Origin of the sequence: Desulfosediminicola flagellatus (assembly GCF_005116655.2) — a bacterium.
In the GTDB taxonomy this organism is placed as follows: domain Bacteria; phylum Desulfobacterota; class Desulfobulbia; order Desulfobulbales; family Desulfocapsaceae; genus Desulfopila; species Desulfopila flagellata.
The window spans coordinates 4,249,560-4,357,500 of the sequence record NZ_CP050698.1; the positions used below are offsets into that span (position 1 = coordinate 4,249,560).

Below are 107,941 nucleotides of genomic sequence, written 5' to 3' on the forward strand. Positions count from 1 at the left end.
ATTCTCCAACAGAAAAGGTCGGGGCGGTCGCCTTGTTGTACACTCCGATCCAGTGCGCATGGAATCCGTGAACCATATCATAACGCCAGCCTCGATACCCCAGTGATTTTAACTGAAGCAAATACCTGATTATATCTTTTCGTACATCAGGGTTGGTATGATCAATATCCCTAAATGAACCATAGCCGTAGGTTGTGCCTCCATGCCGGGTATATTCTATCGGTTTTTCTTCATATGCTCCCCGCATTTCCTTAGGAGTGCCATACACTTCGGACTCTTCATTAGTAAAAGCTTCGTCTTCCCGCGTTATAGCTCGTGTGTCCCAGGCCGGATTAGAGAAATCCGCCCAGCCGTGGGTGCCATCACGATGGTTAATAACGATATCAGCGACCGGCTCAACCCCTTTATGCAGCAATTCTTCAAGCATCGCGCGTTGCTGGGTAAAACTGCCATAACTGTTATTGAGATTAAAATACTCCTTGGGGTTGTAACCGGCGCTATATTTACCGGCGAAGGATGGCGGAGGCAACCAGATCAGATCAAACCGACCATTACGTATATCAGCTGCGTTTTCTTTTACTATCTCATACCATACTTTCCCACCATAGCCAGGAAAGCGATCTTCGTAACCATGGCGATACGACTCCCAGTAAAAGCCCTGCAGCATAATGCGGTCATCATCAAACCCGGCAACGGCTGAAACAGTTACAGGCTTCAAGAACAGTGAAACAATTACCAGAAGGGTCATCCGTAAAAGTGTGCGTTTTTTCATAACCCATTCCTCCATGTTAAATGTGCATATAACTATGAATTGGCAAATACATCCGGCAGTAATGGTGGTTATGTAAAAGATACCAGCAAGAAGACAACTGTTTGATACGCAGACCAGAAATCCCCGCATCACTGAGGAGAAGTTATTGAGCATATCATCATTTGATATGCGAGCGATGCAGCATAAGGATTTATCGCAGATGCGCCGCAATAAAATTGTGTCTGTATTTTAACCTGTCCAGTTGTCAAAATGAATCAGATTTTTAGAGGCGGCAACTCACTTCCCCACTTACACCCATATGCCTCTTACACCTTTTATATTGCGTGTTGTTTTGATACAGTAATCAAAGATCCCTATCCAACATAAGCAGTTCGATGTCAGTTACTTTCCTATATTAGCCGATGTGCCTGTAAATAGGATACACGACCAGTCACTGTCTCTTGATATATTGATGTATGAAATAAAAAAACTCGTACATCAGGATACACTGGTGAGCTTGACTACTCTGTAACTTTTCATATGCGACAAAGATGAAATGACACATAGAAACAAACTTCTCCTTGCCTTGGGAGTCATACTTACCCTGGCATTTACAGGTAGCAGTGCGATCAACTATCTCTTCACCAGAAGTTCTGTGCATAGAGAGATTATGCAGAATGATCTTCCCCTGACGATGAACAATATATTCTCTGACCTCACCTCTGAACTCAACAGACCCATTGTTGTCGCATCCAGCATGGCTGCGGATACATTTCTAAAAGACTGGGTTATGGATGGAGAGCGTGACGTCGTAAAGGTTAAAAAATACCTCATCGAGATAAAAGAGAAATACGGCTTTTTCTCAACCTTCTTTGTTTCATCACGTACTTCTAATTATTACCATTTCCAAGGGATACACAAAAAGATCAATACAGCGAATGAACATGACCTTTGGTACTACGACTTTATCGATTCGAAAAAGGAATATGAGCTGGATGTTGACAGCGACGAGGCCTCTGGAAATATTCTGACAATTTTTATCAATTTCCGTGTTGAAGATATACATGGGCAGCTTCTCGGCGTTACCGGAGTCGGCTTGAAAGTAGACAGCATCGCCAATTTAGTCAAATATTACAAAATCTTATACGATCGCGACGTGTATCTGACGGATAAAACAGGAGTGGTGCAGGTCCATCAGAACCCTGAAATGATCGAAAAGCTGAGGGTAGCAGAGATGCCTGGCTTGCGACCATTTGCTGACAAGATTCTGGCAACTGGAGAGGAACCTGAAAACTTTGAGTTTATCCGTAACGGTGAAACCATATTACTTAATGTACGATACATCGCGGAACTGGACTGGCTACTCTTTGTAGAGCAGAATGAAACCGGCGCCCTGCACATCGCAAAAATGAATTTTTTCAGGACGCTAGCCATAGGCCTCATCTCGTCAATTATCGTCATCAGCCTGACCCTGGCAACTATAAACAGCTACCAGAGTCGGTTAGAAGAAATTGCAGTATCGGATGAACTGACTGGTGTCGGCAACAGACGAAAGCTTGAAGAGGAGTTCTCGAAAGCAGCGTATACATTTTCACGTAACCACCAAAATTGCAGCCTGATCCTTATGGATCTTGACAGGTTCAAGGTCGTCAATGACCAACTGGGACATCTCTACGGAGATGTTATACTGAAGTCTGTTTGCAGGGAGATTACACAAGTTATTCGACCGACGGATGTTCTGGCCCGCTGGGGTGGTGATGAGTTTGCCATTCTTGCAATCAGTTCTCCCGAAGATGCATCGCTTATGGCAGAGAGGATACGCAAAGCGATTGAAGAAATCGACTGGGTAAACATACTCAATAAAAAAGTAGGTGCAGGTGTTAATGTAACGGTATCATGCGGTATTGCTATGTACACTGAAGGAGATACTCTTAGTGATATCCTCTCCAGAGCCGACGCATCACTTTACCGTGCAAAACATCGCGGTGGTAACAATGTTGACTCTGAAGCGTAAAGCCCGGCTATGAAAAACATCTTATTCCGGTTTCTTATCTGCCAGCCCACCCTGTGATTCCAAATCTTTTTCGGCTTCTTCCGTTTTTGCCTGCTCCCTGACAACCTTTTTCGCGGCAGCTTCTGCCTTTTCACGGGCTTTAAGCGCAGCTTTCAGTTTAGTCAGGATAGCGTCGTCAAATGTTCCGCCCGAAATCTCGATTTCATTCATCTTCTCGCTAGCATGCAGTGCTGCCTTCTCTGCATTTTCTATTGCCTTTTCTGTGCGTTTGTTTGCCTGTTCCAAAGCGTCCAGAGCATTAGCAAGAATACCAGCAGCACCTTCTTCAGGCTCTGCTCCGAGATCTACCTCCTGCCCGGCCTGAACGAGGGCTACAACTCCAAGATCCTGGAGAAGATCTTCAACGTTGTTTCCGAACATATCGGCAGGCATGCTGTGCTTCAAGTCAAAAGGCATAAACGTGAGAGCAGCATCCTGTGAGGTTTCAATTACGGTTTGGGCAACAGCATCAGGAAATAACAACGGCTCGGCTGATATTCGGGTTTCTTCAAGAACTTCTTTCAGTATCGCAGAATTTTCAATCGATGCATCTGGATAGTTCGTTGCCAGCACCCGGATATGTGCATCACTCCATTCTTCATCGCGAGTGATAAGATAGGCAAGTAGTAACATGAGCCGGCTTGCAGCATCTCCACGCCACCACACATCGATACGCCGCTCTTCCGGTGGAGTGGATGTCATTTTCGCCCAACTTTTTTCTGACATGGAAAGAATAACGATGTGACATCCCATCCGATTGGCTGTCCGTAGATATTTTCCATAACGAAGTACTCTTCTCTGCTCAGCGTCTACATCTTCGCTCAACCAGTTCACCAGAATCGTGTTTGCCTTAATCGGGCCAAGCCCGAAAGACTGGATCATATTTTCAAGAGATACATTCGGGTCCGTCCCGGATATGACACGTGAAAAAACATCATTCCGATGGAGTTGGATCTCCTGTTCCAGTTCCTCCGCAGCTTTACGGCGAAGATGCCTCATGCGCAGTCCATCACCGGCTAGAAAGCGGACTACGGTCGTAATACCACTGCCGCCCTCAAGCCAGGATGCAAATTTCAAGAGAGTTTCGCGCCGTTCCGCATCATTGGAAAATGCAAGAATGTAAGGACGCCAGTCTCTGGGATGATCTGCCTCAGATCCGGCTGAGAGCAGATCCGAGCGAACCCGCTGCAACCGGTGTGAACGCTGACTATCTGCCCAACGTGCCGGTCGGGTCGTACGCTTGAGATACTGATGAATAGCAAAAATAATCGATATTGCCACGACGCCGGTTGTCAGGTCGATAGCAAGCATCACACCAAGGCAGGCGAGAAATCCTATAAGGCTGAGGTTTGGGTGATACCACTGAAAGCGTGGTCGAAACGAAGGGCTCGCAGCTTTCGCCTCAAAATATGTAGCATAATTGAGCAACCCATAGGAGATAAGAAAAAACATGGAAACCAGCCTGGCTATCATATCCAGTTGCCCGAGAGCTATGGTGATTGCGGCAATTACAGCTGAAAGTAAGACACCACGCCGTGGGTTATTTAAAGGCCCTGCTCCATGAGCAAAAGGATTGAGAAAAGAAAATATTTTGTCAGTTGCAAGAGATTGTAGAATCCGTGGTGCACCGAGAAATGAGGCCATTGCTGATGAGAGCGTTGCTGCAATCACGCCGGCATCAATAAGATATCCCCATCGGGATATTTCCCCCATTGCCCCATAATCTGTTCTGAGGATTTCAAGTGGCTTGCCTCCTGCAAAGATCACTGCAACGGAAAAATAGACAAGAATAGAAAGACCGACAGCCATAAATGTACCGGTAGGAAGGCTCTTCCCAGGATTCTTCAGATCACCTGACATACTGACACCCTGCGTAAATCCAGTGACCGCCGGGAAAAAAATCGCAAAAAGTACCCAGAACGGCGGACCATCCTCCGGCCTGTTCCAGTTTTGAATAAGCTGGTTGCCGTCCCAATGCTCAAAACCGCCTACATAAAAAGAGAACAAAGCAAGCACCAGAAAAGTCATGACCAGATATTGAAACTTGGTAGCTAAATCAGACCCGAACCATGCCAGAGCAAAAAGAAAACAGACCGCAACACCTGCAATAAGCTGAGGAAGAATAGCGGAAGAACCAGGAAAAAATGCAGATACAGCCTCACCGAAACCGATAGAATAAAAGGCTATGGAGACTGACTGCGCAAGAAAGAGCACAAGCCCCAATGCACCGCCATATTCAAGCCCGAGGGTGCGGGAAATCAGATAATAGTCACCACCACCCTTTACTTTCAGATTGGTGGCGATGGCCGCAAGAGAAAAGCTGGTCAATACCGAAATAACATTGGCAATGGCAACGATCACAAGAGTATACATCAACCCTGCACTGCCCACCACATAGCCAAGACGCAGAAAGAGAATAATACCGAGGATTGTCAATATGCTGGGAGTAAAGACACCGGCAAAGGTGCCGAGTGTACCACCCTGTTTCGCTGAATGTGCTTCACTGCCCATACATGATTCCTTTATTGGTACCGAATGAGATGGATCCATTGCCGGAAATCGCTGCTGTCACAAGAGGTTGCTATGTTATCCACAAGCCCCAACCAGTCATAGGTGTTTAATATACTTGTATAGTATGCAACCTGAACTCGAAAATCCATAACCTTCTTTGTTGGTATGCATTTCGCGAAAAAAACATGCGCTTCTTTTGCCAGGAATTACCACCAGACACCGTCAATAAGGACAACACACGATAAAAGTGACAAGAAGTGAGCAACAGAGTTTTGGCAATGTTCATGTTTCTAATCAGCACTAAATGCAATCCAGAGAACAGATAGGTTAAATAGAGCGAAGTCATCTTCGTAAAAGCTTTCCGTTTTTCCAGAAATCTGGAATTTTTCCCATGCGTTCTATTTCTAATCAAAGGTCTAAATTTATCAAAACTATACAGGTAGCCCAACGAATTTACAGATCAATTTACTGCAGCAACACATATGGATTGTTTTTTGCAATACACACCGCACAGAGATTCGTCCTCTATGATAGGAACACGACAGGTTACCAGTAAACGTATCAGGCAATTGAATTCTACACAGTAAGAGAAAAATAGCTGATGAACAGATTGGGAGTAAATATGAAAAATGTAATGCTAGTAGGTGGATTGCTATTCCTTTTAGCAGGTTCTGCAAATGCCTTAACATTGAGTTTTGATTACGGTGGTATCAATTGGGGTACTATGGACCTTAATCAAGCAGATCCAGACACATTGTCAGTGAGTTTTTTCACATCTGCAACTGCTCCTAGCGGTACACAAGCAACGGGTTTTGCTTTCGCACCTTATCTTGGAACTTTTGGGGTTGGCAATCCACTAGATACTACATTCGGGGATGATCAAAACGATCTTAACTGGATTGTACTTGGCAATCTTAATCCAATACCAAACCCACAGAATTCCAGCTTGGTAAAAGGCGATTTCACATTTGGCGTAACAGAAGGTAATAGTAACAACCTAAACCCTCCAGGGATTGAGGTAGGAGATTACGACATTTTCTATTTGGACTTTGATGCAGATACCTCAGTTAGTGATATTACAGCTGTAGGTGTTCGTTTTCAAAGTTTCAGTACCATAATCGACAACCAGGAGGTTACTAGCCTGTTCCTTGTGGGAAGACCACCAAATGAAATTCCAGAACCTGCCACAATGCTGCTTTTTGGAATTGGTCTAACAGGATTGGGCTTTATAACCAGGAAGAGAAAATTTTAGTATTCAAATAGAACTACTTTTCACTGCGTGGGACCGGCCAGTTCTCCTTAACATTTCGGGAGGCAGCCTCATAAGAGGTTGCCTGCTCACTCCTATCTGACGATTAACTGTATCGTTTCATTAGCATAACATACCTCCTTAGAAGCTGAAATACCGCTTCTAAAACTGATCCTATACCTGTTAAATTCTCCGGCGCCTGAAATTTATCATTTCTATTATTCAACAGGACTAGATTTCTCATTAACCTACTGGGGTATTTTATCTATTCAAAGCAAGAAAAAACTCCATCAACAGGACAGGAATATCTTGAAGCCAGCTCTTTTTCATGTTAGGTATGTTTTATGTCTCATAATATTTATCGCGTATAAATAGTGTCCAGTTTCCTATCATATAGTTCCGGGGGGATTTATGAAAAACACATTCCGAATGCTTTTCTTGCGTTTTTTTTGGTTACTGGGATTAGCTTCTCAGCTCTGACCAAACATGCAATTCCCTCTAATATCAAAACCTTACCAAATAAAGACAACGTTTTAAACCATAGACTTTTGTCGACAATGAAGCAGGACAAAACTTCTCTGTTGGAGAGATTATCTCGCACAGTTGATTTTGATTATTTTGACAGTACTAGAATACAAAAAGTTATCTCGTGATTTATAGTTGTAACATAACAAGGTAAATCTCTAATATCTTATTTAATTATACTCTATACAGTTAAAGAAAAATAGCTGATAAACAAACACCCAGGGGAGGTGTATACAAAATATAATTTCCATCAATCCCCAGCAAGCTTAAGTTGACGCTCTGGGATTGTCCTAATTTTGATGAAGAGTAAATAACAGATTCCAATAGTCGTTTAGGTTTAAAAGTATGTTGAAACGAAAACTAAACGCAGCCAGATAGGGATGCAATGTCTCTTGTGATTGAAAAATAATCAACGCTGGAGATAATTTCCAAAAAAATGCCTGAGAATCTGATAATAAAAACATTCTTAATGGATATATTTATGAAAAACTATAAATTAATATTAGCCGTTTTGTTTCTCTGTCTCGGTATATCTAAGATTGGATGGGGTTTAACTATTGTTAATTCAGGCGGATCTAATGATGATACTGAGGTAGGCGAAATAGACCCACTTAAAGATTGGACCGAACTAGCAAACAGCAATGAGACAACTGAAACGGAATGGGTCAATAAGATCCTTTCCCCCATCACTGTAAAATTTGAGATTAAGTTGGAGGAGGATCTGCCGATTTATGATACCAGTTCGGATGAAGTGTTTGCAGTCGCACTGGCCTCGAGTCCTACCCCTGATTATTTCATTGTTAAGAATGCTAAATATTGGGCATTGTTTGAAAATAGCAGTTACTTCAATTGGGGTGTTTTTTCTAGCAAAGATCTCCCAACAACTATGAATATTCCAGGTGATTATACAGTTAGCCATGTTACACAATTTATCGATGATGGGGGAGGGACAAACAACGAGATCCCCGAACCAACTACCATGTTCCTCTTCGGTACTGGGCTTGCAGGGCTTGCCGGAATAAATAGAAGAAAGAAAAAGTAAAGCTGAAGTAGTACAATAAGTGCAACAGACTGAAATTGAAAAGTGAGTGAGTTGAAAGTATGGTGTCAGCTCTCACACTTAACCAAGGTCTGTTATGAACAAACAAAACAAACACTACAATCAACTCACTCAAGAACCAAGATACCAGATTTCTGGGCTTCGTAAAGCAGGGATGTCAGCAATGGCCTCGTCTTTTTGTTTTTCTAGCGCAAAATAAAGAGAAAAGGAGACGGATTTATTTCACTTATGATGTCATCAACGTCCCTTCTAATCTGCAATTTACAATCACTACTGGCAAGAACAAGCTAAGACCTAATTCAGACATCCATGATGCTTGTTTTTATGATTGATTATGTACTTGCAAATATCAACTTCTCTGGAATTGATACCGTTGGACGAGCCCTGAATGATTTAATTCAGGGACGTTCTTCGATATCGGTTTATCTGATTTAGGCTTGGTAGTGAGAAAGAAAAGTTTATTTCCCTCTGCGCGGCACTGACCAATTCCCCCCCATCATTGCGTCAGGCAATTCCATAATAGGTTGTTTGCTCGTCTTCTACTTGAAACTCCTGACTGTACTGCCTGCGAACCACACTGTTTTTACTTCTTTTAGACGTTTGGACTGGCATCATAGTCATTACGATCTAAATATTCTTTGCTTACCAAACAGATGGTTCACCTGATTTTTTTTTTCAAGCACCGACTGAAAATGGTGTTGCGCAGCATTTTGTTTGCACCGCTCAAACCCAGATTGTTAATCGAAGGCATTATAGCAACCAGCTCCTTTCGTCTGATAATAGTTTCTTCCCGACCAAAACTTTCCCTGTCAAATGCTACCCAGTGAAAAAAACAAATTTTTTGCCCGGCTGAATTCCAGCTGACCGATAGAATTGGTCGCATTACAGTACAGACACCATCAACTTCTGAACGACTGCTTAATCGTCCCTGGCTCTGCACCAACGAAAACTGCACATGCTTTTTTCGTCGCTCGCCTACAACTGCGAACATCATTCGCCCCACAGGCTATATAAGATAGCAAGCAGCAATCGATCAATCATTACAGCATCATTAACCTGCCCTAATCGTAGCAAGGCACGCCTATTATAGATTGAAGGATCTACTCCATGTATTTGACACACCATTTTTCTGGTCATATGATGAAGCTGAGCAGTTGAACGTTCCTTTTCACCCAAATTATCCCGCACCTTTCCACACCGGTTAACCGGTTACTCAGACACAGGAGTATACAATGGCTGGATTCATGGACATATTAGGTACTGTATTACAGCAGGGAATGTCTCGTTCAAGCGGCAGTCGTATTACCAAAGGCCTCGGTGGGCAATCAGGAGCTGACCTCAATGATCTGCTCGGCAGTATCGGCAGCATGATGAACCAGTCTAGTGGTTCATCATCCCGTTCAACGAGTAAAAAAAGTGGGTTAGGAGGTGTACTTGGAGATGTCCTTGGAGGGCTAAGTAATAACAAAGCTGCCTTAGCGGGGCTTGGCGCGCTTGCTGGCGCCGTACTTGGCGGTGGAAAACAAACTTCCAGAAGGAGTGTTGGAACCGGTGGTCTTGCAATGCTCGCCTCGCTTGCTTTTGCTGCGCTATCCAAAGCTGGGAAGCGCCCCGACCATACACCTCGCGCTCTCCTTGAGACCCCAACACAGCATGACACTGATAATCTGGAGCATGACGCGGAGATAATTGTTCAGGCGATGATCTGTGCAGCCAAAGCAGATGGGCGTATCGACTCGGAAGAGGTTCAGAAAATTGTCGGAAAAATGGGCGAAGACGGCCTTACCGAAGATGAACGGCAATACTTCCTGACCGAATCCCAAAAACCACTGGACATCACACCTCTGATTTCAGCAACTCAGGATGATCAGGAATTGGCAATGCAGGTGTATGCAGCATCACTACTAGCAATCGACGTAGATACACAGGCCGAAAGATTCTATCTTCAGGATCTGGCAAAGGCACTCAACCTGCCACAGGAAGCAGTTACCCATTTAGAAAACACTCTTGAGATACCCGGGATCTAGTAGCCTGCCGGATTAAGTTTTTTTTCATCTCAAACCAAGGTATTACGGGAAAATCTCACGCACCTCGACCTTAAACTCAATTATGAGTTTCGAGATAAAGTTATGTATTACAATTTCAACGTATAAGCCTGAAATGCCTTTTCAAGAGACTCCGGCTCACCTGCCTTTTCGTTGATGCTCGCTTATGCAAATTCGGGAATCGTATTTTTAGCGGGGTTCGACTCAACAATGTGAGGGTTCGCACAGGAGGTTTCATATATTCCTGTTCTCCTTAAAAAACGACAGTGGATAAATTGACTTCTTTTCCGCTTCGACAGTATTTATGTTTCCATCCGAAAAGTCATCAGGTGGTTCAAGATCAAGGCATGCGTTCGATTTTTACCACAGACATGTAGTTGACCGCTCGGAGTCTCGTTACTCACTTACCTGAGTATAACAATTGAACATGCAACGCTGATATTGAGCCAGCTGGTAAAATCAGCCCATCCTCACTCTTCCAGCAAAAGATAGGCATCCCTTTTCAAAGAATACACTTTTTTCTTTCGCTCCACCCTGTTTCACACCATCAGTTCTTTTCCCTACAAACTAAATAGAGTACGTACCAAATCTATTCACCTGTAATGATAGACAATCTCACCCATCCTTTTAAGTGACATAGCAGATACAGTTAGAGTAAAAGAAAAATCAGACATCTGCCCGCCTTTGCAAACCATCACCGGGCAAACTGCCAAATCAATTATTTTCAATTATGCGTATCAGTCAAAGGCCATATAATCATTAACCTTTACAGCAGAAAACACTATGGCCATCCAATGAATTCTGATGCAGAATACGCAAAATAACAGAGACACTTAAAATTGATGCATAGACATCAGGCGAACCAATACGTTTGCGAGTTTCAATACGAAAAATGTGCTTTCTATCGAACTCTTTGTTTCGGAATAAAAGCTTGCTAGGTTTTAAAATCAAACAACTCCATACACAATCGAAAAAACAGATAGATGAATCAGCTGAATTAGTCGTAAATTCCCCTCATCCAGAGCATATTGCAGTCTCCCAGCAAGCATTTTTATTTGCAAATACCCCTACATAAACAACCATCCCCATTGAATTTCATGTTCACTGATGGTACTTTGGCTCGGTTGCAATGATTGTTGCGCGATGCAACACCGGTCCCCCCCCTCCGGAAAGTCCTTATTGGACATGCCGCGCACATCAATGTTCTTGGAAAATACGAACCTGCAAAAAACACGTTCCAGCGTACAGTGATGTGCCCTAAGCCGCATTTCTTATCAGTTACGGTGGTGCCAGGTTAAAAGTTTTTTACAATGAAACCATTGTCGGCGATGTCCACTGCCCAGAAACTGCAGAAGGTGGCGCCACATAAACTGACCTCTTATGAGCACTCAAAACAAAAATGCTCATAAGAAATTCGGGCTAACAAGCCACCGGAATACAGTATAACCAGACAAATATACTGTAAATAAAGAAGTTACGGACCAAACGACAATGCCGCATTTACAGGGAAAAACATACCTACACGAACTCTTCGGTTCAATTGTATACTCCCCACGTCCGTCATTTGTCTCCAATCGCTGGCTGCCTGAAAGTGCTGCAACCCTTAATGCCATTTCAGGTTATGAGTTGCCTCTTGCTCTGAATACATCTGTAATCTGCTCACGAGGAGCATCCACACCTGAAGGCCTTCAACTTTTGGCCGCTGCTGGTTTTACCATTCCCGAAAATCTGTTCAGATTCAGCACCCAACAAGAATACACTGCCCTTCTTGGAAAACTTAGCAAAACAGGTGATAAAGTTGTCGTCAATCACTCGCTAAGTACCTCAGAGCTGAACCCTGAAAGTTACTGGATCCCTAAAGATTTCCTTCAAGCGATAAATAACACAAAGAACCTCGATAGACTTGCTCCAACCGAAATACTCCCGCATCGCACAATAATGCCAATAGAGGAATTACGCGAACGTATTGACTGGATGGAAGGCACAGCAGTATTTAAAGCAGTAACAGATGAATCGACCACCGATGGACTTGCCACATTCATTGCTAAAGAAACCTCTCAGCTACCCAATGTGCTTAAGAAACTAGATGGTGCTGATGAAGTGGTTATTGAAGAATATCTGGGCACACCTGTTACCTTTACCTTGAGTTTCGCTCTCTCCCATGATGGTTCGATCATGTACTCAGGCGCAGCAGAACGAAATCTTGATGCATCAGGTAATCAGAACAGCTACTGGCTTGAAGCTGAACCTCCATTACCACCAGCCGCAATGAACATTGGTGTCATGATCGCCACTCACTGCATTGAAATGGGCTATCATGGTTTTTTACATATGGATATCGGCGTATTGGAAAACGATGAGATCCGCCTGTTCGATCTCAATTTCCGAGCGACTAACGTTACGACTGCCCTGAATTTTAAAGATAGCATTCTGGAAAGGACCAAAACATCGACAATGCTTTTAACTAGCTGGAACGGCAAAGGCGACTTTCAGCAACTTGTAAAGACGACCCACAATCTGCTTGACCAAAACATTTTTCTGCCACTATGGAGTTACAACCCGCTTGCTGATGGGATCAAAGATCTTCCACCTCGAATCGGCGGCCTTATACTCGGGAATTCACGAAGTGAAGTTATCGAGAGAAAAGAGCAAATTGCTGCTATGTGCATCTGACTTTAGTTCTTCTGCAGCTTCTATTTTGCGGAAATTGCGACAAGGTAACCACAACCCATCAGCGACCTCAGGGAATTGCACCTACATCCTAAAGCCAGTGCAATTCCCATAATGCCTGAAATAATTACCGATAGCTCACTCTAGTAGATAGCTTATATGCTCAATGAAGTTCTTCTCGTTCACAAAAGTCACATCATACATAGACGTTAATCCCTGAGCCTGCTCCGTGCTTAATCCCACAACGCAAAACAGAAACTGTTCTTTATCAATCTTCAGTCGTTTTCTTAACTTACAATATTTATCAATATCCTGCCTGAACTCACCAGATTTACACTCCAAACAAATAGGAATCTGATTATTGACAAGCAATAACACATCTAATTCATGTGAGTCTTCATTTGGAAACTTCACGACCAGGTTTCTTGAAAAAGATGCCTGTAGCTGATTATCTCTTGAATATTCTAACAACTTCATAAACACAAACCACTCCATCCACTCACCATTAAAAAAGTTTACTATTGCCGGTGCGGTCTGCAAAGTGAGGCGAATTATTTTATCTTGTTTAAGATAAAAGTATTTGGCTACAAAAGAATACTCATAAAGTTGCTGACAAAATCGTGTAATCTCTTTAACCTGTTTTTGATTTTTCGAGGAAACTGAAAGCTTTACATTGGTATAACCCTTTCGTTGAACCCATTTAATCTGGTCAATCACCTCTTTCAGAGAATCATAATGGTTTCCTAAATGAAGAGCCACTTCATCAAAAAAGCCCGTTGTATCAATTGATTTCGGATTAACATCAGCTAGTATCTGATTTTTCTTAAACCATTGGACTATCGCTTCGTATTGATCTCCCTGGGCCAAAGCTGTCGTATTATATATGTCTATATTTTCCCACGATGGCTCTTCGAAGACTTCAAATTCCGTAATTTCCTCAACTACAAATTGCTTTTTTAGATCATGGAGCTCTTTGCTTTTCTGTCGATATCTTTCGATTACATTTCTAACAAACCCCACGGTGTCATACACGGATGCGTTTTCCTTACATTTAGGGCATACTACTGACTTTCCAATATAATCTTTAACGACTTCACGAAGATGACCACATTTGTTACACCGAAAGAGAGCCATGTTTGTTGCTTTCCCCTATTCTATATCAATGAGCATTAGCTAATGCGTTTATCCTGCTAAAATATATGATGTTTGTTACTTGAAAAATTAAATACATTTTCCAAGATAAACTAAATTGTTCTCAACATTTTTGTCAAGAACACATCAAGTTAGCCCCTGATATTCCTACATAACATACAATATCAAACATCTGCGCAGTAGTCTCTCATGGCTCCCAGAGGTTTCCTGTGCAATGGATTATGCTCAACGATTAAACTCCCGCCAGCATGAAAATATACCGTTTGCAGCAAGAAGAGTTCGCTCCGGCAGGGTATGTTTCAGCATATATTCCCTGTCACTATGATCACAATCTCCTATAGGGCCGAGACCATCGATCACAGGAATACCTGCCGCTGCTATTACATTCGCATCTGAGACACCACTTCGTAATTCATCTTTGATTAAAATATTCAAACGATCGGCTACCTGGAGAATATGGTTATAGAGTTCTGAATTCTTAGAGGATTGTTCCATTGAGGGGCGGGATGAGGATATTTCCAGAGTTGCATGGGTATGTGGTACAAGACACTCATTTGAGAGTCTTGTTATCTCAGCAGCACAACACTGCCCATCATATTCTGTGAGATAACGAGTATCTATTAGTGCCGAGGCATGTTCGGGCACAGTATTCGGGCCGATTCCTCCATTGACCACTCCCACATTGACAACCAACTGTTTTTCAGGATTATTGAGTTTTTCGATCTCGATAATCTTTCGGGAGAGCTCAAGTATGGCACTCGCTTTATCCAGGCCAGAGAAAGCCGCATGCCCGGCTCTCCCCTTTACATTAAGAACAAAACCGGTCTTCCCTTTGCGACCAGTGACAACTTCGCCACCAAGTCCACCACATTCAAACACCATTGCCAGAAGACTCTCTCTTGCTACAGCGGCGATATGTTCTTTCGAAGTAGGTGACCCCACTTCCTCGTCTGAATTACACAGTAATGTAATGGGGATGTGTTCCAGCAAACTACAACTGTTCAACGCCTTTATTGCAAAAATAGCTGTTACAAGCCCACCCTTCATATCGATCACACCCGGCCCCATCACACGGTCCCCTGATTCTGTATACGAATCAAAACCACTGTCAGGCGGAAATACCGTATCCATGTGACCAACAAGCAGAATAGGCTTCAGGTTGCTATTTGTGCAGGCAGGCGATTGAAATACAAGGTGATTACCCATCTCACCCTGCTCTATACATGTACGGGTCATCGGCAGAGAGGCTAACTCTCTTGTGATGATATGACCGACCGCATCGACACCCGACTTGTCACGGGTGTAACTCGGCTGCAAAACAAGTTCACGCAGAAACCTGAACAATTCCTGCTCATTGTTTTTCAGATAGTTCGAAATCGCAGAGATTTCTGCGACCTCTAAGATTCCCGGGATTGTATGAATTTCTGCGAGTGCTGTCTGCATGGTCAATCATTTAGACGGAAGGCAAATGTATCCTGATTGTAAACTGCCTGATCTGCATCAGGGTAGCTCACTTCTTCACCGCTCCATGGTTTTCGAAGGGTAATATTGCCATCTTCATTTGAAACGACATTGGATCGATGAAGCGGAATTTTCCCTCCGGCAGTGGCAATGTAACGCGGAATCGCATCTCCTGAGATATTGCCATACATGGATTCGATCAGGTCACGCCCCACCTCCAGCGGCACCCGGAAATGTGAGAATTGCGGGTTCCGATAACTGCAGTTAAACAGGTAATATGGACGCACATACGACTCGTGTATCGTTTCACAAAGCTTCCACATTTTCACCCTACTGTCGTTAATACCTTTTAAAAGCACAGCCTGGTTCAATACAGTAAATGTCCGTTTAGAGATCTGTTTAAAGACTTCACGGGAAACCGGAGTGATTTCCTGAGGGGTGTTAATTTGAGTAACCACTCGTATGGGCTTTTTGTCGTTACTCTTCTCCAGGATATCAAGTAATTCTGCGTCGACCCTCATTGGAGCAGTTACCGGGATTCGGGTTCCTAATCGTTTGACCTTGATATGCTCTATGCTATCGAGTTCTCCCAGTAGCCACTCAAGTAAAGAATTTGGAAGCAGAAAAGCATCACCACCGGTTACAAGAACGTCACGCACCCGTTTGTTATTTCGTATGTATTCGAGCGCTTCATTGTAGGCATCTTTGCCATATACATGATCTTTTCTGCCGATATGGGCAAGTCGTAGACAATGCGTGCAATACATAGCACACATATTGGTCGCTTTAATAGTAAGCACGCGCGGGTAAAACTGGTCAATAAGGCGCGCCGGTGAATGATCTGCTGCCACAGGAGGAATTTCAACACCTGCGTTTTCGATCATCTCGCCTGTGGGTACAGACTGCAGCATAATCGGGTCATTTATTACGCCAGGCATTATAAGGCTGGTGTAATATGGAGTAAGCCGCATTCTGTACGATTGTGTTACACGGGCAATTGACTCAAGCACATCGGCTGGTAAATCAATAAGCTTTGCCAGGGTCTCAACGGAATCAACTGCAAACCTTATCTGACCGGAAAATGAATTCCAGTCGTCATCACTCATTTTCAGTTCACGCTTTATCTTTGCCTGATTTTCCTTAATCTGATCCCAGAGCTCAATTCCGCTTGGGGCAACACTATCTTTTTGATCCAGATATTCCTGCACGCGATTATTTGCTGTATTGGCAATAGGTAGCGCCCGTGTTAAGCGACCACCAAGCGAAACCATATGTTCATCAATCTGCTGATGTTTATCTGCAAGCTGAACGAGTTGCTCTAGTGAAACACCAAAACTCCCGGGCGTTGCAGTGTTGCTCTCACGTATCTCAAGAAGTTTTGCAAAAAGAGCCACGATGGGAGCAGTGAGTTCAGAATCAATTGCAATTTCAAACAAACTGGCAACTTCCTTTTGCAGCTCCTCGTCCGGCACAGTTGGTTCGTCTATTGATGAGTAAAGTTTTTCCAGCAACTCTTCTGTATAGCTATCGAGTTCAACCGGTGAATCAGTATTCTCGTGTATTGGTGCATTCATGGGAATTACGCCTCGTGTATGGTTTGTTGTATAAATCCGACTCCCTGGCAAAGCCCTTCGGCCACATCTTCGGCACAGCGCGCGACCGAGACCACACGTGCCAAAAATGTCCCCGGGGAAACGAGAAAATTCGTCCCCAGATGCTCAAGAATTACGAAGTCTTTTATCAGTTCTTTGCGGGCAATTTTTTTGAACGTTTCCCGTTCATAGGGATTCTGAGGGATATATCCTTTGGTAAGCTGAGCGGCCGTGATCTTGTAATTGTGGGTGCCCCAATGAATACCATGATGATTATCATTCATCTCAACTGTGTGGGCTGGAAAACGGTTTTCGGTGACAGCATAATACTCCAGTTCAGGTAGCATTGGAGACCCCTCCGGTAGCGTCTGCTCTAGCGTGAAACAGAATTCCAGGGTTGTTCCCTGCTTTCGGGCATTAATCTCCAGAAAGTGAATGTCCCCTTTTCTGTCTATAAGATAATCACAACCAAAGATTCCACGATAACCTGCTTCACCAAGTATCCTGCCAATGGTAACCGTATGCTCACGAAGCTGTCGTTGCTGTTCTGTATTTGCGACCGAAGGAAAGGTTGAACCGACAAAACGATTACCATCCTGAATTACCTGATCGGCAATGCCCGCGATATACACATCGTTTTCATTTGCAACTACAGCCAGTACAGTGGGGTCAAGATCATGGGGGATATATCGGGTTACCAGGTAATAGCAGTTGTCATCATCTTTGAATTTTCTAACAACATCTTCCTGACAATAGGTAACGGCTGAGTTAGCACCACCAGCCGAATATGCAGCGCTGACAAATATACCATCCGGCCATTTTTCCCAGAGAGTTGAGGTAGTCTGCAGCAGGTGCTCCCGGCCTTCACAACACAAGCCATCAATACATGGAACTCTGCCTTTTAGCAGATTATACTGAAAAACCTTGTCGTTGTATTTCCTGGCAATCTGTTTGTCCGGCCCTAAAACTGATACCCTATCGATGGAATCGAGGGTCATCTCAACCATGCTCTCATAAAGATTGACATAGAGCTGATTCTGATTGGCAAGAATGGTTTCGATAAGATTCCTGACCGTCTTCGACTCTGAAACAGCCTTCATGAATATAGAAGATTTCAGACGGCAACTCATGCGGGGTTGGGTATCCATATGGCTAATAGCATGATTTTCTATCATGTCTTGGGTAGCCACCGGATTGATAACAATAATGTTTGTATAGTTATATTGAATACACACGTCGGGAACGATGGCAATAAATCTCACTTCCCGTTTATTGAGGCGTCTCTCCAGACATTCTTTGACAAAACAATTGAGGCTGTAATTCTTTAAATCTCCCACATAGAGGAAATAGTAGGCTTCCGGGTTGTAACTGAAGTTTGAAAAAAGAACATCATCACAATCCATTTCCATCGTTGTTTCCGGGGAAATAAGAGTTTGAATGATCATGGCATCCTCAATGTATAATGATGACAGTCGATTGTCGACAATATATATAGTTATAAAAAAATCTCCGAAACATCTTCGGAGATTCTGAATGTGTTTATTAATTTTCCTGCAATTTTGATATCTTGGTACCGGTCTCAGTGTAGTGCTCTCTAACGACCTGTTCAATCCTGACCGGATCGTTTGATTTCAGACCATCGATAATTCGCTTGTGTCGATTACCAATTTCTTCAGGAGTATAGAGTCTGCTCCAGAATTTATAGAACATGATGTGGAGTTTCTGACTAAGTCGCACTGTGTAATCGAGCAGTTGGACATTATCGCTTTTGCCAATTAACATACTGTGAAAATCATCACCGATTTTAACAACCTTTTTACGATTATCTTTTTTAGCATATTTTTCCATCAGCAACGTCATATCTTCCAGTTCTTCAATCTCATCTTCAGAAAATTGTGTGTACGTAGTCATAACGGCATAGCCTTCGAGAACACCGCGTGTAGTATACGCGTCCACTATTTCCTTTGGAGAGAGCTGAGTAATAAAATTTCCAACCTGGGGTTGATACTCAACAATACCATTGGTAATCAATTCTTTAAGGGCTTCACGTATCGGCGCACGGCTAATTCCCATCTCTGCTGCCAACCAACTCTCTTTGACCTGTTCTCCAGGAGAGAGTGTTCCGTTAAGGATCAGGTCATAGATGTGTTCAATAGCCTGATCTTTATATGTGCGCTTTACAATTGGCATAACTAATTACCTGTGATGTAATAAAACAGTGGTCGATTGTCGACAATATACAGCCAATTACTCTATCCATTTACGACTGACAAGAAAAAAATACTCCTGGCCGTATTATTTTGATAGTTCAAGGAAGGATGGAAATGTTAAAACTCGTCCTGCAACCCTCATGGATCATTAGTAAACAACAGGTTGAAAGTGATTTTGAGCAAAGAAGGAATCAAACCAACTGAAAAAGCAAACCAACGCTTCATAGGTTGAGAAAACATCTACGTAGCAAAGTTTTACACCACACTCACCTTACCAACTATCAGGTATCCTGATTTTCTGCCCAACCCGTATTTTTTTAACATCCTTAATGTCATTATACTCAGCAAGGAGTGTATAGTTCATCACTTTGCCCGAGTATTGTCTGGCTACATCCCCTAAGGTCTCTCCCGGTTTTATGATATGCACTACCCCTGACTGACTATTTCCGTTTGGTATCCCCGGTTTACTTCTGCTCATTTTACGTGCAATCCTGATACCTTCTCTTCTTTTCGCCGGATAGAGTTCCGCCGCCAATGCTCCAAAGAACGCGCCACGCAGCATATTACGTGCAACCGGAATCATGACCTCCTGATAATCGCCCACCAGCACTGTCGGATAGTCAGTAACATAAGTTATCCTGCCACTTTTTTTGGTGATATAAATAGAATGCTGATAATAGATTTTTGTCGGCTTATCTGTCTCTGTACTTTCTGCCTGCTCTATAAAAACTTCTTTTGCTGCAGTAAATATAAACCCTTTCGCCCTGTCCTTCTCGATCACAACCTCCCCATTGGCAGAGAGCAGACGGAGGATTTTGTCATAGGTTTGCCCGTAGGAAAGTTCATACCTGTAGGTATCTGAAAATATTTGTTTATAATCAACATAGGGATATTTATTAGCCAATTGACCAATCGCATCTAAAGCCTGTAACTCATCTAACCCCTGCCGGGCAGTTCGACCCGCAACCATCATGCATCCGACCAAACCACATAGAACACCAAACACCATTATCGGGTATGCGATATGTTGAATAATGGTTTGTATTCTGATCCCCATGTGGTTCTCCTCATGCTCAACGCCAATCAGGGCGTTCGGGCTGGATAAAATCAGGGTCGCTGAAGGTGTTTCTATTCTGTTTTATAATCTCCGCTTTTAAGTCTCGTTCGAACTCTTTTAATGCGCCACCAATCTGGCCAAAATCTTTTTTGAGCATCACCAGAAATTCATCAATATTCTGCGGCTCTCCCCGCTCCTGTTGTGCCTTGAGTGCTTCTTTCCCTGCCCTCTCGGTCAGGAATAGTTCTTTTGGATCTCCTATCCTCACCTTCCCCGACTCCGCCAACAGCACACTTGGAATACACAGCAATACAACTGCCAATAGAGTGATTTTCAACATATCTCACATTCTCCCTATACTTAAGAGGTTGTCCGAGAATAGGAATTTGGGTCAAAGTCGAGGCGTTCTAAAAAAACAAGCACAGCCATATATTCGATATTGCGAGCATTGTTTTTTGATAATAACGAAGAGTTTGGAACAAAGGCCATTGTCGGACACCTCCAGGTAGAGGTCCTCTGAATATGCAGAGAAGCCAATCGCAACAGAACCAGTTTTTCTGGATTCCCTAGCACGATAGAAATATTCGTCAGCCCACTTCTATATGTAACTTTTCAAAAGAAACTGCGTGGAGCCTTCACCATCCCCACTTTATCATGCCACTGGCCAAGCCGTTCCCCGCGGAGGGAGAAAAGTTGCAATTTGCAAGTGTAGTAGGTTATTTTCCCGCCCTTTGGACCACGTTGACGGGTCGATGTGATAGTTGTCTTGATAATATAATTATAGCTCGAAGAAAGGCTGCTCTCGTCAATTACCCTGGCAATACCGGAATCTAGAACCTTCGAGATGATCTCATCCTGCAGATCTTCTGTTATAATGTTCGCATCGTGGGTGGTATTTTCTGGGACGGCTACAACCAGTAGTGGTTTACTTTTCTTACCATCCCACGACTGGACTTCGCTGGAAATCAGCATTTTTTCCGTTACCCTGCTAGCAAGAGCGATCATATCTTCTGCGGTGATCTTATCATCAAGATGAATCCGCTCTCCGTCCGGGACCAGACCGACATTGCTCTGGCCGCCCACAGATTCACCATACTGCGAATCCGGCTCTGACATGATCGTCACATCATCGTACTGACGTGTAGAATTCTGGGCGCAACCGGCCACTGTCGCAACCAATGACAACACAACGCAACATACCAATCTCTTAGCAAGACCTTCCCTCATCCCTTCCCCCTGTTAATTTGATGATTTCAACTGTTTGTTCAATTCTATAAAGGTATCATCGACTAATCGGATGGTAAAAACTGCCTGCGTTGCCTCCTGTCGAAGCGAGGTCTCTGAATAATTTTTCAACTCTTGAGGCCCAAGTACCAGACGTTTCCAGGGACGAGGTTCGGCTACAGAAAAAGCATCAGCATCTTCCCACTCATATTGATATTCCAGTTCATAACGATTCTGGGTCAAGTTCTGCAGCGTCACCTGAGCCGTGGCATACCTGCCTGAGACCCGCAACTTGGGGTTAGTAACCTCAATATTTCCGAGAAGGGTGTCTGATGCTATTACTCTCTTAATCCCCGGGAAACTATTATCAACCGCTGGCAACTGAGCAACTTCCTGATACTCAACTTGAGATTCATACACTGGTTGGGCAGCAGGTGTGCATCCTGACACGACAAGTGCAAACGCCAGCAGACCGATTGCCTCCCGTTTTCTATTTCCCATGTTCTACTCCTGACTGAATAAATTTGTTCAAGGTTTCCTTATGCCTTGGGAGACCATATTTTCTTACTCGGATACGCGTACATAGTGTTATCAAGACTTCTCACCAGCACAAAATGCCGGTCGCCCTGGCTGAGTTTAATTGTTTGTTCAGCGACTTTTCGCCCTTTCTTATCATATGAACAGATTCTGAGCGTCTTTAAGCCTTTCGGTGGATAAATCCGCGCAGCCATTATCTTTGAAGGTAAACTCATCCAACTGGTGGTATCAGGTTCCTGATACTCGTCTGTATACTTTCTCACGACCCCGCCAATACCCAAAAACATATCTCCAAGTGTCACAATCGCTGCATCCCGAACCGTTGAAGCAACCATCATCGCCTGAATGGCCGGAAGTGAATCTTTCTGATGTCGCATTGCCAGAGCCTCAACATTGGCCACAGGTGAGAGTGTCGCAAGTAGTTTACCACCAGCAGTTAACACCTTAATCTTAGCAACCTTACTGCTGATCGGTTCATAGGTGGGTAGTTCCACATCCAGATCCCGATCAAGCGGAATTGAAAACACTTTTTTCTCAGGTACAAAACCATCAAGGGCTACCACATGGATAAGGCGGGATGCTGATTTTTTCTTTTTAGTATCTTTGACAGCCTGCTGAAGCACCTTGCTCTCAGGATTCAGTTTTAAGGCCTGGGAGTAGGCAATATGCGCATTACTGAGGAGTGACTTTAGGTCGACGCTTTTAAATTCATTTACCATCCCTGTGACATAGTCACCAAACGGGTTTACAAAAGCATTGGGGACTTCCAGGGCTACATCATCATATTTGGAAAATTCCGCATCAATAGTTGCCAGTAATCTGTCTGAACGATGCCGGGTCTGTTCATCCTGCTTTTGTATTTCATTTGTGTTTTTTGCTTCTTTTTTCTGCAGTTCATCAAGTTCTGCCTCAAAGCGCTCTTTTTCCTCATCCTGCCATTGCACAGCAAGTCGGGCCACATTAAAAGCCCGATCATCACCTTTTAACAGATAGGACATGGATGCAAAATCAAGCAGAAGCACCTTTTCATAGCCTGGTGCATCATAGCGCCCGAGTTCGCCAGCACCCATAAAACCGGTGAACCAGCCACCAACAGTGCTGAGTCCCTCACTTACATACGATTCCGATTCCCGTTCTTCAATAAGTTCCTGCCCCATCTGACAATAGCGCAGGGACTTATCGGCGTCTCCGGTCTGCAATGCCAGGGAAGCCCTCTCCATCAATCCGATTAACCGCAGCTTATCGGCAAGAGCAGCATCATTTTTGCAAGATTTTTGCAATAGCTCCTCTTCAGAAGCCAGGGAGAGCTGGACGTCTTCAACCTTGCCTGCGGCCAGTTGTTCGCGATACGGCAGAAACTGCTTTGAATAGCCGGTGTAATATGATTCAGCTGGCCTGACATTACCATCATTTCCGAGATGCTGGGCACTCCGTCCTCCCTGGGTCGGAACGCAACCCGAAAGGATTACACCTGCCATCAGACAAAACACAAAATTTCTGCCTGAACCTTTACGTCTCAACACTGTCTTTTTCTGCATATCATTCATACTTTGGCAAGGGTTAGTGATTGCAATACGCCAGGAGACCATCCGAAAATACTACCAGGAGATCTTCATTTTCTCCTTGGGCTTCGGGACCGAAGGGGGCGCGCTGTTGCGGAGTATATCTCCTCGTGCCGGCATGCTCCCTGTTACCATTTCTGCTCGTGATCTCGCTGTTTCAACCTGGGTTATGCGCAGCATGCCAATGGGTGTCTCTGCAACACCGAAAGATATTCCGGTATCCGGATCAATCAGTTCCTCACCCGGCCGCTGGACAGTAAATGTTGAGCCTACTGCTATATCCGCATCGGCCCCACGGTTAAGGAATATCTGACCGCCGGATAGTACTTCAAGGATTTTTATAGGGTAGAGGCGCTGCACAATTCCTGCCGCCGCTTCTTTTACATAGGCATCGATCATCCGGGTACGTATCTCGGGCATTGCCAGATTTTTGAACTGTTCTTTAATACGAAAGGTATCAGTAGCAATGATCCTGCTGGAATGGGCATCAACAATACGTAGATTCCCCTCCATGATACCGTTTTGTGTCACTTCTTTTTGATCAATGTACGGCACATCTTTACTTGTTTTTAGCAGGTAGGCGCTGGTCAGCTCTCCAATCACCAGATAATCACTGCCTTCGAGCTCCTTGAGGTAATCACGAATGTCGCCACCCTTTGCAATTGCCACATAACTCTTCTCATCAATAAGCTGATCTGTTTCCCGGCGTTCCATCATGGTAAAGCGATTGGATTTAGCCAGAGCATCAACCAGATTATCTGTGAGTTTGTCCATCATAGCCTGCTGGGCAAAAAGTGCTTTTACTGTACCTGCCGGAACCAAACCTGTATTCAATCGAATTGTCGTAAGCGCAACGCTTGGCTTTCCACTGGAGACAGCAGTGAGCGGCGATATTTGACTATCACCAGTTACGGCAACAGTTCCCGGCAATAGAGCACCTGTATATCCTGCCACGTCCTCGTTATCCTGCGGAACCCCTTTCCTGACAAGTTTTAGCACATTTCCCTCAATCGCTTCCTCACCGTAAATCATTCTGCCCATGCTCCGGTTTTCTTCAACTGAAGTCAACTGTATCTGCCCTAACAGATGCTCCATACTGCCGAGTTCAACACCGGTATCCGGGTCAATAATCTTCTGACCGGTCCGAAAAACATCAAGTACAGATCCCGCATTCAGCAACCCATCATTACCTCTGTTAAGATAAATCACTCCGTCATCACTTACGGCAGCGACTTTAATCGGATAGACCGCATTTACCAGATCAGCAACCACCTCGGAAGCATATTGATCCGCAAGCTCAGCGATCAGATGGTTTTCACTTGCCTGATTATCAAGCTGCTTCTGGACAATAATTTTTCTGGACTCCATAACGTCCCCGCTTCTGGCATCCACCAGCCGCATATTGCCTTCAGCAAATCCATCAAATACCTGCATCACCCGTGTTGATCCCGGGAGCTGTATCGACTGCTCGTCCATGGAAAAATTCTGCAATGAACCAAGTACGAGGTAGTCACATCCGTGTAATGCCCCCATACCACTTGGCATATCACGATTTGCAGCTATTGCCTGAGCCATTTGCTCATCGAGCAATTGATCGAGTTCCTGACGGTCGATAATGGTAAATCGCCTCGTTTGAACGAGTCTGGTTATAAGCGTATCTGTAAATATCGGGATGTGTTTATCTGCTTCTTTGCCTGTTTTGGCGGTAGAGCCGGTCTTGACCAGACCAACAGCAATTCGTGGAAGATTCGATGCCAGACTGCCGCCCGCATTGTTAAGAGGGGTTGCAACAGCCTGCCAAAATGTTGCATTTTCATTGCCTCTACTTTTTTCTTTTAGCCCCGACAGAGCCAGATCACCGGTTTTAAAATCTTCTCCGGTAATCGGAGTTACAACAGCAAAATTTCCCTGAACATCTGTAACCTCCACCTCACCAATAGTTTTTTTGAGATGGCCGATAACAACCCCGGAAGACTCCTTCAACGCTTTTCCATCACGTACAATTTGAAAACGATTTCCCTCCACTACTCCGTCATTTGCACCGCGTGAAATAATAAGGGGTTGAACACTGATAACAGTTGCCGGAAAAATCATATCAAGGATTTTAGCAGCCGCACTGCTTGCTACCGAATCCATAAATTCAAAATCACCTCTATTCTCCGGGCCACCAGAAAACAACATGGATGAGACAGTAATGTTCAGACTGTCTGCTCCAACCACAGTGCTGTTTGCAGCATTGATGACCCTAAGGCGCAAACGTGCTTCAGACATTTTCCGATGTAAGGTCCTGCCGCTTTCACTCAAAGGGATTTTTTGTGTCGTTATGCTGCTTCCGAGTTGATGGATATTGCCAACTACCAGATAATCCGCCCCCACTGCAGTACCCAGATCCTTAAAATCATGCAGCAAATCATTATATTTTGCCCCTTTCAGTATAGCAGGTAATGTTGCTTCGACACCGATCTCGAGACTGCCCATATCCTCAATAGCCTTATCAAGTGTGCGATCCATATAACTTGCAGCAAGTTTCTCACCGAAACGCTGTTCGAGTATGGAAGTGCGTAGAGCTTTACGTTCAACAGGTAGAAAGCGCTTGCTCTGTGTCAGCTTCTCAAGGATTGCATCGCCAAGTATTTCAGGTAAACCAACTGCTTCAGGGTCATACCCATGAGGTCTATCAACATTGTTGTAGGCCTGATCTTGAGTCGTATTTGGCTTTGCACCAGCATAACCAGGATGTTTATCCCTGCCATCCCATGACCTTCGATCATAGACTCCTGTCGCGTCAGGTAGGAAATCCGTATGACTCAGCACAGCAATTGTCGCCTGTGTGTTGTTTTCTTTCGATGATGCCGCGCTGACATTTTCCACACTCATACATAGATTCAGCACAAGAATGCAAAGCACCACCATGACTTCTGCTGCCAAATGAATATTTTTCTCCATCTCTATCTCCACTCAGATGTCAGGGTTTTCGAACGATACATCCTACCGACAGTTCACCTTCCAGCTTATCTTTCACAGCTTTTGCTATGGTAAATTTGGGGTTAATTCTATCTACCGTGATTTTGCCTATATACTCCTCGGCAGAGCCAAGCTGCTCTCCAGTGTGAGGATCAATCAGGGCTTCCCCTTTAAAGTAGACATTCAAAACGTCCCCTTTCTTAAAGCCGCCATCCTGGCCACGATTGAGATAGACGGTTTCCCCTTTTACGCTGATCACTTCAACAGGGAACACCATCGCAAGAAACTGATCTGCCATCTGGGCCGATACTCCTTTAGCCAGATCACTAAAGTGTTTAGTATTCGGAACCCCGCCACCGCCGTTCACCATTCTCTCTTGTGTGGAGAAGCTGTCTTTCATGTAGAAGGTGGCAGTTACCTGACCTGTGGTGGTATCGACGATCTGGGTGTTGATTTCAAGCGTGCCATGGTCACGCCTGAAATACTTGTTTTGAAGATTGGGGACTTTATTGGTACTGGCATAAAAGGCAAACCGGTAGACTTCAGGCAGGATCAGATAATCTGCATTCTGCATATTACCCGATTCGGCACTATCGCCTGCCGCAACCTCTGAATCAGCAAATTTCTGCTCATCAAGAATTGCTTCCATTGAGGCTTTATTACGGGTTACCACTTTAAATTTCCTGGTGGCCAGAAAAGAGGCCTCCATTTCTGCAAGCAGCTTATCAAGATCCAGGTATTTCCTCACAGATTCAGAAACATTCTCCGCAACCCTTGCTTCCCTGATTGCTACCGTTGATTTCTCTGCTGCCCAACAGACCTGGACTGTCAGGACTGATATCAATAGATACACCGTAAGTCGACACAACGTTCTTTTACACTTCATATCGTACCCGCCCTATCCTTTCTTATTGTTGTTACTACGTATTTAGAGGTGGAATTACACGCATCAACTTTGAGCACATGGTAATGCAACACAAGAAATAGTATAAAATACGAAACATCAGGTTTTGGAGGAGCATTCTCGAAAAATAGAATGCGTCGAGAGAAAGATATGCTGAAGGAGAATAGATGATTGCACTCTGGAGATCAATTCAATCTGCCGTACATGTCAATGCTACACAATCCGTAATCTCATCACTCTGTACACATATTAAAGGTGCACGGTAGAAGCATGTTTACCGATTGTATATTGAACGTTTTTATCTCAGATAGCTTTGAATAAATCTGAGCGGAACCACTTTCCCCTTTACACAGAACAGATATCACATTGTAGTGTTGAAATACCTGTATTATCTGCTTCCATGTCCCCCTGAGTCTACGCAAATGAAAGCCCCTAAAGAAAGAGCATATATGAGTTAGGCATATCGTTCCATATTTTTTTTTTGCGTAATAATCGGGTTAAAGTGATCACGTTGCAAAAGATAACAGTAATCCTTTTTAAAATCGAAAAGATGATAGATAAACATCCTGCAATCAGAATAGGTAATAAAGATTTACTTTTCTTGAAAAACTATCATGCACTCCATTTCTGCAATAACAATATACCGTTCCATTCACCTGAACGGACAACCGGACACTAACTTTTACCGTGTTCGCATCTGACTGAAGGCAGACCATTTCCTGAATATAATTTTGGAACATATCCATTAAAAGTCGCAAGATAATAAGAACTACCATAAAGATGAAATAACGAGATAGACAATACGATTCGACTCCTTAAAGTGAAGTTTGCCAAATCCCGTATATCAGGTTTTGAAATAGTTGGGACTTTAGACGCAAAAAAAGGTAGATTGCCGACGCCCTGCACATGCATCATAGTATGATCAAATAGCTGTACATCCATTCCCATCGAGAGAAAGATGAAAAAAACCAGACCACAAAGCCGTACCAACAAGAATTCGAGTAAAAATAAAAAAACAGCTGACACATTTACTGTTAAACAAAGCGGTCAGTTGCTCGACACACTCATCGCCGCCTTCCCTGGCAAGAGCCGCAAACTCCTGAAAGCTATCTTGCGGGACCAGCAGGTAATAGTGAACAAAAGAGCAGTAACCCAGTTTGATCAAGTAATCAAAGCCGGTCAGACAATAGAAGTTTGCTGGGAGAAAACATCGCCTAGAAAACGTCCGCATGGTCTCAATATCGTTTTTGAAGACGATCAGATCATCGTAGTCAATAAACCTGCAGGTCTTCTCACTGTTGCCACAGACAAAGAAAAACGCAGAACGGCTTATGCCATTTTAAGTGATTACGTAAAGACAGAAGATCCTGATAATAAAATATTTATTGTTCATCGAATTGACCGGGAAACCTCCGGCCTTCTACTTTTTGCAAAAAATGAAGAGATAAAGCATAAGATCCAGGAAACATGGATTACAACTATTAAAGAACGTACGTACATAGCGGTAGTTGAAGGCAAGATCGAGCGGGAAGGTGGAACAATTACCTCCTTTTTGCACGAAAGCAAGGCGTTCATCGTCTATTCTTCGCAAAACCCGAATGTAGGCAAGAAAGCTGTCACCCATTATAAAACGCTGAAGACCAATAAGGATTTTTCTCTGCTGCAGATTAATCTTGAAACAGGCAGAAAACACCAGATTCGTGTACATATGCAGGATATCGGGCATCCGGTTGTCGGTGATGTAAAATATGGGTCTAAAATCAAGCCAATCGGCCGCCTCGGCCTGCACGCCCAGGGGCTGGTTTTCACCCATCCGAAGACCAATGAACTGTGCAGTTTTGAGACTCCCATTCCGGCAAAATTCAGTAAACTCTTCACAGAGAAATAGCGTATCAATGTCAACCCCTCAGCGAGTTGTTTAATACACCAGCGTACATCAGGCACAGCGTACTGCTATCTATTACTTTTTTTGTGTGAACACTATGTCATTTTCTAAACTCGGGTTATCTGAACCTCTGCTGCGCGCCATTAATGAGAAAGGGTATACAACGCCCTTTCCGATTCAGACTAAAGCAATTCCGGCTGTTCTTTCAGGTAAAGATGTTATGGCCGCAGCACAAACCGGCACAGGCAAAACTGCAGGATTCACCCTCCCGCTTTTGCAGCGCCTGAGCATTGGCCCCCGCGTACGATCAAACCACATCCGTGCCTTAGTGCTTGTTCCGACACGGGAACTTGCCATACAGGTTACGGACGCAGTTACCAGCTACGGAAAATTTCTGCCCACCAGCTCAATTGCTGTATACGGTGGGGTAAAAATTAATCCACAGATGATGCAACTTCGACGAGGCATAGATATTCTCGTTGCCACACCTGGCCGCCTGCTTGATCTTCATCGGCAAAACGCCGTGAACTTTGATCAGATTCAGACTCTGGTGCTTGATGAAGCCGACAAGATGCTCAATCTCGGATTTGAAGACGAGATTCGTGAGATTCTTGCGCTGTTACCAGCTATTCGCCAGAACCTGCTCTTTTCAGCCACATTTTCCAGCGAAATCCGTACGCTCACAGACAAACTCCTGCGACGACCGGTGCGGATAGAAGTCAACCCGCAGAATTCAGCCGCCAAAAGCGTTAAACAATGGCTCTACGAAGTAGACAAAAGCAAAAAACCCGATTTGCTCTGCCATCTCCTGCGCAATAACGACTGGCAGCAGGTACTGGTCTTTTGTCGCACCAAAAAGGGAGCTGACCAGATTGTTAGAAAACTGACAGGCATCGGTATCTCCGCCCTCGCTATTCATGGAGATAAAAGTCAGGGTGCGCGTACTCATGCTCTCACTGAGTTTAAGGCCGGTGCAATCCGGGTTCTGGTTGCCACAGATATCGCTTCACGAGGGATTGATATTTCTGAGCTTAGTCATGTCATCAATCTGGATCTTCCCAAAGTCGCGGAAGATTATATTCATCGCATCGGCAGAACAGGTCGTGCAGGTATGGAAGGGGTAGCAATTTCTCTGGTGAGTGCTGATGAAGTCGAGTTGCTTACCGCAATCGAAACCCTGATTCGCCATCTTTTGGTACGCGAAGTTGCAACCGGCTATGTTCCGAAGCATGGAGTTCCTCTCACCCAGTTGCAGAAGCCGCGCCCGAAGAAACCCAAAAAGCCAAAAAAGAACACAACAAACAGTCAGGCTAAGTCTCCGGATGACTCGCGAAAGCCTGCAGGTTCCAGGGAAAAAAGTGCCCAGAAGTCACGTAGAGGAAGCAGGTCACAAACGACTGGGGCATCGCAGGAAAAATCAGGCGGGAGAAGAAATCGAAAATCATCAGATGCTAGTGCACCAGCCAAATCGTGTAGCCTTGGCTCGCGCAAGAACAGAACTAACCGCAAAAGGCGTTGAAGATGATCTGCAGTCGGTCGACTGCTTAGCAAACTCTCCAGAGTATTGTATTTCTGCCAATTCACAGGTTCACCGTGGAACAGAATATTGTCCTCCATATCTAAAACAGGCAACAACTCGGGTATATTAAATTTACCTGAAGATAAAGAGTAACACTATGATTCCATGGCAAGAACTCGGTAAAGCACATATCCCCGGGGAAAACGGCGAACTCATTCTCCGAAAGCGTGATACCGAATACTCAATCCGTTTTGCAGCTACAGAGCTGATGAACAGCCGCGTTCACGGCTCTGAGGATGCTCTGGCGGAGCTTACATGCAAGCGCCTCCAAAACACATCAGCATTAAATATTCTCGTTGGTGGACTCGGCATGGGCTATACGCTTGCCGCGGCGCTTGAACACTCAAGTAGCGATACACACGTTACGGTATCAGAACTTGTTCCGGCAGTTATCAGCTGGAACCGCGAACATCTCGGACATCTTGCAGGATTTCCATTAAATGATCCACGGGTATCTGTTCAGCAGGGAGATGTGGTGAAAACTATCATGAGTAACAAATCTGAGTGGGATGCAATACTTCTCGATGTAGATAACGGCCCAGATGGACTTACACGGGAATCAAATGATCGCCTCTATGGCATGTCCGGATTAAAGAACGTGTTTTACGCGCTTCGCCCCGGAGGTATTCTTGCGGTATGGTCATATGGCCCGGATGAAGGTTTTACACGACGTCTTAAGAAATGCCGATTTCAAACTGAAACAGTCACTGTTCGATCACGCAAACCGGGTAAAGGCCGCAGACATACCATATGGCTTGCCACAAAGCCGAGGTAGTTTCATGAATGAAATGAGTTAACACCAATCGGCACCTTACGTCTCCCCTTCACAGCTCGAAACATGCTACAAAAGTATTGTTATTACTATTGATAGCGGGTATTTCTTTCGCACATTTAAGCTGTTTTCTTACTCAGGTCCCGGTCCGACTACTACCTCAACTTTCAATCAAGCAATTCAGGAGCTGACTTGGCTGACATACGATCAAAAGGAATCCTTGAAAAATGGTTTGAAGACAAAGGATTCGGATTCATAACATCCGAGCACACCAATACCACTATCTTCATCCATATTTCATCATTTGATAAAAACATCTCAAGACGCCCAAAAGTCGGAGATACAATTTTTTATTATTCTCAAACTGATGCCGAAGGGAAGATACAGGCAGTCGATGCGGTAATCGAAGGGGTTTCATTGCTTGACGAAACGACATATTCCCATCAAAAAAGAAAACTCAACAAGCGTAATCGGAAAAATAGTCTTAAATCGACTTTTATGATCATGCTTCTCATCATAGGAATTGGCGGCTTCGCCTTTACCAGAATAGAAAGCGGCACAACGCTGCTATCGATTTCCGGTGTGAAGATCGCAAAAAAGGCACCGCAAAAACAACAGTCCGTTTCAAACTTCAGGTGTGATGGCAGAACACGTTGCACTGAAATGAGATCGTGTAAAGAAGCACTATTTTTTCTACAAAACTGCCCAAACACAAAAATGGATGGAGACAGAGATGGCGTTCCATGTGAACGGCAATGGTGTAAATAGCGCGAATTTCTCGCCCCCTCAACAACATCACTAACTATCTGATTTCGATAAAAAATAACAGCCTCATAGCTTCGATCGATATTGAACGATCTCTCCTCTCTGTCTATTTCTACAACTCAGTCAATTTTTCACGAATTGCATACTTAACAAGACCAGCCAGGCTGCTAATTTTGAGTTTGGTCGTAATTTTTTTCCTTCTCCCTTCTATAGCCTTAACAGAAACAAAGAGTTTATCAGCTATTTCCCTTGTTGAATATCCTTCCGCTATCAACTGGAGCACCTCACGTTCTTTTGTTGTGAGCGAATTTCCATTGTTTTGTGCGACCAAACGTCTCCGGTAATCGTGTACTACTGTACCAGCAATTTTCGGGCTGAGATACGTCTGGTTATTACCAACAGCCTCCAAAGCCTGGCTGAGTTCGCCGAAAGCGCACTCCTTCAGCAGGAAACCGCTGGCACCAGCCTGTAATGCACCAATAATAAAACGCTTGTCTGAATACATTGACAGTATGATGACTTTGCAATCCGGCATTTCCCGTATGATTGAACTGGTCGCGTCAATACCGTTCATTTCCGGCATGCTAAGATCCATGATGACTATATCCGGTGCCAACCTCAGCGCAATAGCAATAGCATCCCTGCCATTGTCTGCACGACCGGTAACAGTATACCCGTTGAGTCCTTCAATAAGTGAGCAGAGGCCGTCCTGAACAATCTTATGGTCGTCCACAACCACTATTTCAACTGTCATGACATAGCACCTGCTGCGTCTCCGGCATATTCTGCTCGATCGGAATCGTTAAATATACTTTTGTGCCAACATCTAGTTTAGAATCAATGATCACTGTACCTCCAATATTGGTTATTCGTTCCCGGATACTGAATAAACCAAAGCCCGTAGTATTTTCTTTGTCACGTGTAATTCCGCACCCATTATCCGAAACGATAATATGCAGCATTTTTCCTTTACAACGTACCTGTACCTCGGCACTCTCTGCAGATGCATGCTGTATTACGTTCATCAACAATTCACGTATAGTTCGAAAGAGAAGCGCAAGAAAAGCAGAGGAAGCATGTTTACGTTTAACAGCACATTGCGTTCTTATCTCAATCGGGTAACTCTCCTGCAATTCTTCAGCAAGCCATTCCAAAGCGGCCTCAAGCCCGAGTTCGTAAAGAATCGGCGGGCTCAGGTCAAACGTCAGTGACCGGGTATCATCAATGGTCTGATCAACAATTGAAACAACCTGCTGCATATTGATTCTGGAGGCAGTATCAGGCATATAATCAATCATAGCATCTAGATACATCTTCACAACAGACAGAGATTGACCGATTTTATCATGAAGAATCACAGCAAGCTGGTGCCGTTCATTATCCTCCATTTCCATCAATTCTGATGAGAGATTCTGAAGCCGTTTTCGCTGAGCCCTTAACTCTTCCTGATCTATTTTACGCTCGTCGATCTCTTCATGCAGGGCAATATTCATTGCGTTCAGTTCCCCGGTCCTGATTGAGACCTGCCTTTCAAGATCCATCTGGTTTTTGTTGAGATTCTCCTCAATCATCAGTCGTTTTTTAACTTCATTGACGAGTAACTCATTAAGTTCAAATAACGACAGGGCTTGTTGAGTAATTACATTTTCATCTCGGTGCCTGGCCTTTTCGTACCGGTCAATCATCAAGCGAAGATCTTGACTCAATTGAGAGAATTCATTCTTAGTAAAAATTTTCCATTCCTTATCAACATGAGGTATCTGAGTATCTGAAAATCGAGTTCGTGGAATAAGATTTCGAAACGCTGAAGTTTCCGCATGAAGACGCTTCCTGTAGAAAATCAACATAAACGAGAGAGTGAATAATCCTAGTAAACCATTTGAAATCAAGACGTAACGAAGAATATGTCTGGATTGTAAAGTGATTGATCGATCGACCTTGACTTCCAGCAACCATTGAGGGTTCCCGTGATAATCAATAAGTTGACTGTAGATCAGAATTTCATCGTCTGTATAGTTCAACACATATGGCCTGTCCGCTCCAATTGACTTAAAATCAATCGGTATATCGGCAATCGCCTCTGTATCATCCCGATCTATTATATGCGAGCTGACTTTAGTCTGCTCTCTCAACCTGTTCTTCACATTTTCGGTCAAGAGTCTTCCAAAAACCATAGTGCCCCTTATCGGGCCATTGTGGGAATTCGTCAGAATAGGGTGAGATGCGAGTAAAAGTAGTCCAGAATCAGTCTTTTTCAAACCGGTTATGGAGCTACTTAAAGAAGAATGATGCAGAAGCGGATGGTCAGGCGGGAAATCGCTTGCAGGCAGTTCATTGAGGGTCAACACCTCCTGAGTATCAAGATTAATCAGGCGACTCCAGAGAAGTGATCCTTTCTGATCGTAGATATACAGTAAATTGATCTCGCAACCAATCAGTGTATAGTCATTGAGATTAGACGTGATATAGGCCTCATTAGCGTTCTGGGCAAAGGTGTACGTATCATTCCAGACACCCCAGTCATGCGCCATGGTATCAAGAACTTTCAACTCCCTCTGCAATGCTGCAGTAACACGCTCAGACTCTTTCCTGGCTAATTGACTCTCAAGATGCTGTTGCTCTGGAGTAATAATCCATTTGATTAAGTAACAGTGTACTACAGAATAGATAGAAACCAGAAAAAGCAGGTATAAGAACTCATTTTTCCTAATCATTTTTAGAAATGATATCCCGTCATTTACTTAGGAATCTACCAGGGCATTCTATCATTGGTCACTCGACTCAAAACACATCATTTGTTCATTATACAAAATACGTGAACACAACTCAAAGAAGAACATATTGTGTGTTAGGCATTGACGATAAATCAAAACAGCAATTCTAGCCGCAATTTTGTCACGAGATACGGAAAATTCAAGAAAGTAGGGAAACGTTTCAACCACCTACTGTTACAGAAAAAAGGCGGGATAAGATGTTGTATCATCCACCCCGCCCATACTTCTAAGGTAGTGTACGGCCTTGCCTAATCAGCTGCGACGTCGCTTCGTGGCAACATCCATATACACTGCCAGTACCAGCACAAGTCCGCGAATGATAAACTGCCAGAATGCCGGCATATTCATTACACTCATACCGTTTAAAAGACTGGCCATGATAAGCGAACCGACAAGAGCACCGGCAATTGAGCCACTACCGCCCATAAGCGAAGTACCGCCGATTACACAGGCGGCAATCGCTTCAAGTTCGTAGTTCACACCGCCACTGGTTGTGCCTGCTGCAACATACCCGGTGAGAACAATGCCACTGACACCGGTAAGTAGACCCATCAGTACAAACACCTGAAAGACATTGGCCTTTGTGTTTACACCTGAAAGACGTGTCGCCTCGGCATTACCACCGAGAGCGTAGGCGTAACGGCCAAGTCGGGTATTCTGGGTAATATAGGTGAAAAGCAGAGCGACAAAAACCATCAGCAAAACAGGATTAGGAATGCCACGGTAGTTGTTCATCACGTAGACGAATACAAGAATGATTGCAGAAAAGAACATTGTCTGGGCAAGATCTACACCAAAAGGCCGAACGTTAATACCATAGGACATCTTTTGTTTACGGTTATAGAACAGCCAGAAAAACAGATACAATATCGCCAGTGCTCCCAGAATCCAGCCCAGATTCTTAGGCAAATAGCCCTGCGCAATCAACCTGAAACTGTCTTCTATGGGTACGATTGTTTTACCCTGGGTGATACCGAGCACACCACCGCGGAAGATCAGCATTCCGCCCAGCGTAACGATAAATGCGGGAACCCCCAGGTAGGCTATCACCGAGCCCTGTATCACACCGATCAATCCACCAACACATAATCCGAAGAATATTGTAATTACGGTAATGATTCCGCCTTGCGACAGCATGGACATACCCGGCAGATACTGCTCAAACAACGGTGGCAGAAATATTGCCTGTAACCAGGCTGTTATTGCGCTCACCAGCCCCACACAGGAGCCTACCGAAAGATCAATATTACCAGTAACAATGACCATGACCATGCCGATAGAGAGAAACGAAACTATGGTCATCTGACGGAAAAGGTTCGAAAGATTCCGCGGTGAGAAGAAAATCCAATCGGTTAAAAAGCCAAACAACACCCAGATAAATACCAACGCCAAAATCATGGTGTAGGTCTGGATATTATTGCGGATCATGTTCGATAGTGTTTTTGAAAGCATTACATTCCCCCACCTGCAGTCATGCCCGTTGCAAGGGCCATCAAATTTTCCTGTGTCGCATTTTCCCGATCCACAATGCCGCCCACACGTCCCTCATGCATGACAAGAATCCGGTCACTCATACCCAGTATTTCAGGCAACTCCGAACTCACCATGATGATCGCCACACCTTCTGCGGCCAGTTTATTCATCAGTTTATATATTTCATACTTGGCACCCACATCAATTCCACGGGTCGGTTCATCAAGTATCAACACTTTCGGTTCTGACATCAGCCACTTACCGATAACTACCTTTTGCTGATTGCCGCCGCTAAGCGAGTTGACTATGGCATGAAGTGTCGGGGCTTTTACTGCGAGTTCCTTCGCCATTTTCTCACTTGCGTTCAGTTCTTCATGCTTGTTGATCGAACCGAAACCGGCAAACCTGTCCATATTAGCAAGCGAAATGTTTTTTAATATTGACTGCCCCAGCACCAATCCCTGTTGCTTACGATCTTCAGGAATCAGACTTATCCCGTGTTTCATTGCTTCTCTGGCGGAACAGATCTTCACAGCTTCTCCGCATATACGGATTGTGCCACTCTGTATGCGTCCGCATTCTCCAAAGAGCATCGTTACCAGTTCGCTTCGCCCCGAGCCCATAAGCCCGGCAATGCCGAGAATTTCTCCAGCCCGAACAGAAAATGAGATATCTGAAAGCATCTCTTTACCTGGGGCATCGGACCAATCGGCTGACAACCCTTCCACCTCAAGAACAACCTCTTTAGGAGATCGCTTTGCTACTGGAAAACGTTCGGTCATTTCACGACCGACCATCATTGCAATGATTTCGTTCGTTGAAGTCTCTGACGTTTTTTTGGTGCCGACAACCTCACCATCACGAAACACCGTGACCCGATCAGTAATATCAAAGACTTCTTCTAATTTATGGGAGATGTACAGACAGGTAACGCCCTGTTCTTTGAGTGTCTGCAGGATTTGCATCAGCACTTTCACTTCCTGGTCAGCTAATGCAGATGTAGGTTCATCCAAAATGAGAATTTTTGCATCTTCAGACAGCGCCCGTACTATCTCTACCATCTGTTGTCTGCCGACACTTAAGGTAGAGACAGGCTTGCCTATCGGCAGATCAATCTGGTAGCGGTTCAGTATCTGCTGAGTTTCGGAATAGAGTTGATGCCAGTTAATAACACTCTTCCCACCCGGCTCACGACCAAGATAAATATTCTCTCCAACCGTCATTTCCTGAACAAGCGCCAGTTCCTGATGAACGATTGCAATACCCATTTCGCGAGCCTGCTGGATCGCGCCCTGGGCAAAATTAAGTGGTTCACCCTCAAAGATAACCTCACCAGTGTATGTATCGCGTGGATGCACACCGGCCAAAATCTTCATGAGAGTCGACTTGCCTGCCCCGTTTTCGCCGCAAATGCCATGTATTTCTCCCTTCTCCACAGAAAAAGAGATCTTATTAAGTGCGGTTACTCCAGGGAAAGTTTTGGTCACTTCCCGAAATTGCAGTATTGCGGTATCCAATGACTTGTCCTGATATCGTATATGATGCAGGGCAGGTAAACCACCCGTCCCTGCATTTAGCTTGTTAGCTCAAGTCTGTTACTGTCCAACTTAAATCTTTGGTGGTCTCTGGTCGGCAGGAATGTCTTTGTATACATCGTCATATGACTGGAAACCTGACTTAACTACGACATCATACACGTTGTCCTTGGTAACACCGATAACCTCGAGGAATTTACACGGAACAGAACCTTTGAGTTTCTTGTCGAGCGTGAGTTCTTCGAGGCTGAAATCCTTAAGACCTTCAATTTTCTCTTTTTTGGCGAGTTTAATTGCCATATCAATTGCCATCGGAGAAAGCAGACGACCATCTTTATACACAGACATGGTTAACTCGTTTTCAACGATAGACTTACAACCGGCGGCAGTTGCATCCTGACCTGAAATGGGCACCTTTCCAGCTAAACCCTGCGCTTTCATGGCCTGAAGAGCACCAAGAGCAGTTCCGTCATTGGAGGCAACAATTGCATCAACCTTGTTCTGTTGAGCTGTAAGGATATTTTCCATGATTTTGGTAGCATTCGCAGGTGCCCAGTTTTCTACCCACTGGTCTGCAACAACTTCAATATCACCTTTATCAATGAGTGGCTGTAAAACTTCCATCTGGCCTTTACGGAACAGGATGGCGTTATTGTCTGTCGGGCTGCCGCCAAGCATAACAAAACGTCCCTTATCCACCTTATCCAGAACACCACGTGCCTGGGTTCTGCCAACCTCTACGTTGTCAAAAGAGATATACGCTGCAAGTTTATCACTTTTTACAAGACGATCATACGCGATGCTCGGGATACCGTCTCTTGCCGCCTCTGCAACTGCGGAAGCTGCTGCCGCGCCATCTTCAGCGATAATGATGATAACATCAACACCCTGCAGAATCATGTTCTCAATCTGGTCATTCTGCAATTTCGGGTCATGATTAGCCTGTTGAGAAATGAGCACTGCACCACGCTCTTCTGCAAGTCTTTTCATGTTTGCTTCTTCTACCGGCCAACGTTCGGTTTCAAAGTCTGAAATCGACAGCCCGATCTTAATCGGCTTCTCTTTAGCAACTACAGGTAAAGCAAGTGCAACAACCATCAGCGGGCACAACATCAAATGTAACAGTCTTTTTTTCATGTGATTCTCCTCCTCAGCTTGATTCAAATGAAATATCTTAACCTCAGCCAGTATTCAAAACCAATTAATTCAATCTATGAATTATCTAAATTCAAATGCCATAACATTTCATTCATGTCAACTTTTTTATCACATGACACCCCTGCGATAATGCATTTTATTACAGTAGATCAGGATTTTCGGTACAATAAACCCTGTTTCACCAGCGAAATAGTAAGTATTTATCAGTTCTTCTCATATGTAAATTATTACAGTAAATATTTTTTTCTGTTGACTTTGACTTATTATTTCATTTATTGAATAAATCAACTCGGTGCCATTTTCACACCCATTCAATACCTGGCACCACAATTAATGAAGTTAAGGAGAGCATGCATGCCTATGCCGGTACGGGACCTCATGCGGGCCATCAATCGAGCAAAAGTCATTGAAATCATCCGTACATCAGGATTGATCTCACGAGTGGACCTCGCAGCAAGTTCCGGTTTAAGTAAAGCCTCTGTAACAGGTGTCACCTCCGACCTGATCAAGGAAGGACTTATCATCGAAAAAAAATCAGGTGAATACGAAGGCGGGCGCCGCCCTATGCTCCTCAGCCTTAATCCTGATGGCGCATATGTTATTGGTGTCAATTTATCGATTTCTGAGATCAGCGTTGTGATTATGAACCTCGCAGCCGATATTCTCGCCACAGCAAACCAGCCGTTAAAAGAGCAGTGCTACAGTGTCGAAGAAATCACTGACCTGATGATAAAAACGGTGCAATCCTGTATGTGGGACGGCAGTTTTTCTAAAGATAAGATTTCTGGGGTGGGCATTGCAGTCCCCGGTCCTGTTTACGGGAATAGCGGAGTAATTCGGTTTCTGCCAAACTACGGCTGGGAAAACGTTAATCTCAAGGACCACATTGAAGAAAAACTCGGCCTCCCCTGCTATATCGATAACAGCTCGAACACCCTTGCCGCTGCTGAGCGCTGGTACGGTGAAGGTAAAGGTGTTGATAATTTTCTTGTTGTCACTCTGTTAAACGGGGTCGGCCTCGGAATTGTAATTAACGGTCATCTCTACAGAGGTGCCGCTGGAATAGCCGGCGAGTTCGGACACACAACATTTGCCAAGAACGGGCCGTTATGCCGCTGTGGCAAAAACGGCTGCATCGAATCGTATGCAGGAATGATTTCGCTCTTACGCGATGCAAAAATCGCTGCCAAAGCAGGTAAATGGCAGGCAAAAAATCCTGAAAACATCACCTTCGACGACCTGATTGAAGAGTTGAAAAACGACACCCCGGTAATTCATGAGATCTTTTCTGAAGCCGGCAAAGTCCTGGGACAGGGCATTTCCAACCTTGTCGCGCTCTTTAATCCTTCACGAATCATCGTAACAGGAACAGCGGTTCGCGCAGGCGAGTACCTCATTCAACCACTCAAAGATTCACTAGCAGACCACACAGCCAATATGTGCGGCCCAGTCGAAGACCTGATTTTCGTCCAGGAATGGTCAGACAAACAATGGGCCAGAGGCGCTGGATCACTCGTGCTCCAGGAACTATACAAATCCCCTGTAAGCATGCTGCCTATTGGTCAACATGTTGGCTGACAGAATAGCGTTTCAACCCCACTCTGGAGAAACAATGACACATTTTAACAACATACCGATCATCAAATATGAAGGCTCAGATTCCACCAACCCACTCAGCTTTAAATACTATGACGCAACCAGGGTTGTAGCTGGAAAAACCATGGCTGAACATTTACGCTTTGCTGTTTCCTGCTGGCATACGTTTTTAGGAACAGGCCAGGATATTTTTGGCTCTGCTGTCCATTCCAGGTCATGGAGTGGCGATTCAGATCCAATGAGCCGCGCAAAATCAACTATGCATGCTGCCTTTGAATTTTGCCAGAAACTTGGGATGGAATATTACTGTTTCCACGACAGAGATATTGCTCCGGAAGGTGAGACATTTGCTGAATCCTGCAAAAACTTAGAAGAAATCGTCAACCTTGCCGATGACCTCCAGAAAGAAACCGGAGTAAAACTGCTCTGGGGTACTGCAAACCTATTCAGCAATCCACGTTTCACCCATGGCGCGTCAACCAACCCGGACGCCCATGTTTTTGCCTATGCCGCGGCCCAGGTAAAACACGCCATGGATGCAACCAAACAGCTTGGTGGTGAAGGCTATGTATTCTGGGGCGGCAGGGAAGGATACGAGACCCTGCTCAACACAGACATGCAACAAGAACAGGAAAATATGGCGAAATTCTTTCACATGGCGGTTGATTATGCCAAGAAAATTGGCTTTACCGGCCAGTTTCTGATTGAACCAAAACCTAAAGAGCCTACCAAACATCAGTACGATTTTGATGCCGCAACTGTATTGAATTTTCTACGTAGTTACGAACTCATTGATCATTTCAAGCTCAACATCGAAGCAAACCATGCAACACTCGCCGGCCACACCTTCGCCCACGAGCTTACAGTTGCAGCATCAGCCGGAAAACTTGGTTCGATAGATGTTAACAGAGGCGACTTGCTCCTCGGCTGGGACACTGATCAATTCCCGACAGATCTCTATGATACCACTCAGGCAATGCTGGTTCTTTTACAACATGGCGGTATCGGCAAAGGCGGGCTTAACTTTGACGCCAAATTACGCAGGGGCTCCACAGATGTAGAAGATCTTTTTTATGCGCATATCGGCGGCATGGACACCTTCGCACGCGGCCTGCTTATTGCCTCAGATATCATTGAAGACGGCAAAATTAACGAAGTGCTAAGTAACAGATACAGCAGTTACTCATCAGAAATTGGTCAATCAATTGTTAGTGGCGAAGCGGATTTTGACAGCCTGGACAAATGGGTTCGTGAAAATGGGGAACCGAAGATGCAAAGCGGCAAGCAGGAGTATCTGGAAAATCTGTTCAACAGCTATATTCGTTAATCGTAACTACCTACAGGGTAAGCGACTTGACCTTACAAACCTTGGTATTTGTAGCTAGTTACAGGGTGCCGGAGATTTTCGCAACCAGACTGGTGAAGCCTATGTCATACGTAAACCAGACTGATCGCGGAGGTCAGCGAAGACTCCGAAGAGATTTGGTGCCCTGGGGGTAGTTACCGTTGAGCAATTAATTGCGGAGAGTACAGGATGAAAGATCAATTATATATAGGTATCGATTCAGGGACCCAGGGTTGCAAGGTTATCGTTTTCAGTCGTCAACTCGGAAGAGTACTGTCTGAATCCAGCAGCCCGCACTCCCTCATTGAAAACAACAGGGGTGGACGAGAACAGGACCCTCAAACCTGGATCACCGCACTTGAATCTGCACTCTCCGAAGCATTAAAATCGGTAAATACTAAAGAGATATGTGCTATCAGTGTCTCGGGACAGCAACATGGATTTGTACCGCTTGACCAGGACGGCAAGGTCATCCGCGCAGCAAAACTCTGGTGCGATACAGAAACCGTTGCGCAGTGTCACTCAATCACCAAGAGACTGGGTGGTGAGAAAACCACCATCGAGCGTATCGGCAATGCCGTTGCTGCCGGATTTACGGCATCGAAAATCCTCTGGCTAAAAGAAAACGAACCGGAGAATTACGCAAAACTCGCAACTATCCTCCTGCCCCACGATTACCTGAACTTCTGGTTAAGTGGTGAATGCTGGGCCGAACATGGCGATGCTTCTGGCACTGCCTTTTACGATGTACACAGCAGAAAGTGGTCAACAGAGGCCTTGCAGGCAATTGATCCGGACCGTGACCTCAGCCAATGCCTGCCTCCTCTTCGTGAAGCTGTGCAGCCATGTGGAACAATCCGACCTGAACTGGCTGAAAAATTTGGCATGCCTCAGGATGTGCTTATTGCCTCAGGTGGCGGTGACAATATGATCGCCGCCATAGGTACAGGCAATGTACGTGAAGGAATCATCACCGCCAGTCTTGGCACATCCGGTACAATTTACGGTTATAGCGATTCTCCGGTTATTGACCCGCAAGGCGAACTTGCTGCTTTCTGTTCGAGCAGTGGCGGATGGCTGCCACTGGTCTGCACAATGAACGTAACCGTAGCAACAGAGCTTGTTCGTAACCTTTTTCAGCTCTCGCTTGATGATTTCAACAACGCTGTCTCAGCTTCAGAACCTGGAAGTGGCGGAATAGTGTTGCTCCCATTTTTCAATGGCGAACGCACGCCTGCCCTGCCTGAAGCAACAGCAAGCCTGCACGGCATGACCACCACTAACACAACACCCACCAATATCTGCCGCGCCGCCATGGAAGGTGTTACTCTGGGCCTTCGCTACGGAGTAGAGGTACTTGAACGAAATGGCATGCAACCGGGTGAGATCAGACTTGTCGGCGGAGGAGCAAAAAGTGATATCTGGTGCCAGATGGTCGCAGATATTTTTAACATGGAGGTAATATCTCCGGTAACCACAGAAGCAGGTGCGCTAGGAGCAGCATTACAGGCTATGTGGTGTTACTGCAACGCCCATGAAGGAGACGTAACTATCAATAACATATGTGACAGTTATGTAATTCTTGATCCAAACAGTAGAAAAGTGCCTGATTTATCACGCACAACAGTGTATGGTGCACAATACGAAAAATACCTCAGACTGGAGCAACAGCTCAGACCATTAACTAGCTGACAAATATAATATAACGCCATGCCAATCGAGAAAGTTAAGTTTGGAACTATTCAGGAAAATACCATTTCAGAATACACTCTTGACAACGGCAACGATATGGTTGTCAAAATTCTTGATTACGGCGGCATCATCAACCAGATGCACGTCCCGGGAAAGTACGACATCGCGGATGTTGTTCTAGGATTTGACTCTCTTGAAGGCTATCTAAACGACATAGCCTTTGTCGGTACAATTGTCGGCAGATTTGCCAACCGAATACGATTCGGCAGATTCAAACTGAATGCCCTCACCTACCAGCTCGACATCAACGAACCGCCACATCATATTCATGGCGGACTGATGGGATTTCACCGACATTATTGGCAAAGCGAGTCATATACAGAGAATGGCGATCTTTGTCTCAGACTACATCGCCTTTCCCCTAATATGGAATGCGGCTACCCAGGCAACCTTGATGTTACTGTGGTGTATCGCTTAACCACAGAAAATGCCCTCTCGTTTGAGATATCCGCGACCACGGATAAAACAACCATTGTAAGCCTCGCCCAGCACAGTTACTTCAATCTCAGGGGACATAACTCCGGGGATATATGCGAGCATGAGCTCTATGTCAACGCCGATTCGATTACCCCGGTAGGTCCCGATCTTATTCCAACAGGTGAGATACGAGACGTTACAGGTACACCCTACGACCTCCGTGAAAGTCAGCAGCTTGGTCCGAAACAACGGGCAACAGGAAACGGATTTGACATCAACTATGTACTTAATCAGGATTCAGATCTGATAACTCCTGCTGCAATTCTTTCAGACCCGGTTTCATTACGCAGCATGAAAGTTTTCACCACTAAACCCGCGCTCCAATTTTACGATGGCAACCACCTGGGCAGCAGACCGATGCTCGGCAAAGGAAGCACCGAATATTCGCAATGCGCCGGGCTCTGCCTGGAAACCCAGCATTTCCCGGATGCCATTAATCAACCTGGATTCCCGTCACCGCTTGTTCGCCCCGGTGAAGAATATACACACAAGACCGTATATGCCTTTGAAATTGATTAAAAGGCCGTCAGACTGAACCCTTTTTGACCGTATACCTCTCATTTTACAGTTAGAGCATCAGTTGGATAACCTGATGCTCTAAACCGCATTTCTCATCAATCGAAGCTGATTTGTTTCTCGATAGTCATCAGCACGTTCAACTCATGCAGAGCCCAGTACACTGCAACCTGGCTCTGGCACTCTACCAACCAGTCATTCTTATCCGGCTCACCACTTTCCACACAGCCATCAACCTTTGCTGCAAGCTTGTCGAGATATCTTTCCACAGGCCGTTTACGCCCGGACTGCAAATGGTATTTCATGATGTTCACATGCTTCGTAATAATACGCTTGACAGGCAGAAATTTAAAATCGGATGTGGGCATTTCGCCTACTGCCTGTTGTAGTTCATCAAGTTTTGCCATTATTGTGTTATATGGGTCAATAGCACCATAAATCAGGATTTTTCCTTCATCAACATAGTTCCAGCCAGCCTCAAGGGTGTCAACATCAGTAGTACCTTCCGGCAACGGCTCAACACGAAGGATTGTGGCGGAACGACTTGAAAAGCCCGCGTTATGATCGGCATCATCATCAAACGGCCAGATAACATCCTGATTATCAGACTTCACACTCTGATCCGGAGGTCCCGGCAACTTCTGCGGCGGCACAACTCTGAACGGCCCTTCCCCATCAAGCTTGTTTGATTCAGTCAGGTGACCCTGCTCAAGAAAAACCCAATCCCGCGCATAGGCAATGAGTACCTGCAAACCATTGTCTACCTGAATACCTTCTCCTGCAGTCCAACCTGCTGAAGCAGGCGATGAATAATCGCACCAGCCATATTCAGTGAGGCTCTCATTCGCCTCCGTGTCATAATAGAAAATGGCCTCCGGATACTCTCCATAAATATGGTACAGCAAAGGATCTTCGTCAGGCTCCATGGGGTGATATTGAGCAAACCCATCAGGTGCAAAGGCTGTAAGCCCTGTGGCAGAGTCGAGGACTCCACTGTCATCAAGCAGATCCGCAAGAGTGACGCCGGTATACTCCGCATAAAAATCGCCGGATTTATGGGTGTTCATCAACATAAACTGGGTATGGGGTACCAAATTCGCCAATTCGTCCATTGAGACTACTCGAAATGGTGCGGGTACCTTTGTCGGGTCATCGTTTTCATTACCAGGGTAGCGCAGTGCTCCGATTTCTTCTGCGTTTGAGAAGCCGTCCTGATCTGAGTCAAGCTGATCGATTTCAGCAAACGCGTTAAGATTTTTGCCATGAATACTATATTCCTCACCATACTCATTCATTGTGCTGGCAATATCTCCTTCCCCGTTATAACCATAGGAATAATGACACCACTGACAACTCCCGAGTTCAACAACTACTCCCGGTTTTTTTTCATATTCTCCACCAGTATGGCAAAGGGCACAACTATCAAGTTTAGTTCCTTCTATTGCAGGATACGCTTGTAGAGCAATATCTGAATCCGTATCACCACCGTGGTGATATGCACCATATGCGGACACCAACAACACCTGAAAAAACAACATGACCAACATCACAATCTTTTTCATAATCTCCCCTTAGTTTGAGTCGAAAAAAGCTATACGCCTGTATTCACGTCGAATGCCCGCCAGGCCTGACAAGCATAAGAGCCAGAAATAGTGTGTATAGCTTACGATGTCAATTTCGATAAAAATTTAGGAAAAATATGACCATAGCCAACCAGAATGAACAGCCAAACATCAGAAATAGACCCTTTCACACCTGCTTCATCTAAAAATTATGTTCATGCCTCAAAGTTGACAAGTCATTACTCAACCGCGTTTAAATACCAGTCGGATAAACTTAAAACACCGTAACTGCGAAAAGTATCGCAACTACAGTTTTATCGTTTATATCCAATGACAATCCATAGCCTATCCAACCGTTTCCAGGATACTTATTTTTTTAAAAATCAATTTCTTCGCAATTACAAAAACATCCAAATCACGTGGTAATTAAATGAAATATACGACCAAAAGAAGTGTTGACTTCAATATCGGGGTTTGGTAAATACTCGTCCCACAGCAGCACAACATCGCGGGAATAACTCAGTGGTAGAGTGCAACCTTGCCAAGGTTGACGTCGCGAGTTCGAATCTCGTTTCCCGCTCCATATACGAAAAAAGCGATCCTGAATTTCAGGATCGCTTTTTTTTTTGCCCAATCGACCTACAGCGGAGATGGTCAAACCAACTATTTCAGTTTTTCTACGTTGACCAGACCAGCTCGCAGGTAACACAGAACCTCATTATCAGAACAATTTAATTGTGACCACTTCTTCACCTGCATCAGTAAATACTACTTTTAATTGGAGACTGAGCTGTTTTATCAGTTCAGTGGTCTCAATATAGTTTGCAGCCCATTCAGGAGAACTCAGGCACTCTCTAACATTCGTGGACGTGACAGATTTAGGACAAGGCAGAAAAAAAAGAAATGACTACGTCTTGATCAAAATTGACCAAGATGCCAAATTAATCTACTTATTTTACTATTCGAAGAAAAGATAGACATATAGTACATTTTCCACCCGACGTGATACGATGTCCTTCAACCTGTCGCTTGAATTTCAAGAAAATTGACAACAAATCACTTTCTCCAACTGCACCACCTCAGCCTTCAAAAAGATCGTAACAATGGCCATATCGACTAACATTTTGTCCTGAGTATTGATTATCACTCAAAGTAAACGAATATCCAACTGCATCCCAACGTGTTCGCGATTGCCCCGACACCTGTTATGCCAGAAAGTAGCTGCACCTCTACAACAACAAAACATTCAAAAGAAGTGTTGACTTCAATTCCGGGGTTTGGTAAATACTCGTCCCACAGCAGCACAACATCGCGGGAATAACTCAGTGGTAGAGTGCAACCTTGCCAAGGTTGACGTCGCGAGTTCGAATCTCGTTTCCCGCTCCATATATAAAAAAGCGACCCTGAATTCAGGGTCGCTTTTTTTTTCGCCAAGAGTATCTGCAAGTAGATTCAACCTGCCGTAACAATCTGCATAATTGAAGACATCGACAGCACTGCGCAGTAAATTTTCACGCCACCCGTCCAAAATGGTCAAGTGGAGTACAGTTCATTGTGACTTTTCGGAATTCAGGTAACCAGGAAGTACATCACCGCGCCCAAATGTCTCAATAGATATTCGTAATATTCAACAATTATAGCAGGAACTCTATACCCGTTCGCCCGCAATTGCGTCCAACCGTATGCACTATTAATTCGAGACGCATCAAAACAAGAAGGATCACAAGCTTTGCAACAAACAAAACGCACAATGGAGCTTAGCTCTGCGAGAAACAAATTTGTCTCGTTGAGAATTAAGCGACACAAGAATTTAAAGAACGACATTCTTTCCGGTTTAACAGTATCACTCGCCCTCGTACCTGAAGCTATCGCTTTCGCTTTTGTCGCTGGTGTTGACCCAAAGGTAGGTCTTTACGCTGCCTTCATGATGGGCCTTATCACTTCAATTATTGGTGGACGTCCGGGAATGATCTCAGGGGCTACCGGTGCAGTTGCAGTAATCTTTGCCCCTCTTGTGGCAAAAGTTGTTGAAGCCGGGCAAACTTCAGGCCTGAGTTCAGACATGATCCTTGAAAGTGCTCTGGGCTACCTGTTTGCTGCAGTTATCCTTATGGGGCTTATTCAAATTGTCTGCGGATTACTTAAATTGGGTAAATTCATCAGATTGGTTCCCCACCCCGTAATGTTGGGGTTTGTGAACGGACTTGCTATCATTATTTTTATGTCACAGCTCGAGCAGTTCACTGTCGGTGGAAAACTGCTCGATCCGCTACCTCTTGCTATAATGGTCAGCTTGATCGCTCTCACCATGGCCATCGGTATTTTTATCCCGAAACTGACGCGTGGAGTGCCGGCAACACTTGTCGGCATTGTAACCATTTCCCTTATCGGTGCGGCTATCAATCATTTCAACCCGGGCATGGTTCGAACAGTTCTTGATTTTGTCCAGGATGGCAACCCGACAATTACAACTATTGCAGCAGGATTGCCCACATTTAGTCTACCTCATATCCCTTTGACCTTTGAGGCGTTCAAATTCATCCTGCCATATGCTTTTCTTGCAGCTGCAGTCGGCCTGATTGAGTCACTAATGACACTGACACTGATCGACGAATTAACTGAAACACGCGGTAAAGGTAATAAGGAATGTATTGGCCAAGGCATTGCCAACATGGTTAACGGATTCTTTGGCGGCATGGGCGGCTGCGCAATGATTGGTCAGAGTATGATCAACATTCGCGGTGGTGGACGCAGCAGACTATCAGGGTTTACCTCTGCAATCTGCCTGCTCGGCTTTGTTGTTGTGGGTGCAAAATTTATTGAGCAAATTCCTCTTGCGGCACTTGTTGGCGTAATGTTTCTCGTCGTTATCGGTACCTTTGAGTGGTCAAGTCTGCGACTGGCGAATAAAATCCCGGCTTCCGATTTACTCGTTATCGTCATTGTATCAGCCGTTACCGTCTTTGCCGATTTGGCAATTGCCGTACTGGTTGGAATTGTTGTTTCTGCCTTGGTCTTTGCCTGGCAGCATGGCAAGGAAATGCGCGCTGATAAACGTGAAGAGGAAGAACAAACGATCTACAAACTTAAAGGTCCATTGTTCTTTGGATCTATCACTTCATTTAAGGGAATCTTTGATTTCAAGAATGATCAGGAGCATGTGGTTATCGATTTTGCTCAATCACGTGTCTGGGACCACTCTGGCCTCGAGGCGTTGAAAAATGTCACAGATAGATACAGCCAGAATGGCAAGAAACTCCATTTATTAAACCTCAGTAAAGAAAGCCGTATGCTCCTTGGCAAAGCTGAAAATATTGTCGAACTGAGTGTTGTTGAAGATCTTGAATGGCATTTGGCGGTAGATGCCCTCGATTGATAAAGACTCCGTACTAAAAAAGAAAACCCGTCACAGCGTTATGTTGTGACGGGTTTTTCTGTTTTGTGCAAAACACAATTCATATACTGTCAATCAGGCTATTTCAGAATCAACTCTTCTTCCTGTGCTTCTCCTGCAACCCTTGCAGGAAATTCCGCAAGACCTGATCTTTACAAGGCCGGTAATGCTTATGGCCAACCTTTCTAAAAAATGCGCTGAGCTCAGGCTTGCTCATCTGAAAATCTGCCATTTCAAGAAGTTGTAGAATATCTTCATCTTTGAGGTTTAAGGCTATTCGCAGTTTTCTGAAAATGAGATTGTTGTTCAGACGATTCTCAGGTTCAGGTTGGGCTCCCTCTTTCTTCCCCCGCCTCTCATTGATAAAGCCGTTTAGAAAAATTGCCAGCTGACTGTCGTTGCACTTTTTAAATGCCGGATCGTCGTCTTTTTTTAACCAGTCACTTATCTGCGCACGTGTCGCCTTGTAGCCAGTTGAGGCAAAAATGCTCATCATCTTGGTGTCGTTGAGATTAAAGATGAAGCGTATGCGTCGCAGTATGTCGTTATTATCCACTCAGTTCTCCGGAAATTATCTTGTGTTATCCGTGCTCATGTCCATTCCGATTATACATTATACAGAGTTCGTCACCGGAAGGGTTTAATTAATCAGGTAATCACGATTCTAAAAAAAATCCCCGTTTCCCGTATGAGAAATGCTCGATACGGATAACGGGGAGTAAACCTCAGAGCTTTGAAAAGCAATCAGCCAAGCAATAATGAATCGTTTGCCAACTCTTCACCCTGTGACTTATAAAACTGAGTAAGCAGATCTTCAACTGTCAGGTTCTCTTTTTCTTTTCCTTTAAGATCTAGAATGATCTTCCCCTGATGCAGCATGATCAGCCTGTTGCCAAAGGCAATGGCATGTTTCATATTGTGAGTTATCATCAGCGTTGTCAAATTCTGCTCACGTACGATATCGCGGGTAAGGTTCAGTATCTGTGTTGCTGTTTTAGGATCAAGGGCGGCAATATGTTCATCCAGCAACAGAACTTCAGGTTTAAGCATTGTAGCCATTAACATGGTCAGTGCCTGCCGCTGCCCACCGGATAAGAGACCTACTATATCCATAACACGCTCTTCAAGACCCAGGCCCAGATGTTTGAGCTTCTCCCTGAAGATCTCTTTATCTTTAGCCTTCACCCCAGGTGCTAATCCCCGTTTTTTACCACGGCGGATAGCCAGCGCCATATTCTGCTGAATTGTCGCTGACGGACAGGTTCCAAGCAGCGGGTCCTGAAAGACTCTCGATATAAACTTCGCCCGTTTATATTCCGGCCAGGCTGTTACATCGCAATTATTGATACGGATAGAACCTGAATCAGGAAAAAACGAACCCGCAATACAGTTTAACAACGTGGATTTACCCGCACCGTTAGATCCGATGACCGTAATAAAATCGCCCTCGTCAATCTGGAGACTGATGTCGTTGAGGGCGAACACCTCATTCACACTCCCTTTGTGGAAGTATTTTATTATGTTCTTTAAAGTAATCACCGCTCGACAACTCTCTTCTTGATATTTGGGGCGATCAGAGCACAGATAACCAGCACAGCGGTAATCAGGTTAAGATCACTCGGATTGAATCTGAATGAACCGAATTCCATGCCAAGGGCCAAAGCAATTGCCAGACGATATAGAACAGAACCAAGCAGTGCAGCAATAAATGCCCGCGTAATCGACTTGTCACCAAATACTGTCTCACCAATAATGACAGAGGCCAGACCCGCCACGATAGTACCAATTCCCATACCGACATCAGCCGCGCCCTGATTCTGAGCGACAAGTGCTCCTGAAAGCGCCACCAAGGCATTGGACATGCCAACACCAAGAATGATTATGTGATGAGTATTGACACCAAGACTGGTGATCATCTGCGGGTTATCACCGGTTGCCAGCACCGCCTGGCCGATTTCGGTACTCAGAAACCAGACAATAAACGCAACCACAGAGAGCGCAAACGCACCAAACACAAGGATTCCAGCATATTGTGCGGGAACCCCGATATTAATCACCGAATCAAAAACCGTATCAACCCCCAGCAGCGCCACATTCGGCCCGGACATGATACGTATATTGATTGAATACAACGCAATCATCGTCAGGATCGATGCAAGCAGATGCAGGATCTTAAACTTTGTATTCAGGATAGCTGTAATTGCCCCGGCAATAAAGCCACCCAGAAGAGCAAGCAAAAGCGAAAGAAAAGGATTCATACCACTGGTGATGGCCACCGCTGAAATCGAAGCTCCCAGCGGCAGGCTGCCATCAACTGTAAGATCAGGAAAATCGAGAATTCTAAAGGTCAGATACACCCCGATTACCATGATACCGTAGACAAGTCCCTGCTCTACGGCACCAAGCGCTGCATATAATGTCATAACGAATTACCTATTACCGTCCCGCTTATTCGTAGATCTTGGTAGCTTTTTCAAGAAGCTCGGCAGGAGCGGCAACGCCCATCATCTTAGAATATTTTGTATTGATATGAAGCTGGAGATCTTTCTGGAACTCTACAGAAATATCAGCAGGTTTTTCACCGTTGATAATTCTCTGGGCAACCGCACCTGTCTGGTAACCGTGTTTGTAGTAATCAAATCCCATTGCAGCAATGGCGCCACGCTTAACAGAATCAACATCAGCTGCAAAGATCGGCATCTGTGCCTGAACGCCAACCTTTAGAACAGACTCAAGTGCAGAGATGATGGTGTTATCAGTAGGAATAAAAACCGCATCAACACGACCCACAAGACTCTTGGCAGCCTGATAGACATCAGCGGTTTTGGAAGCTGTAGCTTCTACCACCTCAAAACCCATCTTCTCACCAAGTGCCTTAATTCCCATAACATTAGCCTTGGAGTTTGCCTCGCCGGCATTGTACAGAAGACCAAGTTTTTTAAGATTAGGCATATAGGTGGTTACCATCTCGATGTGCTTATCAAGTGGCAGGAGATCGGAAACACCAGTGGTCATTCCGCCCGGCTTAACGATATCTTTTACAAGACCTGCTGCAACCGGATCAGTTACTGCGGTAAAGAGGAAAGGACGTTTCATATCTTCCGGCGCTTTAGAGTTTGCCTGAGCTACAGCCTGAGCGGACGGGGTAGCAATTGCCATTAGCATATCAGGGTTTTCACCGATCATCTGTTTGGCAATCTGGGTTGCGGTTCCCATATTCGCCTGGGCATTGTGTACATTATATTTTACCTCGACATTGTTATCTTTGAGGTAATCCTGAAAGCCTTTCAAAACAGCATCGAGTGCAGGATGCTCAACGAACTGGTTTACTGAAATAGTATACGATTGAGCTGATACACTCTGCACAACCATACCCACAAGCATTATGGCTGCAATTACGATTCGTTTCATAGTTATCTCCTTTTGGATAAAAACGGGGTGACTATCCAGGACAGCCTCCTAGGGCCAGAACGACAACCTGCAATTTTTCAAGTTCAAAGTGGGCGATAATTTTAACCGAATTAATACATTACGTATTTTGAGGATTAAAATTTGAGACCTACGAAGAAATTGGAAAAATTGGCGATTTTCGGTCGGGCACTATCTATGTTACTCACTAGAATCCGGCAATAATGACAAAGCAGCCGCCACTTACCAAATCACATATTTCCAACGACAAACATCTAGCCTATTATAGGCCACAGGTCAATGTTGCTTTTCCTTATGAAATAGCTGGGCAAACAGGCTCCGTAACATATCGGGACAGGAAGATTCAGTCAGGAAATCGGAAACGTTGGCAGCATTGAGAAAACGTGATTGCGATGCAACCGGTAACGATTCTGTCAACCTGCCCGCAAGTGGTGATCGCCTAACCGTTTATCTTTAATAAGATTTCGCTAAATCGTTGAACCCAATTAGAACGAATTTCTCGCCTCACGCACCAGAGCGAAAATCTGTGCATCATCTGCTCCCAATCCGACGGTAATAAAGTTCTTTCTAATATCCTTTTCACCACTGCGAAAAAAAGGATTTGTAGCCCGCTCTTCTGCCAGCGTGGATGGAGAACTGTGTCCACCATCAGTCTTTATTCTTCTCACCTTTTCAAGCCGTGCTCGTATTGCTGAATTTTCAGGTTCAAGCTGAGCTGCAAAGAGTAGATTGTGCTCAGTGTATTCATGGCCGAAATAGAAGCTGGTTGTATCGGGCAATAGACCTATTCGCTCGTTAATTGAAACAAACATTTCTGCAGCAGTTCCCTCGAAAAGACGCCCGCATCCACCACCAAAAACAGTATCACCTGTAAAAAGTGCAGAATTAACATGGTAACAGACACTGCCTGTTGTATGTCCGGGAGTATGTATTACCTTTCCCTGCAGTTCACCGATGAGAACCAGATCTCCATCAGCAAGCGGATGGGTCATACCGGAAATACGGTTTTTATCAGCAGCAAAACCATATACCTGCAAATCAGGTTGCTCAGCAATCAGATCACCAAGTCCGCTGATATGGTCCTGGTGATGATGGGTACATAAAACTGATGTAAGTTGTACTCCTGCTGCCTCTACCTCACGCCAGACAGGATACGCTTCTGTTGGATCTATTACCGCGGCCTGAGATGTGCTTTCGCAGATCAGCAGGTAGGCAAAATTATCAAATGCACATGGGATAGGAATAATTTTCATACAATGACTCTTCTCTATAGCTGATTAAAACTGACAATAGCTCTGTCCTGTAAAGGACCATACAGTGTATAAGCGACAGGTAAAAGTGTAAACAACCTCTGCTGTTTCGACAAGGATTCACCAATGATATATCGCCGTTTTGGTAAAACAGAATTACAAATTCCCGTAATCAGCTTCGGTTGCATGCGCTCAATGCACAACTGGGATGATACACCGCTTTCTGAAATCCCTTCAGGTTCAAACCTCACTCTGGAAGACTTACTTCAAACAGCCCTTTCCTATGGTATAAACCATATGGAAACCGCGCATGCCTATGGCTCGTCAGAAAGACAGATGGGTGTTGTTCTGCAAAATATTGACCGCAGTAAAATTACACTCCAGACAAAAGTAGCTCCACATCCTGACCCCCAGATTTTCGTTCGGAAATTTCAAGAATCACTTGCACGCCTGCAGCAGGATAGTGTTGAGCTGCTGGCTATCCATGGAATCAATGACTACAAAAGCCTCTGGCACAGTTGTCGAAAAGGTGGTTGCCTTGAGGCTGCCCGCAGATTGCAAAAAGAAGGTAAAGTCCAGCATATCGGATTTTCCGGCCATGGACCGGTTGATGTTATCCTTGAAGCCATTAACCATACGGAGAATGGCGGCTTCGACTTTGTCAACCTTCACTGGTATTACATTTATGATATAAACCGGCCTGCAATTGAGCGCGCTACTGAACGGGATCTTGGAGTATATATTATTAGTCCTACCGATAAAGGCGGGATGCTCTATAACCCGCCAGCCATAATGGAAGATCTATGCGCCCCCCTCTCACCAATTCTATTTAATGACACCTATTGCCTCAGCCAACCAGGTGTTTCCAGCATCAGTGTCGGTGCAGCTCAACTCTCAGATTTTGACGAACATCTGAAAGCACTCGATATTCTGATGGCACCTGAGTGCCATGAAAAAATATCTGCTATTGTCACAAAGCTGGAAAATCAGATGGAAATAGCTACCGGTTTCAGGCGTCCTGAAGGGAACTGGAATGAATTGCCACCATGGGGACAGTGTCCTGGTACCATAAACCTACAACTGATAAACTGGTTCGCAAATCTCGTCAAGGGATGGCATTTACATGAATATGCAAAAACCCGCTACAATATGCTCAGTTCAGGAAGTGAATGGGTACAGGGGAATAATAGTGCGGCAATAGATCTGGTAGATTTTAGCGAAATACACAAGAAATATCCGGCCATAACCGGTGAACTGCTCAGTGAACTCCATGATTTTCACAAATTGCTGACCAATACGAGTGAATCACTGTAACCCAAATATTTCATAAAAAAAAATCCCCTCCCGGCACAGGGGGAAGCGCCGGGAGGGGAAGGGAGGAGAAGAGGAGACTACAATTGTACGTTGTACTGCTTTACTTCTTTACTTCTTTACTGCTGGTAATTCTGCATCATCATACGGCCACCGCCACGAGGGCCGCCACCTTTACCATTAAAACCCATACCACCAGGTCCGCGACCGCCCATTGGACCGATATACTTATCAACACCGGCTTCTTTTGCCTTTGCCTGCATGGTTGCACGCAGGTCAAATAACTCACCTGTTACTTGTGAGAGAGCCGCAGGATCAGGATTAGTAGCCCGCATCAAAGCCATTTTCTCAGCCTGCTTAACAGCCATATCCCTTCGAATAGCCTGAGTATCGGTAAAGAAGTTATCAATTTTTGTCTGAATTGCCGGATCTACCTGCTGGTAAGCCTGTCCCTGAATGCAGGTACCGCAGTTGTAACCGCCACCACCACGACCCCAGTTTGCTGATGCCACTGTGGAAATTGCCAGACCTGATACCAGAACCAATGCTATAATTTTCTTTTTCATTTGAGGACTCCTTATCTGTTTTTATCTATCTATGACAGGCTGGGGTAATTACTTCTGCCTTGTCACTGAGCTTGACTGCTTTACTTGTAAGTTTTATAGCAAAGGACGTGCCACCCTTCAAAGAACAACAGTAAAGTACTGATATATTGTTACTTTAAACATTCCATAACAAACACACAACGACGAACATTTCACCAATGTGTATAGATTTTACCCAGGAACACCAACCCTGCTGGATACATTTTACCGCCACCCCGATTTTCAGCTTTAAAGAATGACCGCCTCCAGCGTCTCGATTTCCCTGAACTGGTAAAAACGTCATATATCCAGGAGGCCGTCCAAGAATAAATATTTCGTCTCAGATTAGACATGCTGGAAAACAAGCTCGGCCATATGTCTAATATTGCGGTAATTATTTCTCCAGCATAACGACGATATGAGACGGAAGATCATTCTCTCCCCCCCTCCTAGTGTGTGAGAAATGACACATAACCGGCTTGAAACAATCAAACTGAAGACAGGATAGCTGGCATTACATTGTGAAAAAGAGCAAGGAACCCGCGATTTTCTAAACGAATATTCAATAACATATCAAGTTATTAGAGAGGAAACACAGGCCAAAAACACCATAACATCATCTGATAATCACGTTATGGTTTAGAATTTGCAATGTATTTAACAAGCTGGAAGATCAGAACCTGACCCGGATATCTAGACGGGATAACTCTTACATTACAGAGATGTGCAGCATGAACTATATTCGTATGCCAATACATGCAGGTATTGAAATAGGGCAGATGTCCCTGCGGTTACTCACCGGGACCATCATCACATTGGCAACCTGGTGTATCGCTCTACTCTTTACATGTATCAGTATTACCTATCACCTTATTCGAGGATCTATTATACTGATTACCCGTCTTTCTTTCAGGTGCATTGTATATATGCTACTGGGAACAGTATTTATCTGCAGCGTCGTATTGCTGGCAATCCTGAGCATTATCACTCTTGGAGCAGTAAGCTTGCCATAACATCTACAATACTGCCGGGAGAACAAAATTATTCCTTTCCAAGATCCCGATGGTAGGTGGTCAGACTAACACTGGTATCATCCAGTAAGGAACTGAGCTTTTCAACAACAGCAACAGAGCGATGATGGCCACCTGTGCAGCCGACACCAATCCGCATTTCAGATTTGCCAACTGCTTTATTCTGCTCTACTAAAAAAGTGAATAACGGAATAAGCCTCTCCATAAACTCCTTACCACTCGTACTCTTGAGAACATAATCCGCCACAGCGCTTTCAAGCCCTGTCAAATGACGCATTCCTTCCTCCCAATAGGGGTTTGGGAGAAATCGGACATCGAGCATAATAGTTACATCCTCAGGGCTGCCATATTTGAAACCGAATGAGAAGACATTAACCTTAAACGGCTCTTCTATATCAGCTGTAGTCATTTTTAAACCTTTTTATGTTTAGGGGTGATGCCTCTATTCAATATTAGGAGGCTGTCCGACAATGCCCTTTCCACCCATATCTTCGTTAAACTCGAAAAATTATCCTCAGTTAAGCGAGGGACGAGACTCCGAGATATCGATTATATGCCTCCGATATTTTTGCGAGTTTGTCTTGACTTGAGCAAAAATTGCTATTCTCTGACACCCTCCTGGGAACGTTTTTCTTACTTGGTCCCAAGATGTAATACCCGCGGCCTGACAGCCCGCCTCCCCGCGACACGTTGATAATGTATCGCCGGATATCCAAGGCCGATTACGCTATAGATCTCTTCATCAGCCGGGATTGCCATTGCTCTTCTCGATTTTACAGAGCGCCGCATGGCCTCGACTACAAAACCGATCAGACAGGTCCCAAGCCCAAGGGCGTGTGCAGCCAGCAAAATATTTTGGGTGGCCAGCATTGCATCCTCAGCCGGACAACTTGCATCTTTTTTGCCTGTAATGAGAATAGCTGCTGTCGCACCATGAAAGAGCCGATCAATACCGTCCACATCCCACTCTTGCAGGGCTTTTGCTACAGACTCATAATGGCCTCGGTAATATTCTCCGAGTTTGTCACCTGCCACTAGCCTGGCAATAAACCTATACAATGGGTTAGCCGCCTGAGAGTTAAGTTGCCGATAAAATTCCGCAGTCAGATTACCCAGTACCTCGACATCCGTTCGTTGAGGAAGAATAACAAAATTCCATGACTGGCTATTGGTTCCTGAAGGTGCGGTGGTTCCGATTTTCACCAAATCTTCCAGAATGGTAAGAGAGACATCCTGAGAACTATAATTTCTACACGATCTTCTGGAGCGCATCAACTGCACCAGTTTACCACAATCAGAACTACCGGGGCGTAGAGATTCCAGAAGTTCAGGAAAATTTTCAAATTCAAGACGGTCTATTATGCCATCTACCTGAACAGCACCCGTTGAACAGACTGCCTGGCAATGGCCGCATCCCATACATCCGTCTAGCAGGACTGAAGCCTTATCGTTCTCAATCTGAAACAATCGGTGAGGACATACCTTTTCACATAATCCGCAACCGTTACATGCTGTGTTGTCTATTACTACCTTATTCATCAATTCATCACTTTTTTAGGGGACTTGCTTTCTGTATCTTTTGCATCAGCAATTACAGGTATGATACCGGTAAGCTAAGCACTTATCCATACTAATGGTAAAAAAATGGTAACTATTCAACAGCACCCCACCTGCCCCCGATCGAGACGCTTCGCATAGGCATACTATAGCCAATCGTCCCGATCGGGGCCATCTGGAGCACTGCTAAACAGTTACGGCCTGCAAAAAAGGGTACGTATTAGGTTTTGACTGAATAGTTACAAAAAATGGTACAAAATACTCAGCCTCTGAAGTATTAACAAGTGTCCATACAGCCAAGCACCAACTCCCCAACTACAGAGACGAAAAAAAGATACTCATGCGTAACACCCTGACTCAGTTTAAAAGAAAATATGTGTATGATGATGTCCTCAGGGTTTGCCTGCCTCTGGTGCTCAGCATGTCTGCCACAACAGTTATGGAATTTACTGACCGAGCTTTTTTGAGCAATTACAGTATAGAGGCTATCTCTGCTGCTGTTCCTGCATCTATTACCTCGTTTTTGTTCATGGCATTTTTCGGAGGTGTGGGTGGGTACGTGGGTGTATTCATCGCCCAGTATTACGGAAGCGGAGCAATGGACCGGGTTGGTCGCGTTCTCTGGCAGGGCATCTACTTTACTATTTTTTCGGGTATAATCTTCTGGCTGCTCGCTATCTTTGCCACAACACCAATATTTAATCTGGCAGGACACCCTGTTGAGGTACGAGAACTCGAAGAAATCTATTTCTCAATATTATGTAAAGGGGGAATGCTCCATGTAGCAATGAGCACCCTCTCTGCGTTTTTTACCGGCAGAGGAATTACCAGGCCGGTAATGCTTATCACTATAGCTGCTGTACTTATTAATATCCCTCTGGATTATGCACTTATCTTTGGCAAATGGGGATTTCCTGAACTTGGCATAACCGGTGCCGGCATTGCAACAGTGAGCGCATGGGGGGTTAATGTGCTGTTTCTCGTTATACTGATATTTACTGAGCGTAACAACAAATTATACGGCGTATTATCAAACTTCGCCTTTGATTATGACGTGTTTAAGCGATTGCTGCGATTTGGCGTTCCCGGTTCATTACAGTTCACCCTCGACATCCTGGCTTTCACCCTGTTTGTACTTCTGGTCGGCAGGATTGGTAAGATTGAACTTGCCGCTACAAATATTGTGCTTTCAATTAATGCAGTGGCCTTTATGCCTTCAATGGGAGTTTCGCAGGGAATCAGTGTAATGGTCGGTCAGGCACTCGGCAAAGGAAAAGAAGTCGCTGCAAAACGGGCAGTCTGGAGCAGCATTCACCTCCTGCTCCTTTACATTCTGGCCATTGATCTTCTTTTTATATTCTTTCCAGAGATGGTACTTAAACCATTTATTCATGCAGGAAGAGATAGCGCGTCGATAGCTGCCATTACTGAGACAGGCACAACATTACTCAGAATTATTTCAGCATATCTCTTTCTCGACGCACTCTACATGGTGTTCAGTGGAGTATTAAAAGGTGCCGGTGACACCCGATTTCTCATGTGGAGTGTGGGAATATCGTCGATACTCTTTCTTGTACTGCCTGTCTATTTAGGAATTACCCGTTATTCAATGGGCATTGGTGGAGCGTGGATGTGCGTACTGCTCTTTATAGTTGTACTCTTTTTGCTTTCAGCCGGTCGATACAGAACAGGAAAATGGCAAAAAATGCTGGTTATCGAAAAAGAAGCACAAAGACATTGAATATCATTAATTTACAAATTCATTACTACAGGTCCAGGCTGATTATCAGCCAAATATACAAACACGTACCTTACTTGCACATGGATTCAAGTGCGCTTTTTATCGCCATCAGGTCAAACGGTTTATTGATTACTCCTGAAAAACCATAATCACTGAAATTTGCCATAATCGGGTCGGTTGAGTAGCCACTGGAAACCAGAACCTTAGCCTCGGGATCAATCTTAAGGATTTCACCCACCGCCTCTTTCCCCCCCATACCACCGGGGATGGTCAAATCCATTATGACCACGCTGTAGGGATTTCCGGCTTCAAACCGGCTAATGTACTCAGTTACTGCTTCCTGACCATCCTTTACATGAGTAGCCTCATATCCCAAATGGGCAATTAACTGGCAGGCGATCTCGCCAACCATCTCCTCATCATCCATAATGAGGACAGATTGTTTCATTGTATTGTCAGTCACTCGTCTCAACCTCCGACAGGATATTTAGCTTCCTGTAACTACAAATAGTTACTCGTTCAAGTATGCCAGATGAAACAAAGTACAGTCAAGTGATTTACCCAAGTTGTACAGTGATGTTCTTTTCACTCCACTTTGCAATGCGATAAGCATATGATATCCTATTACTACTATCGTCAACATATCCCGATACACTGCAATGATAAACAGAACAGGAAAAACCATACACAGGGAATTCTGGGAGAATCGTCTGGTCGAAATTTTTGACGAAGGTGATACCCGTTCCCTCTATTTTGGAGGCAGGTACCTGCAAAGCCGCATGTCACTCAGTTCACCGCATCTTCTGTCTCTGCTATATACGCATTACATGATGTTTGCTCTGCTTTTCAGGCAGGAATTAAGAAATATTCTCCTGGTTGGACTCGGAGCAGGCTCGCTTGTGCGATTTCTACATCACCACTTCCCGATGTGCAGTATAGATGCCGTTGATCACTCACCACATATTATAAATCTGGCACGTGGATATTTTCAACTGCCGGAAAGCAGTAATATTCACATCCACTGCTGTGACGGCTTTAGATTCCTTGCTAATACAAAGATAAGCAAAGCATATGACCTGATTCTTATTGATGCATTTGATGAACAGGGAATGTCTGCTCAAATTTATTCAGAAGATTTTTTTTCAATGTGCGCTAACGTCCTGCATCCGTCCGGAACATTGACCTGCAACATGTGGAGCGGCAATACACAATATCTGTCGGAGATATCCTCTATATTAAATACCTGCTTTACCGGTCGGGTTGTTCTTCCGGTGCCGAAACGGGGGAATGTTATAAACCATCTAAGGAAGCAGTCAGTTGACTGGTCAGATATTCATCGCAGTAGACAGGAACTCCTTACCCTCCTCGAAAAATTCAATATGAATTTCCCTCAAATGGTCAATGTTGCAGAAAAACACAACCTCAACCTGGGCCAGCGCATGATGCAATTGTTCTCAAACTTCTCTCTCCACTAAGTTCATTTAATTCAATGACATATATCAATAATCAAAAAACACTTTGCCATTCTTTTCTCTCTCCTGATACCATATGTAGAGCAGATTTTCTCCCGCGTAGCTGTGGTTGAACGATCATTGTTGATAGTCGCCTGAATCACATTGCAGGAGGCCTTTGTATATTTTCATATAATCCGAGAAACGCCATTGTACCTGCTTGTCACCTCATTGATTCTGGCCATAATCATCTTCGGGGGAATTCTCTATTTGCATTTCCTCGAGCCTTCCTGGGAAGAATTTTACCAGCAGGCCATCGAACCGTATAAACGAGAGCTGTACCCCCAGGCCGAAGAGCTGGCAAAAAAAGCCCTGGAAGCTGCCGAAAAACCACGGGTCCCGAAATATTATGGAATAATCGTTTCTTCGGATCTGTTAGCACGCATGCACATGGCTCAAAAACAGTATTTATCTGCTGAGAACTATTTCAAAAGATCCCTTGAGACCCGGCAAAAACTTTATGGCCCGGACTCTCCCGAGGTAGCTAAAGGGTTAAACAATCTTGCCAAAGTATACCTCAAACAAAATTTGTATCAGAACGCCCAGGCAATCTACAAACAATCACTGGAAGTGTTGGAAAAATCCGAGAACACCGATCAGGTGAGTATTGCAAAAGTATTGACACATCTTGCCGGCACATATCTGCTACAGGGGGTTTTCGATCAGGCGGAACCTCTTTACAGGCGCTCGTTGAAAATCCTTGAAAAATCTCTTGGCGAAAATCATACGGACCTCGTTGACAATCTGCAACAACTCGCCCGGGTTTACTTGGCAAAAGAACTTTACAAAGAGGCGAAACCATTCAACCAGCGAGCTATAGCCATTATTGAAGAAGAATACGGCTCTGAGCATCAGAAATTAGTACCAAGTCTCACTGCCCTCTCTGAAACATACATCATGATGGGGCGTCCTAAGCGTGCCTTACCTCTACTTAAACGCTCATTGATGTTGAGTGAAAAAGTGTTCGGCATTGAGCACCCTGCGGTACTTGCCAACCTGAAAAGTCTGGCAGATTTGTATAGCTCCGAGAAAGACTTTCATGAAGCAGAACCACATTATAAGCGTATACTCTCGATAACCGAAAAAACTTTTGGGAAACAACATCCCGAAGTCGCTGAAGCACTGGACCTGCTAGCAGACAATTATCAGCAACTTGGCGACATGGATCAAGCCGAACTGCTTTATAAGCGCGCAGAGGAAATGCTCACTAATGAGCTTGGAGCTGACCACCCAAATGTGCAGAAACTTTCAGATAAGCTCATGTCTCTGCACAGTGAGTCTTAAAAAACGGCAACTATGCATGTCTTTTAACAGTTCCCTCCAATCTCGTACCCATCACGAATTCGTTCAAGCTGGTCGTGCAGATCGCCAATCTCCTTCTGCCAGTAGCTGCTGGTTCCAAAATCTTCAAGGACACGAGTCATACCATCCGCCGCTACCTGATGGGCACACCATGCCATATAATGAACAAAGCGCATGGCTCTAAGCGGCTCTATAAGCCGTAAGGTTCTTCTATCGAAATGATTAAACATTTCATACCCTTCAAGCAAAATATCAGTTTCGACAAATGCCTCTTCAAGAGTTCCAGGCAGTAACATCCAGATATCCTGAACGGCAGGGCCCATCACCATATCATCAAAATCTATCAGATAAAACGACTCACCCGGACGGTGGATTATATTGGCAAAATGGCAATCACCATGAATTCTGATCGGTTTGACACCCTCAAACATTGGGGTGATTTCGGCAATAATATCTTCGACAATCTGCTGCAACCCACCTTTCACATCATCCGGTACAACAGATCCATTCAATAAATAATCGAGTTGCTGGCGGGTTGAATGTGTCGGTGACATTACCGGCCTATGGATGGTTTCTTTCTGCATGCCGATTGAATGGACGCGCCCGAGTAACCTTCCTAGCTGCAGCCACTGATCATCATCGAACTCATCGAGACTGCGGCCGCCCCGCTTTGGAAATATAGAAAAATGTACTCCTTCAAAGGTGCCAAGTGTCTGACCATCAGGAAATCTCATCGGCGCAATCACCGGAATCTCCTGTTCTGCCAACTCAATCAAAAACTCATGTTCTTCCCGCAGTGCATCACCGGTCCATCGCCCTGGCCGGTAAAACTTGATAATCAACCCGGTTCCATCTTCCTGTTCGAGTTCGTACACTCTGTTGATGTAGCTGTTAAGCGGTCTGAACAGGTTAGTCAGATAGAGATCAAGCGTACGCTCTACAAGCCCAAGCACATTATTAGGGCCCAGATCCTGGAAGACATTATCGTTTTCATTCACACTTTCCTGCATTTTACCGCCTCTGATTTAACGTTAATAGCTATTTAGTTTCCAAACAAATAGTACTTCTTCTGGCCAATAGCTGCCGAAAAGTGTACACAATGCCGATAAATTCGACATTGCCTTTACTTTAACTATGCACATGCAACACGCCTCTAAACATACTACCATAATCCCCAAAAAGGGAATTTATTCAGTCTCAGGGTACTGCCTGAGTTGCCGGACTATTCATGGCCTGCCTATGGATGAGGCTATTCATTACGGCCGGGAACTGATACATCATTTCCAGCAAAACAAAACCATTGATCTGCAACCGGGCAGTGATTCTGACCCCCGCTTATCGACAGAGTACCTCTTTGGCAAGGCTCGTGGCAAGATGTTCGGCGTCCTCGTATGCAAAGACCTCTCAAATAACACAAAAATTCTTCGTGCCTTCTCCGGGCAATATAATGGGTTATGGATGGTCGAAGGCTGGATGCCGCCCTTATTTGATCTCGACACCTTTAACAGCACAAACGTGCCCGGCGAAAAAACAATAAAAGCGCTGGGCACTCAACTTGAAGCCTGTACACCCAAATCGGATGAATGGCGAGCCATACGTATACAAAGAAAACAGCTCTCGCGTGAATTGATGCAAAAACTGCATGCCATATACCGGCTAAAAAACTTTCACAACAATGAAGCCTCTCTATTTGAAGCCTATTCCGGCACCAATGGTATCCCTACCGGAACTGGTGATTGTTGCGGCCCGAAGCTGTTGAACTATGCGGCAGTCAACAATCTCACCCCCATTGCACTTGCAGAATTTTACTGGGGTCTCGATAATAAATCAGGTAGCAAAAAACATGGTCGATTCTACCCTTCATGCAGAGAAAAATGTGAACCTATCCTGGGCTATATGCTCTGTGGCCTCAAGAGACAATGACAGACACCAACAATAAACATATTCAGATTCTCTATGAGGATACCAGTCTTGTAGTGATTACCAAACCGGGTGGCCTGCTTTCTGTGCCTGGTCGGGGAGCTGACAAACAGGACTGTGTAACTACACGGCTGCAAGCGCTTTTTCCCAAGATGATCGCCCAACCATCTGTGCATCGGCTGGACATGTACACTTCAGGACTCATGGTGGTTGCAATCACTAAAGAAGCCCATCGCCACCTCTCCATTCAGTTTGAAAACCGCAGTGTAAAAAAAGAGTACACTGCAGTTCTTGAGGGGAAACCTACAGGCGCCTCGGGAGAAATCCAGCTTCCTTTCAGAGTTGATCTGGATAATCGTCCGATTCAGATTCATGACCCGATTCATGGCAAGATGGGAATAACCTTTTGGCAAAAGATACGCTGTCAAAAAACTCGTACCCGCGTAAAATTCACCCCCATAACAGGCAGAACCCATCAGCTCCGTGTCCATGCAGCGCATACACTTGGACTTGGCTGCCCAATTGTGGGAGACAGCCTCTACGGATCAGGAAAAGATGGGGATCAAATGATGCTCCACGCAAGCTATCTTGAATTCAGCCATCCTGACACCGGGCACGTTCTGAACTTTACATCAGCTGCGCCTTTTTAATGGGCATGCGAATCCATATGATAGAAAATATTGGTCTGTAATTACGCACGACCAATAGTCATACGACACGTATAAAAAAAACCTTAACACAGCTCAATCAATCAAGACGCTGTCCGGGTTAACGAAAACACAATTATCTCATTAACAGCAGAAAGGATTTTCCGCTTCTGGTATAGTAAAACCATGAACAGTAACTGGAATTATCACGACATTATTGATCTGGAATATTTTTTCCAGCAGGATACAGACTGCAGCACTTCCGAGTTGCATGAACGGGATAGAAATATCTATCTGGAACACATCTCCGCAGCAGATGCAAAATCACCACATTCTACGACTTCGTTCCTTAAAGTATGGCTGCAGGACCGAAAAGACAACAGGACTGAAGACGACCCTCTACCAGGAACAATCGCCAGAGAAGCATACAACCTGCTCCGTCTGGCGCTGATAGTTACAGGCTTAGTCACCGGTAGTACCGCAGGGATGCTCTTTTTTAGCTATACCGGTTCAACCCCTGTAAATGTGCTGCACTTTCTGGCGCTCTTTGTTGTTACCCAGGTCGCATTAACCCTTATACTCTTTTTGCGCGGAGGCCTTATTACACTTGGCCTGCGTTCAATCCCTCATTCCCTCACCACGAGCATATTAAGCAGCCTTTTTACCCGAACGGCCCGGTATCTCCAGCGCGAGGGAAACAAACAACTGAGCGCCAAGCGACGACTCACACTACAGGCAAACCTCGGCAGATTCAGTGTCGGCAGAGCCAGGTACGGAGAACTGTTTTTCTGGCCGATATTTCTGCTTATCCAGCTTGGTTCAATCTTTTTCAATCTCGGTTTACTCAGCTCCACTTTTTTCAAGGTTTCAGTAAGTGACCTTGCCTTCGGTTGGCAATCAACCCTGCAACTCACCAGCCAGAAACTCCATTCTATCGTCGGCTATATCGCCCTGCCCTGGTCCTGGCTTTTTGGCGAAGGTGCAGGCTACCCAAGCCTTGAAGAGGTTGAGGGCAGCAGAATCATCCTTAAAGAAGGTATCAGTAACCTCTTTACCCCTGATCTTGTTTCCTGGTGGCCATTTCTCCTGTTATGTGTTGTTTTCTATGGCTTATTTTTTCGGTGTGCTCTCTATCTTTTTGGAAAATATCGAGCCTACCGGGTGTCATCAGCATTTCAGCCGGACAGCCCATCAGCCAGGCAGGTAATCCGGAGAATGCAGACACCAGTGTTAACAACTCAGGCAATCCCCGACGCTGTTGAAACGAAAGCTTCTAAAGAAATACAACCTGCAGATACGCCTGCTGAAGAACTATATACAATTCAAACGAATCCGATACACCTGCTGATACCGGATGAAATTCATGACTCATGCGATATGCATCAACTCTCCATTCTATTAGCCAGGGAAGGTTTTGATGTTACCTGCACACACAGGTTTATGGTTGATTATGAGTCCGACCAGAAACTCCTGGCAGCTTTCAATACTGAAGACTGGAGTAACTCCGCAGGGATCATTATCCTGATGGAAGCCTGGATGCCGCCACTCGTCAGTTTTCAAAGCTACCTGAAAGAACTCCGCAAGCAGGTCGGCAGTTCACTTTCAATCATACTTCGATTAGTGGGTAAACCTACCGCAATCACCACTCTCACCCCGATACAGGATGAGACACTCCTGCAGGTATGGCGACAAAAAATCGAAAGTATTGGTGATCCATATCTTGAAATATCCGCATTGATTGATGAGGAAAACGTATGATACCTGCCCGCACATCACCTGAAATTGCTATTCTTGGGCACCCCAACGAAGGAAAATCATCGGTTCTGTCAACGCTCTCAGAAGATGACTCTGTTAAGGTAAGTGCCACTCCCGGCGAAACGACTGAGTGCCGTACCTTTCCTGTAATAATTGACGGCCAGGAAGTGCTCAGATTTACCGACACCCCGGGTTTTCAGAATCCTTCCCGTGTCGTTGTGGAAATGCGTAAAATTGCCGAAGCTGGTGGTGACAGTGTTGCACGATTTCGGGCCATGTTTAAAGACAATGAAGAACTCCACGATGATGTAGAGCTTATGCTGCCTGTAGAACGTGGAGCCGGAATTATCTATGTAGTTGACGGTTCACGACCTGTAAGAAATGTGGATAGGGCCGAGATGGAAATCCTTCGCCTCACCGGACGCCCGCGCATGGCCATAATTAATTGCAAAGACGACGATTTCGGTCACCTCGATAACTGGAAAAATGAGTTTCGCAAAAATTTCAATACCAACAGAGTTTTCAACGCTCACAGGGCAACCTACGCCGAACGCATCCTTTTGCTCGAAGCCCTTAAATCAATAGATCAGGACTGGCAGCCAACGCTGGATATTGTTGTCCGTGCATTTAAAGCCGACTGGGCCGCCAGAAATCATGCCACAGCCGACATACTGCTCTCCCTGCTCACAGAGTGTTTGCAATATCACGTAAGCGGGACCATTAGCGAAGGTACAGACTCAGCTATTTTAAAGGATCGGCTCAAAAACAGTTACCAGAAAACCATCGAAGAAAAAGAGCGTAAAGCTCATGAGCAAATCAGGACATTGTTCAAACATAACATCTTCAAATATCAGTTACCGCCCCATTCCATGCTCAATGAAGATCTCTTTAGTGAAAGGACCTGGCATCTGCTTGGGCTCAGCAAAAAACAGGTGGCCCTGGCCGGGCTGGTTGGTGGTGCAGTAGTTGGCGCTAAACTTGACCTGCTTACGGGTGGTGCTTCACTTGGGCTATTTACTGGAATTGGCAGTGCTGCAGGTGCTTTCGGGGCCATGTTCGGCGGCAAAAAATTGAGCTCGACCAGTAATATTCTGGGTCTGCAATTTGGTGGTGAAGAACTTAAAATAGGCCCAGCCACCAATATCAATCTGATGCTCATTTTACTTAATCGTGCCTTTTTATTTTACCAGCATACCATCAACTGGGCTCACGGCCGACGGGATTACACAACCACTTTACCTGAACCAGTCGATACTGCAGGCTCAGCAGGTTTGACAAACAACTGGACTTCGGATCAGCTTCGAATATGTAAATCGTACTTCAAAGCAGTCACTGAAAATCAGGAAGATCAGATTGTTGAGTCTGGTGAAAAGCTTACCACTCTGCTCACTGAGACATTGGCTGAAATCTCCAAACACGAATAACTGCCAGCTCTGCCTTTTCACCCTTAGGCAGTATTTTATCCTCTGATCTGAATACCTCCGGCTTAAAATATTTTTGTCACCTTCTCTTATGGTGTACCATGAAATTATGGTATTGAGTGAGCTGGACGAAACAGCCCTTGGGAGCTTCGCATGAGCCATTTTGACATAACCTATCTCTTCAAACTATCAGACACCTCTGAAAAGTTTTTTTCGCTGACTCTTGATGAATCCACTCTCAACCTGGTCAATACACCTGAGGTCGAAATGCCGTTCTGGGCAGAACTCGATTACCATAAATTTCCTCACTGTCCACTACCAAGCAAAACACTTCCCCATTGCCCGCTCACTGCAAGCCTGGTCCCTGTTGTCCAGGAATTTCAAGCAATCCTCTCGTATCAATCCACGTATCTTCAAGTAATTACCAGAGAGCGGATCGTGAGCCAGGAAACAACTGCCCAGAGGGCGCTCGGCTCATTCATAGGGATAATCATGGCCTGCAGTGGATGCCCCCACACTGAATTTTTCAAACCGATGGCCCGTTTTCACCTACCACTCTCAAGTGAAGAGGAAACTATCTACCGCTCCACCTCGATGTATTTGCTGGCCCAATATTTTCGTCATCAGGAAAATAACGAAGTCGACTTCTCTCTTGACGGGCTTGATCAAATATACACACATCTGCAAACGGTTAATGCCTATCTTGTCAATCGTCTGCGAAATTCCAGTAAAGCAGATTCTTATGTAAATGCGATTATTATGCTCGATATGTTCGCCCAGACCCTCCCCTATGTAATCGAAGATTCCCTTGAGGAAATCCGCCACCTATTCAGCCCATTCCTTAAAAATCCCCAACAGTCCGAATAAGGTAGAAATGGAGGAATTATTGGCCATGGAAAAGACTATTACAACCGAAAAAAAGCCGATAAAACTGTGGTTATCGGATATTGATATTGACACCCTGCAGCAGGCAAAGAATCTGGCAAACCTCCCGGGTTTGCACGATCACGTAGCGATTATGCCCGATGCCCATGTAGGATATGGTATGCCGATAGGAGGAGTCGCTGCCACAGAAGGTATTGTTATCCCCAATGCTGTCGGAGTGGATATCGGCTGCGGTATGTGCGCAATCCAGACTTCCCTGCAACAGGTAGAGAAGAAAACCCTGAAAAACATTCTTGCAGGTGTCAAAGCACTCGTCCCACGAGGATTCAAACATCATACTCGTGCCCAGGATCCCAAATATATGCCCAAACCACCACAAGGCATGACATTAAAAGAACTCCCTATCGTCTCACGCGAATTTGCCAGCGGCAGGTGTCAGGTGGGCACACTCGGCGGAGGTAACCACTTTATCGAAATCCAGCAGGATGAAGAAGAATTTATCTGGATAATGATACACTCAGGCAGCAGAAACATGGGTTACAAGGTTGCCAACCACTACAATAAGGTAGCTGGTGATTTCAATGCAAAACATGGAATGGCGATCCCGCCCGGGTGGCAGCTTTCCTATCTGCCTATAGATTCAAAACAGGGCAAACTCTATCTTGCCGAAATGAAATATTGTGTTGAATTTGCACGTGCAAACCGGGCATTGATGATGGATCGGGTTATTGATGTTTTTCAGCAATATTGCTCGCCTGTCAGCTTTTCAGAGATAATTAACGTGGCACACAATTATGCTGCCGAAGAGTACCATTTTGGAAAGGTCGTCATGGTCCATCGTAAAGGTGCCACGCGAGCCGGCAAAGGCGAGACAGGGATAATTCCAGGATCTCAAGGAACAACAAGCTATATAGTAAAAGGTAAAGGCAATCCAGATAGTTTTGCTTCATGCTCCCACGGTGCAGGCCGCAGGCTCGGCCGTAAGCAGGCGCAGAAGACACTCGATCTGCATCAGGAGATTGAAATGCTGGAGAAGCAGAACATTATCCACGCCATTCGATCACGAAGAGATCTTGAGGAGGCTGCCGGAGCATACAAGGATATCGAAGAGGTTATATCACGTCAGAAGGATCTAATCACTCCGATTACCAGACTAAAACCGCTTGCTGTGATAAAAGGATAAAAAAAAGGCCGCACACTGGTAAGCAGTGTACGGCCTTTTGCACTCTTTTCGCTACGGGTTGAGCAGAAAAAAGGAATTACGGTGCAAGTCGTTCTATTGACCAGCCCGAATCTGTACTCTCTGTCGGGGTGTAGAGAAAGCGATCATGTAATCTACTTTTCCTTCCCTGCCAGAATTCAATTTCTGTAGGCACCACACGGTATCCTCCCCAGAACGAGGGTAGCGGCACTTTGCCTTCACCTATCTTCGTCTTCATTTCCTGAAACTTCTGCAACAGGATCTGCCTGGAAGAAAGTTTATGGCTCTGACTTGACACCCAGGCTGCGATCTGACTTTCTTTAGGGCGCGTCATGAAATATTTGGCAGACTCAGCCGCCGAAATTTTCTCGGCAGTACCGTTAATCTGCACCTGACGCTCCAGCTCCAGCCAGACAAAAAGCAGACTTACCTTGGAATTCCCTGCAATTTCCCGCGATTTACGACTTTCGAAGTTGGTAAAAAACACATACCCTTTTTCATCGTAATATTTTAGCAGTACAGTACGTTGGCTCGGCTGGCCATTGGGACCAACTGTTGCCAATATCATTGCCGTAGGATCTGCTATATTAGTCTTTCGAGCCTGCTCAAACCATGAAGCAAACTGTTTTTGGGGATCTGGATCGAGCTCTTTACGAGTCAACCCACCTTTAAGATAATCCCTGCGAAACTGACTTAAATCCACGTATATCACCTAGTAAAATATGAACCTTTATTGCCGCATAAACCAACGGTAATATGGGAAGAGTATCAATCGGCAAGCTTTATGCCCTCAAGCTTCCAGTTTTCTGTGCCTACCGGTCTTGACCAGGTCCACTCTTCTGCAAACTTGACCGGTTCGGTCATGCTGCCTTCTACGAGGTCACCGGTAGTGTCACTCACCGTATAATCAAGCAGGTTAGCCGTAAAAAGTACAGTGACGAAATCTTCGCTACCGGTGTTTCCGGCATCAGAGATTTCAACCTTTCGTACCGCAATGGATTCAAGTTTATTAATTACACCTTTCTCACGCATCTCAGCAAAATGTCCCTCGTATTCTGAGGCAAGTTGCTCTCCGAGAAGATGACGATATGACTCAAGATCCCTTCTCATCCAGCCCGCCTGTACCTGAAAGAATACATCGGATGCGATTTCCTTGAAATAGTTAGGATCAAAATTTCTATCTGTGCTGCGAATCGCATCAAGACCTGCTTCCACACCCATAACAGAACCAGGCGTAGGTGACGGAGATGCCGCTGAAGCCTGTCCGAAGCCTCCGGGTTGCCCCTGTTGACCGCTGTATCCTCCAGGTCCCTGAGAGTAGCCCGGCTGATTTCCTCTCATCATCTTTCGATAGAGAAAATACCCGACACCACCAAGCAGCAAAATAGGCAGTATACCCATACCACTTCCACCAGCACCGAACATTGAACCAAAGAGCATTCCACCAATAGCACCACCCAACAGTCCACCTGCAAGGCCTTTACCAAAACTGCCACTCTTGGACTTTTGTGCAGTTTGCGTTGTCGCAGTGCCCGTTGTCGGAGCCGCTTTTGGTGCGGATCTAAAAGATTTTCCGCCAATTTTTGAACGGGCATCGGCATTTTCGGTTAATACTGTTCCGCCAGCAAGAAATAGGGCAACCAGCACAACCAGAATCGGGGTAAATTTCTGATACAGACTCATGATCCTCTCTTTTGTTATCATTTATGAAAAACTCTTTATATCTACTCAGGCGTATTTCCTGATATCCGCTTCAGTTAAAGTAATTTCAACATACCCGGGAAATGTATGTGCTCTCTCCCAAACAAATTGTTAGCCACACAGTAGTATACTCTTATATTTGGGCAAGCCTCTTTTTCCAGTTCAACACATACAGGCATAGATGAAATATCACGATCCGAAATTTCACCAAACGCAGAGTAGTATAAGTATGAAAAAGTAGAGAGCAAGGTTTGGAGAAAAATGGCGGTGATATATTGAGGTCGGATTTTCTGACTCTGGTCTATTTAGCAGGATGCATCACAACATCACACATGTATTTCAGGTTGCTCTGCTCTATTGAGGTCGGGATCTTGACCCGGCACCATCCAGCACCTGCCGGACGACTTGCGAAAGTAAGGTCATACTGAGAGGTTTCATCAGCACTTTGCAAATTCCTATCTGCTTTGCCTCATCCTCGCTGATTGCAGCGGAATATCCGGTGTAGAGTATTATTGGTATATCCGATCGTACTTCCATCACCTTGCGGGCCAACTCCAGGCCGGAAATAGTCGGCATTGTCTGATCTGTAATTATAAGGTCATACTCTCCAGCATTAGCCAGAAGCGTATCTGCGGCATCAACACTGCTGGTCATTATCTGTACTGTGTAACCAAGCCTTTTGAGCATCTCTCCAGCCATCTCGGCAAGCGTCTCTTCATCGTCGACAAACATGATACGCTCATTGCCCTGAGGCATCTCATAATCCGTTTTTTGCCGCGGAGATTCCGGAGCATCCTCCACACATGGAAAATACACATCAAATATCGTTCCCTTTCCGACCTGACTGTCTACAGTTACTACCCCTCCACTAGCACGAACAATACCATGTACCATCGCAAGTCCGAGACCGGTCCCCTCGCTCTTTTCCTTGGTTGTGTAATATGGTTCGAAAATACGCGCCATCATTTCAGGCTTAATCCCTGAACCTGTATCAGCTACGCTGAGCTTGAGGCATGTCCGGCCTCCAAGTTGGAATAATCTTGGGTCATTAGGGTCAGGTTCGACTTTTGTGTATTCAACGCGCAACACTCCACCATGCGCCTGCATCGCGTGTGATGCGTTGGTACATAAGTTGACCAGTACCTGATGGATTCTTCCGGGATCAGCCTTAATAAGACCAAGCTGCCCGGGGACAACTTGTTCGATGGTGATGGAAGAGGGTATACTAGCCCGTAAAAGCTTCAACGCTTCTTTGATAATCGGACAAATATCTATTGAACTAACTTTGGCCTCCTCGATCCTGCTAAAAGATAAAATCTGGCGAACAAGATCGCGCGCCCGCTGACTTGCTTTTTTAATCTGCTCAAGATTATTCTTTATCGATGGGGATAGTTCCTCAGAGAAAAGACTCAGATCGGTGTACCCTACAATTGCAGAAAGAATGTTATTGAAATCGTGTGCAACCCCTCCCGCTAAGGTACCAACCGCTTCAAGTTTCTGCGATTGAAGCATCATGTCTTCATTATGTTTCAACCCGGCGACCGCTCGTGCTGTCTGTAGCGCCTCAGATGCATACGAAGCCAGAATTGCACCGATCTCTCTGTCGTGTGGTGCAAAAGCAACTGATTTAGGATTATGCAGCGATAAAATAGCGAAGATATGATTATCGTGGTCGACGAATGGGAAAACAACACACGAATCACTTGAGTACCCCGGCCAACCACTCATTGGCCAGCCTTCTCTGTAAATGTTATCAATTACAAATGATTCGTTTGAGTAAAGAGCACGGGCGAACACTGTTCCCGGCTGCAATGGTAGTGCCAGAGAGTTAGCAGCATGCCCTGTATCCAGGCTGTGGATCAATTTCAACCGATTTTCAGAAACCTCATAGAAGGAACCGCCATTCGCATTCAACTGCCGGCCGAACTCCTCAAGAATCATCGCTCCGCTTTCATGTATTTCCTTGCAATCAAGAAACTTTTTAGCAGACTCGACAACCCCTTTCAGTCTCGAATTGAGAGTTCTGAGTTCTTCTGTTTTGCTGGCAACTTCAGCTTCGAGCCTGACCTGACAACTTTTATTTTCACAAATGAGTTTTGCCCGCTCCAACGCTTTTTCGATCGAATATCCCAGAATAGACATATCATCAATCGGTTTCTGGATGAAATCAATAGCACCCAGACGTAACGCTTCTACAACATCTTTAATCTCGCCGGCACCTGAAATAACGATGACAGGTAGTTCATCATTTGTTTTGCGGATTTCTGACAATACTTCCAGGCCACTGACTTCAGGCATACGCAGATCAAGCAGAATAAGGTCAATCCTCTCAGTTGCATATAGACGCAACCCGACCTCACCATTCTCTGCCTCAAGAACGACATACCCCTTATCCTCCAGATAAATCCGCAAGCTTCTCCGGAAAACAGGCTGGTCATCAATAGTCAGGATAACCTGCTGATGAGTTTGACTCATTTCATACTACTCCGACAGGCTATCATTTTCTGTAACTGCTCGTGTTGTCAACCGGACTTAGCCGCATATCTGGACGCCCCGAAAACTGAGGATGAGTAAAATACTATTTCTGTGACAATGTGTGTTTAAAGAAACCACTCTGAAGAACATCCATAATTAGTTCCCTTCCAAAAACTACCAGCTGGCTCAATATCATCGTTGTGTATTCAATTATTACCCTCAGGTAAGCGAGGAACGAAACTCCGAGATATCAATTATATGCCTGAGATAAAATCGAACACACACCTCAATCGTGAACCACCTGCTGACTTTTGGGATATAAACTAGTTAAGTATATCTTCCAGCCTGAATGATTGTCAAACTTCTTACTCTATTTCTATACCATCCCAAAGCACTGTCATTTCAATGATTGGGACTATTTATACAATCTCGTATCGTTGACGGGTCGTTCCCAGCCGTGTAGGCACAGTCAGTAATTGTCTTGCCCATTGAGCACACAACATGCTACCTATGGAGGCTGTTTTCAGTTCCTTACCTGATGATTAAAGTGGAACTGTCCCTCTAATATACAACCACGATTATCTATGACCGTACTTTTACTCCATCCACCACAGGCAAAACCTGCGGAACCACCGGCCGGCATCCCCCTTCTGGCAGGTACTCTCCGTGAAAACGGCGTCTCGTGCGCAGTATGTGATCTTAATCTTGAAGGGTTATATTATCTTCTTTCTTTAGATTCACAGGCTGAAGACACTTGGAGTAAGCGAGCGTTTAAAAATCGCCATCAGCAACTTCAAAACCTGCAATCCACAAAGACCTATACCAACCAGGACAAATACAAACGCGCAGTTGCCGACCTGAACCGGGTTATCGAAAATCGTGGAAAAGAAAGTGGAATATCGTTAAGTCTTGCCAACTATCAGGACACAGAACATTCCCCGCTAAAGAGCGTAGATCTGCTTCAGTGCGGGGCCGATTTTGAAAATAACCTCTTTTTTCCGCATTTCTCTACACGATTACACGCACTCATTACAAAGCATAATCCTCACTATATAGGTCTTTCCCTAAATTACCTGAGTCAGGCCCAAACGACGTTTGCCATAGCCGGTTTTATAAAAAAAGAGTTCCCTTCAATCAGTATCATCCTCGGTGGAGGACTTGTTACTACCTGGATGCAAAACCCGAACTGGGTCAATCCATTTGATAGATTGTTTGATCACATGGTCTGCGGCCCTGGTGAACACGCACTACTTGAAATTATTGGTATTGAGAATAGTGGAAAGCGCTGTCCGCCTGACTATAGAGATCTTAGAGATAGTGCCTACCTCGCCCCGGGCTGGATTCTTCCTTATGCAACCTCCATCGGCTGTTTCTGGCGTAAATGTTCATTTTGTCCGGAAACCAGTGAAAAAAATCCGTACATACCTGTTAAGGCCGAGACTGTGCTGTCAGAGATTCATGATCTGATCAAAAGAAACAGCCCGTCAATGGTTCATTTCCTCGATAATGCAATCAGCCCTGCCGTGTTGAAATCACTCACGCGCCAGCCGCTGAATGTACCTTGGTATGGCTTTGTCCGTTTCACATCTCAGTTAACCGATCCGGATTTCTGCAAACAGCTGCGCGACTCGGGCTGTGTCATGCTAAAACTCGGTCTCGAATCCGGCAGCCAGAAGGTGCTGGATCAGATGCGTAAAGGAATAGATCTGCAACTTGTCAGAAAAGCATTGCTGTCACTCCACCAGGCAGGGATCAGAACCTATGTTTATCTGCTGTTTGGAACACCTGCTGAAACACACGTAGAGGCACAACAAACACTACGATTTGTGGCCGATCATCACACGCAAATTACTTTCCTGAATCTTGCAATTTTCAACCTGCCCACATGCAGTGCTCAAACCAAAGAACTTGAAATACGCAATTTCTATGAAGGCGACCTTTCAATCTATACTGATTTTATACATCCTCACGGTTGGGGCCGAAAGGAGATACGACGTTTTCTGGATAGTGAGTTTAAACGTGAACCGGTGATTCACAGTATTATGCAAAATGACCCACTAATATTCACTTCCAACCACGCGCCGTTTTTCTGTAAACCATGAAGAGAGGTTGAGAGTGAGGAAAAAATCCAAATACCCCGGATTTGGCCATGCCACATCCGGGGTATTTTTATGATCTTTATTAACGACCAGACTCCTATGTGAACTGGAAATCAGTTAGGCGATAGCAACCAACTCCAGAGCAAAAGTAAGATCTTTACCAGCCAGTGGCGGATTAGCGTCAAGTGTAACTACTGTTTCGTTGATATCAATAATAGTCACCCTCATCACTTCGCCTTGTGCGCCACCAACCTCTAAATGCATACCGATCTCAGGATTAAGATCCGCTGGAACCTGAGCAAGAGGAACCTGAAGCACCAGTTCATTCTGAATATCGCCATATGCTTTTGCACATGGGATCTTTACTGTCTTTTTTTCTCCGACGGTCATACCGGTCAGCGCTTCATCAAAACCTACGATAACCTGGCCGCTGCCAATTTCGAACTCAAGAGGCTCATGTCCTTCAGAACTATCAAAGATTGAACCATCTTCGAGAGATCCTGTATAATGTACCTTAACCTTGTCACCATTTTTTGCCTGCTGCATTACAACTCCTCTTGCCGCTTTACGACAGTTTTTTATTCGTGGGCCAGTCGAGACATTCACCCGGCCATAATTATCATGTAGATTAAACTCGGCAGACATTATAGCACAGGCATCGAAATCTTCCCATAGACGAATTGACTACTCGGGGTTTCACAGGGAAACTACTTGAGGAAAAAAACAGCAAGGAAATGTAGTCTACAATCTACATCATCGGCTACCCGTGTGTTGCAGACGAGTGCACACCGCTCTGAAGATGAATGCTATCAGCATGACTTCTTGAGGGATAAAAATTATATACACTAAGTAAAATAAATAAAGGAATAGCTAGTTCCATCACTTCTTCAATTACCTGAGAATATGTTTCAGGCTCGATTAAAACCAAAGAAAAAAGCCATACGAGTGGCCCTGACATACTATCGATCATTTTGCTCATAACAATGAACACGAAAGCAGCACAGAGCGTGACAGCCCAGGGGTCTTTTCTTCGCCACGATCTCACAAAGGCTTCAAAATTCTTTATTAAAAACAGCCCTAAACTGACCAAAAGCACCAAAACTATTACTGTCACAATACATTTCTCAACTATCGGCACATCAGGACTGATGTAGAAACGAGTTTTAAATATACCCATCGTCGTAAAAATCTCATGAAAGTCCAACTCTCTCAAGCCAAGCATAAAAACAACAAGAGCGGCCAACATTCCCTGCCTGTGAACCTCACGCCAACTATCCATCAATAAAAGAATCGCTGCAGTAAAATATCCGGCCACGGTAATATTTTCGACTACACCATACTCTTCGACAATGTCTTCCATCATTTCAACTGGCAACAAGCAGATTGTCAGGGAAAGAATTATGACCCCTGCGACTATAACCCATACTGCTCGCAAAGGATGTGATATTGCACTAACCATAAAATTCTCCAACACAGACTATAGCTGAACACGTTCGTTTGTTTTGCAAAAGCCGACAGAAATCCTCATTTGATTAAACCTAAAGATTAAAACATTATGCTCGACCAACTCGGCCAGATTCACCAGTCAATGTATTGTTTTGGGAACAAAGCGGATTCGCTCACATTACTACCTCTTTCAGGCCAGTGCACTACAATCACACGATTTTTCACAACAGAATCCATTTCAGCTACATTATCAATGCCCTAGACGACCAATATCTTTTTTAAGAAAAAAGCAACACGAACCAGTACGCTGAGCCCCTGTATCTTCTACAGTTACCACGGCGTAGGATGTCCATCTTCGCTTTTCATTCGGCCAAGAATTGAGTAACTTCGTTGTAATTTCCCGGTAACGAATCAACCATCAGCACCTCTCTTGAATTCAACCGGATTTTCACATCCCTCCACTCCAATGTTGAGTTATGATACGTTTTCGACAGGCAAAAACTGAAGATCTCCAAATTGTTGTCTCAATCACATGCAATGCCATTGCTTACATGCAGGACAACGGGATCGACCAATGGGATGACCGATATCCGGACCAGACCATCCTCCTCAACGATATAAAAAAACAGGAAATGGTACTCGTCGAATGTGATGGGATAACTGTCGGTTTTCTTACGCTCAATAACAAACAGTCTCCCGAATATGCATCAGTTAACTGGAAGCAACGAGGCAGAATCATGGTTATCCATCGTCTTACCATTGAGCCGACTCACCAGGGAAAAGGGCTGGCCTTCAGAATGATGGATCATGCGGAAAATATGGCCAGACAATCCGGCACAGAAATCATACGGCTTGACGCCTACAGTCAAAATCCAGCTGCCAATAGTCTCTACGAAAAACGTGGTTATCACTACGCAGGTTCGGTCACTTTCCGTAAAGGGATTTTTTACTGCTATGAAAAACATCTCAATTCAGATGCCAGAATATAAACCTGAACGTTTTCATACATTTAAACACATTAAATTATTATACCCTCTCACATAATTTGATTTTCATACAGAAGTAATCTTCTGCTCTTAATAGGCAGATAATGTAGTTTAAACCAGTGGCGCCCTCAAAGCCTGACAAAGTCAAAGCCTATATAACTACGTGTAATTTTCGGGGTAGCAGTTATCTTGTGTGTGTTTTCCGGGCAACTCTATCGAAACAATGGTTCTTTTTGGATTTTTACCCTTTTTCTTTTGCAGTCACTGTAGTAATTTTTAAGGGTGATCAGTGATTTCGCCCTGCCGGGAAAAAGAAGCAGTTGCGTACGCAGTTTAATCCATATGTTTGAGATGCCGAAGAATCATGAATAAGACTAAGATTATTGCCACCCTTGGCCCCAACAGCCAGTCCGTCGATCAGCTTGTAGAATTCATTCAGGCGGGAATGAACGTTGCTCGTATCAACCTCTCACATGGCAACCGTGAAAGTCATTTGAAGTTGATTAACATGGTTAAAGGGGCGAGAACTAAAGCCGGCACCGACACCGCTATTCTCCTCGATACTCGCGGACCTGAAATGCGAATTCAGGAACTGGAAAAAGATATAGTCCTGCTCAAAGGTCAGGAAATTATTCTCGGACCAACTCCTGTAACCGATCCCACCAATCGTGTTGGCATCAATTACGCCCACTTTGCAGAAGATGTTGAGGTCGGCTGTAAAGTTCTCCTTGATGACGGAAAAATCCTGCTAAAAGTTATCCGCATCTCCGGTGATGAGGTCTATACAGAGGTACTGGTCGGCGGTAAGCTCAGCAGCAGAAAACGCGTTGCACTACCAGGCATGGTTGTTAACCTGCCATCACTCTCAGAAGAAGACGAAGCTGACATTATATTTGGTGTCGAACAGGGTGTCGATTTTATCGCCGCCTCATTTGTCCGGCAGGCTAATGATGTATGGGCCGTTAGGAAGGTTATAGAAAATTGCGGAGGTCGACAGGCAATTATCGCCAAGATTGAAAATCGCCAGGGTGTCGAAAATATAGATAAAATAATTAAGGCAGCTGAAGGTTTGATGGTTGCGCGCGGTGATCTTGGTGTAGAAATGCCGGCAGAAGAAGTTCCTGTTATTCAGAAAAAACTGATCAAAGCAGCAAATCTTGCAGGTAAACCGGTTATCACCGCCACCCAGATGCTTGAATCGATGATCAGCAACCCTACTCCGACAAGAGCTGAAGCCAGCGATGTAACCAACGCCATTTTTGACGGGACGGATGCGGTAATGTTGTCAGCAGAAACGGCGGTTGGCAGCAATCCGCTGGATGCTATCAGGTTCCTGACCCGATGCGCGCATATTTCTGAGAATTCACTCGACTACGAAGACATCCTTGCTGCCGGCCTTAGACACAGAAGAGCGGTTGTAACAGACGCAATATCCTATGCAAGTTGCGCCACCGCAGCTGATCTTGAAGCAGCAGCTATTATCGCCACAACAACCTCAGGCTCAACTGCACGTATGGTTGCCCGCTATCGCCCTAAAGCGCCGATTATTGCTGTAAGTCCGCATCAGGAAACCATTCGTCAACTACAATTAATACGCGGCGTAGAACCGCTTCTTAGCGCACCTGCCAGCAGCATGGACGAGCAGATTGACATGTCTATTCATGCTGCAACCCAGGCACAGCTTGTACACAACGGAGATCTTGTTGTTATTACAGCAGGTTTTCCAATACAAACAATAGGTACAACCAATATGCTGAAAGTCCACACCGTTGCAGACGTCTGCTTTACAGGTCAGGGAATCGGCACGCAGGTACTTGATGGTCATGTACGAGTTATTAACAGCGAAGAGGACTGGCAGGATCTTCCGCAGGACGTTATCGTTGTTATCACAGCTACCGATCACACAATGCTGGATAAACTGACCGGTGTACGGGGAATAATAGCAGAACAGCCAGGCCTGACCTCGCACGCAGCCATTATCGGGCGTGAACTTGAGATCCCTGTAATCTGTAACGTTACCAACGCGACCAAGCTATTCGAAAATGATCAGACCGTAACAATAGATGGCAATACCGGTCAAATTTGTTACGGAAGCCTTCGCGGTCAGTAAAAGCGATCACCTGATCTTACTGACGCACGAAGACGTAATTTACAAAAAACATAATATGCAATAAAGCCGTAAAGGTTAGTATAAACTCCCCTTTACGGCTTTATTGTTTTCGTATGTAAGAATTGTCGGCTCGCTGAAAAATTCAAACCGTTAATGTCCTATTTATCTGCCGACTCCTACATGTCAGCTTGGCTCTATTAGAAGAGTCTTCGTTACCAACTATCTAATGACTACATTTCTCATGATTGTAAGTAACGTTAATCTGACATAAATATTCAATAGTTCTATTTGTTCAGGTTGTAGTGTTTTTTACACCTTGCACCTAACTCCTAATGCCTCACCTGGTGTTGCTAAGGATTAGGTATAATAGACGTTTGACTATCAGAATAATGATGAGCCGAATTCTTCAAAAACAGTCTCTATCGGGATGGCAAAACCAATGCCTTCGGTATTCTGCAGTATCATTGTATTCACACCGTGAACATACCCCTTCTCATCAATAAGCGGCCCGCCACTATTACCCGGGTTAATCGCTGCATCTGTCTGGAGAAAAACCTTGCCGTCAGTATCGTCCCGACGGTATCCGGAAAACACCCCTGAAGTAACGGTATTTCTCAAACCTACCGGACTGCCGATAGTAAACACCTTGTCTCCCTGCCTGATTCTGTAATTTGCAGGCGGTCGCTTCAGATAACTAATGTCGTTTGAAAATAACGACATTAAGGCAAGGTCGTGATTGTCGCTCAACAGCAGATAATCAGCAACATGTGAGCTACCGTCAGCAAGAATGATCTTGATGTCTGATGGATCTACCCTCTCCTCCATGCGTGCAAGTCTGCGCTCTGCATCTTCCAGATTAGGGAGGACCTTGTTGAGTTCACGTTCACGCTCTTCTATAACTATATTCAACTGACTGCGTGTCGGACCTTTTGACAAAGAGCGCGCTCTAGCCCGTAAATCTCTCAGCTTCTCTTTTTCCAAATCGACAAGTTCCCGCGTAGACTCAACATTTCGTTTAAATTCAGCGAGTTCTTTTTGATCTATTTCAAGAACATGGCGATTAGTTACTATATAATTGTCATTAACAAAAAAGCCTGAACCGGTTCCCCAAGGAGTCTCAATTGAGACAGTTGCCTTGCGCGCCTGCTCAATTGAACTACCTCGTGCTGGTACTGTTGGCGTTGTGGGACTTTGAACCGATTGGACTGTCGATTTTGGTGGTGAGACTTTTCTCTCTTTTACTACACCTGGAGTGGTCTCTTGTACATTTGCAACAGGAGTAGGAGCAGGAGCAGTTACCGGTTTAACGAACCAATATGTGGCACCTGCAGTAATAGCAATAAGCACTAGTACCTGCAATGCGGTACTAATTCTCTTTGAACTGTTTTGGCGTTTGACTTCCTGGGCTTCCTGGCGCTCCTGCCTTTTTTTCTCATATTGTATATATTTAGCAAAAATAACGCCACAGGACTCACATTCAGTGCCGAGTATTTGCTCATAAGAACACTTCGGACACCGAATAACTCTTTTCACCATCATCGCCTCCGGTAAATTACTATTTGTTCAAACGTAAATCAAACGCGAATAATCTTCAAAATAGTGTACAATACAGATGTCAAACGTTAGTCACCTGACATTCCGATTGGTTGTTGAGTAGCTGACATTACGATAACAAACATACTGAATTACTTCAATATTGAGTTATTCATTACAATAATCATTTCTAACACTCAGACCATGTCAGTTATTCAAATAACACCCAATATCTCTATTTCTGAAAATGAAATAGAATTCTCAGCAATCCGGGCTCAAGGGTCAGGAGGGCAGAATGTCAATAAAGTATCAAGTGCTGTTCATCTGCGTTTTGACATAGCAGCGTCTTCTCTTCCACAGAATATTAAAGATAAATTACTTTCATATAGCGACAGCAGAATTACCACTGATGGTTGTCTGGTAATTAAAGCACAGCAGTTTCGTAGTCAGGAAAAAAATAAAGAAGATGGAATCACGCGTCTTGCAGAGGTAATTCGATCAGCAACAATTGTCAGAAAAAATCGCAAAGCGACCCGTCCGAGTAAAGCTTCGCGCACACGTCGTCTCGAAAGCAAAACCAAACGGGGACAAGTCAAATCGCTGAGAAAAAAGGTACGCTGATCATTAACAGTCACAATTGCCCACCTGTCACCCCCGCAGCTTTTTCACCGCAGCGGAAACAACCTCAAGTGTCCTGTCTATTTCTGAAGCAGTAGTCATCCTTCCGGTCGTGAAGCGAACAGTTCCTCTCGCCCATTGACGTGGGACTGCCATGGCTTCGAGCACATGTGATATCTGGACACAATCTGAATGACAGGCTGCACCGGCAGAAGCCGCAACCTCCGAACCTATTTCATCCAGTAGCCTATTGGCATCAATTCCATAAAACGAAACACTCGCGGTATTAGGAAGACGCTTTTCTCGATGACCGTTAAATCGTATATCATCCACTGAACGACGTAATCCTGACTCAAGACGATCACGCATAGTTCTCATGTGTGTGGCATTTTCCTCAAGATTTTTCTCTGCTACCGCGCATCCTGCCCCAAGTCCGACAATCTCCATCACATTTTCGGTGCCCCCCCGAATACCCCTCTCCTGCCCCGCACCATGACAGAAAATTTCGGGTTCAACAGATTGCCGAATATACAAAGCACCCACTCCCTTAGGTGCATAAATTTTATGCCCAGCGACAGAGAGCAGATCGATTCCAAGCTCATCGACTGACACAGGCACTTTCCCAAGAGATTGTGCGGCATCGGTATGAAGTAATATTTCTTTTTTTTTGACAAGACTTGATATTTCAGCGACGGGTTGAAGAGTTCCCACCTCATTATTGGCATGCATGATCGTTATCAGAATGGTTGAAGGTCGTATTGAGGACATCACATCATCCACGTTAACAACCCCATACTCTCCTACAGGTACATACGTCACATCAAAGCCATGCCTTTCGAGAAATCTGCACACCTCAATCACCGCTGGATGCTCGATCTGACTTGTAATAATATGATTCCCTCTTTCAAAGCGGGAACCAGCGATGCTTTTAATAGCATGATTATTAGACTCGGTACCGCCACTTGTAAAAATGACCTCTTCGGGTAAGCACTTTAGAATGCCAGCCACCTGATCTCTCGCCGTACTTACCGCCATCCGCGGTCGCCGCCCATACCAGTGTGAACTTGACGGGTTACCAAATTCGCCTTCGAAATATGGACGCATCGCCTCAATCACTTCAGGAGCGTGGGGTGTGGTTCCATTGTAGTCAAGATATATAGGTTTGTGCTCAGTCATCAGCATTCACTCTTAGCTCAATATCAGACGAAAGTTAACCATGGAGAAAAGTAATGTGGTCGGAGAGTATTGAAAAATCCACTCTGCCAACTCAATATCTGCATAGTGTAAGGCTTCAAAAAGACGTTCTGCATACGATCTAACAATATCACAAAAAGATAGTAGAGAAAAATTCTTAAATTGAGATTTACCTAATGAAACATTATCCTCCAGTAGATTCACATTTTCCTCGTAGTAACTGTCAGAGGGAATTACATAAATTCCTCGCCCGCACTGATAGTTGTGAACAACGTAATTTTTTCAGGATGCGATCGAACAGGAATTTCCAGGAATACTCATCAACTCGTACAAGGTACACGTGAAATTTCAACCGACAGATCTGGCGTAGTACACGATTGAAAATATTGCAGAAGAGACAGCGAAATCATCTGTCGAGACAGTTATAGCCTCATTAGACATACATCATCACTGATAAAGGCGGGAATATAGAAACTTATGATAGAAAGACGTTTGTATTTAGTAATTCCAATCAATCCCTCCAAGAATAATATCAGTTAACCGATATATTTTTTCGTCCCGAAAAACAAATTCGGTCAACCCTCTGAGGTTAAGGGTATCACCGGCTTTCATTTCTTCTGAAAGATCAATGGCAAGAACGCTTGTATAGAAAATTTCAACAAAAGCCTGGTCCTCTTTCTCATGAAATTCCATAACCGTCTGCTTTCTCGAAGAATACAGGTTTCTACTTTGTTCGGCTAATATGCGATACTCATTTTTCCCCTGAATATAGACCTTAACCTCACCATCAGTGACACTCTTGAATTCGATCTCCGGATGAAGCATTGAGAGCATCGCCTCGATGTCAAATCCGTTATATGCATGAATAAAATCAGATATAAAATCCTGTTTCTCCTCTGTATTCATATGTCGCCCTCCAATTTTTGGAGTATTCAACTCATGCTTTAGATAATCTTGAATAGCAGAAGGCATCATTCTGATCCTTTGGTGTTTTTTCCTAAGTATACCGGAACGTTGAATCTTCAAATCCAGACTGGCTTTGCAGGTATGAACCGTATTAGCTCATTTAATCTATTAAACGCCCCAGCACAGTCGAATTGAGCAGGTACACTTTAGTAATAACTGCTTTTTTTAGTTATACATTCACACTACTTTCGTTAAAAGCTTTACGATCCGCACCGCAGATAGGGCAACAGTCCGGCAAACTCCCACTACTTACAAATCCACAAAACTGACAGACATAATAGTTCTGCCCATCTTCAATCTTGATTTCATTATTTTCAGACAAATAAAATGCCTTATTACGACGCTCTACAGAGCGTAACTGTGACAAAACCTGAATCATCGGTGTATCGTCTTCCTGAGCGGCACTAATGAGATCTTCCGACAACCTCTCAATGATTTGTTCAATTTCTTTATCGAAAAGCGTTTGAATATACCTATCAGTCATATCCACCTTACCTCTAAGAGAGTTAAACAATCTGCGAGCTTGTACAGATTCGGATTCTCCGATGACCCGTAATAAACGGCTGATTTCTATATGTTCTGATAGTGCTGCCCGCCTGGCATAGATGTTCTTTCTAGCCGAAGCAAGTGAGAGTAAGGCAAATGTTGTGATCAGTTTGTCCCTGAGAGATTCCACTGAGGCTCACCTTCTGCCCATCTGAATGAATATTTGCCGAAGACTCTTATCGACCAGTCAGGTTACCTATCTGCTCATTATCCGCTATATTGCTCGATATCTGAGCTGTCCGTTTTCCAGGCAGGCAGTGCATAAAAGACACCTATATCAATCGATGCTACCGGCTATTTCTTTACACAGACACTGGTTAAATACTTTTCTGATGATTTCAGATACTTTTATCACAAGTGGCTTTTCTGGCAGTCTGTATACGTCTGGACTACCAAGTCATGCACCTGCTTCTTTTGAGACTCCAACACTTTTACCGAACACCAATGTTTCACTACTGCTTTTGATTATACACTATTTCCTATGCCAGTTATAAGGAGTATCATTCGGCAACCATACAATTGGCGAAATTAATAGACTCTGCAGCTTACGCTACTTCCAGGAGAACCACATAAAGTTCTGATTTCAGGATTCTTACATCAACAGATAAAGAATAATTCTCAGGCGTAATAGAATAAAAACCATCTGTAAAACGGTACGTATTTCCTCTGCCTATACGCGTATGATCATCTCGACAGAGTCAACTATATACGGCATCAATTCTGTTTCACTCTGTTTTCATCAAGAACATTTCCATGTTAGGATTTTGATTGCAAGCATAATTTTCACTCAACCAAAGAAATTATATTCAGAATAGCTGAATGTTACAGCATATACTCTACAAGCTTGATACCTTTAGCCTTTACTTATCAATACATTCAGGCGATCACTGGTGAATATGCCAATAAACATGCGACACTACGTGATAACAACTCAATGAACCATTACTTCCGCTCAATTCACATCATAAAAATGATATATTTATAGAGCAGGAGAACGTAACGAAAATTATTTTCAGATCAGACAAATTGCTTTAACGGGATTAATACAGATATGAGCTGCGCGTCTATTCATATCAGGCAATAGCACTAAACTGAGCGCAACAGCATGACATCATAACCATAAAATGAAGGTTCAGCATTGTATTGTGATGCGATATGGTAAAATGTTTCTTTTGAGAAAAAGCAGACATGGGTCAAATCACGTATATAGTGCCAGTTTGCAAATGCCTGCCGATTTTTCACCAGTTTTGTCATTATCCCCAGCCAACCACCGGTTTTCAGCATGCTAAAGATCTGATCCAGCTCGCTGCCCGGACTATAGAGATGTTCTACCACTTCGGTTGCACATATAAAATCGTACTGCTTCGTAAATACAGAGCGATCATTATAATAGACTGGATCATAGACATCCATTTCACAACCAGCTTCCTGGAGCATAAGAGAAAGCGTCGGTCCCGGCCCGCAACCAAAATCAAGCCCCGTGCTTCCTGATGTCAGCCGTTCAAGCAGCGGGATACTCAGGCGTGATAAAAAATCACGGTACCCTTGGTCATCCGGGTCGTTACGATGCAGATCATAGACAGCTTTCTCCTCTTCTAGAGACAACCTGAATTTTTCTGGAACAAAAACCAGTTTACAATTCTCACACTGGTAATACTCTCTTACCGAATCTGTATGATAGTGTTGGATGACGTTTTGGGCACATAGGGGGCAATTCATAGATTCACAATTCTTGGCAAGTTACAGTTTTCGCATAAAAAGGACTTTCGGCTGCCCTTCGCTGAGATAATTGTGGGTTACAGGAATTTCAGCCACAATATCATCTCCATCTTCAATCGAAAAACCCATAGATGCATGAAACGCTATGGATAAGGTATTTACAGGAGATGTACATGAACGCACGATTGACCTTGAGTTTGCCCTGCAGACATCAAAAAACTCAGCATACAAAGACCGACCAACTCCTATTTCACGAAACTCTGGATGCACACCGGCCAACTGAATATAGCCTTCATCGCTGTAGGTCTGTGATAAAAAACCTAAAAGGAATCCTGCTAATTTGCCATTATCCTCAGCGATAAAGCATGTTTCCCGAAAATGGTAGAAAAATATTTTCAAGACGCCACTGCTAAGATCACGGCCTCCCCACCATTCTTTGACGACCTTAACAATACGCTGATGATCTTCTGGAACTGGTTGTCGGATCTGCATAATCTTTTACGCAGTAGCAGTTGAATTGAGCAGCATATCCCATATAATCAGCTTCCAGGTAATGCAGCAGATAACAGGAAAAAGTGGTGATCCTTGCAAGTATTATCGTAGCATCCTACTCATTTCCACATGCATTGAAGTAGTTTCATACACTTTGAAGCCGAGCCGTTTATAAAGAAATTCAGCGGGATTGCCCTTTACAACTTTAAGGGTTATCAACTTACATGATTTCTCAGATTGATCAATAATGGTGCGAATAAGAGCGGTACCTATCCCAAGATTTCGATACTTTTTATCAAGCTGTATTTCGGCGAGATAGATTTCATCGTGTTGATAGACTAGCTTTATGAATCCGGCCAATACTCTGCCAATCTCTATCACCTGAGTAGTATCCGGATCAAAATTGGTACGAAAATATGAGGATCCCACTGACAGTGCTTCTCAACGTGGTTTTTCATGTTTTGGCAATACAGGGTATCAAGAACGTCAAGATCCTGCTGATCCGCCTTTCTGGTAATACAACCTACCACTTCTCAGTCCTAACACCTCTCGCCTCACCGAATCCTAAGACAAATCAGATGACCGATATCTGACAGTACTCAACTTATCGTATCCAGGAATAGCTCTCCGGCCATTCCTCTTCATCCTGGTATTTTGAGCTAAACTGTCTCGTGCTGGTGATTACTTTACTGGTACAATTCAAGGTGCAATGAATGAAGTGCGGTGTTACGTCTTTCCAGCTTGAACGTTTATTCTTTTGGCCTAATTGTCTCTGGGTTTTGAAATCAATATTAAGTTCAACACATTCTAGTCTCCCAGGATCCAGATTATGATCATCAAGATCTCTTATCATCCAATCCCTTAAACGATCTACAATTCCGAGAGGGTCTATGGCATTTCCATCATGAAAGCATTCTTCAGTGAGCATATCAATTCGCAGGGTACCCTTCTCCATTTCCGCCAACCGCTTATAATCAAACATTAACTCCCAACCGCAGAACATTTGTCCAAGATTTTGTGCATGATGCTTAAGACGTTTAACACTCATATATCAGTCCCCCTGCTGCGATTTCCAAACCTCAATTACCGAGAGATAACTGAAATTCTTTAACCCTGATTCTCATCTCCATTCTTTTCAGTCCAGAAAAACATAAGGTAAACATGGTTTCCAACCTGCCACACACGTCCTTAATGATAGATATATTCCCCATCACCTCAGTTTCACTTACACTGATATATACCATCAAGTTATACAGCCCCATAATGGTTTTCTATTAGCCCACCTCATGAAAATCACCATTATATTGTCAGGTTAAAACCATATTTATTCCGTAAAATAGGGTGGTTGTTAAAATTCTCAACGACCTGGACCTGAGAACAAACCAGATTGCAAAAAAAATGAAAATTTTCTTTACCTGCCATATCGGTAATTCTCAACTACGAGGCTCCTCTAGACCTTTAAGAGAAACCACAGTTTCTAATCAGTACTGCCCTCATGGTATTTTTCTGAATTTCAGGAGAGGACACAGCAGAGAGGCTAAATCGATTAGCCTTAACCACTTGAACAACTTATCAAAAAAACACAAACCCTGTTTATCACCCAAACCATCAAATCAACTTTTCAAGAATAGAGACAGTGTGCTCAACACCATTTTCATGACGTAATTTCTCGCCGATATCTTCCGCAGCTACATGCATCTGCCTGTTTTGAGTCAACTGATTTAACGACTGCACCAGATTTTCTACCCGAATATTCCGTTGTGGAATTGGTAGAGGACCGGCACCAAGCTCATAAACCGTATTAGCCCAGAAAGATTGATCTCCCATAAATGGGCAGATCAGTGACGGTTTCCCAGCCAGTAAAGCTGCAGCAGTTGTTCCTGCACCTCCATGATGAATAACCCCAGCGATTCGTGGAAACAACCATCCATGCGGAATAGTATCAACATGTAAAATACTCTTGGGCAACTTTGTAATTACAAGTCCACCCCAACCGGTTGCAAGTATCCCACGAAGATTTGCTCTCTGCAGTGCTTCGATGACTATTTCGGTACGCTTTTTTACATTTTTTCCGGTCATGCTGCCAAAACCGATATAAACAGGTGGATCTCCAGTGTCCAGAAAATCCTTCAACTCTCGTGGAGCAGACCATTTTGTCTCCTGATCCAAAATCCAATAACCGCATATTTCTGCCTCGGCAGGCCAGTCTGAAGGTTTTGAAACTACATGTGAACTAAAACCGTGTAATATAGCCTTTGGCCCGAACTCCGATGTGAAATCAAGAAAAGATAGAGACTTCTGGCCTGCTAATCCAAGAACATCATGGCGAAAATCATTTACCAGCCCACGATATGACCAATACCCCAGCTTTACCAGAGTATAACTGAGCCTGTTTAGCCAACCACCCATTCGCCAATCAGGGAGACCAGGGACGGCAAAATCAGCAGTTGGGACAATCATCGGTTGTAAACATCCCATTACTGATGGAATGCCCATTTTTTCAGCAATAGAAACTGCGGCAAGAGCTTTGGGATGATAGAAAATCAGATCTGGCTGAACGTTGTTCGCTACCGCCCATGAGTCCTGCATCATTTTCCAGTTTGAAGGATGTGTCTGTTTCATCAAGCGAGATATCGTTCCGAACGATCTGACAACACCGGACACTCCTTTAATCGTTTCACGGCCTGCATCTGTTTCAAACATCTGTAACAGTTCGTCTGTCATATAGCCATACGCCAGGCCATGCTCTTCAATGAGCAATTTAAAACGACAGGCTGTGCAGATTGTAACATCATGCCCGGCGTTTATAAGCCCCTTACCTAGAGCAATGTACGGAAGAACGTCACCAAGTGACCCAAAAGTAAGTATAAGAATTTTCATGTAACTCTATTATGTTGTCATCCTCAAACGCAGTATGTTGCTCAAGATCAAGCAGTGAGACAGGTTTTTCTGTTGATATAATTGATATTTTAAGATGAAAGCTTAGGTCGTAATTCGTATATCCTTCGCCTTTACCGCCTGTATTACTGGACCAAAACTTCGTATATGCGAAAGGGTTTCATTATGATGGAGACGAATAACAGATGCGGTAGCATGCTCCTTATCGTGAGTGGTGTGAGCATCAGCAGCAAGTTGCACAGAATACCCTAATGCCGCACTACGCCGAACAGTGGTATCGACACAAAATTCAGTGGCATATCCACAAACAATTACATCGCTGACTTTGAGAGACTGTAATAATTCATCAAGCCCGGTTTTCTGAAAAGAATCAGGTGTGCTCTTACGTACAATGTAATCAGATTGTTTTGCAATCAACCCAGGTACCAATTCCCACCCTTGGCTTCCATGCTCAAGAATCCCCTGAGCCTGCTCATGCTGGATGAAGATAACAGGAACACCTTCTTTTCTCGCACGTTCACTCAACTCATTAATGCGAGAAATCACCTCATCCGCCTCAAATGGTCTCGGGACAACATCAAATAGCCCGCATTGCACATCTATAATTACTATTGCAGAACCCATTCCTATTCCTTTTTGCTAGTCAAAATGGCAACTTTTCATTTAAAATAAATTAATTTAAAAAAAAGCTAAGTCTTCAAATAAACTGTTTTTTCTTAATGGTCATTTTCTAAACCTATTAATAGTCATGTGAATTCAGGTAATTTAACACATGCAATCCAATATCATCATACGGATAAAGTCATTTTATTTTGTTTCCATCCGAAAAATCGTCATTTTGTTCAAGATCAAGGCGCGTGTCAATACTGACACATGCAATTGGATATAAAAAGTCCTGTACCTTTCCTCAACTGTTTGCGACCATATAGCTGCGTAGCATCTTCTCAATCTATTCTTGTCAGAATAAGCATCCGATGCTGAACATAATTTTCGCCAATATTCATCCTGACAACCAAATACGGTCATTATTTGAGGTAATTAATGCTCAAAGGAATTCATCATGCCGCAATTATCTGCTCGAATTATGAGAAGACCAAATTTTTCTACGTTTCTATATTAGGGCTGGAAATTGCCGCAGAAAATTATAGAGACAGCAGAGATTCGTATAAACTCGACCTCAAACTTCCTGATGGCAGCCAGATTGAGATTTTTTCGTTTCCGGATCGGCCAGCAAGACCCAGCTATCCTGAAGCACGGGGACTTCGCCATTTGGCCTTTAGTGTTGCGTCAATTAAAACGTTTGTCACTTACCTGGAATCTGCGGGCATAGACGTTGAGCCTATCCGCATAGATGAGTACACAGGAAAAAAATATACGTTTTTTAAGGATCCTGATGACCTCCCACTCGAATTGTATGAGCAATAAACAAGATACTCTATCAGTATTTCACTCATCTGATGCATTGAAGTATTATAACAATCAGTTACAGCGAGAACAGAAGCATTCCTGTTTGATAATGAATAATAATTAACAGATATTTGTTGCATTAACAGCCGAGACCTGTTAGATACAGTGCTCTTTTTACGTGCGTGCCGTACCAGGAAATGAAATGACAGTACATTGCAAGGAACTGGAGAGGCACATTCAGGCGGTCTGTAGGGGTATCGTTGTCCCTGCTTGGTTATTATATTTTCGATTTACCGCCTATTCCTTCCATTGCAGATGACGTTTGACCGCCTCTCCTTTGGGATTAACCCAATTAGTATTACAGGATGTACCATGTCTAATGATTTTCTTACCGTTATGCCGCAGACTTTTTCCGACCTCGGACTTATCGAACCACTCTTAAAATCTCTCGAAAAATCTGGTTACACAGAGCCTACTCCAATTCAGGCTAAAATGATCCCCCACGTAATGGCGGGACAGGATGTTGTCGGTCAAGCCCAAACCGGTACTGGTAAAACAGCCGCTTTTGCACTTCCTTTGCTCAACCAGCTCCGCCCCAACAAGAAAGCACGCCCAACTGTACTTGTACTTACTCCGACACGAGAACTGGCCATCCAGGTATGTGAAGCGTTTAAAACATATGGCGCCAACATGAGCCATCTTCGTGTTCTACCAATTTTTGGTGGGCAGGACTATTCCGGACAACTTCAGGCTCTTGAACGTGGTGTGCATATTGTTGTAGGAACTCCAGGCAGAGTTATGGACCATATGCGCAGAGGCAGCTTGAATCTCAGCACCATTCAGACTCTTGTTCTTGACGAAGCTGATGAAATGCTGAAAATGGGATTCCTCGACGATGTTGAATGGATTCTTGAGCAGGCTCCGAAAGAGCGCCAGATAGCGCTTTTCTCCGCAACCATGCCGAGTTCTATTCGTAAGATCGCAGGAACATATCTCAACGAACCTGTAGAGATTACCATTAAGAGCAAGACAGTTACTGCTTCTACTATTACACAGAGCTTTATTACTACTAGCGGTTTTAATGCAAAACGTGTGGCACTTGCCCGTATCCTTGAAGCTGAGGATTTTGACGGCATGCTTATATTTGTTCGAACCAAGATTCAGACCGTTGAATTAGCAGAATATATTTCCGAACTTGGATACTCATGTTCCGCACTTAACGGTGACATGGTTCAGAACCAACGCCTTCGTACTGTTGAGCAGTTAAAAGCAGGTAAGCTTGATATATTGATTGCAACAGACGTTGCTGCCCGCGGCCTTGATGTTGAACGCGTCAGCCATGTACTGAACTTTGATATTCCTTTTGATACAGAAGCATACATCCATAGAATCGGCAGAACCGGTCGCGCAGGTCGTACAGGCCAGGCAATTCTTTTCCTCACTCCACGTGAGCGCTCTATGCTGAAAGCTATCGAACGTGCTACCAAGCAAAAAATCGATTCAATGCAGTTGCCATCAATTTCGGCTATCAACACCAAGCGAATAGCCAAATACAAAAACCAGATTACAGAGACACTCGCTACTGACTGTTCATTTTTCACAAAACTTATAGAAGAGTTTTGCCAGGAAAATGATACCCCCCCAGAGGTCGTCGCTGCTGCTCTTGCTAAAATGGCGCAGGGTAAGACCCCGCTGCTGTTAAAAGAAGAGCCACGAAAAGAATTTTCTCGTGATCGCGATCAGCGACGTACCAGAAATGATGACACCAGAAAAAACACCAGAGAACGCAGCCCACGAAAACCACGACCAGTAGCTGGACCTGTTGAAGACGGCATGGACAGATACCGCATCGAACTCGGTGAGGCACATGGCGTAAAGCCGGGCAACATCGTTGGTGCTATCGCCAATGAAGCGGACATAAGCAGCGATTACATAGGACGTATTGCAATTTTTGACGATTACAGTACAGTTGACCTGCCCTACGGTATGCCCAATGAGGTTCTTAAACTTCTGCAGGGTGTACGTATTAACGGACGCCCGATGAAGGCCAAAAAGGATGATTCTCCAGTTGCTACCGCTCCAGCTCGTCCGAGTGGACGCAGCGGTAAGCCAGGTTCAGGTTATGGAAACGGAAAGAACTTCAAAGGTTCCCGCCGTAAAACTCAGACCCGAAACAAATCATTCGCTGCACCTGCTGCAAAGTAAATTGCAGCCATCGGCTTAACGTCCGATCAAGAAAATATTACTACACTGGGCGGTATCTCTTACATATGTAAGGGTTACCGCCTTAGTCATTTTATACATATCGAGTCATGCTACAGAATACATTTTGCCATATACCCGGAATAGGCCCGGCTACTGAAAAACGGTTATGGAGCGCAGGTATCACTAACTGGGGACAATGGCAGGAACCTTCTCCAGTCCGATTGCCAAACAGCAGCAAAATAGAGATTGTGGACATCCTTGAGCACTCCTGTAACGCACTGGACGACGACCCTTCCTATTTCACTAATCAACTCGCCTCACACGAAGTATGGCGAATTTTCCCGCAATACAGACATCTGACCGCCTACATAGATATTGAAACCACAGGTCTTGGCGATGATGCCGACCTCACTACAATTGCGCTCTACGATGGCAACGAGGTTAAATATTATGTTAATGGGAAAAACCTTGACCAATTTCTGGAAGATATCTGGAAATACAAGGTCCTCGTCACCTACAACGGTAAAGTTTTCGATATCCCGTTTTTAGAAAGATATTTCAGAATAACCCTGAACCATGCGCAGATAGACCTGCGTTATATCCTTGCCCGTCTCGGATTTAAGGGTGGTTTAAAAGGCTGTGAGAAAATGCTTGGTATTGACCGTGGCGGCCTTGATGGTGTTGATGGGTATTTTGCGGTATTGCTTTGGAAAGAGTATGAAAACTACAACGATGAGAGCGCACTCGAAACACTGCTTGCCTATAATATTGAGGATACAGTGAATCTGGAGCAATTGATGATTGAAGCCTATAATCGCAATATCTCCCAGACACCTTTTGCTAAAGAATTGAAAATACCGGCTCCGATACAACCACAACTACCGTTTCAGGCTGATCTCGCCTGTGTACAACGGGTAAAACGTCGCTACGCATTGTGATATACCTGCGCAGCCTAAGTGCTTATGGAATATATACACTTAGGCTGCACAGGTAGTAGTTTGTTTTTCTAAAAAACAACCAAGCCTGAGAAAGTTTAAACAGTTACTATATCACCTTCTTTGGCAAAAAATACTTCAGTATCTCCACCATATTTTCCAGGATCGCAATACTCTTTTGCCATTTCATCTATCTGGGCGTCAGTTCTGTCTGGATCATGATGAAACAGTGCCAGTTTTTTTACCCCAACCCTGTTTGCCGATTCAATGACATGTTCAACCGTTGAATGGCCCCAGCCAACTCTGCCGTTTGCATACTCATCGGCTGTGTATTGACTATCATGGATCAGCAGGTCAGCACCGGCATAAAATTCTTCAATCACTTCATTTTGTTCCTTTGCGACCTCTTCCCCTTCATAGGCCATAGCCTCATCATAATCAGGATGCTCGGGATCAGTTATAAAAAGATTGCGAAACGGCTCGGTATCATAACAGGTGCAGACTTTTTTATCCTTGTACTCGAATCTATACCCCAACGCAGTGATAGGGTGATTCAGCAGCTTTGTTACCACATTGAGCCCATCTCCCAAATCAATACCAGGGTTTTCCTTCAACCGGACATACTCAATGTCTGAAGCAAGCTCACCCATATTTACTGGAAAATAGCGGTATTTCATCTGACCACCGACAACATCCTCAAGAGGATCATCCTCAAAGGTCACCGGACCAAAAACCTTAAGCTTTGTGCCGGGAATATATATGGGTGTGAAATACGGAAAACCCATGATGTGATCCCAATGTGTGTGGGAAAGAAATATGGCCGTATCAATCGGTCCTTTTGGAAGGTCATTTTGCAGCAGATAGGTACCGAGTTCGCGAATGCCCGAACCGGCATCTACAATTATTAAGCGCTCATCGGCACCAACTCGTAATTCGATGCACGCACTGTTCCCACCGTATTTCTGGGTATTGGGTCCCGGACAGGGAATAGATCCGCGGACACCCCAAAACCGGACTTTCATCGCGCTCCTGTGTAAGTGATAGGTATAATGTATTACATACTGAAAGGGTCAAAAAACGATTTCGACGGGTTCGGCAACCAGGTGTGCCGGTCAGTCCTGAACACACTTTCGTAACAGGCATCTATCTTATATTTGTAAAAACACTTCGGCTTTTCGAATTTCTTCCTGCACATCCTCACTGATTGTACCAAAATCCTCAACGCTTATATTGAGAAGACTCAGCAGATGTAAAACGTCTACTTCACTCGGGAATGAGTTACCCGCATAACCGATATCAAGGATATTCGTGTACGAATTACCAAGCGCAACGAACGCCACCTGTTCAGCAAGTTTTCCCTCGAGGCCATCAACATCATGATGACGTGAGATACAGGTTGTGATTACTTCGTTGAGTTTCCACTTCTCTGCAATCATAAATCCAACTTCCTGATGATCTATTCCAAGCACCTCTCTCTCAACTTCAATAAGCGGAAGTTGTTCCTCTTTGGCAATTCTCAATACATCTATATATTCATCACCAAAAGGAATTTTACCAAGATCATGCAAAAGGCCGGCAACAAAAAGTTCCTCCCGCTCCATAACCGGTACATCCTTTATGGCGGCTAGCATCTTGGCGCTTACCCCGGCTCCGATAGTATGGGCCCAGAATCGTGAAGTGGGTAGAGCTTTAGACTTCTTGGCTCCGGCGACAGTACGGATGATAGCAGTACTTAGAGCCATGTTCTTAACCGTGTTCATACCCAGCATAGTAATTGCACGAGTAAGTGAGGTAATCTTTGTGACAAGTGAATAATAGGCAGAGTTAATAAGTTTTAGCACCTGACCGGTTAAAACTGGATCCAGTGATATAACTTTGTTCAACTCATTAGGTGAGGCATCAGTGCGGCTACAGATTTCCATAACCTTCCCAACCGTAGTTGACAGGCTCGGCATCTTTTTTATGAACCGCTCGATATCTTTTCTCTGTTTATCTTTATCCAAGCTCATAAGCTCAGGTCCTTGAAGAGCCTAAAATTTCAATGTAATACAGCGTAAATACCAGCCTTCTAAAGCATTGTATCGAAAGAAACAGGTCAGGTCAAGAAACTGCCTCAGCTAACTCACTAAACAAATTGAGAGACCTGATTACAAAGTGTCTATGAGTCAGGAAATATCAGAGAACTTTACAGCATCAGCATAAGCAAAGGTGGTTCCTCCAAAGATATCAAGTGCACTCCCGACGGTAGCATCCATCTTCCCTTTACCAATTTCCCGTATCAGTTGCATATCACTAATATTACGAATTCCCCCCGCATACGTAGTGGGTATCGGTGACCATTTGGCCAGCTTGCTTACCAGATCTATCTCAATTCCGGAGCATTTACCTTCAACGTCTGCCGCATGAATTAAAAACTCATCACAGGAGGCAGCCAGATCTTCGAGAATTTCAGGAGAAATGATTACGTCAGTAAACTTCTGCCATCTGTCGGTAACTATGAGATAGTCGTCACCGCGTCTTCGACAGCTCAAATCAAGCACGAGTCGCTTTTTTCCTACTGTGCGTACTAACTTTGCCAGACGCTGTCTGTCAATCTTGCCATCCTGGAACACATAAGAGGTCACGATAACATGTGATGCACCGAAATCGAGCCATTCAGGCGCATTCTCGGCGGTAATACCACCACCTATCTGCATACCACCAGGCCAGGCCGCCAGAGCATCTTTTGCTGCTCCGTCATTTCCAGAACCAAGCTTAATGATATGGCCACCAGTGAGATTGTCTGCACGATACAACTCAGCATACCAGGAAGAAGGTTTATCTGCGGTGAAATTTGTTTTCAGCGCCTCAGGACTTTCATCATTTAGAGATGATCCAACTATCTGTTTCACCTTCCCGTTATGCAGATCTATACAAGGTCTGAATCTCATGGTCCCCTCAACACGTAAAAAACAAATAAAAAAAAACGGGATACCCGCTTTTGCGGACATCCCGTTTTAAGATCAAACTATCACTACTCAGCAGCTCTGATAATATACTTCTGCAGCTTAGCCTTTCTGGATAAGCATGGTAGAAGGATCAAGCTTGAGGGTAGTGCCGGGATCAACTGTACATTCTTCACATTTGAGAATGTCCAGGTTGATCTCATCACCCTCTGGGTTGATAAGCAGAACTGTGTCAAACAGGTCATCAATTTCGTGGCAAGGTGCAGGAACGCCATCTGTACTAACGCGATCGTCTTCACGATGACGTACAGCGGAAAACCAGATCATTTTCAGACCACGCTGTTCCATGAACTCGCGCATTTCCTGAACGGTTTCGCGATCTGCTGAAGTGAAATCAAAACCATCAATGATGAGACACTCTGGCTTATAGATGTTCTGCTCTACAAGATCATCGAGACGCTCTTCGAGAATTGCTTTAGAAAAAGAGCTTTCTTTGAAGGTCATGATCATTCTGTTCTTCATAACTTCTGGAATTGACTCTACAGTCTCACCCTCGGTCAGAAGAGAGAGAATATCGTCGTACCAGCTTCTTGTCTTGTCTACCGTCTCGCCGATAGAAACGTGCAATACTTTATTACCAACAAGCATGCAGTCGAGTGCGAACTGTACCAGAATAGCGGTCTTTCCAAGTCCGGCTCTGGACATAACCAGACCCATATTACGGATTCCGTCTTTGGCCTTCTCCTCAAGGCCTAAGGCCTTAAGGGGATTATTCACTACTAAATCGTTGTTTGCCATGGCAAATCACCTCTATATTTTTCGTGTTTGCGTGCACTACTTTCCTATGCAGCCAACAGTCAGGTGCACTCAAGTACACCTGATATAATCTCTTTCTAGTACGTTATGATTTTAGAATCAACCTTTCTTCTTCTCATCCTGATACGCCTTGATCAGTTCTTCACTAACTGTCTTCGGTACAGGTTTGAAGCTTGCGAACTCCATGGTAAACTCTGCTTTACCCTGGGTAAGGGAACGGAGTACGGTTGAGTAACCAAACATTTCAGAGAGTGGTACTTCGGCTTCAATTACAGTATAGAGGCCTTCTTCCATAGAACCGATAATCATACCGCGACGCTGATTGATAGAGCCCATAACAGCACCCTGAAACTCGGAAGGACCCTCAACAGCAACCTTCATGATCGGCTCAAGGATCTGCGGCTTAGCTTTCATGTAACCTTCTTTGAAAGCGCCTACAGAAGCGAGCTGGAAAGCAACGTCAGAGGAGTCAACTGCGTGGTAAGCACCATCGTTGATGGTACATTTAACACCGGTGATAGGAGCGCCGATGAGGGAACCTTTAGCAATTGCCTTCTGGAAACCTTTGTCACAGGAGCTGATGAATTCACGTGGAATAACACCACCAACAATCTTGTCTTCGAATTGGTAATCACCTTCTTCAAGTGGCTCAAGGAAACCAGCAACACGACCAAATTGACCGGAACCACCAGTCTGCTTCTTGTGTGTGTAGTTGAAATCAGCACGCTGAGAGATAGCCTCACGGTATGCAACCTGTGGAGCACCGACCTCAACTTCAGCCTTGTACTCACGCTTCATACGCTCAGTGTAAACCTCAAGGTGAAGCTCACCCATACCGGAAATGATTGTCTCGTTGGTTTCTTTGTCAACGTAGGAGCGGAAGGTAGGATCTTCTTTGGTAAATCTGTTCAGCGCCTTGGACATGTTAACCTGCGCCTTGTTATCAACAGGAATGATAGCAAGGGAGATAACCGGCTCAGGAATATGCATAGAAGTCATAGAGCATGAAATCTTGTCGTCACAGAAGGTGTCACCGGAAGCACAATCAATACCAAAGAGTGCTACGATATCACCAGATCCACATGAATCAATCTCTTCCATCTCGTCAGAATGCATACGGCAGAGACGACCGATCTTTACTTTCTTACCGGTACGGCTGTTGAATACGGTGTCACCTTTATTCAGAGTACCTTGATAGGTACGAATATAGGTGAGCTGACCGTAACGACCATCTTCAAGTTTGAAAGCAAGCGCTACAAGCGGATCAGCTGGATCGTTAGTCACCTGTATTTCCTGCTCATTATTCTTGAGATCAAGTGCATTATTAATGACATCAGTTGGAGCTGGAAGGTACTGTTCTACCGCATCAAGAAGCTTCTGAACACCTTTATTCTTGTAAGCAGAACCCATAAGAACAGGGGTGAACTCAAGTGCAAGGGTACCCTTACGGACTGCGTCCCAAATCAGATTGTGTGGAATGTCTCCACCTTCGAGCAACGCTTCCATCAACTCTTCAGAGAACATTGAAATCTCTTCAAGCAGAGCTTCACGGCGCTCTTCTGCTTCAGCGAGCATATTTGCAGGAATCTCTTCTTCGCGAATTATCTCACCGTTTTCGCCATCGAAGTAAACCGCCTTCATGATTACCAGATCAACAACACCTTGGAGATCATTCTCGAGGCCGATCGGCATCTGCATCATATGGGCGTTAAGAGCAAGTTTATCCCGAAGCTGACCGGTGACTTTTTCTGGATTAGCACCGGTACGGTCACATTTGTTGATGAATGCAATACGTGGAACGTTGTAACGGGTCATCTGACGATTAACGGTAATCGACTGGGACTGTACACCACCAACGGAGCAAAGAACCAGAATAGCACCATCAAGAACCCTCAATGCACGCTCAACCTCAACGGTAAAATCAACGTGGCCCGGAGTATCGATAATGTTAATATCAATATCTTTCCAGGAACAGTAAGTAGCTGCGGATTGAATCGTAATTCCACGCTCTTTCTCCAGTTCCATGGAGTCCATCTTCGCGCCTACACCATCCTTGCCGCGAACCTCATGAATTGCATGGATCCTGTCGGTGTAAAACAGGATACGCTCGGTCAGGGTTGTTTTTCCTGAATCGATATGGGCACTAATACCAATATTGCGTACTTTAGTTAAATCTGTGTTCATGGCTGCTATCCTTTACCAACTCTGCACACCGGAAAATCTCCGGCCCCACTGTAAATCGTTTGGGTAATGAAATAAAATAAGGAGCTAAAGCTCCCTGCAACTCCGTATTTGGATGATATGATTCATTTCAAATCAGGAATTGTACTCTGTCATTATCGCCCCTCTCGTTACCTATGGGGCATAGGGTTCCCAACATCGGTACCTGCAAATATACGTTTATCAGCTATACCTTCAGGAAAGGGAACAAGTAATCTACAAAAAAACACGCTTAATCAGGCAGCTTGAACTGCGAGACCAGCGAAAATCTGTTCAAAAAACCAAGAAGATTACATCAAACCTAACATTAAAGCTATAAAAAAAAGGGGCTCTGTTACTTTTGCGCATAGCTTCAGCTCCTGTTTTTTCGTAATTTCCTTCGCCGAAAAGACATAATAATCGTGTGGAGTCAATTATTCTCAAACAAATACTGAACTTATACATATTGAATTCAACACGTTACCATCAAAAAATCCACGCACAAGTATTTACGGTCCTAATACGCCAGTGGAAGTCTGAAGTATCAGGTAAGCATTTTACAATTCAACTTCAAGCAAAAATACGTAGTTTCAGACAGAAGAGTCTATGCTCACTCTTTTTTTACCACGATCTCCCAAACTGCCTGCAGCTGCGATTTTTAACACCGATATACGTTAGGCAAATATTTTGAATTCTCGGATTTACGGTAAGAGAGTCAGGATGATCAGCGCGTAATTATTCTTTAATATCGTGAATACAGAAAGGGATAGTGCCAAGAATAGCAGTGTAGCATTCTGAGAAGAATATGTCTCACGGTGAAAAATTGACAACCCGACCACAAGCCCCCCCCCACTTCTATTATTGCATGCCGCCGGGTTGTCAATCTAAGCGTTTTTATTCATTAAGCAATGTGAATAAATCTGGTTACAAATTCACATTACGAATAATATACAAAAATATCTATAGACATAATAAATGTCCAGTAAGTAACCGGTAAAGGCAAAAGACTCGTACTTACCATATAATTACTGGTCACCTAAATCCTGAAGGATTATGACATGGGGCGTATTTATAAAGAAGTGGTTGACCTTGTACGATATCATTACCACATCCAGTCAGTAATATTTTAGAGAGTAGCGGTTCATTAGCCTCACTCTTAACTATTTGAGCGAGCGGGAGTAAACGAATATGACAAACCAAGAGCTGAAGTGTACGCTTCTTATCTGTGAAGATGATATATCCATTTTAGATATGCTGACTGACTATTTTAGCGATCTTGGAGCAAAAATAATTTCCACATCCGATGGTGGAAAAGCACTCGAGCTCATTAAATCAAGCCGTCCTGATATTGTCTTGCTCGATGTAGTGCTGCCAAATCAAGATGGGATTTCCATTGTCAAAGACATCAGGGATAACTCACTGGACGTTCCTGTAATCCTCATGACGGAAAAGAGTAGTATCGACGACAGGGTTCTCGGGCTTGATTCCGGAGCAGACGATTACCTGTGCAAACCTTTCAGCCCCAAAGAATTATTTGCTCGCGTAAAAGCGCAATTGCGCCGTTTACCTGCCTCATCAGATAAAACCGCTAAAACTCTACAATTCAACACGTTACGTATCAATCCATTAACACGTGAAGTTTACAACAAAAGCAGTCTAGTAACTGTAACCAAAACAGAATTTGATGTGCTGTATTATCTTGCGAAAAAGCATCCTGAAGTGATTGCTCATGAAGAATTGTTTTCCAAGGTTCTTGGTTATAATCCGGGCGTCGAAACCAAAGCCCTTACCATGCATGTCATGAATTTAAGGAAAAAATTCAGAAAACATGATATAGATGACGTCGAAATAACGGCTGTCCCAGGTGTTGGATACAGATTCACTACGCATAGCGACGCATAACATCACGGAGGCCGAATTAAACCTTAATACACTTAGCTACATCATGAAATTTACAATTCGGTCTCTCTGTGCCTCTCGGTCTCTTTGTTGCAAAACTTTTCTAGTTTTTACCCTCTTCCTGACCTGCTCACTCATATTGTTACCTCAGGTAAACGCTGATGAGCTGATATCTGTACACGTAAAGAAAGGAACTAATCTTATTCATCTGGCGCGGGATTATTGTACCAGCCGCACAGCCTGGAAAGAAATCGCTCAAGCCAACCAACTGAAAGAACCCTATATAATCCAAGAAAATAGTACACTCCTCATTCCATTACGTCTGCTCCTTACTGAAGGCCTTTCTGCCCAGGTGGCGTATGTAAGTGGTTCAGTAGAACTTCTGGAAACTTCCGGTCATCGCCGGACCCTCAAGTCAGGTGAACATATCTATACCGGGCAGTCTGTTGTGACAGGATCTGATGGCTATATACAACTGATCTTCCCAGACAAGAAGTTCACCAGGATAGAACCCGACAGTCAGTTAACTATCACCTACCTTTTCAAGCTCCTTGATGGTGCTGTTAAAGCTGAGTTATATCTCGAGCAGGGACGCCTTGTTCACAACGTTAAGAAAAAACTTAAAAAAAGTGATTCCTTCAACACGCGAACAGCCGTTTCCATAACCGGAATTCGAGGTACTGAATTCCGGATGAAAATGGAAGACGACTCGACAAACGTCGTGGAAACCCTAAGAGGCTTGGTACAACTGAAAAATAGCGACAGCCAGCAGGTATTACTTAAAAAGGGTGAAGGCTCACGGGTAAAGCAAGGTGAAAGTATAGCACCACCCAAGCCACTCCCTTCTTCACCTGTACCACCTCAATTGGCAGATGTTTATCGTACCCTGCCAATTAGTATCAAGCTCCCAGCCATGCAGGACGTTAAATATATTCGGCTGCGGGTAGCAAAAGATACTGAAGGCAATCGATCTGTTATTGAACAACTTGCTGCACCTGATGAAGAACTCTTAATCATGTCGCTGGAAGATGGCAAATATAGCGCATTTTTCACTGCAGTGAACCACGAAGGTTTTGAGAGTCCTGCAGCACAACCTGTTTCACTTACAGTGAGAACAGTTCCTGCCGCACCGGTGATTTCATCTCCCAAAAATGCTTACACAAGCTGGGACGAAAAACTTGAGATGCGTTGGCTACGATCGGATCAGGCTGAGAAATATCATACAGAACTCGCAAAAGATGAGCATTTCAATGACATTATTGAAAATTTAGTTACAGATAATCCCGCCTATCTCACTCCAAGACTTGAGCAGGGAACCTATTATTTTCGTGTAAAGGCAATTGCAGCTGACGGCTTTAACAGTAACTACTCGCAGCATGTTCAATTCTCTAAAGTAGCTCAGCCAGCGATGGGCAAGGTCGAAGGTTCAACCACTGAGGGTATCCACCTGCAATGGCCGGTAATTATGAAAAACTGTACATACGATATGCAAATTGCTAAAGATATACACTTTGCTGATATTTTTACGAGTGAAGCGGCTCTTACAGAAAACAGTTTTACCCTAGATAGTTATGTTGCCCATGGTACATATTACGTACGAATCAGGGCCACTCTCGAGAATGGTTTGCAGAGTCAATGGGCGCCAGCACAAAAACTCTACATAAAGCCTGAACCGCTAACCTGGAAACATGCTGTGATGGGCCTTTCTTTTCTAGCTCTCATCGCTCTCTGATTTCTGTCAGCGACATGACACGACGATTCCTTCCTATGCTTGCCGGGATACTTTTTATTCTGGTGTTGCAACAAAGTGGTTTGATCAATGGGTTGCAGAGCAATATTGAGGATCTGCTTTTTGAGTTGCGCGGTCCACGGACACCATCTCATTCCATAATCGTCATCGGTGTAGATCAAAAGAGTCAGGACATGTTAGGCTCCTGGCCTTTTCCCCGAGATCTACATGCAGCGCTTCTGGCTCGAGTATCTCAGGCTGCCGCCATTGGTTTTGATTTCCTTTTCACTGCCGAAACACACCATGACAGACCGTTCTCATCGGCAATGAAAAGTGATCCTCCAGTAATTCTTGCCATCGCCCGTACAACTGGTGATACATATCAGGTCCCGTCCCTGTCTCTATCTGGTTATAGCCAGATCGGACACGTGGAGACACTTCGTGGTCGTGACGGTATTGTAAGAGAAGTGATTCTTGAAGAGAATTCAAAGACACCGTCGCTCGCGCTCGCTTTATATCGCGAGGCAGGTTTAGCCGAAATACAATCAGCCTACTCAACTCCACTTCGAATTAATTATCTTGGACCTCAAAAGACCTTTCTCACTATTTCCTACGCAGATGTCATCGCAGGAAAATATAATAGCGAAAACGGAGCATTTTTTACCGACAGTTTTATCCTCGTAGGAGCAGACGATCCCGCATTAGGAGATACACATACAACACCTTACAGCATTAAGTCCGGCTCTCCGGGAGTGGAAATTCAAGCGAACATCCTTCACAACCTGTTATCACATAATTTTCTACAATCACTGAACTGGTTGAACTGGCTCCTTTTATCTATACCTATTGTGCTTGCTTTAGGATTATGGCCAAATCATAGTGAGCAGCTTAATATTGCAATAAATTCTATTGCAATATTACTCGTCTTTTCATTAGCAATTCTCCTTTTCTATCACGATGCTGTCATCGATATTGTAACACCACTGATACTTCTTATATCCAGTTACATGTTCCATCTATTAATTCATGTTATTCTACTAACAACACAGGTTTTCAGGCAGGTAGATTCGTTAGACAGGCAGTTACACAACGATCTGGATCGACTGTACCACACAATTCCATCCCACCTTGATACTCAACAGGCCAATTCTTGTAGACGGTTAGCACCAGATATCTCAACGGGTTTTCTGGAAATGGAATCAGCCTCTCATGCGCTTGGCCTGCAACATGATTTTATTGAAAAGCTCCTCTCACTGGAATCTCCTCCATTAATTCTTTGGGAAAAGATAAATGGATCCCCATGTCTAACTAATAGGTTGTTTGATGAATTATGGCATGAAACTCAAGAGATCCATTCAGGTCCACCAG

At 44.4% G+C, this 107,941-nt stretch carries 86 protein-coding genes and 2 tRNA genes (2 of these 88 only partly in view); 37 read left to right on the forward strand and 51 right to left on the reverse strand.

What is annotated here, in order from left to right; all coding sequences use genetic code 11:
- Positions 1 to 772 carry the 5' portion of an alpha-amylase family glycosyl hydrolase gene (locus FCL46_RS17540; RefSeq protein WP_136810430.1) on the reverse strand. The gene continues 737 nt to the left of window position 1, outside the view, so only the first 772 of its 1,509 coding nucleotides appear in the window; the start codon lies at positions 770 to 772; its stop codon lies beyond the left edge, outside the window.
- Between the two features lie 535 nt (positions 773 to 1,307).
- On the opposite strand from FCL46_RS17540, the gene FCL46_RS17545 reads away from it, so the two are divergent.
- Entirely contained in the window at positions 1,308 to 2,765 is a 1,458-nt protein-coding gene (locus FCL46_RS17545; protein ID WP_136810431.1) for a sensor domain-containing diguanylate cyclase, read from the forward strand.
- Between the two features lie 21 nt (positions 2,766 to 2,786).
- On the opposite strand, the gene FCL46_RS17550 is transcribed toward FCL46_RS17545, so the two are convergent.
- Positions 2,787 to 5,315, reverse strand: a complete 2,529-nt coding sequence (locus tag FCL46_RS17550) for an APC family permease (RefSeq protein WP_136810432.1) — start codon at positions 5,313 to 5,315, stop codon at positions 2,787 to 2,789.
- A gap of 622 nt (positions 5,316 to 5,937) precedes the next feature.
- Here FCL46_RS17550 and FCL46_RS17555 point away from each other — a divergent pair.
- Positions 5,938 to 6,567: a PEP-CTERM sorting domain-containing protein gene (locus tag FCL46_RS17555; protein WP_167506084.1), complete on the forward strand. Its 630-nt coding sequence runs from the start codon at positions 5,938 to 5,940 to the stop codon at positions 6,565 to 6,567.
- Between the two features lie 958 nt (positions 6,568 to 7,525).
- Positions 7,526 to 8,131: a PEP-CTERM sorting domain-containing protein gene (locus FCL46_RS17560; RefSeq protein ID WP_136810434.1), complete on the forward strand. Its 606-nt coding sequence runs from the start codon at positions 7,526 to 7,528 to the stop codon at positions 8,129 to 8,131.
- Between the two features lie 676 nt (positions 8,132 to 8,807).
- On the opposite strand, the gene FCL46_RS17565 is transcribed toward FCL46_RS17560, so the two are convergent.
- Positions 8,808 to 9,143 (reverse strand): hypothetical protein, encoded by a 336-nt coding sequence (locus tag FCL46_RS17565; RefSeq protein WP_136810435.1) that lies wholly within the window; start codon positions 9,141 to 9,143, stop codon positions 8,808 to 8,810.
- 238 nt (positions 9,144 to 9,381) lie between these two features.
- Here FCL46_RS17565 and FCL46_RS17570 point away from each other — a divergent pair, with 238 nt between their 5' ends.
- Positions 9,382 to 10,176, forward strand: a complete 795-nt coding sequence (locus tag FCL46_RS17570; RefSeq protein WP_136810436.1) for a tellurite resistance TerB family protein — start codon at positions 9,382 to 9,384, stop codon at positions 10,174 to 10,176.
- Between the two features lie 1,509 nt (positions 10,177 to 11,685).
- Positions 11,686 to 12,867: a hypothetical protein gene (locus FCL46_RS17575; RefSeq protein WP_136810437.1), complete on the forward strand. Its 1,182-nt coding sequence runs from the start codon at positions 11,686 to 11,688 to the stop codon at positions 12,865 to 12,867.
- Positions 12,868 to 13,002: 135 nt separating this feature from the next.
- On the opposite strand, the gene FCL46_RS17580 is transcribed toward FCL46_RS17575, so the two are convergent.
- The 12 genes from FCL46_RS17580 to FCL46_RS17635 all read right to left on the reverse strand — a co-directional run bounded on the left by FCL46_RS17580 (position 13,003) and on the right by FCL46_RS17635 (position 27,509).
- Complete coding sequence (locus FCL46_RS17580) at positions 13,003 to 13,998, reverse strand: TFIIB-type zinc ribbon-containing protein (RefSeq protein ID WP_136810438.1); 996 nt, start codon at positions 13,996 to 13,998, stop codon at positions 13,003 to 13,005.
- A gap of 243 nt (positions 13,999 to 14,241) precedes the next feature.
- A complete protein-coding gene (locus tag FCL46_RS17585; RefSeq protein ID WP_136810439.1) occupies positions 14,242 to 15,459 on the reverse strand; it encodes a M20 family metallopeptidase in 1,218 nt (405 codons plus the stop codon).
- A 2-nt stretch (positions 15,460 to 15,461) separates the two neighbouring features.
- Positions 15,462 to 17,051: a KamA family radical SAM protein gene (locus tag FCL46_RS17590; RefSeq protein ID WP_136810440.1), complete on the reverse strand. Its 1,590-nt coding sequence runs from the start codon at positions 17,049 to 17,051 to the stop codon at positions 15,462 to 15,464.
- Positions 17,052 to 17,056: 5 nt separating this feature from the next.
- On the reverse strand, positions 17,057 to 18,514 hold the full coding sequence (locus tag FCL46_RS17595; RefSeq protein ID WP_136810441.1) for an ATP-grasp domain-containing protein: 1,458 nt from the start codon (positions 18,512 to 18,514) through the stop codon (positions 17,057 to 17,059).
- A 97-nt stretch (positions 18,515 to 18,611) separates the two neighbouring features.
- Positions 18,612 to 19,259: a GntR family transcriptional regulator gene (locus FCL46_RS17600; RefSeq protein ID WP_136810442.1), complete on the reverse strand. Its 648-nt coding sequence runs from the start codon at positions 19,257 to 19,259 to the stop codon at positions 18,612 to 18,614.
- A 291-nt stretch (positions 19,260 to 19,550) separates the two neighbouring features.
- Positions 19,551 to 20,336: a LysM peptidoglycan-binding domain-containing protein gene (locus tag FCL46_RS17605; protein WP_136810443.1), complete on the reverse strand. Its 786-nt coding sequence runs from the start codon at positions 20,334 to 20,336 to the stop codon at positions 19,551 to 19,553.
- A gap of 16 nt (positions 20,337 to 20,352) precedes the next feature.
- Entirely contained in the window at positions 20,353 to 20,676 is a 324-nt protein-coding gene (locus FCL46_RS17610; RefSeq protein ID WP_136810444.1) for a hypothetical protein, read from the reverse strand.
- Positions 20,677 to 20,948: 272 nt separating this feature from the next.
- Positions 20,949 to 21,563, reverse strand: a complete 615-nt coding sequence (locus FCL46_RS17615) for a hypothetical protein (RefSeq protein ID WP_136810445.1) — start codon at positions 21,561 to 21,563, stop codon at positions 20,949 to 20,951.
- A 12-nt stretch (positions 21,564 to 21,575) separates the two neighbouring features.
- Positions 21,576 to 22,061 carry a DUF1425 domain-containing protein gene (locus tag FCL46_RS17620; RefSeq protein ID WP_136810446.1) on the reverse strand — a complete coding sequence of 162 codons (486 nt, stop codon included), beginning with the start codon at positions 22,059 to 22,061 and terminating at the stop codon, positions 21,576 to 21,578.
- 38 nt (positions 22,062 to 22,099) lie between these two features.
- Positions 22,100 to 23,635 carry a COG3014 family protein gene (locus FCL46_RS17625; protein WP_136810447.1) on the reverse strand — a complete coding sequence of 512 codons (1,536 nt, stop codon included), beginning with the start codon at positions 23,633 to 23,635 and terminating at the stop codon, positions 22,100 to 22,102.
- Positions 23,636 to 23,695: 60 nt separating this feature from the next.
- Entirely contained in the window at positions 23,696 to 26,605 is a 2,910-nt protein-coding gene (locus FCL46_RS17630; protein ID WP_136810448.1) for a CsgG/HfaB family protein, read from the reverse strand.
- Positions 26,606 to 26,624: 19 nt separating this feature from the next.
- Complete coding sequence (locus FCL46_RS17635; protein ID WP_136810449.1) at positions 26,625 to 27,509, reverse strand: CsgG/HfaB family protein; 885 nt, start codon at positions 27,507 to 27,509, stop codon at positions 26,625 to 26,627.
- A 976-nt stretch (positions 27,510 to 28,485) separates the two neighbouring features.
- On the opposite strand from FCL46_RS17635, the gene FCL46_RS17640 reads away from it, so the two are divergent.
- The 4 genes from FCL46_RS17640 (at position 28,486) to FCL46_RS17655 (ending at position 32,531) form a co-directional block, all read left to right on the forward strand.
- Positions 28,486 to 29,415, forward strand: a complete 930-nt coding sequence (locus FCL46_RS17640; protein WP_136810450.1) for an RluA family pseudouridine synthase — start codon at positions 28,486 to 28,488, stop codon at positions 29,413 to 29,415.
- Positions 29,416 to 29,509: 94 nt separating this feature from the next.
- On the forward strand, positions 29,510 to 30,931 hold the full coding sequence (locus FCL46_RS17645; RefSeq protein ID WP_136810451.1) for a DEAD/DEAH box helicase: 1,422 nt from the start codon (positions 29,510 to 29,512) through the stop codon (positions 30,929 to 30,931).
- Between the two features lie 157 nt (positions 30,932 to 31,088).
- On the forward strand, positions 31,089 to 31,766 hold the full coding sequence (locus FCL46_RS17650; RefSeq protein ID WP_136810452.1) for a spermidine synthase: 678 nt from the start codon (positions 31,089 to 31,091) through the stop codon (positions 31,764 to 31,766).
- 189 nt (positions 31,767 to 31,955) lie between these two features.
- Positions 31,956 to 32,531, forward strand: coding sequence for an excalibur calcium-binding domain-containing protein (locus FCL46_RS17655; RefSeq protein ID WP_136810453.1), 576 nt, complete (start codon positions 31,956 to 31,958; stop codon positions 32,529 to 32,531).
- Between the two features lie 109 nt (positions 32,532 to 32,640).
- Here the strand turns inward: FCL46_RS17655 and FCL46_RS17660 are convergent, their stop codons facing one another.
- From FCL46_RS17660 to FCL46_RS17680, 5 genes are all read right to left on the reverse strand, one after another.
- The gene (locus FCL46_RS17660) at positions 32,641 to 33,282 is read right to left on the reverse strand and encodes a response regulator (protein WP_136810454.1); all 642 of its coding nucleotides are present in this window, start codon (positions 33,280 to 33,282) and stop codon (positions 32,641 to 32,643) included.
- Complete coding sequence (locus tag FCL46_RS17665) at positions 33,272 to 35,242, reverse strand: sensor histidine kinase (RefSeq protein WP_136810455.1); 1,971 nt, start codon at positions 35,240 to 35,242, stop codon at positions 33,272 to 33,274. The genes FCL46_RS17660 and FCL46_RS17665 overlap by 11 nt, the downstream gene beginning before the upstream one ends.
- A gap of 312 nt (positions 35,243 to 35,554) precedes the next feature.
- On the reverse strand, positions 35,555 to 36,754 hold the full coding sequence (locus tag FCL46_RS17670; protein WP_136810456.1) for a sugar ABC transporter permease: 1,200 nt from the start codon (positions 36,752 to 36,754) through the stop codon (positions 35,555 to 35,557).
- On the reverse strand, positions 36,754 to 38,292 hold the full coding sequence (locus tag FCL46_RS17675) for a sugar ABC transporter ATP-binding protein (protein WP_136810457.1): 1,539 nt from the start codon (positions 38,290 to 38,292) through the stop codon (positions 36,754 to 36,756). Before FCL46_RS17675 ends, FCL46_RS17670 begins: the two co-directional genes overlap by 1 nt.
- A 90-nt stretch (positions 38,293 to 38,382) precedes the next feature.
- On the reverse strand, positions 38,383 to 39,447 hold the full coding sequence (locus FCL46_RS17680) for a substrate-binding domain-containing protein (protein ID WP_136810458.1): 1,065 nt from the start codon (positions 39,445 to 39,447) through the stop codon (positions 38,383 to 38,385).
- Between the two features lie 375 nt (positions 39,448 to 39,822).
- On the opposite strand from FCL46_RS17680, the gene FCL46_RS17685 reads away from it, so the two are divergent.
- The 4 genes from FCL46_RS17685 (at position 39,823) to FCL46_RS17700 (ending at position 45,157) form a co-directional block, all read left to right on the forward strand.
- Positions 39,823 to 41,046, forward strand: a complete 1,224-nt coding sequence (locus FCL46_RS17685) for an ROK family transcriptional regulator (protein ID WP_167506085.1) — start codon at positions 39,823 to 39,825, stop codon at positions 41,044 to 41,046.
- Between the two features lie 34 nt (positions 41,047 to 41,080).
- On the forward strand, positions 41,081 to 42,391 hold the full coding sequence (gene xylA, locus FCL46_RS17690) for a xylose isomerase (protein WP_136810460.1): 1,311 nt from the start codon (positions 41,081 to 41,083) through the stop codon (positions 42,389 to 42,391).
- A 207-nt stretch (positions 42,392 to 42,598) separates the two neighbouring features.
- Positions 42,599 to 44,101 carry a xylulokinase gene (gene xylB / locus FCL46_RS17695; protein ID WP_136810461.1) on the forward strand — a complete coding sequence of 501 codons (1,503 nt, stop codon included), beginning with the start codon at positions 42,599 to 42,601 and terminating at the stop codon, positions 44,099 to 44,101.
- Positions 44,102 to 44,119: 18 nt separating this feature from the next.
- Complete coding sequence (locus FCL46_RS17700; protein WP_136810462.1) at positions 44,120 to 45,157, forward strand: aldose epimerase family protein; 1,038 nt, start codon at positions 44,120 to 44,122, stop codon at positions 45,155 to 45,157.
- Positions 45,158 to 45,252: 95 nt separating this feature from the next.
- On the opposite strand, the gene FCL46_RS17705 is transcribed toward FCL46_RS17700, so the two are convergent.
- Positions 45,253 to 46,716, reverse strand: coding sequence for a GEGP motif-containing diheme protein (locus tag FCL46_RS17705; protein ID WP_136810463.1), 1,464 nt, complete (start codon positions 46,714 to 46,716; stop codon positions 45,253 to 45,255).
- Between the two features lie 508 nt (positions 46,717 to 47,224).
- Between FCL46_RS17705 and FCL46_RS17710 the strand changes: the two genes are divergently transcribed.
- The 3 genes from FCL46_RS17710 (at position 47,225) to FCL46_RS17720 (ending at position 50,092) form a co-directional block, all read left to right on the forward strand.
- Positions 47,225 to 47,299 (forward strand) — tRNA-Gly (locus FCL46_RS17710).
- 728 nt (positions 47,300 to 48,027) lie between these two features.
- Positions 48,028 to 48,102: transfer RNA gene (locus FCL46_RS17715), tRNA-Gly, on the forward strand.
- Between the two features lie 364 nt (positions 48,103 to 48,466).
- Positions 48,467 to 50,092, forward strand: coding sequence for a SulP family inorganic anion transporter (locus tag FCL46_RS17720; protein WP_136810516.1), 1,626 nt, complete (start codon positions 48,467 to 48,469; stop codon positions 50,090 to 50,092).
- Positions 50,093 to 50,201: 109 nt separating this feature from the next.
- On the opposite strand, the gene FCL46_RS17725 is transcribed toward FCL46_RS17720, so the two are convergent.
- From FCL46_RS17725 to gloB, 5 genes are all read right to left on the reverse strand, one after another.
- Positions 50,202 to 50,666, reverse strand: coding sequence for a YehS family protein (locus FCL46_RS17725; RefSeq protein WP_136810464.1), 465 nt, complete (start codon positions 50,664 to 50,666; stop codon positions 50,202 to 50,204).
- Between the two features lie 188 nt (positions 50,667 to 50,854).
- Positions 50,855 to 51,649: an ABC transporter ATP-binding protein gene (locus FCL46_RS17730; protein ID WP_136810465.1), complete on the reverse strand. Its 795-nt coding sequence runs from the start codon at positions 51,647 to 51,649 to the stop codon at positions 50,855 to 50,857.
- Positions 51,646 to 52,533: an ABC transporter permease gene (locus FCL46_RS17735; protein ID WP_136810466.1), complete on the reverse strand. Its 888-nt coding sequence runs from the start codon at positions 52,531 to 52,533 to the stop codon at positions 51,646 to 51,648. The genes FCL46_RS17730 and FCL46_RS17735 overlap by 4 nt, the downstream gene beginning before the upstream one ends.
- A 25-nt stretch (positions 52,534 to 52,558) precedes the next feature.
- Complete coding sequence (locus tag FCL46_RS17740; RefSeq protein ID WP_136810467.1) at positions 52,559 to 53,521, reverse strand: ABC transporter substrate-binding protein; 963 nt, start codon at positions 53,519 to 53,521, stop codon at positions 52,559 to 52,561.
- A gap of 503 nt (positions 53,522 to 54,024) precedes the next feature.
- The gene (gene gloB / locus FCL46_RS17745; protein ID WP_136810468.1) at positions 54,025 to 54,792 is read right to left on the reverse strand and encodes a hydroxyacylglutathione hydrolase; all 768 of its coding nucleotides are present in this window, start codon (positions 54,790 to 54,792) and stop codon (positions 54,025 to 54,027) included.
- A gap of 123 nt (positions 54,793 to 54,915) precedes the next feature.
- Between gloB and FCL46_RS17750 the strand changes: the two genes are divergently transcribed.
- Positions 54,916 to 56,103: an aldo/keto reductase gene (locus FCL46_RS17750; protein ID WP_136810469.1), complete on the forward strand. Its 1,188-nt coding sequence runs from the start codon at positions 54,916 to 54,918 to the stop codon at positions 56,101 to 56,103.
- Between the two features lie 116 nt (positions 56,104 to 56,219).
- On the opposite strand, the gene FCL46_RS17755 is transcribed toward FCL46_RS17750, so the two are convergent.
- The gene (locus FCL46_RS17755) at positions 56,220 to 56,666 is read right to left on the reverse strand and encodes a periplasmic heavy metal sensor (RefSeq protein WP_136810470.1); all 447 of its coding nucleotides are present in this window, start codon (positions 56,664 to 56,666) and stop codon (positions 56,220 to 56,222) included.
- 749 nt (positions 56,667 to 57,415) lie between these two features.
- Here FCL46_RS17755 and FCL46_RS17760 point away from each other — a divergent pair.
- Entirely contained in the window at positions 57,416 to 57,697 is a 282-nt protein-coding gene (locus FCL46_RS17760; protein WP_136810471.1) for a hypothetical protein, read from the forward strand.
- A 28-nt stretch (positions 57,698 to 57,725) separates the two neighbouring features.
- On the opposite strand, the gene FCL46_RS17765 is transcribed toward FCL46_RS17760, so the two are convergent.
- Both FCL46_RS17765 and FCL46_RS17770 read right to left on the reverse strand, forming a co-directional pair.
- Positions 57,726 to 58,124 (reverse strand): RapZ C-terminal domain-containing protein, encoded by a 399-nt coding sequence (locus FCL46_RS17765; RefSeq protein WP_136810472.1) that lies wholly within the window; start codon positions 58,122 to 58,124, stop codon positions 57,726 to 57,728.
- Between the two features lie 224 nt (positions 58,125 to 58,348).
- A complete protein-coding gene (locus tag FCL46_RS17770; protein WP_136810473.1) occupies positions 58,349 to 59,254 on the reverse strand; it encodes a nitroreductase family protein in 906 nt (301 codons plus the stop codon).
- 439 nt (positions 59,255 to 59,693) lie between these two features.
- On the opposite strand from FCL46_RS17770, the gene FCL46_RS17775 reads away from it, so the two are divergent.
- Complete coding sequence (locus FCL46_RS17775; RefSeq protein WP_167506086.1) at positions 59,694 to 61,013, forward strand: MATE family efflux transporter; 1,320 nt, start codon at positions 59,694 to 59,696, stop codon at positions 61,011 to 61,013.
- Positions 61,014 to 61,083: 70 nt separating this feature from the next.
- On the opposite strand, the gene FCL46_RS17780 is transcribed toward FCL46_RS17775, so the two are convergent.
- Positions 61,084 to 61,476 carry a response regulator gene (locus FCL46_RS17780; protein ID WP_136810475.1) on the reverse strand — a complete coding sequence of 131 codons (393 nt, stop codon included), beginning with the start codon at positions 61,474 to 61,476 and terminating at the stop codon, positions 61,084 to 61,086.
- A 196-nt stretch (positions 61,477 to 61,672) separates the two neighbouring features.
- Here FCL46_RS17780 and FCL46_RS17785 point away from each other — a divergent pair, with 196 nt between their 5' ends.
- Together FCL46_RS17785 and FCL46_RS17790 are read left to right on the forward strand one after the other, a co-directional pair.
- Complete coding sequence (locus FCL46_RS17785) at positions 61,673 to 62,488, forward strand: spermine/spermidine synthase domain-containing protein (protein WP_136810476.1); 816 nt, start codon at positions 61,673 to 61,675, stop codon at positions 62,486 to 62,488.
- A gap of 186 nt (positions 62,489 to 62,674) precedes the next feature.
- Positions 62,675 to 63,808, forward strand: coding sequence for a tetratricopeptide repeat protein (locus FCL46_RS17790; RefSeq protein WP_136810477.1), 1,134 nt, complete (start codon positions 62,675 to 62,677; stop codon positions 63,806 to 63,808).
- A gap of 23 nt (positions 63,809 to 63,831) precedes the next feature.
- Here FCL46_RS17790 and FCL46_RS17795 read toward each other — a convergent pair whose 3' ends face one another.
- On the reverse strand, positions 63,832 to 64,824 hold the full coding sequence (locus FCL46_RS17795) for a serine/threonine protein kinase (RefSeq protein WP_228723243.1): 993 nt from the start codon (positions 64,822 to 64,824) through the stop codon (positions 63,832 to 63,834).
- 142 nt (positions 64,825 to 64,966) lie between these two features.
- On the opposite strand from FCL46_RS17795, the gene FCL46_RS17800 reads away from it, so the two are divergent.
- The 6 genes from FCL46_RS17800 to FCL46_RS17825 all read left to right on the forward strand — a co-directional run bounded on the left by FCL46_RS17800 (position 64,967) and on the right by FCL46_RS17825 (position 71,637).
- Positions 64,967 to 65,749, forward strand: a complete 783-nt coding sequence (locus tag FCL46_RS17800; protein ID WP_136810479.1) for a serpin family protein — start codon at positions 64,967 to 64,969, stop codon at positions 65,747 to 65,749.
- Positions 65,746 to 66,396, forward strand: coding sequence for an RluA family pseudouridine synthase (locus tag FCL46_RS17805; RefSeq protein WP_136810480.1), 651 nt, complete (start codon positions 65,746 to 65,748; stop codon positions 66,394 to 66,396). The genes FCL46_RS17800 and FCL46_RS17805 overlap by 4 nt, the downstream gene beginning before the upstream one ends.
- 183 nt (positions 66,397 to 66,579) lie before the next feature.
- The gene (locus FCL46_RS17810; protein WP_136810481.1) at positions 66,580 to 68,151 is read left to right on the forward strand and encodes a DUF2868 domain-containing protein; all 1,572 of its coding nucleotides are present in this window, start codon (positions 66,580 to 66,582) and stop codon (positions 68,149 to 68,151) included.
- On the forward strand, positions 68,148 to 69,572 hold the full coding sequence (locus FCL46_RS17815) for a GTPase/DUF3482 domain-containing protein (protein WP_136810482.1): 1,425 nt from the start codon (positions 68,148 to 68,150) through the stop codon (positions 69,570 to 69,572). Before FCL46_RS17810 ends, FCL46_RS17815 begins: the two co-directional genes overlap by 4 nt.
- 150 nt (positions 69,573 to 69,722) lie before the next feature.
- On the forward strand, positions 69,723 to 70,436 hold the full coding sequence (locus FCL46_RS17820) for a DUF6901 family protein (protein ID WP_136810483.1): 714 nt from the start codon (positions 69,723 to 69,725) through the stop codon (positions 70,434 to 70,436).
- Between the two features lie 25 nt (positions 70,437 to 70,461).
- Positions 70,462 to 71,637 (forward strand): RtcB family protein, encoded by a 1,176-nt coding sequence (locus FCL46_RS17825; protein WP_136810484.1) that lies wholly within the window; start codon positions 70,462 to 70,464, stop codon positions 71,635 to 71,637.
- 76 nt (positions 71,638 to 71,713) lie between these two features.
- Here FCL46_RS17825 and pdxH read toward each other — a convergent pair whose 3' ends face one another.
- From pdxH to FCL46_RS17840, 3 genes are all read right to left on the reverse strand, one after another.
- Complete coding sequence (gene pdxH / locus FCL46_RS17830) at positions 71,714 to 72,358, reverse strand: pyridoxamine 5'-phosphate oxidase (protein ID WP_136810485.1); 645 nt, start codon at positions 72,356 to 72,358, stop codon at positions 71,714 to 71,716.
- Positions 72,359 to 72,423: 65 nt separating this feature from the next.
- Positions 72,424 to 73,338: a Tim44 domain-containing protein gene (locus FCL46_RS17835; RefSeq protein ID WP_136810486.1), complete on the reverse strand. Its 915-nt coding sequence runs from the start codon at positions 73,336 to 73,338 to the stop codon at positions 72,424 to 72,426.
- A 372-nt stretch (positions 73,339 to 73,710) separates the two neighbouring features.
- Positions 73,711 to 75,831 (reverse strand): response regulator, encoded by a 2,121-nt coding sequence (locus tag FCL46_RS17840; protein WP_136810487.1) that lies wholly within the window; start codon positions 75,829 to 75,831, stop codon positions 73,711 to 73,713.
- A gap of 584 nt (positions 75,832 to 76,415) precedes the next feature.
- Here FCL46_RS17840 and FCL46_RS17845 point away from each other — a divergent pair.
- The gene (locus FCL46_RS17845; protein ID WP_136810488.1) at positions 76,416 to 77,933 is read left to right on the forward strand and encodes a B12-binding domain-containing radical SAM protein; all 1,518 of its coding nucleotides are present in this window, start codon (positions 76,416 to 76,418) and stop codon (positions 77,931 to 77,933) included.
- A gap of 114 nt (positions 77,934 to 78,047) precedes the next feature.
- Here the strand turns inward: FCL46_RS17845 and FCL46_RS17850 are convergent, their stop codons facing one another.
- Positions 78,048 to 78,476 carry an FKBP-type peptidyl-prolyl cis-trans isomerase gene (locus tag FCL46_RS17850; RefSeq protein WP_136810489.1) on the reverse strand — a complete coding sequence of 143 codons (429 nt, stop codon included), beginning with the start codon at positions 78,474 to 78,476 and terminating at the stop codon, positions 78,048 to 78,050.
- Positions 78,477 to 78,690: 214 nt separating this feature from the next.
- A complete protein-coding gene (locus FCL46_RS17855; protein ID WP_136810490.1) occupies positions 78,691 to 79,389 on the reverse strand; it encodes a hypothetical protein in 699 nt (232 codons plus the stop codon).
- Positions 79,390 to 79,852: 463 nt separating this feature from the next.
- On the opposite strand from FCL46_RS17855, the gene FCL46_RS17860 reads away from it, so the two are divergent.
- Both FCL46_RS17860 and pyk read left to right on the forward strand, forming a co-directional pair.
- On the forward strand, positions 79,853 to 80,365 hold the full coding sequence (locus tag FCL46_RS17860; protein WP_136810491.1) for a GNAT family N-acetyltransferase: 513 nt from the start codon (positions 79,853 to 79,855) through the stop codon (positions 80,363 to 80,365).
- A gap of 361 nt (positions 80,366 to 80,726) precedes the next feature.
- Complete coding sequence (pyk, locus tag FCL46_RS17865) at positions 80,727 to 82,472, forward strand: pyruvate kinase (RefSeq protein ID WP_136810492.1); 1,746 nt, start codon at positions 80,727 to 80,729, stop codon at positions 82,470 to 82,472.
- A gap of 381 nt (positions 82,473 to 82,853) precedes the next feature.
- Here the strand turns inward: pyk and FCL46_RS17870 are convergent, their stop codons facing one another.
- Positions 82,854 to 84,011 (reverse strand): trypsin-like peptidase domain-containing protein, encoded by a 1,158-nt coding sequence (locus tag FCL46_RS17870; protein ID WP_136810493.1) that lies wholly within the window; start codon positions 84,009 to 84,011, stop codon positions 82,854 to 82,856.
- 198 nt (positions 84,012 to 84,209) lie between these two features.
- Between FCL46_RS17870 and arfB the strand changes: the two genes are divergently transcribed.
- On the forward strand, positions 84,210 to 84,626 hold the full coding sequence (gene arfB, locus FCL46_RS17875; RefSeq protein ID WP_136810494.1) for an alternative ribosome rescue aminoacyl-tRNA hydrolase ArfB: 417 nt from the start codon (positions 84,210 to 84,212) through the stop codon (positions 84,624 to 84,626).
- 27 nt (positions 84,627 to 84,653) lie between these two features.
- On the opposite strand, the gene FCL46_RS17880 is transcribed toward arfB, so the two are convergent.
- From FCL46_RS17880 to FCL46_RS17920, 9 genes are all read right to left on the reverse strand, one after another.
- Positions 84,654 to 85,799, reverse strand: coding sequence for a cysteine desulfurase family protein (locus tag FCL46_RS17880; RefSeq protein ID WP_136810495.1), 1,146 nt, complete (start codon positions 85,797 to 85,799; stop codon positions 84,654 to 84,656).
- A gap of 516 nt (positions 85,800 to 86,315) precedes the next feature.
- A complete protein-coding gene (locus FCL46_RS17885; protein ID WP_167506087.1) occupies positions 86,316 to 86,723 on the reverse strand; it encodes a nuclear transport factor 2 family protein in 408 nt (135 codons plus the stop codon).
- A 229-nt stretch (positions 86,724 to 86,952) separates the two neighbouring features.
- Positions 86,953 to 87,459 (reverse strand): rubredoxin-like domain-containing protein, encoded by a 507-nt coding sequence (locus FCL46_RS17890; protein WP_136810497.1) that lies wholly within the window; start codon positions 87,457 to 87,459, stop codon positions 86,953 to 86,955.
- A 956-nt stretch (positions 87,460 to 88,415) separates the two neighbouring features.
- Positions 88,416 to 89,048: a class I SAM-dependent methyltransferase gene (locus tag FCL46_RS17895; RefSeq protein WP_136810498.1), complete on the reverse strand. Its 633-nt coding sequence runs from the start codon at positions 89,046 to 89,048 to the stop codon at positions 88,416 to 88,418.
- 21 nt (positions 89,049 to 89,069) lie between these two features.
- Positions 89,070 to 89,540: a GNAT family N-acetyltransferase gene (locus tag FCL46_RS17900; RefSeq protein ID WP_136810499.1), complete on the reverse strand. Its 471-nt coding sequence runs from the start codon at positions 89,538 to 89,540 to the stop codon at positions 89,070 to 89,072.
- Positions 89,541 to 89,642: 102 nt separating this feature from the next.
- A complete protein-coding gene (locus FCL46_RS17905; protein ID WP_167506088.1) occupies positions 89,643 to 89,969 on the reverse strand; it encodes a GNAT family N-acetyltransferase in 327 nt (108 codons plus the stop codon).
- 175 nt (positions 89,970 to 90,144) lie between these two features.
- Positions 90,145 to 90,588 (reverse strand): hypothetical protein, encoded by a 444-nt coding sequence (locus FCL46_RS17910; RefSeq protein ID WP_136810501.1) that lies wholly within the window; start codon positions 90,586 to 90,588, stop codon positions 90,145 to 90,147.
- 560 nt (positions 90,589 to 91,148) lie between these two features.
- On the reverse strand, positions 91,149 to 92,420 hold the full coding sequence (locus tag FCL46_RS17915; RefSeq protein ID WP_136810502.1) for a glycosyltransferase: 1,272 nt from the start codon (positions 92,418 to 92,420) through the stop codon (positions 91,149 to 91,151).
- Positions 92,421 to 92,522: 102 nt separating this feature from the next.
- Positions 92,523 to 93,062 (reverse strand): cysteine hydrolase family protein, encoded by a 540-nt coding sequence (locus FCL46_RS17920; RefSeq protein WP_136810503.1) that lies wholly within the window; start codon positions 93,060 to 93,062, stop codon positions 92,523 to 92,525.
- 417 nt (positions 93,063 to 93,479) lie between these two features.
- Between FCL46_RS17920 and gloA2 the strand changes: the two genes are divergently transcribed.
- The 3 genes from gloA2 (at position 93,480) to FCL46_RS17935 (ending at position 96,988) form a co-directional block, all read left to right on the forward strand.
- Positions 93,480 to 93,863 carry an SMU1112c/YaeR family gloxylase I-like metalloprotein gene (gene gloA2 / locus FCL46_RS17925; RefSeq protein ID WP_136810504.1) on the forward strand — a complete coding sequence of 128 codons (384 nt, stop codon included), beginning with the start codon at positions 93,480 to 93,482 and terminating at the stop codon, positions 93,861 to 93,863.
- A gap of 354 nt (positions 93,864 to 94,217) precedes the next feature.
- A complete protein-coding gene (locus FCL46_RS17930; protein WP_136810505.1) occupies positions 94,218 to 96,050 on the forward strand; it encodes a DEAD/DEAH box helicase in 1,833 nt (610 codons plus the stop codon).
- A gap of 107 nt (positions 96,051 to 96,157) precedes the next feature.
- A complete protein-coding gene (locus FCL46_RS17935; RefSeq protein ID WP_136810506.1) occupies positions 96,158 to 96,988 on the forward strand; it encodes a ribonuclease H-like domain-containing protein in 831 nt (276 codons plus the stop codon).
- A 95-nt stretch (positions 96,989 to 97,083) separates the two neighbouring features.
- Here the strand turns inward: FCL46_RS17935 and FCL46_RS17940 are convergent, their stop codons facing one another.
- From FCL46_RS17940 to fusA, 5 genes are all read right to left on the reverse strand, one after another.
- The gene (locus tag FCL46_RS17940) at positions 97,084 to 98,007 is read right to left on the reverse strand and encodes an MBL fold metallo-hydrolase (RefSeq protein ID WP_136810507.1); all 924 of its coding nucleotides are present in this window, start codon (positions 98,005 to 98,007) and stop codon (positions 97,084 to 97,086) included.
- A gap of 126 nt (positions 98,008 to 98,133) precedes the next feature.
- Positions 98,134 to 98,994, reverse strand: coding sequence for an HDOD domain-containing protein (locus FCL46_RS17945; RefSeq protein ID WP_136810508.1), 861 nt, complete (start codon positions 98,992 to 98,994; stop codon positions 98,134 to 98,136).
- A 156-nt stretch (positions 98,995 to 99,150) separates the two neighbouring features.
- Positions 99,151 to 99,915, reverse strand: coding sequence for a phosphoribosylformimino-5-aminoimidazole carboxamide ribotide isomerase (gene hisA / locus FCL46_RS17950; RefSeq protein ID WP_136810509.1), 765 nt, complete (start codon positions 99,913 to 99,915; stop codon positions 99,151 to 99,153).
- A gap of 117 nt (positions 99,916 to 100,032) precedes the next feature.
- Positions 100,033 to 100,728: a P-loop NTPase family protein gene (locus FCL46_RS17955; RefSeq protein ID WP_136810510.1), complete on the reverse strand. Its 696-nt coding sequence runs from the start codon at positions 100,726 to 100,728 to the stop codon at positions 100,033 to 100,035.
- A gap of 117 nt (positions 100,729 to 100,845) precedes the next feature.
- Positions 100,846 to 102,930, reverse strand: a complete 2,085-nt coding sequence (fusA, locus tag FCL46_RS17960; RefSeq protein ID WP_136810511.1) for an elongation factor G — start codon at positions 102,928 to 102,930, stop codon at positions 100,846 to 100,848.
- A 1,203-nt stretch (positions 102,931 to 104,133) separates the two neighbouring features.
- Here fusA and FCL46_RS17965 point away from each other — a divergent pair.
- The 3 genes from FCL46_RS17965 to FCL46_RS17975 form a co-directional block, all read left to right on the forward strand.
- Positions 104,134 to 104,847, forward strand: coding sequence for a response regulator transcription factor (locus FCL46_RS17965; RefSeq protein ID WP_136810512.1), 714 nt, complete (start codon positions 104,134 to 104,136; stop codon positions 104,845 to 104,847).
- A 136-nt stretch (positions 104,848 to 104,983) separates the two neighbouring features.
- Complete coding sequence (locus FCL46_RS17970; protein ID WP_167506089.1) at positions 104,984 to 106,576, forward strand: FecR family protein; 1,593 nt, start codon at positions 104,984 to 104,986, stop codon at positions 106,574 to 106,576.
- Between the two features lie 14 nt (positions 106,577 to 106,590).
- A protein-coding gene (locus FCL46_RS17975) for a CHASE2 domain-containing protein (protein WP_136810514.1) crosses the window boundary here: on the forward strand, positions 106,591 to 107,941 show its 5' portion. It continues 908 nt past the right edge of the window; 1,351 of the gene's 2,259 nt are visible here — the first part of the coding sequence; the start codon lies at positions 106,591 to 106,593; its stop codon lies off the right edge, out of view.

What these genes read in the sequence shown, in the direction of transcription:
- FCL46_RS17920 (WP_136810503.1), bottom strand. Translation starts at nt 93,062, where the DNA reads ATGGGTTCTGCAATAGTAATTATAGATGTGCAATGCGGGCTATTTGAT.
- FCL46_RS17735 (WP_136810466.1), bottom strand. Translation starts at nt 52,533, where the DNA reads ATGACATTATATGCAGCGCTTGGTGCCGTAGAGCAGGGACTTGTCTAC.
- FCL46_RS17775 (WP_167506086.1), top strand. Translation starts at nt 59,694, where the DNA reads ATGTCTGCCACAACAGTTATGGAATTTACTGACCGAGCTTTTTTGAGC.
- FCL46_RS17785 (WP_136810476.1), top strand. Translation starts at nt 61,673, where the DNA reads ATGATAAACAGAACAGGAAAAACCATACACAGGGAATTCTGGGAGAAT.
- FCL46_RS17660 (WP_136810454.1), bottom strand. Translation starts at nt 33,282, where the DNA reads ATGACAGTTGAAATAGTGGTTGTGGACGACCATAAGATTGTTCAGGAC.
- arfB (WP_136810494.1), top strand. Translation starts at nt 84,210, where the DNA reads ATGTCAGTTATTCAAATAACACCCAATATCTCTATTTCTGAAAATGAA.
- FCL46_RS17625 (WP_136810447.1), bottom strand. Translation starts at nt 23,635, where the DNA reads ATGCAGAAAAAGACAGTGTTGAGACGTAAAGGTTCAGGCAGAAATTTT.
- gloB (WP_136810468.1), bottom strand. Translation starts at nt 54,792, where the DNA reads ATGAAAATTATTCCTATCCCATGTGCATTTGATAATTTTGCCTACCTG.
- FCL46_RS17585 (WP_136810439.1), bottom strand. Translation starts at nt 15,459, where the DNA reads ATGCAGACAGCACTCGCAGAAATTCATACAATCCCGGGAATCTTAGAG.
- FCL46_RS17770 (WP_136810473.1), bottom strand. Translation starts at nt 59,254, where the DNA reads ATGAATAAGGTAGTAATAGACAACACAGCATGTAACGGTTGCGGATTA.
- FCL46_RS17650 (WP_136810452.1), top strand. Translation starts at nt 31,089, where the DNA reads ATGATTCCATGGCAAGAACTCGGTAAAGCACATATCCCCGGGGAAAAC.
- FCL46_RS17630 (WP_136810448.1), bottom strand. Translation starts at nt 26,605, where the DNA reads ATGGAGAAAAATATTCATTTGGCAGCAGAAGTCATGGTGGTGCTTTGC.
- FCL46_RS17850 (WP_136810489.1), bottom strand. Translation starts at nt 78,476, where the DNA reads ATGCAGCAGGCAAAAAATGGTGACAAGGTTAAGGTACATTATACAGGA.
- FCL46_RS17945 (WP_136810508.1), bottom strand. Translation starts at nt 98,994, where the DNA reads ATGAGCTTGGATAAAGATAAACAGAGAAAAGATATCGAGCGGTTCATA.
- FCL46_RS17560 (WP_136810434.1), top strand. Translation starts at nt 7,526, where the DNA reads ATGCCTGAGAATCTGATAATAAAAACATTCTTAATGGATATATTTATG.
- FCL46_RS17940 (WP_136810507.1), bottom strand. Translation starts at nt 98,007, where the DNA reads ATGAAAGTCCGGTTTTGGGGTGTCCGCGGATCTATTCCCTGTCCGGGA.
- FCL46_RS17825 (WP_136810484.1), top strand. Translation starts at nt 70,462, where the DNA reads ATGGAAAAGACTATTACAACCGAAAAAAAGCCGATAAAACTGTGGTTA.
- FCL46_RS17640 (WP_136810450.1), top strand. Translation starts at nt 28,486, where the DNA reads ATGAAAAAAACCAGACCACAAAGCCGTACCAACAAGAATTCGAGTAAA.
- FCL46_RS17700 (WP_136810462.1), top strand. Translation starts at nt 44,120, where the DNA reads ATGCCAATCGAGAAAGTTAAGTTTGGAACTATTCAGGAAAATACCATT.
- FCL46_RS17565 (WP_136810435.1), bottom strand. Translation starts at nt 9,143, where the DNA reads ATGATGTTCGCAGTTGTAGGCGAGCGACGAAAAAAGCATGTGCAGTTT.
- FCL46_RS17545 (WP_136810431.1), top strand. Translation starts at nt 1,308, where the DNA reads ATGACACATAGAAACAAACTTCTCCTTGCCTTGGGAGTCATACTTACC.
- xylA (WP_136810460.1), top strand. Translation starts at nt 41,081, where the DNA reads ATGACACATTTTAACAACATACCGATCATCAAATATGAAGGCTCAGAT.
- FCL46_RS17605 (WP_136810443.1), bottom strand. Translation starts at nt 20,336, where the DNA reads ATGGGGATCAGAATACAAACCATTATTCAACATATCGCATACCCGATA.
- FCL46_RS17885 (WP_167506087.1), bottom strand. Translation starts at nt 86,723, where the DNA reads ATGAATACAGAGGAGAAACAGGATTTTATATCTGATTTTATTCATGCA.
- FCL46_RS17555 (WP_167506084.1), top strand. Translation starts at nt 5,938, where the DNA reads ATGAAAAATGTAATGCTAGTAGGTGGATTGCTATTCCTTTTAGCAGGT.
- FCL46_RS17705 (WP_136810463.1), bottom strand. Translation starts at nt 46,716, where the DNA reads ATGAAAAAGATTGTGATGTTGGTCATGTTGTTTTTTCAGGTGTTGTTG.
- FCL46_RS17870 (WP_136810493.1), bottom strand. Translation starts at nt 84,011, where the DNA reads ATGATGGTGAAAAGAGTTATTCGGTGTCCGAAGTGTTCTTATGAGCAA.
- FCL46_RS17550 (WP_136810432.1), bottom strand. Translation starts at nt 5,315, where the DNA reads ATGGGCAGTGAAGCACATTCAGCGAAACAGGGTGGTACACTCGGCACC.
- fusA (WP_136810511.1), bottom strand. Translation starts at nt 102,930, where the DNA reads ATGAACACAGATTTAACTAAAGTACGCAATATTGGTATTAGTGCCCAT.
- FCL46_RS17820 (WP_136810483.1), top strand. Translation starts at nt 69,723, where the DNA reads ATGAGCCATTTTGACATAACCTATCTCTTCAAACTATCAGACACCTCT.
- FCL46_RS17755 (WP_136810470.1), bottom strand. Translation starts at nt 56,666, where the DNA reads ATGAAAAAGAAAATTATAGCATTGGTTCTGGTATCAGGTCTGGCAATT.
- FCL46_RS17750 (WP_136810469.1), top strand. Translation starts at nt 54,916, where the DNA reads ATGATATATCGCCGTTTTGGTAAAACAGAATTACAAATTCCCGTAATC.
- FCL46_RS17680 (WP_136810458.1), bottom strand. Translation starts at nt 39,447, where the DNA reads ATGAAAAAAAGACTGTTACATTTGATGTTGTGCCCGCTGATGGTTGTT.
- FCL46_RS17895 (WP_136810498.1), bottom strand. Translation starts at nt 89,048, where the DNA reads ATGAATTGCCCCCTATGTGCCCAAAACGTCATCCAACACTATCATACA.
- FCL46_RS17740 (WP_136810467.1), bottom strand. Translation starts at nt 53,521, where the DNA reads ATGAAACGAATCGTAATTGCAGCCATAATGCTTGTGGGTATGGTTGTG.
- FCL46_RS17615 (WP_136810445.1), bottom strand. Translation starts at nt 21,563, where the DNA reads ATGAGGGAAGGTCTTGCTAAGAGATTGGTATGTTGCGTTGTGTTGTCA.
- FCL46_RS17835 (WP_136810486.1), bottom strand. Translation starts at nt 73,338, where the DNA reads ATGAGTCTGTATCAGAAATTTACCCCGATTCTGGTTGTGCTGGTTGCC.
- xylB (WP_136810461.1), top strand. Translation starts at nt 42,599, where the DNA reads ATGAAAGATCAATTATATATAGGTATCGATTCAGGGACCCAGGGTTGC.
- FCL46_RS17595 (WP_136810441.1), bottom strand. Translation starts at nt 18,514, where the DNA reads ATGATCATTCAAACTCTTATTTCCCCGGAAACAACGATGGAAATGGAT.
- FCL46_RS17860 (WP_136810491.1), top strand. Translation starts at nt 79,853, where the DNA reads ATGATACGTTTTCGACAGGCAAAAACTGAAGATCTCCAAATTGTTGTC.
- FCL46_RS17910 (WP_136810501.1), bottom strand. Translation starts at nt 90,588, where the DNA reads ATGAGTGTTAAACGTCTTAAGCATCATGCACAAAATCTTGGACAAATG.
- FCL46_RS17765 (WP_136810472.1), bottom strand. Translation starts at nt 58,124, where the DNA reads ATGACTACAGCTGATATAGAAGAGCCGTTTAAGGTTAATGTCTTCTCA.
- FCL46_RS17580 (WP_136810438.1), bottom strand. Translation starts at nt 13,998, where the DNA reads ATGGCTCTCTTTCGGTGTAACAAATGTGGTCATCTTCGTGAAGTCGTT.
- FCL46_RS17955 (WP_136810510.1), bottom strand. Translation starts at nt 100,728, where the DNA reads ATGGCAAACAACGATTTAGTAGTGAATAATCCCCTTAAGGCCTTAGGC.
- FCL46_RS17805 (WP_136810480.1), top strand. Translation starts at nt 65,746, where the DNA reads ATGACAGACACCAACAATAAACATATTCAGATTCTCTATGAGGATACC.
- FCL46_RS17670 (WP_136810456.1), bottom strand. Translation starts at nt 36,754, where the DNA reads ATGCTTTCAAAAACACTATCGAACATGATCCGCAATAATATCCAGACC.
- gloA2 (WP_136810504.1), top strand. Translation starts at nt 93,480, where the DNA reads ATGCTCAAAGGAATTCATCATGCCGCAATTATCTGCTCGAATTATGAG.
- FCL46_RS17590 (WP_136810440.1), bottom strand. Translation starts at nt 17,051, where the DNA reads ATGAATGCACCAATACACGAGAATACTGATTCACCGGTTGAACTCGAT.
- FCL46_RS17845 (WP_136810488.1), top strand. Translation starts at nt 76,416, where the DNA reads ATGACCGTACTTTTACTCCATCCACCACAGGCAAAACCTGCGGAACCA.
- FCL46_RS17685 (WP_167506085.1), top strand. Translation starts at nt 39,823, where the DNA reads ATGCCTATGCCGGTACGGGACCTCATGCGGGCCATCAATCGAGCAAAA.
- FCL46_RS17900 (WP_136810499.1), bottom strand. Translation starts at nt 89,540, where the DNA reads ATGCAGATCCGACAACCAGTTCCAGAAGATCATCAGCGTATTGTTAAG.
- FCL46_RS17855 (WP_136810490.1), bottom strand. Translation starts at nt 79,389, where the DNA reads ATGGTTAGTGCAATATCACATCCTTTGCGAGCAGTATGGGTTATAGTC.
- FCL46_RS17575 (WP_136810437.1), top strand. Translation starts at nt 11,686, where the DNA reads ATGCCGCATTTACAGGGAAAAACATACCTACACGAACTCTTCGGTTCA.
- FCL46_RS17815 (WP_136810482.1), top strand. Translation starts at nt 68,148, where the DNA reads ATGATACCTGCCCGCACATCACCTGAAATTGCTATTCTTGGGCACCCC.
- FCL46_RS17930 (WP_136810505.1), top strand. Translation starts at nt 94,218, where the DNA reads ATGTCTAATGATTTTCTTACCGTTATGCCGCAGACTTTTTCCGACCTC.
- FCL46_RS17665 (WP_136810455.1), bottom strand. Translation starts at nt 35,242, where the DNA reads ATGATTAGGAAAAATGAGTTCTTATACCTGCTTTTTCTGGTTTCTATC.
- FCL46_RS17720 (WP_136810516.1), top strand. Translation starts at nt 48,467, where the DNA reads ATGGAGCTTAGCTCTGCGAGAAACAAATTTGTCTCGTTGAGAATTAAG.
- hisA (WP_136810509.1), bottom strand. Translation starts at nt 99,915, where the DNA reads ATGAGATTCAGACCTTGTATAGATCTGCATAACGGGAAGGTGAAACAG.
- FCL46_RS17880 (WP_136810495.1), bottom strand. Translation starts at nt 85,799, where the DNA reads ATGACTGAGCACAAACCTATATATCTTGACTACAATGGAACCACACCC.
- FCL46_RS17570 (WP_136810436.1), top strand. Translation starts at nt 9,382, where the DNA reads ATGGCTGGATTCATGGACATATTAGGTACTGTATTACAGCAGGGAATG.
- FCL46_RS17840 (WP_136810487.1), bottom strand. Translation starts at nt 75,831, where the DNA reads ATGAGTCAAACTCATCAGCAGGTTATCCTGACTATTGATGACCAGCCT.
- FCL46_RS17635 (WP_136810449.1), bottom strand. Translation starts at nt 27,509, where the DNA reads ATGAAGTGTAAAAGAACGTTGTGTCGACTTACGGTGTATCTATTGATA.
- FCL46_RS17645 (WP_136810451.1), top strand. Translation starts at nt 29,510, where the DNA reads ATGTCATTTTCTAAACTCGGGTTATCTGAACCTCTGCTGCGCGCCATT.
- FCL46_RS17610 (WP_136810444.1), bottom strand. Translation starts at nt 20,676, where the DNA reads ATGTTGAAAATCACTCTATTGGCAGTTGTATTGCTGTGTATTCCAAGT.
- pyk (WP_136810492.1), top strand. Translation starts at nt 80,727, where the DNA reads ATGAATAAGACTAAGATTATTGCCACCCTTGGCCCCAACAGCCAGTCC.
- FCL46_RS17915 (WP_136810502.1), bottom strand. Translation starts at nt 92,420, where the DNA reads ATGAAAATTCTTATACTTACTTTTGGGTCACTTGGTGACGTTCTTCCG.
- FCL46_RS17800 (WP_136810479.1), top strand. Translation starts at nt 64,967, where the DNA reads ATGCAACACGCCTCTAAACATACTACCATAATCCCCAAAAAGGGAATT.
- FCL46_RS17760 (WP_136810471.1), top strand. Translation starts at nt 57,416, where the DNA reads ATGAACTATATTCGTATGCCAATACATGCAGGTATTGAAATAGGGCAG.
- FCL46_RS17810 (WP_136810481.1), top strand. Translation starts at nt 66,580, where the DNA reads ATGAACAGTAACTGGAATTATCACGACATTATTGATCTGGAATATTTT.
- FCL46_RS17965 (WP_136810512.1), top strand. Translation starts at nt 104,134, where the DNA reads ATGACAAACCAAGAGCTGAAGTGTACGCTTCTTATCTGTGAAGATGAT.
- FCL46_RS17620 (WP_136810446.1), bottom strand. Translation starts at nt 22,061, where the DNA reads ATGGGAAATAGAAAACGGGAGGCAATCGGTCTGCTGGCGTTTGCACTT.
- FCL46_RS17600 (WP_136810442.1), bottom strand. Translation starts at nt 19,259, where the DNA reads ATGCCAATTGTAAAGCGCACATATAAAGATCAGGCTATTGAACACATC.
- FCL46_RS17935 (WP_136810506.1), top strand. Translation starts at nt 96,158, where the DNA reads ATGCTACAGAATACATTTTGCCATATACCCGGAATAGGCCCGGCTACT.